Raw genomic sequence first — 108,878 nt, 5'->3', positions numbered from 1 at the left:
CTCATCCCAATATAAAAACCTGTTTTTATATAAATTATAAACATCTTTATCAAAAATTATTTCAGCAATATTTTCTCCAAATTCATTCAAAGATTTATAAATATCACCCTTATTATTTTTCAAAGTTGCCATAAAAAGCAAATGTATATCTCGAGTATTTTTATCTAGTATATAAAAATAACTATCCTCAAGATCTTCAAAATATTGATAAAAACTACCACGAGCTATGCCAATTTTCTCAACTATTGATTTTACATTTACTTCAGAAAATGGTTTATGAGAAAACTCCTCAAGTAATACTTTAGTAACTTTTTGCTTTTTTTCCTGGTCTAGATTATAAAAAGTATCTTTAGGCAAATTATCCTCCAATCATGACACTGTGTCACTTTTTTATTATAGATGACACGGTGTCATTTGTCAAATTAAAAAAAGGCCTATGCCTTTTTATTTTTATCTTCTTGTTTGGAACTCACTAGACCTCCAACCACTCCTAAGATAAGTCCAACTCCAATACCTACTGGCACATTTCCTCTAGCTGAACCAATTGCTGCACCAAGTGCTAGGCCCAAGCCTACCCAAGTCCCCATTTTGCTATCCATAAAATCCTCCTTGATTTATATATTTTTTTTAAAACAAATTATTCTATTGGCTTCACTAAATCCAATAGCCAGATGAAAGGCTAGGCTATCTAAATTTGTCAATTCACAATCACTTGCAAATTCTTTGCAACCCATATCTTTTGCCCAACTTTCACAAGTTTTTACTAGTTCTCTAGCAATATTTTGTTTACGATATCCTTTTTCTACAAATATGCCCTCTAAATATCCCACTGGGGTGGATTCTGTACCTTCTACGTAATCATATCTCAAACTAGCATTTGCAAAAGCTACTGGTAGATTATCGCTATACTTTATAAAACAAATACTATTAGGGTCATCTGTCATTTCACAAAATTCTCTGACTAAATCGTCAGCTGAATTATTATCCCAAATTTTTACAGCCATTTTAGCTAATATTCCTGCATCTTCTTTGCTAGCTTGTCTTATCATTTGATAGCCTGTCTATATAATTCTTTAGATTTATAACCTTCTTTCATAATTTCTACCATTTCATTTAGTCGTTTATCTATAGTTTTTTGAGTTTTGGCTGAATAAACATATCTTGCCCAACCTTTTTTATAGCCTGGAGTTAGACACTGGTAAAAATCATATTGTTTAGGATAATTCTTTAAAAATTCTTCTATATCTCTTATATTTTCAATATAGTCATCCACCCTAGCAGATGGTTTTTGAGATTTTTAAAAATCTTTTTTGGGTAGATGTTTTAAACCTATCAAGGTGTAGTTTTCATCTAAGGCTAACATTTTATTAAATTTAAACTGAGTGCCTTTTACATATCCGTCATCTTCATTTACATCTAAAAAGGGGAAAATATCATCTCGGTGAATGGAATCATGTCCTAACTTATTTTTATTTTTTGGATATACCAGGTAAATCAATCCATTTTCTTTTACATTTTTATTTTTCCATAAAGATTCTAAAATTTCCTTCATTTCTTCTAATGAATAGACATAGGCTATAGCCAAATCCAATAATCCGTCATTTTTATTTTTAAAATCAAATCCTTCAAAAGCTGTTTGTTTTTCTTTTGAATTTTTTACTAAAGCGATGTTCTCAAATTTATCCAACTTTAATTTCTTTTTTAAAGTCTCATCCATTGTTTTCTCTCTTTTCAATCTTTCTCATTGATTTTATTAAAATTTCTTCTAATACTTCTAAATTTATATCTTGAAGCCTATTTACATAAACGCAGCTTGCGCCTTGTGTATGTTTGCCTAGTTTTTTAAGCAAGTTCTCCCTATCTTGTAAATTCCTATCAATATATAAAGAAATTTTATTTTTCCTAGGGGCAAAGGCAATAATTGGAGACTGACCCTTTATTCCCGACTCAGTTTCATAGGTATATTCTCCAAATCCAATGATGCCCGGATACCAAACAACTGGCTTATATCCACTAAGTCTTTTATATAAATCAACTAGTATATTAGCATCCTCAATTTTACGATTTGAAGCTAAGTTATTTATAATATCTTCGACTTTCTGGCCTTTTGGTTCAAATTTTCCCATTTCTACCTAGCCAATCTATAGGTTTCATAATCATCAAGACTTTCACCATTTATCCATTTACTAATCATAGTAGATGCAATTTTAGAATAAACTGTACCATTTCCTCCAACTCCACAAACTACAAATATGTCCTTATTATCAGGATCTACTCCCATGTATGGCAAATTGTCTTTGCTAATGCCAAAAAGAGCAGCGTAGTTATATTCGGAAGTCATATCTTTTTTATCTACAAACATCAAGTTTGCACCCTTTATCAAATCTTTTTCATATTTTATTGCATCTTTTTCTTTTAATTTATCGCCCTTTTCATCAAAACCACCTATCATAAGTCTGCTATCAAAAGTTTTCTTAAAATAAGTATAGGCATCTTTAACTTCCCAAGTTAGATAATCTTCTCGATCAGATATGTCAATAACTTGGCTTACAGCTACATAGGTTTTATAAATTTCTACATTCTTTAAGCTTTTTTTTAATTGAACTGGTGGGTTGTATCCAGTTGCTATTACAATTTTTTTGTAAGATTTTTCTAATTTCTCACCTGCTATCTCTAAGCTTACAATATTTTCACAATTTTCTTTTATGGCTTCTATAAATCTTACACCTTCTACTATATCAAGATTATATTTTTCTGATGCAGTTTTTAACAATCTAAGCACAAAGGCGTAAGGATTTAAATTTATATCCGGACCACATTTAAGAGCGCCGTATGCATTTATATTAAGCTCTTCTAACTCTTTTTCATTTAAGTACTCTACATCATAACCTATTTCTTTTTGCATAGTGCTTTCATCTTTTACATCTTTGATTTTTTTCTTATCGGTAGCAAGTATTAGACTATCACTTTTCTTAAAAGTTTCTTGGTCAAGATCAACTAATTGTTTTTCAATTTTTATTAGATCAGCAACCGCTTCCTTAGACTGGTTATAAAACTTAACTGCTTTTTTAGTTCCTATTTGCTTAGCAAATGACTTTACTCCTTGGTCTGACATGTATTGGATAAGACCAGTATTTGCGGATGTTGAACCCGATGCAATCCTATTTTGTTCTATAAGTGTGACCTTGTGACCATTTTTAGATAGTTCATAGGCTGCCAAGGCTCCTGACATCCCTGATCCCACGACAAGTACATCGGAATTATCAGTGATGTTGTTATTTATGTTTAAACAAACAGCCTCAGTGTTAGCTGGCCAATATAATTTTCCTGTATGTAATTTCATATTTCCTCTTTTAATTTTATAATATTATTATTTTTACCCACAAGATATTGTAATTTTATATATCTTTGTATAATTTTTTGATGTCTAATAAATTCTTAATATCTGTTTCATTGATTTGATTAAAGTTTTGTACTGGCCAATTTGGATGATTATCCTTATCAATTATTTTCGATCTTATGCCTTCATTAATAGATTTTGTTGTTATGGCATATTGGACAATTTTTAAATCTAAATCGATAGTTTGCTCATAAGTTAATTTTTTGCACACAAAATACTTTTCAAACTGAAGAGTTAATATAAAAGGATCTTTATAAGATAGATTTTCATAAGTTTTTCTAGCAAATTCATCATTCAAATTAGAGTTTAATTTATTAAAGATTTCTTCCATGCTAGATAAGGAAAAATATTTTTCTATTTTTTCCATGTTATTTTGTATATAACTATCTTTCAAAATATTATTTGTTTTCTCTAATTGATTTTTAAGTTGATTTATTAAATCTTCACCTGCATATGTATTTGAAAGTTTATATAGAGTCTTTAAAAATTTTTCATAAGCTATTTGGCTAAGTTCTATATCTGCTAAATCATATTTTATTAGGTCATATGAATTTAGGCTTACACCACATAACCCAATATACTGACCTAAAGCTTGGGGCAAGTTTGAAATATATTTTTGAACTCCTACATCAGGCACAAAACCAAGACTTGTCTCAGGCATGGCCCAGTTTGTAGTTTTTTCGCATACTATCAAATCAGAATTTATACTAAGGCCTACACCTCCACCCATAACTATTCCATGCCAATGACTGATGATGGGTTTGCTGTAAGATTTAATATACTTATCCAAATCGTATTCTTTTTTAAATAATAAGTCCTTATCTTTGCAATTATCATTTATAAGATAATCATAATATATTTCTTTTAAATCTCCTCCAGCAGAAAATCCTTTACTAGATAAACTATCAAACAAAACAACATTTATATTTTTATCTGATTCCCAACTTTTTAAGATATAGTATATTTGATCGACCATAGATAGATTTAATGCATTAATCTTATCTGGCCTATTTAAATATATAATCCCAACTTTTTCTATTACTTTATTTTCTATCATAATAACTCCACTAAAAAACTTCACTTGTAAGTATAAAGTAAGTGAAGTTTTTAAACATTTATTTTGTAGTTTCTACTATTATATTTATAGCTTTTTCTATATCTGTATTTGGATTTAAAAATGCAAGTCTTAGTATAGTTTCCCCGTCAATGCTAGATGGTAAACAAAGAAGTTTTCCTCTTAGTGCCAAATCTCTTGACCATGCTTCATAATCTTCTTTTTGCCAGCCTTTTCTTTTAAAGACCACTATTGATAATGTTGGTTCCATAACTAATTCTAAGTGGGCAGTATTTTTTATGGCTTCGGCACATTTTTTTGCATTGGTTATACAAAGTTCAACTGCTTCACTATATTTTTTGCTACCATAAGTAACTAGTGAATACCATAATGGCAGTCCTCTTGTCCTTCTAGATAAGTGAATTGCCATATCTGTTGGATTTGATTGACTGTGGTCAACTCCTTCCAAATATTCTGCACGTTGAGAAAATGTCTGATATACATTTTTGGGATTCCTATACACTAAGCAACAGCAATCATACGGAGCAAATAGCCATTTGTGAGGGTCAACTATAAATGAATCTGCATTTTCTATTCCCTTATATAATTCTCTTACACTTGGAGCTAAAATTCCAGCCCCACCATAAGCACCGTCTATATGAAGCCATATATCATATTTTTTGCAAACTTCAGAGATAGATTCTATATGGTCGATAGAGCCAGTATTTGTTGTACCGGTAGTCGCAACAACTGCAAAAACACCTTCATTTTCTTTTATAAGTTTTTCTACACTTTGCCCTGTCATCCTGCCATTTTCATCAGTCTCAGCAGTAATAACATCTACGTCCAAAACTTTTGCTATTGTTTTTACTGATGAATGTGTATCTTTTGAAATAATTAACTTATAACCATCACTTGGTCTGCCATTTACATATTTTCCTTTTTCTTTCCAAAGATTTTTAGCATGGTCTCTAGCGCATGCTAGGGCAGAAAGATTTCCATGTGTTCCACCAGATACAAAAGTACCAACAGCTTCTTTAGGCCAAGATAGATTTTCTTTTAGCCAATCTACTACTTGATTTTCTGCAAAAATTGCACCAGCACCGCATTCCCAGATACCTCCGAATACATTTGCAGCTGATACCACTTCATCAAAGGCAACTGCCGCTTTTGTAGGTGCAGATGGTATATATGCAAAATTCATAGGATCATCGGCTGAACGAGTCGCCCTATTTAATATTTCAAAAATTTCTAAGGCTTGTTTTGGTCCAATACCATCTTCGGTAATAGTTTGGCCAACTTTTTCTCTTAATTCATTTGCAGTAAGGGCAGTTGTTTTTGGATCGGAACCAGATACAGTTCTCTCTTTTGCCCATTCTAAGCTAAGTTCAACTGCTTCATTTTCATGTGTCCAAAATTTATTATCCATAATTCACCTCAACAAAATAAATTTTCTACTTATTCTCCCTCTATAAAATAAGATACAAGAAATTTAAAATCCTCGCAAGTACACGCTTTGCAACGTTAAAGTGATTATTTTAGTTATTATTTTTTTCTATTAACTTTTCTTTTATCAAAAATTCTCTAGCAACTTCACTAGCTGCCTTGCCTTCCACATCTACCATATAATTCATTTCAGTCATCTGATCATTTGTTATTTTTCCAGCTAGTTTTGCCAGTATTTCTTCAAGCTCTGGATATTTTTTTAAAGTTTCACTTCTTAATAAAGGTGCAGCTTGGTAAGGTGGAAATAGTTTTTTATCATCTTCTAAAACTCTTAGTTTGTTTGTAATAATTTGACTATCTGTAGAATAAACATCAGTTATATCTATAGAGCCATTTGAAATTGCCGTATATCTTAGAGCAGGTTCCATAGTTTTTACATCCAAGTCTAAATTATATAAGTATTTTAATCCACGATTACCATCTTCTCTATCATTAAATTCTAAAGTAAAGCCAGCGATAGCATTATTCTCTACATTTTTTAAATCGGAAACTTTTTTAATATCATTTTCATTTGCAAAATCTTCCCTTACTGCTAGTGCATAAGTGTTTTGAAATTTACTTGGCGATAGTAAAGCTAAATTATCTTGCTCATAAATTTTATCCCTAGCTATCTTATAGACCTCGTTAGGGTCATTAGAAATTTTACCAATATCATTTTTTAAAAGTGAACTTGTAATCGTACCTGTAAATTCTGGGTAAATGTCTATACTTCCAGATTTTAAAGCTTCATATAAGAAGCTAGTTTTCCCAAAATTCGGCTTTAATTCCACTTTTATGTCAGAATTTTCTTCGATTAATTCCTTATACATATTTATAAGTATTTCTGGTTCAGCTCCAAGCTTTCCGGCTGCAACTAATTTTTTAGAACTTTTTCCTCCAAAAGGAGTTAAGCTTAAAAGTGTGACAAGACTTGCTATTATAAGAGTTATAAGTATCGTTTTTGGTTTTTTATTTTGTAATAATTTAATCAAAACTCCAAATAATATTGCCAAAATCGCTGAAGAAATCGCTCCAATTAGGATCAATGAAGAATTATTTCTATCAATTCCTAGCAAAATAAATGTTCCAAGTCCTCCAGCGCCTACCAAAGCCGCCAAAGTTGCAGTTCCTATAATCATTATGGCAGATGTTCTTACACCGGACATAATGATTGGCATTGCCAAACTTAGTTTAAATTTCTTTAATTTTTCCCACTTTGTCATACCAAAAGCAGTTGCAGCTTCTTCTAAAGATGGGTCTATTTCGGATAAACCTGTTACAGTAGCTTGATAGATTGGAAATAATGCATAAATTACAAGGGCTGTAATGGCAGGAATTTTTCCTATACCCATTAATGGAATAAATAATCCAAGTAAGGCAAGTGATGGTATAGTTTGAAAAATACCCGTTACTTGTAGTATTGCTTCATTTGCTCTTTTTTTATTTGATAAAGCTATAGCAAGAGGAATTGCTATTAAAATAGCTATAATTAAAGAAATTAAAGATATTTCTATATGTTCAAACAAGGCTCCTATCCAGTCAGATTTTCTTTCGATAAAAGTTGTTATTAAATTATTCATGGATGAGCTCACTTTCATTTTCAAAAAACTGGCTAACAAAATTATTAGCTGGGTTATTTATAATTTGCTCTGGCGAACCAATTTGTACAATTTTCCCATATTTCATAATACAAATCCTATCTGCTAATTTGATAGCTTCATTCATATCGTGAGTTACAAAAACCGTGGTGATTTTATAAGCCTTGTGGATTTTTGTGATTAAATCTTGCAGTTGGGACTTACTAATTGGATCTAAGGCAGAGAATGGTTCATCCATTAAAAGAACATCTGGATTTGCTGCAATAGCTCTTAAAATACCTATTCTTTGTTTTTCACCACCTGATAAATCTTTTGGCAATCTATTTCGATAAATTTTTGGATCCATGCCAACTTCATTTAAAAGTTTATCTGTAGTTTCAGTAATAGTTTTCTTATCCATTTTCTTCATTTCAGGAATAAGGGCGATATTTTCTGCTACTGTCATATTTGGAAATAGTGCAATTTGTTGCAAAACATAACCCATACTCAACCTTAAGTCTCTTAAGGGATAATCTTTTATTTTTTTATTATTAAAGAAAATATCTCCCTTACTTTGCTCTATTAATCTATTTATAAGTTTTAGTGTAGTAGTCTTCCCACTTCCACTGGGACCAACTATTACAAAAAATTCTCCCTTTTTTATCTCAAAATTTAAATCATCTAAGACCTTACCACTATCCGGATAAGACATAGATACGTTTTGATATTTAATCATTATTTATCCTTTCACACTTTCTTAAAATAACTAATCAAAAAAGACTTTTAAGATTTATACCTTAAAAGTCCTTTAACTAAACTAATTATCTTTTAGTATTTTATATTGTGTTTATCCATTCTTTCGCGAAATAAATCTGTAATAATCTTTTTAAGCTCTTCGCGTTCTTTTTCTGGCAATTCTCCAGGTTCTTTTGCAACAGCATATAAATCTGGATATTCGTTAGCAATTTTTTCTACGCTCTTAGTTGTAGCATGACCTCTTACAAAAAATGGAATTTTTTTAATCCATTCTTCAGGTACTAGGGTTAGAATTTTTTTAGTAGCTTCTTTATCAGTAAGCTTGGCTGTTAACAATCCTTTTTCAATTTCATCTTGGTCAGTTTTTGTAAAGTCTGTTAATTTCATATTTTATTTCCTTTCAATTATTAATTGTATGTTCTAATCTTAGGTTTCCTATAATTTATTATGAATTCTTCTATTTCATTGATATTCTCAGAAAACAAAGTATTCTTATTATCATCAGGGCTTAAGAATCCTTCATTAACCATTTTATTGAAAAAATCTTCTATATAATTGTAATAGCCATTGACATTCATCATTATACAAGGGCAGTCATTTTCTCCAACTCTAGCCCAAGATATGACTTGAGTAATTTCTTCTAGTGTACCAGGCCCCCCAGGCAAAGCAAGAAATGCATCTCCCATATCAACCATGTAATTTTTTCTATCAGACATATTATCAACTGTTATAAGTTCGTTAATATCTGGGTGACTAATTTCTCTTTCGACTAAGAAAGTAGGTATAATTCCTGTAACCTTACCGCCATTTTCTAAAACAGTATCGGCAAGTAAGCCCATTAATCCTACTTTTCCGCCACCATATATAAGTCTGTGGTTATTACTAGCTATCCATTTACCTAATTCAATAGTCTTTTCCCTATATATACAATTAGCTCCCAAACTGGCACCACAGAATACAGTTATATTCATTATTCAAATCTACTTTCTATTTTTTTTATATGATTTTCTAATATTTCTTCTAGTGATAGGTCATATTTATTTATCAATACTGTTATATTATCAATAACATCTCCTATTTCTTCTTTTATCCCTTGCATATTTTCAGACCTAGACTTTTCTTCTTCATCTGGTCTATCTCTTCCTATTTCATACTTTCTAATTGCTTGAGACAGTTCTCCGACTTCTTCACATAAAAAATTCATTCTAATAAAAGAGTTATATTTATCCCAGGATCTTTTATTATAAAATTCTTTATTCCAATTTTGAAATTCTTCAATATTCATATTATCCTCCTAATAGTCAATTATAAAATAAGTTTTATAGCTAAAATTAAATTATAAAATTATAAGTTTTCTACATCTATAACTTTAATATTGTTTTCCTCTAAAATTTTTGCAAAGACTCCCTTACCCTTTATAAGATTTCCAGTAAATGAGCCATCATATATATTATTTACCCCACAGGATGGGCTTCTTGATTGTAAGATTACTAAATCAACTTTATTTTTATTTATTATATCTAAAGCTATTTTGGCACCTTTTTTAAATTCATCATCAACAGATATTCCATCCTTTTGTTTAACAAGACCGTTTACAATCTCAGCTGGCAGCCTCGGTGTAGCTAGGCCTCCTAGAACTTCTGGACACAAAGATATAACTTCATGGTCTTTTACAAAATCAACTAATTTTTTATTATAATTATTGCCACCATTGTATTTACAATTTTCACCTAATAAACAAGCACTTACTGCAATTTTCATCTCTAGATCTACCTCATCCATTAAATTTTTACTATTAATACTATAACTCTTATTTATTATATTTAAATAAGTAACAACACTTGAAAAGTTCTTATAATTCTCTAAATTTCTTTATAGATAGATTTAAAACTAATTGCTAGTATGATATATCTTTTAAAATTTAACATTATACTTACCTTGACACCATAAAATTAAAAGATATATTTTTAGAACATTTGCAATTAGGAGCTCACTATGACTAAAAATAAAAAGAAGATAATTATAACTTTATTAGCAATATTGCTAGCTATATTTATAGGATTTACTCTATTTATAGGCTCGCAGGTATTTAACGGATTTACAAATATGGTTTCCAGAGAGGAAACTTTAATAGGTGAACAATCTTATGAACAAGAATTTGAAGATTTTGTTAAGGGAAAAGAAGTCCATTACATAAATTTTCCATCTAGCAAATACAAACACAATATCCCAGCTCTTTTAGTAAAACAAGATGGAAATAAAAATATGGCTGTCCTAGTCCATGGCATGGGCGGTACAGGTAAATCTTTAAGCCATATTATGGATATCTTTTTAAATCTTGGATATGATGTCCTAGCTATTGATCAAAGAAATTCTGGAAATAATCAAGCTCCTTACAATACTTTTGGGGTACTTGAGTCATATGATATTTTGGATGCTATCGATATTGCCAAAAAAGAAATCGGAGAAAATGGAAAAATAGTTTTATGGGGCGAATCCTACGGTGCAGCAAGTTCTGCAATTGCGGCCGGTCGAGATGATCAAAATATAGATTATCTTATCCTAGAATCCCCTCTAGCTAATTCTAACGAATTTTTGGATGAGAAATTAAGAGAAATCGAACAAAAACAAGGTGTCCCAGCTTCTTATATGAAATTTGCTGGAAATATTTATACCATGCTAAAACTTCATTTTTCATTTGATGACATAGATGCTAGTAAATTTATAGAAAAGGTAAGCAAACCAGTTCTAATTACAAATGCTGATAAAGATACTCTAACTCCCCCTCATATGGGCGAAAGTCTTTATAAATGTATAAATCACAATAACAAAGAAATATTTACCGCCAAAGGATACAAGCATGCAGAATTTCCTAGAAAAGAAAGTGAAGAATACAAGAATATAGTTGCTAATTTTCTTAAAAAATACAAATGATAAAAATATAAGGCCACAAAGTCTAATTTGATACTGAGACTTAGTGGCCTTTTAAAATTAATATATTTATTCTTAACCGAGCATAATTTTTTCTAATTCAAGAGGCTCAATATATTTATCTCCTTGGTAAGCTCTCATGTTTCCACCAGAGATTTCATCTATGAGGGCAACTTTGCCATCTTCTATTCTACCAAATTCAAATTTGATATCGTATAAGTCAAGTCCTTTTTTCGCTAATTCTTCTCTAACAATTTCCCCGATATTTAAAGCTAAGTCTTTTAGCTCTTCATATTCTTCTTCTGTCATGATGTTTAAAAGAACTAGGGCATCTTTTGTAATTAGTGGGTCATCTCTGTCATCATCTTTTAAAGTTATTTCTACATATGGATCGATTTTTGTTCCGCTTTCAATATATTTTCCATATCTTCTAATAAATGAACCTACTGCATAGTATCTAACTATTACTTCAACTCCCTCACCAAAAACATCTGCTTTTTTAACTACTGCTTCGTTTTTATCTAAGTCAGCTGATACAAAGTGGGTTGTAAGTCCTTTATCATTTAATATTTCATAAAAGTATTTGGTCATAGCAACAGCTTGGTGACCTGCACCTTCCATTGTAAGTCCTACGGAATTAGCACCTGGGTCAAATACTCCATCATTTCCTGTTACATCGTCTTTGAATTTTAATAAATATTCTTCATCGTTTAATTTATAAACGTCTTTAGTTTTTCCTGTGTATACTTTTTCCATAACTTATCCCCTTATAGATTAATTTTTATATCTTTATTACCGTTTATTACTTTTCCAATAGTTTTAGCATTTTCACCTAAGATTTCTAAGACCTTCTCTTCATTAGACGAATCTACAAAAACTACCATACCAATACCCATATTAAAAGTATGATACATTTCATCTGTATCGATATTTCCCCATTCTTGGATTTTTTTAAATATAGGATCTATTTCTAAATTGCTAAGATCAAAATCTACTGACAGATCATCAGCTAATACCCTAGGAACATTTTCGTATAAGCCCCCACCAGTGATATGAGAAATTGCTTTTATTTCTACTTTTTCTTTTAACTTTTCAATATCTTTTACATAAATTTTTGTAGGTGTGAGAAGTTTTTCACCGATAGTTTGTTCTTCATCAAATTTATCATCTAACGAAACCCCTGCTTGATCCATAGCAGCTCTTACTAGAGAAAATCCATTACTATGAACCCCTGAAGAAGCTAAACCTATAGCAATATCTCCCTCTTTTAGATTTTCTCCAGTTATTATTTTTTCTTTATCAGCTATGCCTACTGCAAAGCCTGCTAGGTCATAATCTTCTTCTGTGTAGATACCTGGCATTTCTGCAGTTTCTCCACCTATAAGTGCAGCTTCTGACTCTAAGCATCCTTGAGCTACACCACTTACAAGGTCAGACATTTTTTTTGGATCTAGTTTTCCTGTTGCTATATAATCTAGGAAAAATAATGGTTTTGCTCCTTGGCAAACAATATCATTGACGCACATAGCTACACAATCTATACCTACTGTGTCATGCTTATCCATATCCATAGCAAGTTTTATTTTTGTGCCAACTCCATCTGTACCACTAATAAGTACAGGATTATTTATTCCTTCTAGATTTGGTGCAAAGGCTCCAGCAAATCCACCTATATCAGCTAAAACTTCACTACCATGAGTCTTTTTTACAATTTTTTTGATAAGTTCTACTTCTTCGTAGCCTTTTTCCTTATCTACACCAGCATCTTTATATGTTAGTTTTGCCATTATATTTCCTCAAGATTCTTATCATCTTCTATAACTTTATCTAGCATTTCTTTTTTGTAATCTTTTAGCTTTTGCGCTAAGTTTTCATCTGCTAGGGCTAGGATTTGAATTGCTAAAAGGGCTGCATTATCTCCCCCATTTATTGCAACTGTTGCAACTGGTACTCCTTTTGGCATTTGTACCATTGATAAAAGTGCATCAAGTCCAGCAGTGTTTGTTCCACCAACTGGAAGACCTATGACAGGTTTTATTGTCATCCCTGCCATAACTCCTGCAAGATGGGCTGCCATTCCAGCAATGCCTATATAAACTTTTGCATCATCTTTTGCCATAGTATCTTCTAAAACATTTAGGGCACGGTGGGCAGAAATTACTGAAACTTCATAGTCTATATCAAATTTTTTTAAGATTTTAGTAACTTTTTTAGCTATCTCTACATCTGATGCAGAGCCCATGATAACTCTAATATCTGTCATACTTTCTCCTATCTTTTTGTGTAGTTTGGTGATTCTCTTGTAATTGTAATATCGTGTGGGTGGTTTTCTATAAGTGATGCTGGAGAGATTTTAACAAATTTAGCTTTTTCATAAAGTTCGTTTAAATCTTTGCTACCTACATAACCCATACCTGATTTTAGTCCACCTAGTAATTGATAAACTACTTCTCCAACTGGTCCCTTGTAGTCTACTCTACCTTCTACACCTTCTGGAACATATTTTTTAGTATTTGTTTGGAAATATCTATCTCCTGAGCCATCTTTCATAGCTGCAAGTGATCCCATGCCACGATATTCTTTGAATTGTCTACCTTCAAATAGGATTGTTTCTCCAGGAGACTCTTCAGTACCTGCAAAGAGGGAACCTGCCATTATTACAGATGCCCCACATGCTAAAGCCTTTGTAATATCTCCTGAGTATTTGATACCGCCATCTGCTATAACTGGAATATTGTGTTTTTTCGCTTCTTCTACACAATTAATAATTGCAGTAATTTGTGGAACACCAATACCTGTTACAACACGTGTAGTACAAATTGATCCTGGTCCTATACCTACTTTTATAGCATCTGCTCCAGCTTCTATTAAATCGTGCGCTGCATCAGCGGTGGCAATATTACCAGCTATGATTTGTAAGTCAGGGTATTTTTCTTTGATATCTTTTATAGCGGAAACTACATTTTTAGAATGGCCGTGGGCAGTATCTACTGTAATTACGTCTACATTTGCTTTTACTAGAGCATCTACTCTATCAAACATATCATTTGTAATCCCAACTGCAGCTCCTACCAAAAGTCTGTTATTTTCATCTCTTGCAGAATTTGGATATTGTCTTGCTTTTTCAATATCTTTTATAGTTATAAGTCCTTTTAACTTGTTATCATCATCTACTATTGGAAGTTTTTCTACCTTTGCAGACTCCATAAGCTTGATAGCATCTTTCATCTTGATACCTTCATGGCCCAAAGTAAGATTTTCCTTAGTCATTATCTCATCAATTACTACACTTGGATCATCTTGGAATCTTACGTCCCTATTTGTAAGGATACCTTTTAAATACATATCCTTATCTACTATTGGCACTCCAGATATTTTATAATTATTCATAATATCTAGGGCATCTTGTAAGATGTTTTCTGGATGTAGGTAGAACGGATCAGTTATAACTCCATGTTCTGATCTTTTTACAACATCTACTTGTCTAGCTTGCTCCTCTATGGACATATTTTTGTGGATTATCCCTATACCACCTTGTCTTGCCATAGCTATAGCCATTTGTGATTCAGTAACAGTATCCATTCCAGCTGACATCATTGGTATATTTAATTTTATTTTATTTGTTAGATATGTTGATGTATCAACTTCATTCGGTAAAACTTCTGAAGGTCCTGGTATTAATAGTACATCATCAAAAGTTAGTGCATCTCCTAAAAATTGCATTATTTATCCTTTCTAAAATATTCAACTGCATTTTCAAAAATATTTTCTCTATTTACATCGTATACGTTTTTAAATAGATTTTCATCTATTCTTTCAGCATGCCCCATTCTTCCTAAAATCTTACCATCTTTAGAGATTATTCCTTCGATATTATAGTTTGAGCCATTTGGTGATATTTCATATACTGAAAATACTTGGTCATTTTCTAAAAGTTCATTAAGTTTTTCTTCATTTACTATAAATCTTCCCTCACCGTGAGATATTGGGATTCTGTAAGTCTTATCTAAGTCTACTCCCCTTGTCCATGGACTGTTGTTAGTAAGGATTTTTGTATTTACAAATGTTGCTATATGTCGAGAACTTGTATTATTTGTAAGAGTTGGGTCATTATCTTCTGGTACAAGGACTTCTCCATATGGAAGTAATCCTGTTTTTACCAAGGCTTGGAATCCATTACAAATTCCTAAAATCAAACCATCATTTTCATTTAATAGATAATCAATAGCTTTTGCAATCTTTTCATTTCTTAGAATATTTGCCAAAAACTTAGCTGATCCATCTGGCTCATCTCCTAGGGAGAATCCACCTGGAATTACAAAGATTTGAGATTTTCTGATTTCTTCATCAAGTCTTTTTATAGATTCTTCAATATCTTTTTCATTTTGATTTCTAAATACCAAAATTTCAGTATCAGCACCGGCTTTTCTAAAGGCATCTTGGGTATCCCATTCGCAGTTTGTTCCTGGGGCAGCAAGTATTATCGCCCTTGGTTTTTCTACTGCTTTGTTAGATTTTAATTTTCTCTCTACTTTTTTGGTTTTTAATTCTTGATATTTAACTTCTTCATAGCCTGGGAATACTTCATCTAGACTGTGAATAAATGAATCAGATAATCTGTCTTTATCTAATTTCTCCCCATTTACAACAATATCATCAGAAAAACTTCCAATATTTTCGATGAAGTCTCGGTCATCCTTGTATTCTACAACAAATGATCCATACATAGGATTATAAAAATTATCATAATCTAAAGTAAAACCAGTATTGCCAATTGCTTGCTCATAGACATTTGCTAAAAGTCCTTTTCTATCTAGGGCTATAGCTGAGATGATATTTCCATTTCTTATATCTTTTATTAGATTTTGATAATTATTTTCTAATTCATCTAAATCAAGAGTTCCATCATCTTTGTAAGAAGTTTTTATTAAACCAAGTTTGCCATCACCTTTTAAATCATTTGAAATAATATTTTCTACATCTTCAGTAGTAACTGCAAATGAAATAAGTGTTGGTGGTACTTTTATATCTTCAAAAGTTCCACTCATACTATCCTTACCCCCTATTGGTGGCATTGTGAAGTGATTGCTTACTTCAAAGGCACCTAATAGAGATTTTAATGGCTTAGACCAAGCTTTTTTGCTATCCATTTTTTCATAAAATTCTTGGAATGTTAGTCTAATTTGATTTAAATCTGATCCTATGGCTACTAGTTTTGAAATAGATTCAACTACTGCATAGTAACCACCTAAATATTGACTTTCACTTGATAGGTATGGATCAAATCCATAGGTCATAATTGACGCAGTTTTTGAAACTCCTTCATCAACTGGAAGTCGTGCTGCCATTACTTGAGATGGATTTAATAATTTTTTCCCACCTAATGGATTAAGAACTGTATTTTTCCCTACTGATGAGTCAAACATTTCTATTAGGTTTTTCTTAGATGCTACATCTAGTGATTCTACTTTCTCATAGAATTTGTTTGGATCATTATCTTTTTCTGTTAAGAGAGCTGGAATATCTTCGCTTACTACTTCAACTTCTGCATATCTTTCAGCACCGTCTGTATTTATAAAGTCATAAGAAATATTTGCTATAACTTGGTCTTCATAATACATAGTCATAGTATTGTCATCAGTTATAGTAGCAACTTCTGTAGCTTCCAAGTTTTCTTCGGCTGCTAAGTTCATAAAGATTTCTTTATCATCTTTTGAAATTACAACTGCCATTCTTTCTTGAGATTCTGATAAGGCTATTTCAAATGGTTTTAGCCCCTTATATTTTAGTGGAACTCTATCTAAATATATATCTATTCCATCAGCAAGTTCACCAATAGCAACTGCTACCCCACCTGCACCAAAGTCATTACATTTTTTTATAAGCTTGGCAGCTTTTGGATTTCTAAATAATCTTTGGATTTTACGTTCTTCAGGAGCATTTCCTTTTTGAACTTGGGCTGATTCTGTTTCTATAGAGCTTATATTATGGGATTTGGATGAACCTGTTGCTCCACCTACTCCATCACGACCAGTTTTTCCTCCAAGAAGTATTACAATATCTCCTGGTGTAGGGTCAATTCTTTTTACATTTTCTGCTGGAGCCGCCGCCATAACTGCTCCACACTCCATGCGTTTTGCTTTGTATCCTTCGTGGTAAAATTCATCCACAAGGCCAGTAGCAAGTCCTATTTGGTTACCATAAGAAGAATAACCTTGAGCTGCCTCGTAAGTTATTTTTGCCTGTGGAAGTTTACCTGCTAAAGTTTCACCATAATCTTCTTTTATATTTGCAGCACCAGATAATCTCATAGCTTGGTAAACATAAGCCCTACCAGAAAGTGGGTCACGGATGGCTCCACCTAGACAAGTTGATGCGCCACCAAAAGGTTCGATTTCTGTTGGATGGTTGTGAGTTTCGTTTTTAAACATTAAAAGATAATCTTCTAGACTTTCTTTACCATCCTTTAAAACTCTAACTTTTGTATAAATAGAGCAAGCATTTATTTCGCTGGATACTTCTAGGTCATCAAAATTATCATTTGCTCGCATATATTTAGCAAGAATTGTACCAAAACTCATTAAATTAATAGGTTTTTTGATATCTAGTACTTTTCTCATTTGTAAATATTTTTCAAATGAATCTCTAATAGCCTCATCTAAAAGAGTAGCTGTATCAAATTTTATATCCAAATAAGTATTAAAGGTTGTATGCCTACAGTGGTCTGACCAGTAAGTATCTAAGATTTTTATTTCAGTTTCGTTTGGATCACGATTTTCTTCCTTAAAATAATCCCTTACCATTTTGATATCATCTAGACTCATTGCCATAGAATTTTCTTCTAAGAACCAGCTTAGATCTTTTTCATCAAAGTCTCTAAAGCCCTCATAAATTTTATTTTCTAGATTTTTATTATGGTCAGTTTTAAGAGTTGTAGGAATTCCAATGAGACTTACTTGTTGAGAATCTACTGGATTTATTAAAAATTCTTCGATTTTTGCAAGATCCGTCTCGCTTACCTCTGACAGTTCATAAACGGTAGATGCTTTTACTTCTAAGTTATCATCATTAATTATAAGAGATGCAGTATCTATAACTCCTTTTTCCCTAGGATTAAATTGGCCTGCTAAATATTGGCTGGCTACTGCATTTTTAAAGGATGCTTGTAGGTTGATTGCATCTTTGAAAGCGTATACCTCATCTATTGGAGCTTCCGCTAAAACTTGATATAATATTTTTTCTAAATTTTCATCGCTTGTTTCAATATCATATCTTTTATAGATTTTAAGCTCTGCTAAGTCTATATCTAAAGTACTGTTTATTTTGGTTTTTAGATTTTGGGATTCAAAGTCAAAGGAATCTTTTCTTCTGACATAAACTCTTTTTACAGTTGGTCCTATATCTTTTCTATAATATTTGCCGTCAAAGTTTATTTTTTTTGCATCTTCATAAACTTCTTTGATAGCATCATCAAAATTATCAGCTGTTGCAACGATATTTAAAACTCTGCCGCCAGTAGTTAAAATTTTTCCATTTTCTTCTTTAGTACCTGCGTGGTAAATAGTTGATTTTAAATCATCATCAAAATTTATTTCTTTACCAGTTTCATAAGAGTTTGGATATCCATCAGATGCTAGGACTAAGCATGCTGCTTTTTTATTATTTATATCTAAATTTACTTGATCTAATTTTGCTTCAGATGTCGCCATTAATAAGTCTAGGATATCATTATCTATTAATTCTAGGACTACTTGAGTTTCTGGATCACCAAATCTTACGTTAAATTCTAAAACATAGATTCCAGATTCATTTATCATAAATCCTATGAATAAAACTCCTCGGTAATCTATATTTTCCTTATTAAATCCTTCTAAGACTTTTGGTAAAATATCTTTTGCAATTTGTTCTTTATAGGCTTCTGCTTCTAGATTTGGAGCATATGTTCCCATGCCTCCAGTATTTGGCCCTAGGTCTTTATCAAATATTCTTTTATGGTCCTTGCTCGTTGGCAGTGGAATAATGTTTTTTGAGTCAGTTAAGCAAAGCAGGCTCATTTCAAAACCATTGATATATTCTTCTATCACAATTTCCTTATCTTTTGAAAAAATTTCTGCTATTGTTTTTTCTAACTCTTCTGTATTATCAATGATGTAGACACCTTTACCTGCAGCAAGTCCATCTCTTTTTAAAACTACTATGCCTTTTTCATCTAATAATTTATTAGCATATTTTCTTGCCTCTTCCTTATTTTCAGTTCTAAGGTAAGCAGCTGTTTTTATGTCATATTTATTTAAAAATTCTTTGGTAAAGGTCTTACTTGATTCAAATTTGGAAGCAGCTTTATTTACACCAAATATTTTTAAATTATTTTTTTCAAACTCATCTACAATACCTTGGCATAAAGGTAATTCTGGTCCTACTACTGTGTAGTCGATATTATTTTCTTTTGCAAATTCTACTAATTTATCAATCTCATCTACTTTTATATCTAGATTTTGTCCTAGCTGAGATGTGCCCCCATTACCTGGTGCAAAAAATAGTTTTCTACCCTCTTTTACTATTTTTTTGCCCAGAGCGTGCTCTCTACCACCTGAACCAATAATTAATATATTCACTAAATTTTCTCCTTAATGTTTAAAATGACGTGACTTGCTAAATACCATTGACATATCGTATTCGTTGCATTTATCAATAGAATCTTGGTCTTTTATGGATCCACCTGGTTGGATAATTGAGCTAATGCCCATTTCGTGCGCTAGTTCTACAGTATCTGGGAATGGGAAAAATGCATCTGATCCCATAACAGCTCCAGTGAAGTCTCTATCCTTAAAATGATCTTTTATAGATTCTAATGCCCAAATTCTAGATTGTTGACCTGCTCCACATCCTAGAGTTTGCATATCTTTTGCAACTACAATTGCATTTGATTTTACATATTTAACAACTTTTTGGGCAAATAATAGATCTTTGATTTCAGCTTCTGTTGGTTTTTTATCTGTTACTATTTCTACCTCATCTTCACCAAAGTCTTTGCCTTGAATAAGGACCTTGCCGTTTAGATATCTGATTTCTTCTTTTACAGTTTGATTATCAAAGTTTATTTTTACTAGTCTCACATTTTTCTTTTGAGTTAATACTTCTAAGGCTTCATCTGTAAAGTCTCTTGCTGCAATGATTTCAAGGAAGATTTTATTCATTTCTTCTGCAGTTTTTTCATCAACTATTCCATTTACTGAAACAATTCCCCCAAAGATTGATTGACTATCACATTCGTAGGCTTTGATGTATGATTCATAAACTGATTGTCTTTGAGCAACTCCACATGGAGATTGGTGTTTTAGGGCAACTACTGCGTTTTCTCCAAGTTCTTGAGCTAGTTCTAAAGCTGGGTTTAGGTCGTTGTAGTTATTGTAGCTCATTGCTTTACCATGGATTACTTCCATATTTTCCATTAGACCTTTTACAAATGGGTCATTGTAAAGTGCTGCTTCTTGTCCAGGATTTTCACCGTATCTTAATTCACTTTCTTTTTCAAAACCGTAAGTTTTGTATTTACCTTCTTCCCCAATTAATTCTGAGAAATATCTTGCTATTACTGAGTCATAAAAAGCAGTTAGGTTGTAAGCTTTCATAGCAAGATTTTGTCTATATGATAAATCTAAATCATCATTTTTGATTCTTTCTAAAAGTTCATCATAATCATCTGGATCTGTTACTATTAAAACATCTTTGTGGTTTTTTGCAGCTGATCTCACCATTGATGGACCACCAATGTCGATGTTTTCTATAATATCTTCTGGATTACCTTTTTCTAAGGCTTTTTGGAATTCATAAAGATTTACTACAACTATATCTATTGGCTTGATATTATGCTCTTTTACTGTTTCTACATGGCTATCTTCATCTCTTTTATAAAGAATCCCACCATGCACGTATGGAGATAGTGTTTTTACTCTGCCTTCTAAGATTTCTGGAAAATTTGTAATCTCATCTATTTCAATAGCTTCTACTCCACTTTCTTTTATTTTTTTGTATGTACCACCTGTAGATACAATTTCTACTCCTAAATCACTTAAGCCCTTTGCTAAATCTTCAATACCTGTCTTATCTGTTACTGAAATTAACGCGCGCACTTATCTTCCTCCAATTTTTTTATAACTTCTTTTAGTGTTTGATGTTCAACTTTTAAAACTTCTTTGCTGATTTCTTCTGCATCTTTGCATTTACTTATGTCTAATTCTTTTTGCAAGATGATGTCTCCCTCATCTAGGTTTTCATTTACAAAATGGACTGTAACTCCACTTACTTTTTCTTTGTTTTCAAAGACTGCATTGTGGACATTCATTCCATAAAACCCCTTGCCACCATATTTGGGTAATAAGGATGGATGAATATTAATTACTGTAAATTCATCTAAGATTTTTTTACTAATTTTAACTAGATAACCTGCTAGCACTATCAAGTCAATATTATGTTCTTTTAGATTTTTAATTATTTCATCATCATCTTTACTGATTAGATAATCAATATTATTTTCTCTAGCATATCTTAGTCCAGCCGCATCTTTATTAGAAACCACATATTTTATTTGGCTTTTGAAATATCCAGCATCCTGAGCATCTAATAATGCTTTAAAATTGCTTCCGCCCCCTGATATAAATACTGCTAAGTTCATATTTCATCCTTTTTTACTGGATAATTACCTGTAAAACAAGCCTTACAATAATCATCTGGATTTTCAACAAGCTTTAGCATACTATCAAGGTCTATAAATTCTAAACTGTCTGCACCAATTTGTTTTCTTATCTCTTCAATACTTAATCTTGCTGCTATAAGATTGGATCTATCTGGAGTATCCACCCCATAATAGCATGGATACATAAAAGGTGGAGATGTTACTCTAAAATGAACTTCCTTGGCCCCAGCTTTTCTCATTCTTTTTATAAGTTTTGCACTGGTAGTACCACGGACTATAGAATCATCTACCAAAACTATTCTCTTGCCATTGACTACTGACTTTTGTGGATTGAGTTTTAATCTTACTGCTAAATCTCTTTCTTTTTGACTAGGTTTAATAAAAGACCTACCCATATACCTATTTTTTACAAGTCCTTCTGCAAAAGGGATACCAGATTCTTGTGCAAAACCAATTGCAGATGGTGTTCCCGAATCAGGAACTGGGCAAACTAAGTCAGCTTCAATTGGAGCTTGTCTATATAGAATCTCACCACATCTTCTCCTAAACATATATGAATTTACATTTTCAATATTTGCATCAGGTCTTGCTATGTACACATCTTCAAAAATACAATGATTTTTATTTATCCTATCTTTATCAGGGTAGGATTTTAGGCCATCATCATCAATTACTATTATCTCACCTGGGTTTACATTTCTGTAATTTTCAATATCTAATATTTCTATAGCTGCATTTTCACTTGCTATAATTAAATTTTCCTCATCTTCACCTAGCATCAAGGGTCTAAATCCTTGATAATCTCTAAAAGCAATTATTTTATTAGGCATGGTTACCACACATGAATAGGCACCCTTTATAATATTCATAGTTTTTCTAATAGCCTTTATGATATCCCCATCATAATATCTTGATATAAGAAGTAATATCAGCTCGCTATCAGTGTGAGTATGAAAAGATGTGCCTTCATTTTCTAAAGTTTCTTTAATCAAATCATAATTAGATAAATTACCATCATGGGCTAAGGCAAATTCATTATTTTTTGTAAAACTAACTAATGGCTCAATATTATAATCTTGTTGGCTTCCTTCCCTAGAGCTTCTTACATGGCCAATACCAATTTTATAATCTTTATCGTATATATTAGCTTCTTTAAACACTTCGTTGACTAAACCAGATCCTTTTATCCTGTTTAGACTAGATCCATCAGAAAGAACTAGACCTGCAGAGTCTTGACCCCTATGTTGGATAGAACTTAGTGAATATAAAAGTTTTTCTAATATTAAATCATCTGTTTTTATTGCTACAACACCGCTCATAACTTACTCTTATCTACCTCCTTAATATATCAAAAATCATAAAGAAAAAGAGAACCCTTTTCTGGGTCCTCTTTTAAGCATGGCAAATTAATCCTATTGGAAATCTTAATTTTTTGATGTAAGCAAAGATAGAGTATGAAATGCAAGAAAATACACTTATTTTGTTAAATGTAAAATTGTTCTTACACATTTTTTTCATAATACCCCTCCATCTTTCCCTAAAATTTTGATATATTTATATTATAAATATTTTTAAATTTTTTGCAAGTTTTATGTTAAGAAAATTTTACAATTTTTAAAATAATCCTACTATTTCTCCATTTGAATCCAGGTCGATTTGATAAGCATTTGGTACTTTTGGTAGACCTGGCATAGTTAAAACATTATCTGTATACACTACTAAAAATCCTGCTCCAGCATTTACTCTTACATCTCTTACAGTTATTTCATAATCATCGACAGTTATATTTTTATTTGGATCATCTGATAGTGAGTATGGGGTTTTTGCTACACAAATTGGCAGATCACCATAACCTAGACTTTCAATTCTAATTATTTCTTTTTCAGCCTTTTGTGTATACACTACATCTCTTGCCCTATAAATTTCTTTGGCAATTATTTCAATTTTTTCTTTTATAGGTAATTTTTCATCATAAAGGTATTTAAATTCATTATCATTTTCACAAATTTCTACTAGATTTTGGGCAAGCTCTACTCCACCATCAGAACCATCGGTAAATACTGTGGATTCAATTGCTTTTACATCTAATTTTTCTGTAAGTTCTTTTACTAATGCTATTTCTTGGTCTGTATCAGTTGCAAATTTATTTATTGCTACAAGTATATTATTTCCAAATTTTTTCATATTTTCTATATGAATTTGAAGATTTTTGAAGCCCTTTTCTAGATATTCTAGATTTTCAGCTGCTAGTTCATCTAGTGGCATACCAGCATGGTATTTTAATGACCTAATTGATGTTACAATTACTGTCGCATCTGGTTTAAGGTCACCTAATCTGCATTTTATATCATTAAATTTCTCAGCACCTAGGTCTGCACCAAAGCCAGCTTCTGTTACTACGTAATCAGCTATACCAAGAGCAGTTTTTGTAGCGATTAATGAGTTACATCCGTGGGCAATATTTGCAAAAGGTCCGCCGTGAATGATTGCGGGAGTGTTTTCTGTAGTTTGGACAAGATTTGCTCTTAAAGCATCTTTCATAATAACTGCAACAGATCCAGTAGCTTTTATATCATCAACAGTGACAGGATTATTTGCATAATCATAAGCTACAATCATTTTGCTAACTTTCTCTTTAAAGTCTTTCATGCTTGTTGCAAGGCAAAGCACCGCCATCATTTCTGTAGCAACGGTAATGTCAAATTTATCTTCACGAGTAACACCATCAGTTCTATTTCCAAGACCAATTACTATATTTCTAAGAGCTCTGTCATTTAAGTCTACACATCTTCTCCAAACAATTTGATTTGGATCTATACTTTTTTCATTGCCTTGATATATGTGATTATCTAATATTGCGGCAACAAGATTTACCGCAGATGTTATAGCGTGAAAATCTCCTGTAAAATGTAGATTTATCTCATCCATTGGTAGAACTTGGCTGTATCCACCACCTGCTGCTCCACCTTTTCTACCAAAAGATGGTCCTAGTGATGGCTCTCTTAAAACTGAGATTGCACTTTTGCCAATCTTATTTAAGGCCATTGATAAACCTATATTCATGGTGGTTTTTCCTTCGCCACTTGGGGTCGGATTTGTTGCTGTTACTAAAATTAATTTTGAACCTTCTTTTTTCTTATCAGCATAATCTAAGTCTAGTTTTGCCTTATATTTTCCATATTTATCGTATTTATCAACATTTAAATTTTTACAAATCTCATCAATTTCTTTTAACTCTATCTCTCTTGCAATTTCTATATCTGTTTTCATAACTCTCCCTTTCACCCTCTTAAATATTTTTATGTATATAAATTATCATTAAAAAACAAGTGACTACAAGTATATTATCTAATTATAATTTTATAAATCAATGATTTGAGTAAATAAAAACTCAAGCCTGCTTATAATAGCAAACTTGAGTAACTTTTAAAAATTAAATTGTTATATCTTTTCCTTCTAGGATTAAGTTCATATTTCTCATAGAACACATTGCCCCACACATTGTGCAAGTATCTTCCTCTTCAGGTGATGATTCTGCTCTGTAGGCTTTACATTTTTCAGGATCGATTGCTAATTCAAACATACCTTCCCAATCAATTTTTTGTCTTCTTTTACTCATTTCAAGATCCCAATCAGCTGCATCTTTTAATTTTGCTATATCTCCTGCATGAGCTGCAATTTTTGCTGCAACTATTCCCTCTTTTACATCATCAACATCTGGTAATCTTAAGTGTTCTGCAGGTGTTACATAGCATAAGAAATCTGCCCCATGGCTTGCTGCAATAGCTCCACCGATGGCACTGGTAATATGGTCATATCCTGGTGCAATATCTGTCACCAAAGGTCCTAAAACATAAAATGGTGCATTGTGGCATAATTTTTTTTGTAATTTTATATTTGTTTCAATATCATTGATTGGAACATGTCCTGGTCCTTCGATTATAACTTGAACATCTTTCTCCCATGCTCTTTTTGTAAGCTCACCTAATGTAATAAGTTCAGCAATTTGTGATGGATCAGTTGCGTCGTGAATACCACCTGGCCTTAATGAATCTCCAAGGGATAAAGTAACATCATATTCTCTTAAAATATCTAATAATTCATCATAGTATTCGTAGAATGGGTTTTCCCTATCATTCATCATCATCCATCCAAATAATAAAGATCCACCACGAGATACGATTTCATTTATTCTTCTGTTTCTTAAAAAGATTTCAGCATTTGCTCTGTTGATACCACAGTGAATGGTTACAAAGTCTACACCATTTTCAGCATGGTTTCTTACAACATCTAAAAATTCTTCTGCCTTGATGTGGCTAAGACCCTTATCTAAAAATCCGATTGCATCGTACATAGGAACAGTTCCTATCATGGCTGTAGATTTTTCGATTAGTCTTTCTCTAAATTCTTGAGTTTTACCATAGTTTGAAAGGTCCATTATTGATTCTGCACCCATTTTAAGGGCCATATCAACTTTTTCCATCTCAAGATCAAGGTCGTTAATATCTTTTGAAATACCAAGGTTAACATTTATCTTGGTTTTAAGACCTGTGCCAATTCCTTCTGGAGAAATTGAATTGTGATTTTTATTTCTTGGAATGACAATCTCACCTTTGGCAATTTTTTCAACTAAGTACTCTTCACTAACGTTTTCCTTTTTTGCAACTATCTTCATTTCTTCAGTTACAAAACCATGTTTAGCAGCTTCCATCTGTGTTTTATATTTCATAAATTAAAAAAACCTCCTAAAAATTACTTATAGGAGTATAAATATGCTCCATTCCCGTGCAGGCATTATCCTGATTGGTTTAATGGTCGAAGTCAAAACTTCCTCTCAGCACAAAGCTCCCATAGGTTGATAATTTACAATTACTATTATAAGGGAGTTTTTATATTTTGTAAAATATCTGAAAAATGATACCTATAAAAAGCTCTTATCATTTAGATTAACGGGTTAGCAAAGTTTCATTTTATATTAGGTTAGGGTATTAACCATTTCTAATAGCTTTTTTTATCTCTTTTCTATGCCTTCTTTTTTTGTAAAATCGTACCCGTCCTTAAAAAAGCAGCTGAAAGTAACCTAGCTGCAACTATAAATACATCCGTACTCTTCCTCCTCGCCTCTTAATAAATATAGTATAAGTTTAATTAATTTATGTTAATATTATAATTATATAATATACAAATTTGGTTTTAAATATTAAAGATTTAATAAGATAAAATAAAACTTGATTAAAGATAATAAAACTATAATTATTTCATAAGTTGTTTATAGTACTTGCTATCTCCAATAGAATAAAAATCATAGAAAGCCTTAACTTTGCTGCTTGGATATACTTTAAGGCTATTTAGAATATCTGCTGCCCATTCTAATGATCCTGCAGTACTTGCTGTTATTAGATTTCTATCTACTACAGATTTAGAGTTAATGTAATATTTTTGACCTTTATATTCTTTTGAAAAGTTAGTTAAATATTCTAAAGAATTACTTGTATGTTTGAATTTATTCAAGACTCCACAATCAGCAATAGCCAGAGTTGCTCCACAAATAGCACCCACTAAAATATTTTCATCTAGAAATTTCTGCGCTTTTTTTAGTATTTGTTTATTTTTTTCATCTTCCCAATTAGAAGAACCTGGTAAAAGCAAAGCTACAGCATCATCAAAATCTACTTCTGATAAGGAATAATCCGGAGTTACTTTTAGACCTCCTAAAGTCAAAATAGTTTTTTTCTCAAATGCAACTGTCTTTACTTCAAAATCATTTCTACCGTTTTTTAATAGTTTTTCCATGCTGAATGCTTGTAGGATGTATCCTATCTCAAATTCTGCCATCCCATCTAATAAATATATATAAACTGTTTTCATATTTAAATCTCCTTTTTATTTATAGTTTAGATTATACAATAATAAGAGTGACATATGTGTGTCAGTATTAGATGAAATTTTGTTTTATTTTCTCAATATGAGATAAAACTTTATCTCTATACCGTCCAGGAGATGATATTTTTATCTTATCGCCAAATCCTAAAAGGATTGAAAAGGATATAAAGTCGCTTTCTTTTATTTGAATTTCTCTTATGATTTTTCCACTGATATTACAAATAGCTCTTCCTTTAAAGTATTCATTTACTAGAACATCCATTTCCTGCTTATAATGAATAATAATTTTTGTATTTTCTTGATTGTATTTTTCCTCAATATTTCTTAAAATATCTGGTACATATACCCTACTTTGAAAAGACTGATCTGTTAGAGAAATATTCTTAATTCTTGCCACTTTGTAAACCTTATATTCATTCTTAAATTTATCATATGCTAAAAAATACCAAGCATACCATCTGTAGTATATATGGATAGGATTTAATAAAATACTTTTAGTTTCAGCCAATGAGTTAGTATATTCTAATTTTATAGTAAGTTGCTGTTTTATTGCATTTTTTATTATATTTACTCTATCCATTACTTTTGGAGACTCGCTTGCAACTGAAAAATCAATTTCCAGATTTGACTCTAAATTTTTATCATCATAAACTCCTTTAATCTTTTCAAGAGTTTCAATTATCTTTTTATCTCCATATACAGTCGCTAGGCTATTTAAAGCAGTCAAAATAATTTCTTTATCATTATTATCCATAATTTTTTCATTAACTTTGAAATTCTTATTTAGTATATATCCACCGTTAACACCTAACTCAGAATAAATTGGTATACCAGAAAGTGTTAGTGTGTCTATATCTCTTAATATAGTTCTGCTAGATACTTCAAACTTTTCTGATAGCTCCTTAGTTGTCACACGATCTCTATTCATCAAATAAAAAATAATATTTATCAATCTTTCCACCTTCATCATGTCATATATCCTTTCAGTCCTTAGCAATATCTTTATCTTTTATTTTTATAATCTATGTTAATATCTTATACTCCTTTTAAGACTAAAAAAGCATCTATCCATTTGATAGATGCTTTAATTTATACTTAAAGATTTATTTTACATTTAATATTATTTTTTCTTTTTTAACTTTAAATATATTAATCTTATTATTGGTATAGCTATTAAGAGATAAACTAATTCTGTTGGTATTTTGTTCATATCTGATATCCTCCATTATACTAAATCAAATTTACCGATAATAAACAACACTATAGAAGCTATGCATAGTACAAGCGCTCTTTTTATAGAAAAATCATATATCTTTTCTGGATTCTCTTTGCTATATTTAATTTTTCTTTTATCTCCTATTTTTGTACTTAGAGGTACTTGTATCATATTGCTTGATTTATAAATTTTGCCACTTATTGTGTATTTAAAATGCGCCCATTTTGAGTTTCCTTTCTTTACCGCTTCAGGATTAGGTTGCCAAAAAGATACTACTTCGCCTGTAGTATAATCAGTTTTATCTTTAAATATATAACTTCGACCTAAATCCAATAATCCTAAAATCAGTAGCAATGTAGCAGCCATATAGATAAATTGTTTTTCCATAATGTAGTTCCTTAGTAAGTTTAATCTTTATATGCTTACTAATACTCTTTTTTCTGCATAATATTAACCGATATTTTTACTGCAATGCCAAATATTATAAGAAGAACAAGAATTATAAGCAAAGATATGCCTGTAAAAGAATACTTACTAAAAATATTAGCTAATTTTTCTAAAAAACCTAATTCTTCTTTCAATAAATTAGATAGGGCAAATATTATAAAAAATGTTACAGCAGATATAAGTCTTCCTTTTTCCGATCCAAACTTTAAGACAAATATTAACTGAATAGCAGGTAATGTATTAACCAATACAAATGTAATAATTGATAGCAAAATTATTTTATCAAGCCCTAGATTATTTTCAATCATCAAAAATACAAATACTACAATTGATGCTAACAAAGCAAAAACAAAGGGAAAAAATAATTTACTAAATACATAGCTTCTTTTTTCAATTGGCAATGAAAATGCAAATTGGTCAAAACCAGACTGAAATTCGGATCCAAAAGCAATAGCATTTAAAGTTAGAGGCATAAATGCACATAAAAGTGGAATCATAATTAAAGTCTCGCTATATATCGCATAAACGCTTAGTCCCAAGCATAGTAAAAGTGATAACATTAGAGTTTTTCTTAAGCTAGCTATATCCTTCATAATTAGAGCAATCATTTCTTATCTTCTCCTTTTGCAAAATATATCATAATTTTTTCAATTGATGGTTTTTCTAATGCAATTCCTTTTGGAATAAGATTTCTTTTAACGAGAAGTTCTTGGCCAAAAGAGTGAGTTCTTTTTCCTATAATAGCTTTTTGATCAATATTTTCTACTTCCTTATCAGATAAACTGCAAATTGCATACTTTTCTTCTAATTGATCCTTTCTTTCAAAAAATAAAACTTTACCGTTATGTATAAAGGCTATATAGTCAGCTATCTTCTCTAAGTCTGATAAAATATGTGATGAAATTAATATTGTATGATTTTCATCTTGCATAAAATCTAAGAGTAAATCTAGTATCTCTTCCCTAACAATAGGATCTAATCCACTTGTTGGCTCATCTAATATAAGAATTTCAGCATCATGGGACAATGCTACAGCTAGAGAAAGCTTCATTCTCATACCCCTGGAGTAATTTTTTATATATTTTTTTGTATCTAAGGAAAAATCATTTATTAACTGGTCAAATTTAATTTTATTCCATTTTGAATAAACTTTAGAACAAAATCTTTCAACATCTACTGCTGTCATCTCTCCAGGAAATAATAAATCATCAAATACGACACCAAGCTTATCCTTTATTTGAGTAGTATTATAATCTGAGCTATCAAGTATCTTTATACTGCCAGCATCTTTATTTAATAGGCCCAATAATAGCTTTATAGTTGTACTTTTTCCAGATCCATTTTGACCGATATATCCAACTATTGTTCCTTTAGGAATGGAAATATCTATCGGTCCTAATTTAAATCCGTCAAATTCTTTTACTAGGTCATCAGTTTCAATAGCATAGTTAGTCATATTCTCCCTCCACATAGCTTTTTAACATAGTTATCAATTCATCAACCGATATATCTGCAATTTCTGCAAGCTCAATTATATTTTGTAGATTTGCTTCAATTTTCTTTAAGTATTCCTCACGTATAAGCTCCTTATTCTGACTTGCTACAAAATTCCCTTTACCTTGAACAGAATTAATAAATCCATCAGCTTCCAATTCATCATAGGCCCTTTTGGCTGTTAGCATACTTATTCTTAACTCTTTAGCTAAAAACCTTATTGAAGGTAGCTGCTCATCAACATCAAGGTGTCCAGAAATAATTTGTGCTTTGATTTGATTTTTAATTTGCAAATATATTGGATCATCACTAGAATTGTTAATTTGTATATCCATATTTCACTTCCTGCTGTTATTTATGTTTTAACTGTTATAAGTATATAATAACAGCATTGATTTTGTCAATACTCGTTAAAATATTTTTTATTAGACAGCTAAAAAAGCACCTACATTTTTAGCTGACCCCTGAGGAGTCTGCTCATATATAGGTGCTAAAGGCAATCTTTTATTAACTATAATTTTATAACAAAAAGAATTTTATTATCTAATAATTTGATTTATTAAAATAATTATCATAATTATCAATTAAAAATCTTAATCTTTCAACTTCTGAAGATAACAACTCTTTTCCTTCATCAGTAAGAATATAATACTTACCTTTCTTATCAGTTTGAATCCTAATTATCAAATCATTTTCTAAAAATTGGGCTAATAAAGCATACAAGGTGCCAGGTGCTAACTTTATTCTGCCCTCTGTAATTTCATTAACCCAGGAAGTTATTTCAGCTCCATTTCTAACTTCTCCTAGGGCCAAGAGAGTAAAATACATCGGCTCAGTTAGTGTTTGAAATTGATCTCTAGCCATTTCTAATCTCCTAAGAGTTTTTCTAAAGCTACTTGTATTTTTTTATTATTAATATCACCCATCACTTTTAAAACTGTTTGATTATCTAATACTATATAGGCATTTTCATATGCTAGGGTGTAAGTCTTTTTGTAAGGAAAATCACCACTTATATTTTTAACTAAATCTGAATCATATGGATGATTTTTAGCATTTTTTACTTCTCTATCAAATAAAGTACTAGCTAAATCATTATTTTGAGCCACAATTTTCTCCACCTGTAAATCTAAATCTTTATTATTATAAATTGTGTGACTTTTTGTCAGCAAACTTTTATTAAGTGGAACTTCTTCAGATGTATCAATACTTTCATAGCTTTCCGGTATAAAAGATAGACTATAGCTAGTAATGAAAGCTGAGATTATAGTTATAAAAGCTACTGATAGAATCATTATTATCTTTTTACTTTTTGTCTTAAAGTTTGTTTGCTTTATCTTTTTTATTGAAATAAAAATAATTATAGCAAGTAAAATTGGTATTAAACTTATTAGGAAAAATTTATTATTATCTAATGAACTAGATATTAAATTACTAACAATTCCAATAATTAGTAAAGTAAATCCTAAGATTAATATTGCAAGATAAGTTTTTGAATAAGAAATTTTTGAAAATTTAATATCTTGCATATGTTTCACATTTTTATTCTTATTTCTAAAAGAAATATTATCTATTATTGATAACCCAGCAAAAATTAAAAATAATATACTCGCAGGATACAAAAATAGTATCAAGTTAGAATAAAATATCTCAGGAGAATGAAAACTTGCACTCATAAAAAAGAAATTGAGTAATAAAACAAGTCCTGTTAAAATAAGCGTAATTAGCTCACCCTTTATTCCCTTATTTAGAATTTTTAATTCTTCCACATCATCATTATAAAGAGATTCAGCTGCACCTTTTTCTAATTTATATAGGTTCATATTAAAAGATCTATCTACTAACTTCCAACCAAGCCCTTCAGACATCTTGTCAAAGTCATAAAGCTCGTTTTTAGTAAATGATGAAAAGTAGCTTTCATTTTGTGCCAAAGATATCCTATAGTCTATATCCTCTGCTTTAGATTTTTTAAACTTATGAATAAAAGGAAGAGGTATTTTCTCTATTTTCCAACCCTTTTTTGCCATATCTTCATACCATTTCTCTATTAAGCCAAAGTTTGAGTAAGTTAAATATCTTAATTTAAACATCTATAAACCTCCTTTAAATATCGAGTATCGATACTTATATTATATATCGATACTCGATATATATCAAATTATTTAAAAATAAAAAATACCCGACTATTTTACATAGATATAAAGTCGGATATTGTTTATATTTTTAATTGATAAATCTTTAAATTTTAAATAGCATCAAAGGCTTGTTCTATATCCCCTATAATATCATCAATATGCTCAGTCCCAATCGATAAACGTACTGTTGCCTTTCCTATACCTTGGCTTTCTAATTCTTCATCATTTAATTGGGAGTGAGTTGTAGTCGCTGGGTGAATTACTAAGCTTTTTACGTCGGCTACGTTGGCTAGGTTTGAAAATATTTTTAGATTATCTATAAATGCACGGGCATCTTCTTCGCCACCTTTTACATCAAAAGTAAAGATACTTCCTGCCCCATTTGGAAAATATTCTTTGTATAGCTCATGGTCAGGATGGTCTTTTAATGATGGGTGGTTTATCTTTGTAACTTTTTCGTGATTATCTAAGTATTCCACCACTTTTAGCGCATTTTCTACATGGCGTTCTACTCTTAATGAAAGAGTTTCTACTCCTTGCAGTAATAAAAACGCATTAAATGGTGATATAGATGCTCCTGTATCTCTAAGTAGGATTGCTCGTATATATGTTGTTAGTGGTCCTTGAGCTGCTGCTTCTGTAAAGGATACTCCGTGGTAGGAATCGTTAGGCTCAGATAGGTTTTTAAATTTTCCACTTGATGCATAATCAAAAGTTCCATTTTCTACAATGATGCCACCTAGGGTTGTTCCGTGTCCTCCAATAAATTTTGTAGCTGAGTGGATTACTACATCAGCTCCATGATCTATAGGACGAATCAAATAAGGTGTAGCAAAAGTACTATCAATAACTAGAGGAATATTATGCTTATGAGCAATTTCAGCAACCTTATCAATATCTATTATATTAGAATTTGGATTACCTAAAGTTTCTATAAATATTAGTTTTGTATTTTCTTTTATAGCTGCCTCAAAGTTTTCTACTTTAGATGGGTCTACAAAAGTAGTATCTACCCCGTAGTTAGGAAATGTATGGCGTAAATAGTTATAGGTTCCTCCATAAATAGTTTCTGCTGATACAATATGGTCCCCTTTTTGAGCGAGGGCTTGAAAAACATAAGCTGTAGCAGCTGCACCACTTGCAACAGCTAAAGCAGAACTCCCACCTTCTAATACTGCAAGTCGTTTTTCTAAAACATCTTCAGTTGGGTTTGTTAATCTACCATATATGTTTCCTGCATCTGTTAGAGCAAAGCGTCCTTGGGCTTGATTAGTATCTTTAAAAACATATGAAGTTGTTTGATATATAGGAACTGCACGAGCTCCTGTAGTTGGATCTGCTTCTTCTTGTCCAATGTGTAATGCTAGAGTTTCAAATTTTGCTTGGTTAATTTCTTTGGTCATGATAATTTTCTCCTTAAATTTAAAATTTACCTTTTAATATTTATAATAAATGTGCATTTCTTCTGATTTTTTAAATAATAAGGAGATACATTCGTTCATCCCAAAGGGTGGATCTGAAGCTCCTTAGAATTTTTTTATATTTCATAACAAACTCCAATCCATAAAAAAAAGAGGAGCCGCAAGGCTCCTCGTAGTCTAATCCCAAAACTAACGATTTTTGGGTACAAGAAAGCCTGCCCATGAATCCATCATGTGCATCATACCCATCATCATTTTGTTATTTGAATTAATGCAGTACATAATAGCCTCCTTGTTTTTATATTTGTAAGTATCTTATACCAATTTTTTGTCAGTGTCAAATATTTATATAAATAAATTTAGGGTATACTTAGCCTATTTCGAAGCTGCAATTAGGCTTATTGGAAACTAATTAATCTTGGTCTTATAAAGATAAATTAGTACATACTAAAATTGTTCAAATAGTATTCTTCTCAATGCTTTTGTTGATTTTTCATACCAAATATAAATATTGCAAAGATTTCGAAACCTTTTTTATTTTTATGATTCTAAAAAATAATTATATGGTTCTAATTAAATCAATTGTCGGTCTATCTAAGATTCTCTTTAAAGAGAAGTGGTAAATTAATAAGTTTATACAATACACTACTATCGAAAATCCTAGGAAAATTTTGTAATCATAATAATTAAGTAAACTTAAAAAAGTTAATCTCGATGAGAATATAGAAATTATAAACATTATACCTATACTGGTCAATACAACTATAAGTAATGATTTTATCTGTTCATTTATATATTCCTTTTCATAAACCTTTTTAAGTTCATCCAAATCCATTCCACAAGAATAAAGGCTTCCTATTTCTTTTTTTCTACTCATCAAGCTTAGATTTATAGATGAATATCCATTTGTAATATTTAAAACCAATATTATTAATCCTATACCTAACACAATTTTCATTAGGTCTTGTAGACTTTCAAATTCTTTCTTTTCTAGCTCTTCCCATACAGTAATATTAAATCTATCTTCAGGTAAAATTTGTCCCCTAATTAATGTTTCCGCATAATCTTGTGTATCTTTTGCTTCAGAGTCATTTATTTTCATATTCAATGTATAAGGATAATTTCTATATTTTTCATCGCCTGCATCCTCCATTAGATTGAAAAATGTATCAAAATCGGTATAGATTTTCACATCGAAAGGCATGGTTTTGGAATTAAATTTTCCCAAGTCTTTTATTGATTTTGAAATCTTAATATTTTTTTGATAATCATCTCCAATACTTATATCAAGACTTGTTGGATTTTCAAAATACGGAATTTTCTTTGCCTTAGATATAGGTATGGAAGAATCTTCTTGGATCATATTATAAATTAGAAATTCTCCCTTTTTTCCTCCAAGCTCTTTTAAATCATCTTCTTCTAAGGCTATTAAAAAACCATCCATTCCTTCCGCATTATATTTTTCAATATTTTTTTCAGCCTCTTTATCTAATCCTGCATTCCTAGCTTCTTTTGAAAATTCTTTATTATTTTCAACTATTACATATTTCTTTTTAGAAATATAGGATTTTTCATTAGAAATTTTTTCATCAATCTCTTTTAGTACTGATGGCACTTCATACTTATCACTATTATAATATACAGAAAAGTTATATCCATTATCATAATACGAATAGTCTCTAAGATAATTTGAAATTCCTATTACAATTACAAATACTGAAATGATAAGAATTCCAATAGCTGAAATATATCTTTGTGATTTTATTGAAGCCAAATTGTTAATTCTTAGTTCTTGCCATAAGTTCTGTTTCTTCTTTTTCTTATACTTGGAAAAATCTATATTTCCTCTAATACCATCTATAATGTTGATTTTAGAAATCTTTTTTGCAGGAGATTTTATAGCCAAGGCAACAATTATAAAAGAAACAAATAGTATAGCTAAACTTAATAACGGATTAAATTTTACTACTTCAAAGGCACTTACTCCCTCACCTTTTTGTATATTACTATACAAATAATATATAAAGGAAAAACCAGCTATGTGACCTAAAAGTATTGGAATGGCTGATATAATTAAACCTTCCTTTAAAAGCATCAAATAAATTTGACCATTAGTTGACCCTATAGATTTATATATAGATAGCTCTCTAATTTTTCGAAGACCCCAAACCCAAAAGATGTTTTTTATAAAAAAAACAAAGACGACTATACATCCGAGTATAGATAATACGATAACCGCTTTACTCATAATATTTTGTAAAGGATCCCTTTCTATACCGTAATAATTTATTAAGCCATCAGAAAATTCTAGTTCTACATACTTACCTAATTTATTATTTATATCTGACTGAATATTTTCTTTATTTTTATAAGCTTCCTCAAATGAATCAAACTTCACATATGTTTTAAAGGATGACATCTTTTCTTGTAATCCTAAAGCAAAATTTAATTTACTATATTTGTTATAAACGTCCCCATAAACTCCTACTACAGTAAAAGATTTAGCAGAATCTTTTTTAAATTTCTCCTTATCAGTATTTGCACTAGTAGGACCTATTTCTTCACCATCTATAAATCTCTTGCCTATTTCAAATTTTATTTCATCACCTAAATTAATACCATTTTTCTTTACAAAACTCTCTGATAATAAAATTTCATCTTCTTTTTCAGCAAATCTTCCTTTTTGAAGTCTTGAATACTCTCTCATTTCATTTATTGCTTCATCCTGATAATTAATGACAAGTAAATCATTATTATATTTAGCATTATCTGGATTAAGTGACATTTTTCCAATTAATTTGATATCTTCAATAGACCTTAGTTTTTCTACTTCTTCATTTGATAACTCATCCTTAATCTCAGCATGATAAAAATTGTTTGACATGGCATATCCATAGTTGGCTTGTTTATTTATATAACCATAATAAAAAACCACAGTAAAAAATAAACTGACAATCAAAAGTGAGATGAAAATCGGAAAATTTTTCTTATTCATTTATTTCATCTCCTACAATTTTACCATCAACTATAGTTATGATACGACTAGCTTCTAGAGCAACTTCTTCATCATGAGTTATGATTATAATAGTTTGTTTTAAAGTCTTATTAAAATATTTAAAAGTTTCTATTATTTCTTTCGAATTTTTCCTATCCAAATTTCCCGTAGGTTCATCTGCTAGGATTATCGAAGGACTATATACCATGCTTCTTGCTATAGCAACTCTTTGTTGCTGACCTCCTGATAATTCACTCGGGAAAGAATCTAGTTTATTTTCAATACCTAACTTTTTAACGATATTTAACAATTCTTCTTCATTTATTTCTCTCTTATCAAGTTTTAGTGGAAGTTCTATATTATGTCTAACTGTTAAATTTGGTATTAAGTTATAGAATTGATATATAAGACCTACTTTTCTTCTTCGAAAATAAGCAAGTTCTTTTGAAGAATACTGAGAGATGTCGTTACCATCGATATAGACTTTGCCATCATTCGGACTGTCAACTCCTCCTATGATATGTAGAAGTGTTGATTTACCAGACCCACTTGGTCCGACTATAGCTACAAATTCTCCTCTTTCTATTTCAAGATCCACTCCATCTAAGGCAATGACCTTATTATTTCCGTCTCCATACTCTTTTCTTAAATTTTCTACTTTTAATATTTCCATACTTCCTCCTTATTTTAAGGTAAGTATATAAAAGTAAAGTGATTTTTAGGTGACATTGTAGAATTTAATTTCAAAACTTGCTCCTTGACTTGTATTTGTCACAGAGACTTCTCCATTATTTTTCTCTACTATTGTTTTTGCCATGGCAAGGCCTATGCCAAATCCATTAGAATCGGGGGTTTTATAAAAACGTTTAAAAATCTTTTTGATATTTTCTTTAGCTATTCCTCCGCCATTGTCTTCAATGACAAGAGTTGTGTATAAAGGATTTTTGTGAGATTGAATTGAAATTTTGTCGCAAAGAGGTCTATTATTTGCATTTTTAAAAATATTTATAATAGCCTCTGCAATCCAATAAAAGTCTCCACAAATAATATTTTCTTTTAAGCTTTCCGCTATTTCTACATTAGTAGATCTTTTTAAGTCCAAACTGTCTAAAGCATAAGTCACCAATTCATATAGTGACACTTCTTCTTTTTTCATAAGACCTTTATTTGCATCAAGGCTTGATAGTTTGAGCAAAATATCTGATAGGGAGTTTAATCTGATAGTTTGCCTTTTTAAAATCTCTATATCTCCATTATCTGGAAAGTCCATCTCCAAATTTTCTATGGAAAAAATCATAGATGTGATGGGAGTTTTGATTTGATGAGCTATATCTTCTAGGTATTTGATTTGCCTTTCGCTATTTTTAATGGTCGTCTCATTGGCTTCTACTATTTCTATAAATAATTTGTAAATCTTATCTTCCAAAATTGAAAAATCATCTTGCTTCATTGGGATTTTGTAATTTTGATTTTTCATATTGTTCATTAAATCTATAAGCTCATTAATTCTATTTTTCTTTCTATTTTCTAAAAAATAATAAAGAAGTCCCAAACTTATTATCCAAAATACATATAGCATCTCAATCCATCCTATATCCAATTCCTCTAACAGTAGAAATTACTTCTTTATCAAGTTTTTCTCTGATTCTCTTAATAGTTGATGTGAGAGTATTGTCATTTACAAACTTATCCCTATCTTCCCAAAACATTTCCAACAGTTGACCTCTGGTATAAACTCTGTGAGGATTTTTAATAAATAAGACTAGGATTTCATATTCTAGCGAAGTTAAATCCACTAGATTTCCCTTAAAATAAACTTTTGAATCATTTAAATCTATTTTAATATCCTTGTATGTAATAATTTTATCTTGACTTAGTGGTATAGTTCTTAAAACCGCATCAATTCTCGCCCTAAGAATAGCAAGGGAAAATGGTTTGGTTAGATAATCATCTGCGCCTTGATCAAGAGATGCTATTATAAAATCTTCATCGTTTTTTACAGTAGTAACTATCACTCTGATATCTTTATCTTTTAACTTTCCAATCAAATACTGACCATCTTTGTCTGGTAAATTTATATCTAGAAGTGCACAATCGAAATTTATATCCATCTTATATAAGGCTTCATAATATGAAGACGCAAGATCTACTTCATAGCCATTTTTTGATAAGTACTTTTTTATTTGTAGGGCAATTTCTTCATTGTCTTCTATGATTAATATTTTTTTCATTACAGTTCCTCATGCTGATAATTTATCTTGTTTTCATCTCTTAATTATTATTAATCAAAATATAAAAATAATAAAAAATGATAAAAAATTCGTAGTCAATACGCTGTAAATTTCTTAAAAAAATTTGTTCTAACTTTTTTATTATTTACATTTATAATTATTGATTTGTATTAACGTACTCTAAGATATCTCCAGGTTGACAATCAAGTTCTTTACAAATGGCAGCTAAAGTATTAAATCTAATACCTTTGGCTTTTCCTGTTTTTAGTATTGATAAGTTTGCTTCAGTTATTCCTATCCTGCCTGCGAGCTCTTTTGATATCATATTTTTCTTTTTTAATACTTGATCCAGATTTATAATTATTTGATCCTTCATTTTCAAATTATACTTTCCGAATCTTCTTTTAAGGATTTTCCTGAATTAAATATCATCATTGATGAAAATGCTATAACCATCAAAATTATATTCGTTAAATAATCCTTAATAGTTAAATTAAAAACACTGCTAATATTGTCCACTTTAAGATAATTGAAAACTAGCATAGAAATAATTTGACAAATCGTCAGAACTATAAGTGCTATTAATATATCTCTAGAATATTTTGAGTTTAAGTCTGAAAAATAATCTTTTTTTTCTAAATCAACTAAAATCTTCTCGAATTTATCCAATGAAAAACCAGCAACAATGAATATCATAACGGCACTCAAACATGAATAAATAATAAATGGAAGTGAAACTTCTTTTAGATTAAATTGTTGAGATTCTACTACTTGTATTACATCATCTTTAAAAATCAGAGTTAATACACTTCCAAGTAAGGTAAAAGCTGCTCCCAAATATGAAATATATCTTAAAACCTTAGATAATATAATCGCTATTTTAAAAATAAAATTTTTCATAACTCTTCCTCAACACTTTCGCTTTATCTCTTATCATCTACATCTTTCCTTTCTTGTACTCTATCTTTCAGATCATTTAAATCTTCTTTAGAAAGTTCCCAGGTTAATGAAGATGACATCAAGGGCATTCCATCCATTGTAATATATGGATAATTTTCATAAATATAAAAATCTATCTTTGTAGCTTTTTTATCCTTTCTCTTGCTGGTTAATAAGAAGTGGTAGGACACTATTGCATCATCTGGTATTTCTTTAAAATAATCGTCGACGTTTTTATCATTAATATTTTCTACACTCATTCCTGTCAAATTACTAAAACAGTCTAGAACTTCTTGTTCTTCTGTTTCTACAATTTTTTTACTGTTAGAATCAAATATTTCAATCTTTTCTTCTTTTTTACTACTCGTTTGTTCTGTTGTAGTATTTGGACTACAAGAAGTTAAAACTATAGAAAAAACAAGAAAAATAGCCATTATTAAAAATCTTTTTCTCATGATAATCCTCCCTATCGAATTATTGTAAAACGATAATTATCTTTGATTATTGTAAAACAATAATTATAATTTGTCAATATCATTCGTAATGACTTAAAATTTATCAAAGTCTTCTTGCGTAGCTACTTCTTTTATTGTCATTTATCCTAAAAGTAGACATGAAAAAGGCACCTAGATTTTTTCTAGATGCCTTCATTTGTTGGTTACTAACTTCACTACTAATTCCACAAAACATGGCTTCTGTGTTCACGCTATTCTATATAAACAATCTTGATTTTTTAATTTTTATTAGGTATCAAATTTTAAAATTTTGTTGTTTGTAGTCCCATAGAAAAAAGTTATTTTCCTTCAACACATAGGCTGACTCCACTATTGGTCTCAACAATAATACTAGTTTTATCATAAAGATAAAGTTTCGACCCTGTAGGAAATACATTACTTGAGTAATTTTCACTTCCTTCATCTATTGACTTGGATCCAGAATTATATGATTTTTTTACTTCTCCTATCAAGGTAAAATCTTTTAGACTAATATCCTCTAGATCTTTGGACCAATAATAAATTTTGTCTTCTACTTTTACCATAGGTTTATAATTAGCATCAATATCATCTTTACTTGTATTCTTTGCTATATATATTCCTCCTATTACAGTAATTAGTAATAATATAGAAGCAAAGATTTTTTTATATCTACCATCCATAAATTGTCGAACTCCATACAAACTTGCCACCATTTACAGATATACTCTTACTTGATATGGACATACTGACATAACTAGCATTCCAAGGATTCCATATAGAATACGTGTTGCTTCTTGTGTTGTAACCTCTTAAGACAAGGGCATGATTTGCTTTTTTGTATGTCCCTGTCCCATAACAATTGAGATATATTGATTTGTTAGAATTAATTTGCTTCTTTACTGAATCTAGACTTAAAGTTCCTGTACTTTCTGATGGATATGACTTTTTGTTATTAGCATATTTAATTAGTTGCTTATGTGAAATAGATTTTTTCTTTAAATCGGCATAACTAACATTTGGATAGAAATATCTCATTATATTGATTGCATAAATCTTTCCTTTTCCTCTTTGTCTTAAAATTTGAGCACCAGCAAAAGCCGAACACCAAGACTGATCCCCTTGAGTTTCTGCTAGATCTAAATCAATATATTTACTACTCGAAGACCTTGGTTCATAAACCATATTATCTAGTCTATAGCTATCCTCTAAGTTTTCGATTTCCATTATATTTACTGCATTTTTTGAAGGAATTTCAGTCTCATTATATAATTTTGAATCACTAGATACTTCCAGTTCAGGATAAAAAGTCAACTGTATTTCTTTACCCGAAATAGTTGCAAAGACATTTCCCTTCACTGTATATAAAAAAGCAGGTGATTCGAGACTTGTAAGTTCAGAAATTTGATTTAAGCCATCAGAAAAATCCTTTGACAGAGTCCATCATAATTCTCCTTCGAAATCCGATACAGCCATCAATGCTACTATTTTATTATCTATTATGATTGGTATATATGTTGATTCGTTTAAATTAAATGGTTTCCCAAATGAAATCATGTCTTCCAAAACAAATCCATCTAGAGATATTACATCTTTTAAAGCCATTAGCACGTTCTCTTTTTCGCTATTAGCATATGTAATATGATTCTCATTAACCTTATCGGAAACTAAATATAATTCTTTTACATCCGGTTGCTCACCTTCATTAGCTGCAATAGACCTCGACGATAAAACTGGTAGCATCATTACTAATGCTATCACTAATGTTAACAACCTCTTCATCCTTCTTTTTCTAGTCTCCTAGATTACGCTATTTAGTACTATTTCTACCTTATAGAATTTAGATACTTCATGTTTTAACTACCAATCTTAATCTAAAACCAAAATATCATCTTCTCAATCACCATTCTTATACCTTTGTGGATTTAAATATACCATTTAATTTCCTCCTGCACCTTCATGACACTGCTCACACTCAAACTTATCAAAACCAAATAATGTATAAACACATGTGTCTAGTTTGTTTGCAATTTCTATTCCTACTGAAATTGTGGCTTGAGCCTCTCCACGTTCCAAAAGACTAATAAATTGTCTTGTTACACTAAGCCCATCAGCTAATTGTTCTTGGGTTAATTCTTTTTCTTTCCTAATTTGTCTTATACTATTTTCCAAAGTATTTTGAACCTACCTATCTAACATTCTTAATTTAACTCTATTATAATATATTTCTTTTTATATTGCAAATATATTTGCATTGTTATTAAAACTTATCAAAGTCTTCTTGTGTAGCCACTTCCTTATATTTATAATCATCGTTATTCTTTTCTGTAAACATATCATTTATAAGTCCAATTGTTAGTAGAGATAAATCAGAAACAGAAAGACCAAGTTCCACTGCCCTTAGTAAAAACAAGGGTGTAGTCATTGGTCTTTCTGTTGGTCTTACTTTTTTTTAGGAACTTCTTCCGATTTTATATTAAGTCCCCATAACTCAATTAGCTGAGGTAGAATTTGATAAATTGAAAAAGTTGAGAAATTATCCAACCTTTCTTCTGGACTATCTGGCACAGATTTATCTCCATGTTTTGCCGTTACATAGACTATGTTTTCCAAAAATCTAATATCATATGTCAAGATTACTCCTTAATTTTAGGCATCAAAAAAGCACCTATCATTTTGATAGATGCTTTCAAATCTGTTAATGCTATCTTATTCTTTTACTATTGGAACCCATAATTCCATTTGATAATCTTTTGAATTAGGGTCTCCATCTCCATATACTTCAAAATCGGGACTTTCATCATGTCTATATCCTTCTTTTGGGAAGAAATATGAAATAATATACTTCCATCCTTCGTGAATGCATTTTGGTATAGGACCTTCTAAGCTTACAATAGCATACTCTTTTTCAGGAATACTGAGTGTATCTAATCCTAATTCCTTAGCTTTTACCTCATCCGTCAAATCAAAACCAGCTAAATATGTAAATGAATCTTCTTCATCCATTAGATAGTCATATCCTACGCCAAAGATTTGACCACTACCAAACTCTTCAAATTTTTCTCTTGGTACTTTTTCAACCAGTCTATCCCAAACTTTTGGAAAATTTGAGCTTTTAGTTACATCCGATTTAATACCAGCTACTTTAAATGCTTTCTTTTTCTCAATCTTAATATCCATTTGATTTCCTCCTTGAACTGAAATTGAAAAGTAGATCCTTGGGAAATATTGATATTTTTCTCCTCTTTTTACTTGTCCTGGAGTTAACTCATGAAAACTTTTAAAAGCTAAGGCAAAAGAATCTTGAGAATTATAGCCATATTTTATTGCTATATCTATAATCCTTTTATCTGAATTTTTTAATTCAATTGCTGCATTTGTCATCTTTCTTAACCTTATATATTCAGATAATGAACATCCTGATATGATTGAAAATATTCTTGAAAACATTGGAAATGAATATCCTGTTATCCGTGTTATCTCTTTCTCATCAAGTTCTTCAGTTAAGTTATCTTCAATATAGTCTATTGCTGAGTTAAAAGATTTCATTATATCCATATTTCCACCACCTTTCATTTAAATTGTACAAGGATTTGTTAATTTATACTCAATAATATTAATACAAATATTATAGCATTTATAACTTATCAATATTATATTTGCAATTCTTATAACTCTTAAAACTTCACTCTAATTAAAATCATCCACTATTATTTTTATCACCTTTATTTTATTATAAGATATAATAGTCAAGTTTCAGTCAGTAACTTTATGAATTGCTAGTAAATAAAGAATAATATAAAATAAAAACTACTTATAACTTAACCATATTCATGAAATTATCGTCAGCTCATATCCTAAATTTAAACAATAAAATAGCACCTGTTGTTATAGGTGCTAGAAAATCTTTATAAAGGATAATTTTCTCATTTGTAGAAAATTCAATTGAAAAATAAAAAGTTACATACTTTTTTCACTTAAGATAATAAATTATACATCCTATTATAGTAATTGCAATTCCTATTATTTTATAGATTTTTCTTGTATTTTTGTTCAATTCATCTTTAGCAACTAATGAATAGGAAAAGAGTATCAACCCAATAAATATTAATATAAAATGAAAATTTTGTTTTAATAACTCAAAAATTTTCACTATAAATAACTCCAATCTATGTATAATTTCATATCTACTATCTAATAATTATAGTATAGAATTCTTTGATAAAATCTTAATCAATTTATATACATACTAATTTCTCGGCCATCTTTAATGCGTAAAATAAACAAATAATGGATTCAAATAATATTTTATTTAAAAACAGTGGATTATTTATGTTGATCTTTCAAAAAGTTTTCAATAGCTTCTTCTGACTCTACTTGAGCCTTTTGATTTGCTTTTAAATTTCCACCTGTTTTTATTCTCATATTCTCCAAGTTTAATATACCGTTAGCTCCAAAAATATGTCCAGCACCTTCATAGGAAAGTAGCTTTGCATGAGGTGATTGATTCTTAATGATATTTGCCATATTTAAGCTGTCCCACATAGCGTCCTCAACTCCCGCAATCATCAAAATATTTGCCTTTACATCCTTTATCGGTATCATTTTTTCTTCTCTATTTGAGTCAGATTCTACTGCGCTTGTATATGTATCTTTGTAAGAAATTGGTGCGTTTACAATTGAAGATAAAACAATATTTTTAAAGAAAGAGCCAAAAGATCCTTTTTTTATATCTATATAGGGAAGTTCTTCTCCCTTATATGTCCAAGAAGAGCCATAATCATTAAAGTCTAGCCCTGCAAAATTATAACTTGATGGAGCAATCAAAACTAAATTTGAAATTTCTGGATATTTACTTGCTAGATTAAGGACATATTCAGCTCCTTTTGATGCTGCTATAATACTTATCGGAACTTGATCATCCATAGTCTTGTGTAGATAAGCTAGTATATCTTCAAATTGTTCTAATGGTATTCTTACCAATGTATCTTGCTGATTCTTCATACCGAACATAAATATTGCAAATGTTTCAAAACCTTTTTGAGATAACTTTTGTGCAGTTTCAAAATTTGGGCTGCCCTCAGATCCTCCAAAACAAAGTACTACACCATTATACAGTTTCTTTTTAGGAGTAAATTGAAATCCCTGCAAGCTTCTCTCATCAACATATCTAACATCTACACCTTCAATGTCTGTTGGGTAAAGACTAATATTTCTTACATCCTTGTAGTATTCAGGAGTTTCCACATTATTAGAATCTTTGTACTTGTAGTCATTATAGACTCTAACTACAAAAATTATAGCAAATAAGCCCAATGCTATGAAAAAAGTTCTTTTTAAAATCTTTTTCATTTATTAAATCCTCCTAATCTTAACAAAATTATACCCAATTTTAGAATGAAATTTATTTTTCAAACTACATTAATGAAACCTTTTTTTATATTTATATGCTTATTTTATATAAATAAATACATTTATTTCAATCTGATATGTCATGGACATATCAATAAGATCAATTTTTAATATTACTCTATTTTTTTATTTATTGTATTCATTCGTATGAAATGATGTTTTTGAGTAATTTTTTTATTCTTAATGATAGAAACAAAAAATAAAAGCTTATAGTTTATGAAAATTATAAGCTTTTATTTTTACAATAGACTTTTAATTAGAATGAATAGATTTCTTTAACCTTATCAACTAATAGCTTTATTTTTTCCTGAATAATAATATCTTTAAAACTCTCATTATTAGTTAATAATCCTATATAAGAACGAGCAATCATATCGTCACTTCTATTTGGCTTAGTAGATAATAATAAATTTTCATCAATCCATTTATCTATTTGATCAAAATACTCATCTCCTCTTATATTAAAAGATTTTTCCTTGCTTTTTATTAGCAGGTTGAGTAATTTTTCTACATATTGAATAGAGAGTTTTGGGTTATTATATTCAATATAATGAGTTGCCAAGGATAAATAGAAATTTAAAACAATAGAAACATTTATTTCAATGAGATTAAAAGTTTCTATTAAATCTTCCACTCTTTCCAATGTTTCGACCCGATCGTCATCATGCAAACTACTCTTCATCATAAGAAGGGTGATTAAATCAATTATGTTCTTATAAATCATTACTTGAAGTTTTTGATCTACTTTATTTTCTTCCTTCGTTTTTAAATAAGCTGAAGCCACCAAGCAATCTTTTGATATAGATAGCATGTCAGAAGAAGGCAAAATATTTAATGCTTCTTCCGGTTTTCCTAAACTAATTAAACAGGCTGCCCTTAAGCTCAATGATTGATCTTTAAGTATAGGATCTTTCGAATCTTCACACACTCTTTTTAATATATTATTTGCGTATTCGAGATATTCTTCTTTTTTCACATCATCAGTTGCTAAATCACAATGGTTCAAAATAAACAAAGCCATGTAATAAAGAAGTTCAAAACAAGAATAATATTGTTTTATTTTAATTTCTATATCTTCTACGATACTATCCATACCTGCATCTAAGACACGGTTCTCTAAGTCTATATAAATTTTTTTTATTTGAGCTGAAGATAAATCTGGGTCATATCCTATTAAATCATCCACACTTATATTGAAAAAAGTGGCAAGTTTTGGTAGAAGTAAAATATCTGGATGGCTTTGACCTGTCTCCCATTTTGATACGGACGCTTTTGTCACCATCATGAATTCTGCTAATTCCTCCTGAGTTATACCTCTTTCTTTTCGTTTCTGAAGAATATTTCCTCCAATTTTTATCATTATATTTTACCTCCTAGCTGATTTGTTTTTTGTTTATTACAGCAATCGAAATTACGATACAGATTATAACCAAAATGCTGCCTGTAATAATCGGTACATAGTAGTCATCATATCCAATTCCTTTTATAAGATTCACAGGCTTTCCTATTAATGCAATAGGCATGTATTTAACAATTTCATCTCGAATGGATAATATAAGTTGAATCACAATCCCAGCGGTCGTTAATATTAATGTACCTATAACATTTCCTGAAATCACTCCAGACAATATCTCTAACGCTATTAAAAATAAACCAAATATAAAAGGAAGCAAGGCTGCCATAAGTATATTTATTATAGGAAATGAAATCCCGAAAAAGTACTTTGTATAGAAATAAGTAAGTATAAAAGAACCAAAGTAAGCAATAAACCACAAAATGAAATTATAAAAAATCTTCGATAGCACTACTTGATACCTTGGCAGTCCCTTAGATAACAAATTAATTAAGGTTCCCTTTTGGAATTCATTTGCCATTTGTGTACTTAGTATAATGGCTAAGCCAAGCATACCTATTTGACTAATGTTTTTAAAGAATTGTGTCCAAGAGTCAATTTCTGATGGTGGTACTGCGTTAATATCTATATTGCCTGTAGCTATGGATTGAAGTATCATGGGAGTTAATTTCGCTGTCAAAGGACTTATTAACCCTATAAACAAGAACAGGATAAAGGTAGAAATCATTTTTTTAGTCCTTGAACCTTCAATAGCTTCTTTCTTCAATAGAGATAAAAATATCCTCATGCTTTCGTCACCTCCATAAAAATATTTTCTAATGTAGGTTCTTCTATTTTTATTTCTAGAGGAAATATGTTTAGCTTATATAGCTCATATAAAATATCAATATCTTTTATTTTATTGTCTTCGTCTGTAAGGTATAAAATATCTCCTTTTTCATTCGTTACAAGATTTGAAAATTTATCTAGTGACTTAAATACCTTTAGCTCTTTGTTCGACTTAAACCTGATTTTAATTGTATTTTTTCTCTTTATATTTTTTAGCTCATCTATCGAACCTTCTAGTACATTTTTTCCTTTATCAAGCACCACAACATGATCGCAGATCGCTTCAACATCCGATAAAATATGTGTGGAAAAAATAACAGTTGTAGAGTCTTTTATCTTTAATATGATGTCTAATATCTCTTTTCTTCCAAGTGGATCAAGGGCGGAAGTTGGTTCATCACATATTAATAATTTGGGACTATTTAACAAGGCTTGGGCTATACCCAAGCGCTGTTTCATGCCTCTAGAATAGCCACTAATTCTTTTATTGACATCCCTTAATCCCACCAATTCTAAAAGTTCCTCGCTCTTGTTTTTAATTTCATCTTTGCTAAGACCAGTTATAGATCCACATAAATTGAGATATTCTTTTGCAGTCATATAGCCATAAAATTCAGGTACATCTGGAAGATATCCGATAAATCGATTGGTTTTTGACTGACCAAAGCTAACTTTTTCTCCAAATACTTCAATTGAGCCTTCATCAATTTTCAAAAATCCTAAAATCATTTTCATTGTCGTAGTTTTTCCAGCACCATTTTTACCTAAAAACCCAAAGATTGTATTTTCAGGAATCGACATGGATAAGCCATTAATAATCGTGTTTTTTCCGAAAGATTTATGAAGATTTTCAATTTTAAGTGCTTCCATCATTCTTCCTCCCTACCTATTGTTAAGTATAAAATAGGTCCAATAATTTGAATAAAAATCACAATTAAAATCCACATGGTTCTACTGCCAAATTTGTATCTATCGTGTTTTAAAACATGACTTAAAGCATAAATCATAAGTATAATCTCCAAGATAACAATAGGTAAAAGAACAGGAAAAAATTCTCTAATAAAGTCCATATTATCTCCTCCTTTATTTGTATCCTATCATTTTATTTAATAAACCATCAAGAAACTATTAGTATACTTATTTTATTTTTATTAACTATAAGGAAAGTCTACATTAATTAAGACCAATAAAATGGCCTGCACCAAAATTGGTACAGGCCTACTTACTTTTAAAATATATACCTTGAATTACTTTTTATTCAACTACATAAATATCTAATTTAGATTTTACCATAAGATGTTTTTAGTTTAATTATGTAGATTTAAGATTTATTCAAGTATTTAATTTATTGACGTCAATATTACAGACTTGAGTGATAATTATGGAAAACATTTGATTTTTTAAACCATCATATATGGAATATATCTAATATAATTTAAGGATCAAATCTGAATTTGATAGTTACCGAAATTGAATATCCCTTTTCCCTGTTTCAAATCTCCTCTTGATTCTAATAATCTAAAGCCATCCTCTATCTCATTAATTAATGAGCTTGTAATATTTAAATCATGATGACCAGGCAAAACTCTTTTAATATCATATTTTTGTATCTTTTTTATTGATTTATAAAATAATTTAGGATCAGTTGTAGGATAAAAAGCGTATAGACATCCTTTATAAATTAAATCTCCAGAATATAAATATTTCCTTTCATGTTCATAAAAACAACAATGACCAGGAGAATGTCCCGGTGTATGTATAACCTCAATAGTTCTCCCGCCTAAATCAAATGTATAGCTATCTTGAAAAACTATTTGTGGCTTTACTTGGAAAATCTTATAGTCATCAATATTAAAATCACAAGGAAAATTGTGTGCTTTCTCTGTTAATTGCTTTTTTACAACTTCTAATGGAAGAGGAAATTTTTTTGAAAGCCATTCTTTTTCTTCTTTGTGAACACCAATACAATCAAAATATCTATGGCCACCAATGTGATCCCAATGAACATGTGTAGTAAAAACTGTAACTGGTAAATCTGTTAATTCTTCTACAACTTCTTTAATATTTGATACACCGAGTCCTGTGTCTATTAAGAGTGCCTTATTCTCTCCACATAATAAGTAGCAATGAGTCTCTTCCCAGTGTTTGTATTCACCTAATGCAAATGTTTGAGAATCTATCTTTTCTATTGTAAACCAAGTATCCATAATTAATAACCTAATTGAGCGTTCTCTTTCTCATTCTTTTTACATTCTGCTTTCATAAAAGTTTTACTCGCTAGTATAGTAAAAATATGAAAATTATCAATGTACCAATAACATTCATAATATGACCTATATAACTTAGATTCTCGTAAACTACATATCTAATCTCTATTAGTGGAAGAAAGTTTAGTATACTTACTTTATCAAATAAGCTTTTTGGCTTTCCATAAACCATTAATAAGGAAAATGATAGAATATATATTGCTGATAATCTTAAAGTCTTTCCTATATCTAGACATAAATACAATAAAAACACATACAGAAAACATAGCACTATTTAACAGTATAGAGTAAAGAGTAATCTTTATTATATGAACCAATTCATCTGCTGCACTCATAGCAAAGCCAAATTTTGAAATCGTTCATATACATCCTGCTATAGGAAAAACTATAATGATTAAATTATAAATGATTAAGTAAACTATAATTTTAGAAAAAAATATATTCTTTCTTGAATTGCCAGAATAAATATCATTATTTATAGTGCTATTTTAAAATTCTATTCCCTATAATGATGAAGTTATAAGCACTGCTAGTATCACTTTACTGTAGAATCAAAAACCATAGCGTCAAATATATCAATGGCATATTTACTACTTCTTAAATCTAAAATATAACTTTCTGCGCCAGAAATCCCCATTAGTATAATGGCTAACAAGGAGAATAATACAATTTTATTGTGTTTTATTTGATATAAGTCTTTATTTATTAGTTTTTTTATTTTGCCCTCCTATTTCAAATCACATTTTCTAAAGTATACTACTGCCAAGGCATTAAAGAACACTAAATAGGCTAGAGAAACAAACAGCGCTTCAATATTTCCTGTTGTATTCTCTATCAGCAGCCTTGCTTGTCCTAATGGGAGTATATGAGCAAAGCTTAAAGCATTTTGTGAATTTAATAAAAAATCATCAAAAAGTATAGACCAGTGGATGTCACTAATATCATACCTGGTTTTTTTAACAAAATTGCTAAATATATAATTACACTTATGAAAGCACTATTTAATAAAATATTTATTAATATAATAGTTATCCCTTATGATAATAAATACATTTCGCCCCAGACCTTTATTGATGCAAAAATAATAGTTACATCAAGTGGTTGTAATATTAAAATCATATTAGAGTACAATATTTTGTGCAAATACTACATCTTTTCTCTTATGGCCTGACGCAATATGTCTATTAATTTGTATTTCAGAAAAATTATCACCAATATATAAAGAGATAAACACATTCACAACTATAAAAATAAGAGACATATTGTAAAGAGTTTGATATAAAACTTCTATCGCTATCTAGTAGTAAAACAGAACTTATGATTAAAGATGCAATCAAAATAAATAGGTTCTTTTTATCTCTTGTTATTTGATAAAATTCTAATTTTAGTATATCCTTCATAACTATGACCTTATCTTTGCAAATACATAGTTTTCTAGTGATTCTTTTTCGTTACGCATTTCTCTTATATTGATTTGATTTTTAGAAAGCAAGATAGATAAATCCTCAACATTCTCACTAAAGTTTTCTATTAATAGATGTTCTCCTTCTATATTTGTGCCTACATCAGGAATCTTGTCTTTTGATATACTGATTATACTACTGTTATCGCTGGTAACTAGATAGACATAGTCTCTTCTTTTATTTAAAAATTCATCTTTAGAAATTTCATTTCTTCTATGATATTTCCCTTATCTATTATAATGAAATCTATCGCAGTATTCTCAAGCTCTCCTAAAATATGACTTGAAATTAAAAATGTTTTATCTTTTTTTATTTAAGTCATCTACGAGAATTCTAATTTCTTTTATTCCTTCTAGATCTAAACCGTTTATTGGTTCATCCCAAATAAGAAAATCCGGATCTCCTACAAGTGACATGGCTATTCCAAGTCTTTGCTTCATGCCCAAAGAAAAATTACGTACTTTTTTATTTCCTACACTACTAAGTCCAACAAGTTCTAAAAATTCATCTATCTCACGCTCATCTTCTTTTCCTAATTAAATCTGTTGAGCCTTTAAATTCTCTTTAGCACTCATAAAAGGATATAAGAAGGATCTTCAACTAAGGCTCCTATCTTTATCCTGACCTTTTGTAGCTCTTTTTCATTTGAGTTTCCAAAAAGTAATAATTCACCACTAGTTGGAAAAGCTAGACCTGTAATCATTCTTATAAATGTGGTCTTACCTGCACCATTTTCCCCAACAAATCCATAAACTTTACCTTTTTCTAACTTTAAATTAATATTGTTAAGAGTTGTGTTATGTTTATAATTTTTTGTTTCAATAGTTGCTTGTTCAATTATACTAATTCATTACTCTCCAGCGCTAAAATATAGTTTTTATACACTCATAATCTAATTATGTTGCAATAATATGTCCAGCAAACATTGCTATAGGCAGTAATAAGATTAAAAGTACATTCAATACTATAAATAACTTGTTACTTTCTTTAATTCCAAATATTGATCCTACTAGTCCAATAATCGGACAAACAAACATAGATGTAAGTCCTGTTGGCTTTAAATTTGTAAAGGTATTAAATAAATCTAAAGGTATAAAATATGATATTACAAATATAATCGCACCAAGTGCAAATAAATTTCTACTAGTTTTTTCACAAATATTCACTCCACTTAATTTTAAATATTAAATATTTTTATCTCAAATTATTTCATCAAAATTCTTGTTTTTTCAATACTTTAATCGAAACTATAAATGATAATAATGATAGAATCAATATAGAGGCGACTTCCCAATAAACATAAGGATTGTTACTATTAAATATTAATATGAAGGCGGAACTCCATGGTAAAACATAAGGTAATATATTACTTGACTGTAATATTCCTACTGAAAGTATAATAGAAAGAGTGCCTGATATTAACGATAATACAAATGAGTTTCTCTGTAAAATACAAATTATTAAGTTTGGAAGTAATATAGCAAAACCTAGTATACAAGTCTTAGAATATAATGGTATCAATGAAATAATATAATCAGATATATTTAGTTCTTTAAAAATTATTATTCCACCAATCATGGTAAATAAAAAGCTAATAAGTGTCATTATTAAATGCAATCTAAACCATGTAATTATTTTTTCAATAATAAAACTACTTTTTCTTTCAATATAAGGTAAAATATTTTGTACTATATTATTTGCGTATTCCCTTTGAAATATTAACGTAATAAAAGTAATACTTATTGCATGTATAAATATAAAATTTCCAATCATTATATTAGATTTTATCCACTCATTTAGTCCTACCCTACTTACTGATTCACACATAAAAATATCCTTAATAACTAACATACCTATTAATAGTAATGAAAAATATATTGAGTAAGTATAAATTTTTGTGTTCTTAAGTTTTAATAATTCTCTATTTAATTTCTTCATATATATCACCCGCTATTTCCTCAAAATAATCTTCCAACGTAGTTTTCTCATAATATATTTCTGAAATTCTACCTCCATTAGAATATATTAATTGGATAATCATTTCAGAATTTATATCATTACCATCTATTTTTATAGCATTTTCATCTACTAGATAGTTTTGATTTAACTTATGTGTTTTAAGAATTCCCATAATTTTTTCGGAATCTTTCGATTTAATTACCAATCTCTTTTCTTTATGAATTTCGTTTATATTCACACTCTTAACTATTTTTGTGTTATGAAGTAGATTGATTTGATTCACAATTCTTTCGATTTCTGGTAAATTATGACTTGATATTAAGATAGATTTTCCTGATTTTGCTAATTCTTTTAATAATTCTCTAATTTCTATTATTCCTGAAGGATCTAATCCATTAAAAGGTTCATCTAATATCAACAAATCCGGATCAGTTAACAAAACTCGCCCTAAGCCAAGCCTTTGTTTCATTCCTAAAGAATAATTTGCGAATATTTTATCTCCATGCTTTGTAAGACCCACTATATCTATGATATCTTTAATTCTTTTATCACTTACATTTAATATTGACGCAAAAATTTTCAAATTATCATATGCGGATAAGTTTGGATAAAAAGCTGGATATTCAATCAAATATCCGAATTTATTAGAAACTACACCATTAAATTTTATCGTTCCAGAATCTTTCCTTACTAATCCAACTATACATTTCATTAAAGTAGATTTACCTGCTCCATTTCTACCAAGTAACCCAACTATTTCTCCTCTATCTATTGACAAATTTACATTATCTAAAATTATAGTTTTCCCATATGATTTTGTTAAATGTGTTATTTGTAGGTAATTCATTTACATTCTTCTCCTTTTTGTATATGAATCTTAGAATAATAAGTTAGTCAAAATAATCTTTATCTAATTCTTCATCTAAATATTCTTTTAAATTATTTTCTAACTCATTATATCTTTCTAAAGATATTACATTTTTAGGACGCCCATTATCTACCATGATGATATAAGGTATTTTATTATTATCAATATCTATATTACTTTTTTCTTCATTAGTCTTATCAATATTAAGTATCCTCAAATACATTTTTTCATTTAAAGCTAGAGATTTAAACTGTTTATTAATATCTTCATTTTTATTATTAGTTATCAATAGACTATATGTTTTAATGTTCTCATTCTCCGAATAATCTGCAACCCAATTTTTATCTTTTCTAGCATTAAATAATAATACAACAAATGCTAAGATAAGTATTATTATAGCAATTTTAAATTTTGATTTTTTCACTTCTATCTCTCCTTTTTATTAATTTCTAATACTAAAAATAAGTTACTTCTATACTCATGAACATAAAATATATATTACATGACTCATTCTTTTAACATTCTAATATAAATAAAATTTCACTTCAGCTAACTTTTGTGAATAAAAAAAGCATTAGAATTATAAAATTCTAATGCTTGTCTTTAAAATGAATCTACGTACCCTAATTCACGTACTTTATCTATCAATTCTTGATAATTTCTAACACCTAACTTTTGATAAATTCTTGATAATGATACTGCTAGGCTTCTTACATTTGTATTTAGTTCTTTAGCTAACTCTTTCCTTGATAGTCCGTTTGAATAAAGTTTAACTATATGGATTTCACTTTTTGTTAATGGCTCTACCATATAATTTTCTTCTGAAAATATAGCTTTATCTTCCAGAACTATAGATTTTATATCCTCTATTAGTTTAGTTGTCTCTTCTTCTTTGGAAATAAATCCTTTACAACCAATTCTTTTTGCTCTTTTAATGTAGAAGTCTAATTTATACGCAGTTAAAATTACAATTTTTAAGTCTTCATATATATTAATCAGTTCTTCTGTCAGATCTAAACCATTTATTGTTCCATCTATTCCTGTCAAATTAATATCTACTAGTAACAAATCATAGTTAAGGATGGATTCATTTATGCTAAGGTCTGTAACATTATTTACTATATCTACAGAAATAGATTCGTCCGTCTCTAAGCTCATTTTTAAAGAAGTTGCGACCATTTTATGATCTTCTATTAATAAGATTTTCATTTACTACACTCCTATCTACTGGAACTTCTATTTTAAATTCTACAAATGATTCATCCAATTCATTTTGATTTTTAGAAAAATAAAAATGAAATTTTCCACCATATTCGCTTAAGTTAAACCTTAATATATTTAATCCTATATTTCCCTCTACTATTTTTTCTTCATCTTCTAAATAATCCCCATAATTTGTTATTTTAAGATTGATTTTATCGTTTACCGTTTTGAGAATAATGTCAGTACTATAACCTTTTGAATGTTTTAATGCATTTATTAATAATTCATTAATACATTTATAAATTAACTCGGCGTACGGACTGGGCAAATCTATATTTCTATCACACTCAAATTCTATAAGCATATTATTGTTTAAATACATGTTTTCTAAATCTACTATAAGTCTGTTATATGCGTCATATAGAGAATTATAATCATTTAACATTGGATTAAATGAATTTATTTCATGGCGAATCAGATCATTTAACTTATCCAGGTTTTCTATAATGTATTTTTTGCCAGATCCTGAAAGATTATCTTCTATCCACCTTCGTATTGCTATTATAATCTGTAGAATGTCATCATGTAAAAATGTCTGTATCCTTAAAGTATTTAATTTTTCAATTTCTAAATTTCTATGTTTTTCAACATAATAGTTATCCAACATTTCCTCAAAAGTTATCAAGTTAGATTTTTTATATTTTTCGTACAATCTAAATTCTACTAAAAACATAAAAAAGCTTAAAGAAAATAATGTAACTCCTGGAAAAGATATTGATGTTAAATACAACATTATAAATAAAATGATAAATTCAGGAAATATTTTTCTCAAAGAACGGGAAAAAAATACTAAACCGCTTTTAATTTTTGTCTTACTAATCCTATATAACAATACAAATTCAATGAAGATACATGTAAATAATTGATACTCACTTATAGAAACAAGCCCCTCGCCTTCATACTTCTTGTATATGAAAAAAGTTATTGTAAACAGAGTTTGCAATATTATAATTGTTTTACTTTCATATTTTCGAATGTTTTTATCCTTTGAATATAATATTATTGGAGTCAATAATAAAATAATCACAACATAATTAAATATTGAATATGCTAGAGAAGTATTAAATTCCATCATTATTATCGATATAATAATTCCTATTGTTGTAATTAATGGCATGAACTTATTTTTATTCGATGGATTTATAAGATTAAAACTTGCAAATAATATCAAGCTATAGATTAATAGTTCAATATGTTTTCCTATTAATAAGTCTCTTAATATTAAATCTTCTAAAAAATTGAAAATAATAAATAATTCAACTACTAGGCTATGAATCAGTATATAATTTTTTTCAGAATTTAACACACATACGATATAGGCTATAAAATTAATAATGCTTAGTAAAAATACTATAAAAATTCCCACATCTAATGTTTGCTGATATTTTATAAATGGTGCTATAGGCATAAATAAAATAACTTGCAGTAATAAATGCATAATTAAAATTACATTTTGTTTTTTCAACCTACACTCCTTTTCTAATGCTATTTATGTCTTCAATCCCAATATTAAAATTAAGTTTAATTCAATTCCACTATCTATATTATTGTTATTTCTATATTAAACTTTTTGATTTATCTATATTTAATCCTATATTTAATTATAAGCTCAAGTAAAACAAATTACTGCTAACTTATGTGTATAAATTTTGTAAAACTAAATTTTTTCTATGTTAATCTTATTCTCAAATGTAAAATCGTCATAAGTTCCTCTTCATAAATAACTATCTTTTGTAATGATAATTCCAATATTTTTATTATTACAATAAATCAAATTCTTTTTTAAGAAAAGCAAGGATACTAAAAAAGACTTCTAGAACATATTCTTTATCCTAAAAGTCATATGAAGTATTTATTTTTTCTCAAGTAAGACTACCGTCTCCACATGTACCAAGACCACCCTGACGATAACGATACATTTGGAAGAGAGCCTCCACGCTCGTTGCACGATAGAAGTTGGCAAAAAAAATGATGTTTCCGGGTAAATGTCAATGCCCGTTCAATGGGCATATCCGCTACTTCTGCTGCTTCATCTCCATCATTGCATCAACGAACTGTTCCGGTAAGTCAGCATGAATATCGTGACTTGATTCATAACCAGATTTAAGCGTACTGTTTTTGATTAAAGTATGAACTTCTTCTGCATCTTTTTCGTCCATGGCAGATAGTAATATTCCTTTTTCATCATAATAGCTCGGCGCAGTTTCCTTTGAAGGCGCAACATGAAGAATGATCGTCGGGCATTCTATTTCGCTCAACATCTTTTTCTGGTCAACTCCATCAAACCAGGAAAAATCGTAAAAAGTCTCCCCAAATCTTAAATCATAGTTTCCTGTTCCGTCCTGCATATTACGCGTTAAGAATATAATTCCATTCAGACCGATTTCAGGAGGATAATACCAAACAATTGGCATTTTCCCACTATTTTCCCTAATTCTCTCGGAAAAAGGATTTTTGACTATAAAGTCCCAATTATTTTTTCCATCTTTATTGAAAAGTGATTTCATATAAGTATTATCAAGATAATATCTCGTATAATTCTTCTCCACTTTTTGCGAAAGAAAATCATGGATCGTCTTAAACTCAAGATAAGAAAAAGTATGTTCGGCTCTACCTGGCTCAGTAGAGAAGAAAGGTCCATCTTCAAGGAGAAGTCCCTTCACCTGTTCTTTGTCTTTTGATGCTATGGCCGCAGATATTAAAGCTCCGGAAGAATGCCCCGAAAGAAATGTTTTATCACGGATTACATCTCTCATAAAATCAATCAAATCATCACGAATGGAAATAAGCTGATACTTGTCTGGATTTTTAGATGATTTTCCATGTCCGTAACAGTCTACTGCAAAGATGTGAAAATGATTTGAGAGTTCCGGTAAAACTTTTGTATAATCTTCTTTTGATACCATCTGACCGTGAATTAGTAAAAGCGGCTCCCCATTATCAGGTCCTTCTAAGTATGCTATTTCACTACCATCAGCTGTCTTGTACACTTTTTCTGTAAATCCTAATTGCTTCCCCTTTTTCTTCATAAACCGATCGTTTCCATAATCAAAGTAAAGCGTTCGATATGCAAAGCCTACTAAAATCACAACTATCACTATCAAAACAACTATAATGATTTTTAATCGTTTCATACGTTTCATAGTATTTCCCCCTTAATTGCCTGTAGCATCTCAGTCATTTTATCACCGCTTATCAATGCTATTCCCTGATTTTGATCACCCAGCAGGAGGATTGTGTCACCACTTTCGATATGGAACAATTTCCTTGCCTCTTTTGGAATTACAATCTGCCCTTTAGTGCCAACTTTTGCAGTCCATGCATAAAACCCTTGTTCGTTTTTCTCAGTTTTATTCTCATATTCCAAGTTTGTTTGACTCTGCTTGCTTTTTTTCATATCTTTATCTCCTTAACAATCAGTATTCTTTGTTATACATTTCATACTAATTATATCATGTGTTATTGTCTTTTCAAGTAAAAATTATGTAAATATCAACTCGACAATGTTGTAGCAGTTTCATATGCTTTCTATTTTTAAAGCATTTTTACAAAAAAATCACCCCGTCATTGCCTGACGAGGTGACCTATCCTGATATATTATTTTTATCCACCGCTTTCTATCTCAAGACTTGATTTGAATTCCACAGCCTGTTTCTCATCATAAACTGTAATGTTTTCACTAAGCCTTCTAACCAGAGATTCAGTGTATTCGGTAATCTTCCTGACCTGTTTGTTGAGAAATACACCATTGACAACAGTTTTGTTGTCTCAAAATGTCAAAAAAACAATTCCGTAGTTACTTGCCTTGCCTTGGATTTCCAGTAGTCAGGGCTGTTTTAAACGATCTGAAAATGGGATTACGATGATGCATCTTTTCTTGGCAACACCATCAAAACCCCTTTATTTCAAGGCTTTTCTATGCCGTTTAGTCCTTCAATCTTGACATCAATACTACACTCTCTACATGTAATACATATGCTTTTTTCTGAAACTTGTTTACTTCATATTTTGTTGATATTTCATTATTTTGCTGTCAATTCTATCTACTTCACCATTGATTTTGATTAGGCTATTTTGAAGACCCCAAATCAATATTTCTTATTATTCATTCAAATGAAGCTCTCCCCAACACAAATAAAATAAATCATCTTCTTGAAGCGATAAATAAACCTTAAAAATTGTATTTACCATTTTTTTATTTTCGATAACTTCAAATTTATAACTACCATCTTTTAAATCAGAGTCTTCTCTTATTTTATCCATAACATAGTATAAAGCTAGATTAACATCACAGGAATTATTGTTCTTTTTTAAATATTCCATAGTCAATTCTTTTACTTTATCAGAATAATTTTCAATAAAAAATTTTTCAAAATCCTTATAAGATTTTTGAAATCTCCAAGATATAATCTCATTCATACCTATTGAAAAACTAGATAAGTTAAGACGAGTAGTGAGAATATCATAGTCTGTATTCCAATCAGTAAGAATTTTTCTTCTATATTTAATCACCTCTAAAAGTTCTTCTTTATCGTTTTTTTTAATACAGTAATTTATTTTATCTATAATTTCAAATTCTCTGAAAAGATATTCCATGTAATCATATTCTAAATAAAATGAACAGTTTCCATAATAATCAAGCCAATTTTTCGGATAAATAACAGGATAAAGCATACCATTTTCTATTCTTGATATTTGGTTATCTACTGATTCTAAAATTTTAGACAATACTGCTGCAGATTTTTTTGCTAATATATAACTATCCCTACCTTCTTTATTTATTGTGTAAAAAACCGCAAAGAAAGATATAAACGTCGCGCCCATAATTCCCAAAAAATTTATTTGCTTATTCGTAAAATTTTCAGCAAAAATAATCAGCATAACTAGTCCTACTACAATTAATGCAAATATACTCATTACACCTCGAAATGGAAATGGTTTATTATTTCTTATAATATTAAAATTGTGACTTGACATGACTGATTCTAAATTTTCAACATCATCGATTTTTAATTTGTTTTTTTTATTCAACATATAACTCCTATCTTTTATTTAAAATAAGAAAAAACTTTTTTCTTTAAATAGCAATTTTTATTATTATAATTTTTTTGTAGATCAATCAATTTTTCGAACTATATTTTCTACTCTTTCTATTATTTTCCTCATCAAGATTACTCCTACTTGATTTTTCTTCTTGAACTTTATTAAATACTTCCTCGGTAATAATTGCTTCGTGATTATCTTTTAGAAGATAATAATTTTCTTTATTTACTGAATCTAATAGTTTTACAGAACCTGTATACTTTTCATTTTCTAACATAGTTTCAATACTTCTTTTTGGCCATTTGTTTTTCCCTGTTGCAGATTTAATCTTTTCTTTTTCAAATTCTTTGACAATGCCTATGACACTTTTCCCATCTAAGTACCAATTAAATATTTTCTTGACTATTTTTGCTTGTTGAAAATTTATAATCAGCTCTCCATTTTCATCATGATCATAGCCATAGCACTTTCGATTATAAAGTTTTGATGTGCCTTGTGCAGCTCTTTGTTTTAGACCCCATTTTATATTTCACTTCGCTGTTCATTTTCTGATTGTGCTAATGATTCCATAATGGATATGATCATATCTGTATCATCTTCTTGGCTATCTAGGTTTTCTTGTTCAAAGATAATTCTTGCACTGGCTTGCTTTATTACTTTTAACGCTTCTAAAGCATCTACTGTATCTCTACCAAATCTACTGACGCTCTTTGTAACGATTATATTAATATCTTATTTCTTTATGTCTTCAACCATTCTTGAGAATCCTTTCCTACTTGATTTAGTTTTTTCTGATGCAATATCAATATAAATATCTACAAGTTTCCAATTGTAATAATGATATACAAGCCTAGTTAAAGCAGATATTTGGGCAACTAAACTATTTAACTGTTCTTTATCTGTCGTGCTGACTCGTGCATAGATTCCTACTCGTTGAATTTGGAATTGTTTTTTAGATAATATCAGATTTGTTTTTTTATTCATATTGAACTCCTTAATTCAACCTAATTACTATTATATAATTTTTATTACATGATAAGTAGTCTGATATTATTTATCCTGTTCACTCTCCCTATAAATATCTATCCTGTCTACATACCTTTTCGATTTTTTCTATTGATGTGTTCCCACAAGGTGTTTTCCAAATAGAAAAATGACTTTTAGGATTTCTTTAGAAATCTTAAAAGCCATTGATTTAAACAGTCTTATAGCCTATTATCTTATTTTCTTGACATCAATACCACAGTCTCCACATGCATGGTCTGAGGGAACATGTCTACTGCTTTTATTTTTTCTAATTTATATCCCCTGTCTATAAATCTTTTTATATCACGGGCTAAGGTCTGAGGATTACAGGATATATAAACTATTTTTTCTATATCTGCATTTGCTATTGTCTTTACTACTTCTTTATCTAGGCCGGCTCTTGGTGGGTCTACTGTTATTGCGTCTATTTTTTCTTTGTTTATGAAATTATTATCTATAAATTTTGCATTTTTTGCTATAAATTTATAGTCACGAAGTCCATTTCTTTTTGCATTTTCTTTGGCATCTTCTATTGCATTTTTATTTATTTCTACACCTACTATGTTATCGTCATTTATTGACATGGAGCTTGTTGCTGATCCGCAATAGAGGTCTAGGAGTTTTTGATTTTCTCCTAAAAATTCTCTGGCCACACCATATAACTTTTCTATCTGGTAGTCATTTACCTGGTAAAAATCATTGGCACTTATTTTAAATTCTTTTTGACCAATTTTATAATCTAGGTATCCTTCTCCACTGATAATAATTAAATCTCTAGCTACTAATAAGTTGATATTATAAATGCTATTTGAATATCTTTCTTTTATGTATGCAATAGCTTTATTATTAAAGTTTCCTTGCAGGTTTAATAAAATATTTTTTTCGCTTGCTCTAATGGAAATTTCTTCTATAATACCTGTAAATTTTTGATTGATCTCTCTGGTTATTTTTGCAATATCAACTAAATTTTCAGCTATTTTTTCATTTGCAATTAGACAATCATCTATTTTTACCATTTTTTTAGAATAAGTCTCTAGATAATTTAATCCACCATCTTTATCTACTTGCAATCTAATTTTATTTCTATAGCTAAATTCTGGGCTTTCAATTACTTCAATGTCTTCTAAATTAATGCCAGTGGATTTTTTTATTGCATTTTTTATAAGATTCTGTTTTAAGTCTATTTGTGTTTTATAATTAATATCCATTATAGAACAACCTCCACATTCATAAAAATATGGACATGGAGGTTTTCTTTGATAATCACTTTTTAATTTTGTTTGTGATTTTCTTGCTTCTAAGAAATTTTTCTTTTCTGCAAGGATTTCGGCATCTAGAGTTTCGCCATAAACAGCATTTTCTACAAATACTGTTTTGCCTTCTGTGCGGGCTACACCTCTGCCATCTTGTAGGATATCAATTATCTTAATATTTTTTATAATCATTAGATAACTTTTGCTTCCCCTTTATAAATTACACCACCGATTGGATCTACTGTTATTGTATCGCCATCTTTTACTAGATTTCTAATATTAAATGCTCCAACTACTGCTGGAAGTCCAAAGTGAACTGCTGCTATTGCTGTATGACTTGTTAGTCCACCTTCTTCTGTGACAATAGCTTTTGATTTTTGAATGTATTCTGTAATATCAGCATCTGTAAATTTGGCTACAATAATGTCGCCTTCTTCAAATTTTTCTTCGAGTTCTTTTTTTGTTGAAGCAAGACATACTTTACCTGAAACAGATTTTGTTCCTATGCCTGTACCACTTGTAATGATATCACCTATGATATGAACTTTGATTAAATTTGAGTTTCCAGAAATACCTAGTGGTATACCTGCTGTTACTACTGTAAGGTCTCCTTCTGATACAAATCCATTATCAATTGCTCCAAATATTGCGCGATCGATAAGTTCATCTGTTTCTCCTGCTTCTTGGATTACTATTGGATATACTCCCCAAACTACTGATAATTGACGAGCTACTCTTTCTGTGGTAGTCGCTGCTATAGAATTTGTTTGTGGTTTGAATTTTGAAATTATTCTTGAAGTATTACCACTTGATGTACAAGAAATGATAGCTTTTGCATCTAGTTGTTTTGCTAATTGACAAGTATTTTTCGCAATAGCATTTGTTGTTGTATTAGATGAAGTAATATCTGTTTCGTAAATATTTTCTCTAAAGTCATCAGATAATTCTGTTGTAATACAAATATCTCTCATAGTACGAACTGCTTCAACTGGATATTTACCACCGGCAGTTTCTCCTGAAAGCATTACACAGTCGGTTCCATCAATAATGGCATTAGCAACGTCTGTAGTTTCTGCTCTGGTTGGTCTTGGATTTCTGATCATAGAATCTAGCATTTGGGTTGCTGTTATAACTGGTTTTGCAGCTAGATTTGTTTTTCTAATCATTTCTTTTTGAACAATTGGGATTAGCTCTGTTCTGATTTCTATACCTAAGTCACCACGAGCAATCATGATACCATCACTTGCATCTATGATTTCATCAAGGTTATCTACACCTTCTTGGCTTTCGATTTTAGAGAAGATTTTGATATGTTCTCCACCGTGGTCTTCTAGCACACGTCTAATATCATATACGTCTTCTTTTTTACGAACGAATGATGCTGCTATAAAGTCTATATCATTTTCAATACCAAATTTGATATCATCAATATCTTTTGGTGTTAATGACGGTAGATTTGTTTGACGACCTGGCAAGTTTACACCCTTATGGTCAGAAAGCACACCATTATTGATTGCCCTACATATTACATCTGTACCATCTTTTATTTCTATAACTTCAAGTTGTACTAAACCATCATCGATATAAATATATGATCCCCTTTCAACATCATTTGGAAGGCCTTCGTATGATACTGAAACTATATCTTGTGTTCCCTCTACATCACGAGTTGTAAGTGTAAATATATCATCTGGTTTTAGGAATATTTCATCTACAGTAAAGTTACCAGTTCTAATTTCTGGTCCCTTTGTATCAAGCATAATTGCAATTGGTTCATTTAATTTTCTTCTAATTTTTTTGATTGTTTTTATTTTTTCAAGGTGTTCTTCATGAGTTCCGTGTGAGAAGTTTAATCTAGCAACGTTCATTCCATTTTTGATTAGTTCTTCTAATATTTCTGGAGATTCAGATGCTGGTCCAATTGTACAAACTATTTTGGTCTTTTTAAGTATATCAGGTACTTGATTCATTTATAACTTCCTTTCTACTTTGATAAGTTATTTGCTAATTCGTATAAATGTTCATCAAATTGGGATTTTGTGTTTACAGCTTCATCAATGCTAACTTCAATAAGTTTTCCATTTACATATCCAATCGCAAGATTAGTTTTTTCTTCTGAAAGCAGTTCTACAGCGTGTGCCCCCATAGTAGATCCTAAAAGTCTATCTACAACTGATGGAGAACCACCCCTTTGAACATGGCCCAGAATTGTTACTTTTGTCTCAATTCCTGTTTTTTCTTCTAACTCTTTTGCAATAGAGTATGGATCGCCGACACCTTCTGCAAGGGTAATAAGATGGTGAAGTTTTCCTCTTTTTCTACCATGCTCCATTTTTTCTACTATATCTTCAATAGAAAACTCATGTTCTGGCACAATTATTGACTCTGCACCACCAGCAAGACCTGAGTAAAGACCTAAGTCTCCACAGTGTCTACCCATAACTTCAATAACAACAGCGCGTCCGTGTGAGCTAGATGTATCTCTTAGTTTACCGATAGCATCACTTACTGTCTCCATTGCTGTAAAAAATCCAATTGTAAAATCAGTATAACCCATATCATTATCGATAGTTCCAGGTATACCAATTGTTTTTATACCTAAATCTGAAAGAGCCTTTGCCCCCTTAAATGATCCATCTCCACCAATAACGATTAGCCCTTCAATACCATAATCAGATAAAATTTGAGCTCCTCTTTTTTTGCCTTCTTCGTTTGTAAATTCTGTGGACCTTGCAGTACCAAGGATGGTACCACCCTTGTGGATAATATCAGCAACTGATGATACATTCATTTCATAAATGTCACCTTTCATCAAGCCATCATATCCATTTCTGATACCCTTTATTCTCATCCCATTATTTAAAGCTGTTCTCACTGCCGCTCTTATGGTTGAGTTCATACCAGGTGCATCGCCACCGCTTGTTAAAATACCTATAGTATTCATATAAACTCCTTAATTTAACTTAACATTTTCTTTTCCTAAAAATTGTTCTAATCTACTAATATTTTGGTCATTGGCATCAACCCACAACCTTTGATCAAGCTTAAAAGACTTGTTGCGATCTTCAAAATATACTACAACAGGTGTTTTACCACTGTACTCCTTTAATACTTCTCGTAGATTATTATACTCATTATACCTTGTTTTTAAGTATAATGTTCTAAAATCTAAACTTTCTATGTCAATAAATTCTTGACTTAGAAGTTTTATATCTTCATCATCCACTTGTAATTTACCCTTAACAAGCACAACATTATCATCTTCTATTAAATTTCTATATTTTTTGTAAGTTTCTGGAAATATTACCATTTCTATCGAACCATGCAAGTCTTCAATATTTGCAAAGGCCATTAGACTTCTTTTCTTTGTCATTATTTCTGACTTGCCAGTAATTATACCAGCCATAGTTACAAATTGATTATCAAGTCTTGCTATTTCAGGATCAGTCATCTGATCTTTATAGTTTGTCCTAAATGTAATGGTATTTTTTAGTTTATCATTGGCTTCGCTGAGGGGGTGATCAGAAATATAAAATCCTAGTACATCCTTTTCTAAGGATAGTTTTACTTTTTTGGGATATTCGCTTACATCAGGAAATGTCATATCTTCTGTTGAATTTTTATTTGTTTCCCCAGTCATGTCTAGCAAATTCATTTGACCTTTTACATTTACTTTTTGACCCTCGTGGACGTTTGTCATGGCTTTTTCATAAACAGCCATTAGTTTTGACCTAGCATATCCCAAAGAATCAAAAACACCAGCCTTTATTAGCGATTCTAATCCCTTTTTGTTTAAGGCTCTACTATCAACAGCTTCAACTCTTTCTAAGAAGTCTTTAAAATTTAAAAACTTTCCATCTTTTTGCCTAGCATCTATGATGGCATTTATAAAGTTAATTCCTAAATTTTTAATTCCTGAAAGACCAAAAATAATCTTGCCATCTTTAGCAAAAAATTTCTGGTATGACAAATTAACATCTGGAGCGATTACATCTATTCCCATAGATTTTGCTTCACTAACATATAAGTAAAGTTTTGATGCACTGTCCATAACTGATGAAATAAGATTGGCCATGTATTCTTCAGGGAAATAGTGTTTTAAATATGCAGTTTGTACTGCCACCAAGGAATAAGCGGCAGAGTGAGATTTATTAAAGGCATATTTTGCAAAGGAAATCATCTCATCATAGATTTTATTTGCCGCCTTTTCACTTACTCCATTACGGATACAACCTGGTATTATAACTTCTCCGTTTTCATCCACTTTCCCATTTACAAAAATATCCCTGTTCGCCTCCATAACATCCATTTTTTTCTTACTCATGGCACGTCTTAAATTGTCAGCTTCTCCAAGAGAAAAACCTCCTAGCTTTTGAACAATTTGCATTACCTGCTCTTGGTAAACTATAATTCCATAAGTAACTCCCAAAATAGGCTTTAGTTTTTCATCTAAAAATGATACATCCTCTGGATTATTTTTGTTGTGGATGTAGGTTGGGATCTCATCCATTGGCCCTGGTCTAAATAATGAGTTTGCTGCAACCAAGTCATCAAATACGGTTGGCTTTAAATTTTTTAGGAAATTTCTCATCCCTGGAGATTCAAATTGGAAAAGACCTATTGTTTTTGCCTTGTTAAATTGGTCAATAATATTGGGGTCATTTTCATCAATATTTTCAATATCAACATCTATGCCGTGATTTTCTTTGACATCTTTTATGGTATCTTTTATGACAGTAAGATTTCGAAGGCCCAAAAAATCCATTTTTAAAAGGCCCAGTTCTTCAATTTCTGTCATATTAAACTGAGTAACAACTTGGTCATTGGATAAGGCAAGTGGAACAATATCTGTCAAAATTTCCTTACTCATCACCACACCTGCAGCATGAATTGAAGTGTGTCTAGGTAAGGCTTCTACTTTTCTTGCTGTATCTATTAATCTTTTATTCTCCGCATCACTTTCATAAGCCTCTTTAAATTTATCCGATTCTTTCAAGGCACGGTCCAGTGTCATATTTATAACTGCAGGTACTAATTTTGCAATTTTATCAACTTTTCCATAGGAAATATCTAAAACACGTCCAACATCACGTATGGCATTTCTAGCTTGCATCCTACCAAAGGTCACAATTTGCGATACATGATCTCGACCATATAGTTCGTTTACATATTCTACAACTTCATCACGCCTTACATAATCAAAATCAATATCGATATCAGGCATAGATACCCTTTCAGGATTTAAAAATCTTTCGAAAATCAAATCGTATTTTAAGGGATCAATTTGTGTAATATCTAGGGCATAAGAAACCAAAGATCCAGCAGCGGAACCACGGCCTGGGCCAACTGCTATATCATTTTCTTTTGCAAAACGCACAAAATCCCAAACAATAAGGAAATAATCAATGTAGCCCATATTATTGATTACATTTATTTCCTTAAGGGCACGAGCTCTTATCTCCTCATCCACATTTTCATATTTTCTGTCCAGTCCCTCATCAACTAATTGAGTTAGATAGTCTAAGTTTGTCATATTATCCGGTAATTTTGAAAAATACGGCAAGTGTGGATGATGAAACTCTATTTCAACATTGCACATTTCTGCAATTTTATTTGTATTTTCTAAGGCACGCTCATAATCTTTAAAGATAGCATACATTTCATCAGGAGATTTTAAATAAAACTCATCACATGGCATCTTCATCCTGTCTTCATCTTTTAATAGCGCCCCTGTTTGTATACATAAAAGAACATCTTGATAAAAACTATCTTCCCTGTTTATGTAGTGAACATCATTTGTGGCAATAAGTTCTATATCCAAATCATTATGCATTTTTACCAAAATTTCATTGACTCTTCTTTGCTCAGGAAGTCCATGGTTTTGTAACTCTAAGTAATAATTTTCCCTACCAAAAACTTCTGCATATTTTTTTGCTGTTTCATATGCAGCATCTATATCATTTTCTAAAATTCTTTGATTTACTTCTCCACTTAGGCAAGCACTTAAGGCTATGATATCTTCTGAATATTTTTCAATAAAATCTAGGTCAACTCTAGGTTTGTAATAATATCCATTTACATATCCTTCAGAAACTATTTTTAAAAGATTTTGGTAGCCATTATTATTTTTTGCAAGCAAAATAAGATGGTAATAGCGCTTATTTGTAGGATCTTTTATTAAATGGTCTTTTTCAGTTACATAGACCTCGCAACCTATAATTGGTTTTATCCCAGCTGCTGTAGCTTTTTTGTAAAATTCAATTACTCCATACATTTGTCCATGATCAGTAATAGCTAGAGAATCCATGCCAAAGGACTTGGCTTTTTCAATTAATTCATCGATTCTAGAAAAGCCATCCAGCAAAGAATATTCAGTATGCAAGTGTAAGTGAGTAAATTTATTTTCCATTATATGTCTCCAAATAAAAAGATTTGCTTATCACAAATCTTCAGCCAATTTTATAAATTTTTGTAACCTATAGTTTACTTTTGATTTGCTCATAGGTGGATTAACCATAGACCCTAGTTCCTCTATGGATGCATAGGGATTTTCGAGTCTTAAGTTACCAATTTCAATCATATCATTAGATAGTTTTTGAAATTCATTTTGTTTTATCAAATAATTTATTGCATCAACCTGTTTTAACGATGCATTTACAGTCCTATCAATATTGGCCTTGTCAAAATTTGTTTGTCTATTGATATCATTTCGAATAGATCTCATGGCTCTGACATTTTCTAGTTCAAACAATGACTTGTTGGCTTCAATAATTGCCAAAAAATCAGAAATTTTATCGCTATCTTTTAGATATACTACAAAACTATCTTTTTTTACATTTACTTTTGGATTTAGTGAAAATATTTCCATTGATTTTTTTATTAAATCAGCCCCAGATTCTTCATTTGAGCCTATTTCAAGATTATATCCCCTTTGTGGGTCATTTACTGATCCTTTAAAAACAAAAGCTGTTTTTAAAAAAGCTTTTATTTCGTCAAAGGACACATCTTCTAAATCTATCGAATTGTTTATAAAAAACTTGCTACTTTTATCAATTATATCTTCAGATATTTCACTTTCTTCAATAATAACTGTAAATAATCTCTCATCATTGGCCAAATCTTTTATCTCAAATGTTGAAGAATAGTTGTAAGCAGCCTTTATTATATTGTAAATGTATCTAGCTTCAGTGTTTGAATAAGTTTTAAAAACTATCTTGTAGCCGCCATTAGAAATCCTTATCGACCCAATAAAATCTACAACACACATTAGTTCTGCCAATGGATTAATTGGGTCCTTTTTTAAGACTTCTTTTTTACATCTTTTTGAAAAAGACATAGTATCACCTAGTTAATTAATTTATTTTTTACCTTATCAATTGTATCTTGGTCAACTTTTGCATAGAGCAAATATTCTTCAAAGCTTTTATATTTGCGTTCTATATACTCATAAGCTTCTTTCATTGCATATGGGTTGGTAATTCTAAATACAGAATATGGTTCTTCTTCGTCATATCTTTCAATATATCCAAGATATGCTGAAGAGATTTCATAATCTGCTATTATATCAGCACGCCCCACATTCGCAAGACCCATCAGTATCATAGATACGATTCCTGTGCGGTCCTTGCCTTCTTGACAATGAAAAAGTGTTGCTCCCTTAGTATTTGCAAAAACTTCCATTATTTCTTTAATTTTTGTAAAATTATCTATTAAATTTCTATAAGTCGATCCAATAGACACTTCTCTATTTATTATCTGTTCTATTTCTTCTTTTCGAAACTCATCATTTGGTGCAAGGGAAATATTATAGAAATTAAAATTATTAGCAATTTTTTTGTGACTTTCGCTTTCAAATGGGATTTCTCTTTCACGCCTTAGATCAATAATTGATTCAACCCCATATTCTTTTAATATATTTATTTCTTCAATGCTAATGTCATCTAGATTTGCAGTTCTTAAAAAGTTTTTCCATTGAGTTACCTTACCATCTACGGTTGGCACCCCTCCTATTTCTCTTGCATTTTTTATATTTTCAAAAGGTAATCTTTTATAATACTGCATTTCACCACTTTTCCTTATCTCTATGTTTTTTTACAACTATGTAATCTTCGTTTTTAAGTCTTTTATACATTCTTTCTGCCATATAAACTGAACGATGTTTGCCACCTGTACAACCAAAGGCTATCGTAACTGTATTTTTGCCTTGATTTTTAAATTCTGGGATTAGATAATTAATCATTTTATAAACATCATCGGCAAAATCATCTATAATTTCAAACTCATCTAAGTATTTTTTAAGCTTTTTATCTGTCCCATTTAATGGTTTTAATTCTTGTATGTAGAATGGATTTGGGAGAAATCTCATATCAAATACATAATCAAAATCCTCGCTAATCCCATTTTTGTAACCAAATGATAGGACATTTACTATCATGGAATCTTTTTTTTCCAAAGAATCTTCTATAACTTTTTTTAGTTCCTTGGCTGTATAATTACTGGTATCTATAAATCTATCAGATATTTTTCTTATATCTTCTAGAAATATTTTTTCTTTTTCTATTCCATCAGAAACATTCCCAAATTCTCCCAATGGATGTGGGCGACGTAGTTCATTGTACCTTTTTAAAATTATGCTATCATTGCAATATACATATATTATTTCAGTGTCAGCATTTTTCTCTTTTAAAGATTTAAAGGACTCATACATATTACTATCAAGATTGTGGGACCTAAAATCAATTACAACAGCCATTTTATCAATTGGTTTTTCTTGGGTTTCGTTAAGTTCTATAAACTTCTCTATTAAATATGCTGGAGAGTTGTCCATAGCATAGTAACCCATATCTTCATACGCCCTCAAAGTTGTAGTCTTTCCAGAACCACTTAAACCAGTAATTATTTTAAGTTTCATTTATAATTCTCCGATTAATTTAACCTCGCGTTCTAAAGTAAATCCTGTTTTGTCATAGACAATTTTTGCAACTTCATCGATAAATTCTAACATTTCGGCACAAGTTGCATTACCCGCATTAATTATAAATCCACAGTGTTTTTCACTTACCTGGCAATTACCAATTCTATATCCTCTTAGACCGCATTCATCAATTAATTTTGATGCATAAGAGCCTTCAGGTCTTTTGAATGTGGATCCAGCGGATTTTTTATCAAGAGGCTGTTTGGTTTCACGTCGATTTGTATAATCTTCATATTTGTTGAGTGCTTCATTTAAGGTATCTGGCATAAGTTCAAATACTGCTGATGATACTATTAAGTCTTGTTCAAAAATTTTTGAATGTCTATATGAAAAATTCATTTCTTCATTTGTAAAGTTGTACTCATTACCAGCAAAATCAAAGGCTTTTACACTAATACAAACATCTTTTATTTCTCTCCCATAGGCACCAGCATTCATAGCTACTGCACCACCAACTGTTCCTGGTATGCCAGAAATTTCTTCCATGCCTGTAAGATGATTTGCAATAGAAGTTGTAGCAGCTTTGTTTAATGATGTACCAGCTAGAACTGTAATTCTAGTTCCATCTATTGTTATGTCATCATAATTATCTGATAAAACTAAAACGCATCCTCGGATACCCTTATCTGTAATAAGTAGGTTTGATCCTAGTCCTATAACTGTGGTTGGAATTTTGTTTTCATTGTTAAATTTTAATAAATTTTTTAATTCTTCTTCATTACTTGGTTTGATAAGCACATCTGACGGTCCGCCTATACCCCAAGTTGTGTAATCTTTTAAGGGTTCGTCAAAAAGTATTTCTCCAAATCTCTTTCCCTCATAAATAGATTTGTAATCCATATATCCTCCTAGATTTAATAAATTAAATCAAAGTTTTCTATTATTTTATTATACTCTAATTTGTTTTCTTTGTTTATGATAAAAAAATTTGTAATTTGGCCGAAGGTTTGGTAAAATAATAAAGATTAATTGTAAAAAGCTAGGAGGTGTTTATATGGCAAAAACATGCGAAGTTTGTGGTAAAGGTACAAAAGCAGGTAAAACTGTTACTTTCTCACACAAAATCAACAACAGAACTTTTAAACCAAATGTGCATAGAGTAAGAGCTATAGTAGATGGATCTCCAAAATCAATCAACGTATGTACTAAATGTTTAAAATCTGGAAGAGTACAAAAAGCATAATCGAGTGCTTTTTTTATTTTGAATTCAAAATAAAACCACTAGGAAATTTCCTAGTGGTCTTTTTTTGCCTAGTTTGAGCCATCTCTGTTCCAGAATCTTTGTTTTGCTAAATTTTCAATAAATTTATCAATATCTTTGCTATCTTCTGTAACCATTACCCCGTCTGCTTTTTCTTGCTCGCTAGTTAGGATATCGCTAGCATCACCAATTACCCAAATTGGTTTGTAGTGTTTAAATGTTTCATCAACAAATTCACCAACATTTTTGCTAAATTCATGGCTTGGTTTTTCTGGTACAACTACGATTAGCGCATCTTCTAGAACTGGGTGAATTGTTTCGTATCTATGTTTTACCATAGAGCCATCTTTTGTATCTTGAAGGTCGCCTTGTATGATTTCTGCTTTTGCTTTATTTTCTTTAATCGCATTTACAAGAGCTTTGAAATCAAAGTCATCGTCGTTGTCAGAGTAGATGCCTACTTTTAGAGTATCTGCTTTAAAGGTTGTATTTTCTTGTGAAAATTCTGTCATTTTTACTTCTTGGGCTTCTTTGCTTGCTTTTATTCCTGCTGGATCAAATCCTCTTTCCGCATTTGGTTTATCTGCTCCAACATTATTTGCAATTTCTTCTGTTAATTTTTCATCTACATTTGCAAACATGTCTACAACATTTTGTCTAATCTCTGGTCTTCTTACCTTAGAAAGTTCGAATGAAAAAGCATCTTTTATGTGTTTTTGTTCTACCTCACTAAGTGATTTATAAAATGCAGTAGCTTGGCTGAAGTGATCTCTAAAGCTATCATCACGATCTTTTATAACTACACCATCAATTTTTTCTTGATAATGTTCGTATCCACCATTTTCTGCTGATTCATAATAAGGTGATTGGTCATCAATAGCTGATTTATGGTAGGAAACAGGTCCTTTGTTAATCATATGTTGGTGCCAACCGTCTCTTTGGTTGTTGTGAACTTCAGAAATCGGTCTATTGATAGGAATTTGTGCAAAGTTTGGTCCACCAAGTCTTAGTAATTGTGTATCTGTGTATGAGAAAAGTCTTCCTTGTAATAGTGGGTCATTGGTAAAATCAATTCCTGGTATTACATTTCCTGGGTTAAAGGCAACTTGTTCTGTTTCTGCAAAGAAGTTGTCTACATTTCTATTTAATGTAATTTCACCAATTTTAATTTTTTCGATTTGGTCTTCTGGCCAAACTTTTGTTGGATCAAGAATATCAAATGGGAAGTCGAATTCTTTTTCTTCTGGCAATAATTGTACGCAGAAGTCCCAAACAGGATAGTTTCCTTCATCGATTGCATCGTATAAATCTTTTCTTTGACTATCTGGATCGTTACCAGAAACTTTTAAGGTTTCATCCCATACTCTTGAATGTACACCTAGTTGTGGGTTCCATTGGAATCTTACAAATGTTCCTTTTCCCTCTTCATTTACAAATCTAAATGTATGAACAGCAAATCCATCCATCATTCTAAGGCTTAAAGGAATTGCTCTGTCACTCATTGCCCACATTGTCATGTGTGCTGATTCTTGGTTGCGGCTTACAAAATCCCAGAAAGTATCGTGAGCTGATTGTGCTTGTGGTACTTCTGTATCTGGTTCTGGTTTTACTGCGTGTACGAAATCAGGGAATTTGATTGCATCTTGGATAAAGAATACTGGGATATTATTACCTACTATATCGTAGTTTCCTTCTTCAGTGTAGAATTTTAGAGCAAATCCACGCACATCACGAGGTGTATCTGTTGATCCTCTAAAACCTGCTACTGTAGAAATTCTAGTAAATAATGGAGTTTCTTTTCCCTCCTCTGTAAAAATAGATGCTTTTGTATATTCACTCATATCTTTTGTACATTTAAATACACCGTGAGCACCTACACCACGAGCGTGAACGATTCTTTCAGGAATTCTTTCATGGTCAAAGTGCATTATCTTTTCTCTTAAATGGAAGTCTTCAATAAGAGTTGGGCCACGTCTGTCAGCTTTTAATGAAAATTCATCTTCAGCCATTTTAAGGCCTTTGTTTGTAGTAAATGCTTGATTTTTATTATCAATTTTATTTTTTTCTAAGTCTTTTTGCTTAGCATTATCTGCAACTTGCTCTACTTTATCTATATCTGGAGGAGTTAGGGGAGCTTTTTTAAAATCATGCTCGTTTTTATTGTCTTGTTTTTTTGCCATTGTTATCTCCTTTAAATTATTTTAACATTACGTCTGTATATACATACCCTCAAATAAAAAAAAGCCACTTTTAAAGTGACTTTTCTTTAAATATTTCATAGTATTTATTTATTTGTTCTTTTATATCTTTGCCAAATACATCAGATCCTGATACAATCTCATCTGCACCCGCATCAATAACTTTTTCTACATTTGTTGTTTTTATTCCACCATCTACTTGAATTTTAACATCCAGATTATTTTCATCAATATAAGCTCTTAGAATTTTGATTTTTTCAACAGAATCTTCCATAAATTTTTGTCCGCCAAAACCAGGCTCAACACTCATTACTAAAACTAAATCAATTTTATCAAGATATGGGATTATTAAATTAATGTCAGTTGCTGGCTTAAATGTAAGTCCTACTTCCATTCCGCTTTCTTTAATTTCTTTTATTGTTTGATCAAGATTTTCGCAAGCTTCGTAATGAATTGTAAGTCTATCTACTCCTGAGTTTTTAAATTCTTCAATGTACTTTATTGGTTCAACAATCATAGCATGAGTATCAAAAAAATAATCATTTTTATCTCTAATATCTTTTATAACCTTAAAACCAAAAGATATATTTGGTACAAAAATCCCATCCATTACGTCGATGTGGATCATTTTTAAATCTGTACCCTTTGTTTGGTCCAAATCTCTTTGTAAATTTGAAAAGTCACAAGATAAAATTGATGGGGCTAGTTCTACCATTTGTTTTCTCTCCTATCTTTTAATTCATTAAATATCATTAGATAATTTTCATATCTTGATTTTGCTATTTCTCCATTGGCTAGTTTTTCCTTTACTTCACAATCTGGCTCATTTATGTGGTTGCAGTTTTTAAATCTACAATTCGTATCAGCCATTTCTCTAAAAGTATATTTTAAATTATTTTCATCTTCTAGAAAATCAAAGTCAAAGCTATCAAAACCCGGAGTATCAAAAATGTAAGTATTATTTTCTATAGTAAATATTTCTGTATGGCGGGTAGTATTTTTTCCTCTTTTTAATTTTTCTGAAATCTCACCAATTTCTAAATTATTTTCAACAAGATTATTTAAGAAAGTTGATTTTCCAACTCCTGATGCTCCTGAGACTGCAGAAGTTTTTTCCTTTAAGATTTCTTTTATTTCTTCTTCTGGGAAATCATTGTAATTATCCAAAGTAAGGATAGTATAACTAATTTTTTGATAAATATCGGTTAAATTATTAATTTTTTCACTAGTTGCCAAGTCTTTTTTCGATAATACTATAACCACATTGATATTTTCGTATTCACACATGGATAAGTATTTATCTAGATTATATAAATTAAGTGGTGGGTCAGTAATAGTAATAAATACCAGCATTTGATCTACATTTGCAATATTTGGTCTTTTTATGGTGTTTCTTCTTTCCAAAATTTCTGTAATGTAGGCATTATTTTCATCTTGGATATCAATAACTACATTATCTCCCACTAAGGGCTTGATACCTTTTTTGCGGAAATTGCCACGTGCCTTTGCCATGTATATATTATCACCGGTTTCTACATAATATAATTCTTTTTGAGCTTTGATTATCTTGCCATTCATTACTCTACTTTATACACTCCTAAGGTTTCATCATCTACTATTACTTCAAGACTTGCTCCATACCTTGCTTTTACATTTAATATTAATCTACCATCACTATTTAAATCTGCACTTGTCATAGTTTGATTTATGATAGCTTGATTTCTTTGTCCATCTACTATATCAAACACCATTACCTTGAATTGATCTTTTTGTTCTGGTAGGTTTACTCTTAGAACAACATTTCTAAGACCATTTGTATCAGTGTTTTGATCTTGATTTTGATCAGGAGTTTCTTCTTCTGTATCTTCTTCAGCTCCTAGGCTAACCACTAAATCTATATTTGAATTATTTGCAACTTGAGTACCATTTGCAATAGACTGACTAATTACAAAACCTTTTTCTACACTTGAGCTATTTTGATATTTTACATCACGTAAGTTTAAACCGTATTGATTTATAACAGCTTTTGCATCTTGCTCACTTTTACCAATAAGATTAGGTACTTCTACTGTATTTACTCTCTGATCTGGACCGGTACTTACTACAACATCTACTTCGCTACCTGCTTGTAGTTTTGAATATGATCTTGGTGTTTGACTTAAGATTAAGTCTTTTTCTACATTGTCACTAGATTGTGGATTTGTTCTACCTAGCCTTAGTCCAACCTCTTTTAATGTTTCATCTGCTTGAGATAATGTCATATTTCTTAAATCTGGTACCTCTACCTCACGGCCACCACTTATAACAAGATTTACAGTTGTACCTCGATCTACCTTTGTATTTTGCTCTGGGTCTTGACTCATGACTTTACCAATCTCATACTCATCACTTTCTTCAGTTCTAGATATATTTGCTTTAAGACCTCTTCTTTCAAGCTCATTTACTGCTTGCTCTTGATCAAGATTTAATAGCATAGGGACTTCAATAGTTTCCTTACTATTTGCCCTACCACTTAGAAAATAAACTGCAGACACTAAAACTAAAGCAAGTAATAACAATGGCCAAATTTTTTTGTCAGGCTTTTTGTGTTTGCTTTTTACTTTTTTATCAGAGTTTGAAACATAGACTGCTTCTTCTTTTTCTTCTTCCTCTTTACGTTCCATCTGAGCTTGATCGTTATAAACTTTTTGATATGAACGTTCTTGAGGAACTACGATTGGTATTCTTGCAGTATCTGTTAAATCCTCTTCCTCCTGTATAAAATTTTGATCTTCTAAGGCATCTATTAACTCTTTTGCATTTAAGAATCTATTAGCAGGATCTTTATCCAAAAGTTTCATGATAATGTAATTTAAATGATCAGAAAGATCTGGATTTAGATTTTTAGCGGGTTCTGGTTCATCTTGAATATGCATAACAGCAATTCCTACTGAATTATCAGCATCAAAAGGAACTTTTCCTGTAGCCATTTCATACATTACAGCACCTAAGGAGTATAAATCAGATTTTTCATCCACAATTTTTCCCTTTGCTTGTTCTGGCGAAATATAATGAACTGTTCCTAATATGGAACTTGTATATGTGATAGTTGCATTTGATGAAACCCTTGCAATCCCAAAATCAGTTACTTTTAACAATCCATAATTATCTATCAAAATATTTTGTGGTTTGATATCTCTATGGATAATCCCTGCCTGGTGAGCTGTTTTTAAAGCTTGAGCAATTTGTACTGAATAATCTATTATATCAGGATTTGAAAGTCTTCCTTCTTTTACAATCAAGTCTTTTAAGGTCTGCCCATTTACATATTCCATTACTATATAATAGATGCGCTCTCCCTTATAAAGGTCTTCACCTATATCAAATACATTTACAATATTTATATGAGAAAGTTTGGCAGCTGATTGTGCCTCATTATTAAATTTTTTAAGAAATTCGATATCTTCAGCGTATTGGTCTTTGAGTATTTTGATAGCTACAAATCTATCTAGGAGTTTATCTTTGGCCTTATAAACCTTTGCCATACCTCCTACGCCGATCTGTTCGATAATCTCGTACCTATCGTCCAAAATTATTTTTTCCATAATACCCTCTTAAATCTTAACGGTTGTTACTGTTATATTGTCTCTACCACCTGATTGATTGGCAGCTTCAACAAGCTTATTTGAAATGTCGTAAACATCTGAATTTTCACTAATAATTTTTTTTATATCATCAGTACTTACTTCATTTGTTAAGCCATCTGTTACTATTAAAATCACATCACTATCTTCCATATCGATAGTTTTGCTATCAATATTTACATCAGCAGCTATACCCACAGCTCTGGTTATTGCACTTTTATTGATAAAGTTTTCAGCTTCATCTTCTTTTAAAGCTCCACTTTCAATAAGTTCATTTACTAATGAATGATCCCTTGTAAGCTGGGTAATCTCACCTTTGCGATATAAATATAATCTAGAATCCCCGATATGACTTATGTGATATAGGTTTTCATTATAATCTAAGCACAGACAAACTACAGTAGTTCCTATTTTCTCTTGTTTTTCGCATGCAATGTCAAATACTTTTTCATTTGCATATCTTATTGCACTTTCTTGAAAATCTGTGATTGAATCAAAGTTCTTTAGGTTTTTACTTTCTATAAATTCTGTAAAGCTTTTGCTAGCCATAGAACTAGCCAACTCTCCATCACTGTGGCCACCCATGCCATCTGCTACTATAAAAAAATCATAATTATCAATTGAAACATTGCTATAAAAATCTTCATTGGTTTCTCTAAGTTTACCAATGTTAGATATAGAAGAAAATTTCATTACTACCTCGCATAATTATTTCTTAGCTGACCACAGCTAGCATCTATGTCTTGACCCATGGAATATCTGATTGTAGCATTTAATCCTTTGCTTATAAGTTTATCCTTAAAATCATGTATAACTTTTTTGCTAGTTTTTCCATGCTTAAATTCTTCAATTGGATTTAATGGTATTAAATTGATGTGTATGTTTTTTCCACGCATAAGTTTTGTTAGATTCTCAATATCAGTGTCCCTATTATTTACACCATCTATTACAACATATTCAAATGACACACGTCTTTTAGTTTTATCAAGATAATAATCAGTTGCCTTTAAAAGTCCATTTATATTGTATTTTCTTGCAACAGGCATATATTCTTTTCTTTGTTCATCTGTAGCATAATGTAAGCTTACGGCAAGATTTACATCAAGACCTGTATCAGCGAGCTCATAGATCTTAGGTGTTAGTCCAGATGTTGAAAGTGTGATTGATCTATGGGAAAGATTTCTACCCTTCTCGTCTGTGATAATTTCTATGAATTTTGTTATATTTTTAAAATTATCTAAGGGCTCACCTATTCCCATGATTACAATATTATTTATATCGCCATTTAGCCTTTCAAGTTCATAAACTTCATCAATTATTTCTGATGAGCTAAGATGTCTTACAAGACCATTTTTAGTTGACGCACAAAAAGTACAGCCCATTCTGCATCCTACTTGAGATGATATGCAAATAGTCTTGCGATCATCATATTCCATAAAAACTGCTTCTATAATATTGCCATCATTTAGTTCAAAAAGATATTTTTTTGTAGAATCTATTTTTGATTCGTAAGTTTCTAATAATTTTACCTTTTGAATCTCAAAATCATTAGATAGTTTCTCTCTCATATCTAAAGGCAAGTCTGTCATTTGGTCAAAATCATTAATTTTATTAACATGTATTTGACGATAGACTTGCTTTGCCCTAAATTTTTGAAAACCAAGCTTTGTAAAAATATCTTCTATTTCTTTAATTGTCTTATCATTTATAGTTTGTTTCATATTAAATCTTCTTAAATTTACTTATAAAAAATCCATCAGTTTTGTCGATGTAATTTACATATTCTATGTAATCTTTGCCATCAATTGACATGATTTCCAAATTATCGTCAGATGATAAATATAAAAAATTTTCCTTATTTTCAATATCACCTATGGTACAAGTTGAGTAAACCAGAACTCCGTCTTTTTTCAAATATTTTATAGCATTTTTTAAAATTTCTTTTTGTAATTCTGCCAATATTTTTATATCATCCCTGCTTCTATTATAGCGTATTTCTGGCTTTCTTCCCATAACACCCAGTCCTGAGCAAGGTGCATCAATAAGGACATAATCAAATTGATCCTCATATTCTTTTTTTAAAATACTAGCATCAAAGCTAGTTAATTTTATATTTTCTAGGCCCAATCTATCAATATTTTCTTTTATCAAAGGTAATTTATCTTCTGATATATCATTTGCAATTATTTCTCCATTATTTTTAACATACTCTCCTATATAGGAAGTTTTTGTGCCTGGAGCAGCACACAAATCTAAGATTTTAGAATTTTCTTTAGGATCTAGGATTTCTATAGTTTTCATAGATCCTTCTTGTTGGATGGTAAAAAATCCATTTTTAAACTCATCAGTATTTACTAGTCCAGATGGATTTAAAATTTTAAGAGCATTTACTGATAGATTTCCATTTTCTACCTTATAACCTTTATCTTCTAGAGATTTTTTTAGGGTATCCTTATCAGTTTTTAAATTATTTACCCTGATAGATATTGTTTGCTCGCTATTAATATACCTTAAGAAATTTTTGGTATATTCCATACCATAATTATTAAATATATAGCGGGTTAATTCCTCCGGTAGTGAATACCTAATGGAAAGGGATTTTATATCATCGCTTTCTTTAATCTTTGCAATTTTTTCTTCATCTCTTATAAAATTTCTTAAAATTGCATTTACAAAACCAGCTGATCTTTTGTTTTTTTGCTTTGTTAAGTCTACTAGCTGATTTACAATTGCATAATCTTTTGTATTTAAAAAATGGATATTGTATATACCAATTTCTAAAATAATTAACACTGAAGGGTGGATTTTTTTAAGTCTTATTGTAGAAAGTTTTCTGATCATGTAGTCAAGATAAATTTTATTTTCTAAGACTCCATAGACATTTTTGGTCACAAATCCTAAATTATTTGCAGTATCTGCAATCTTATTTATTTCATCATTTGATTTTGCTTCTTTATTTATAACCCTATCAAGAATTTCAAAGCTTAATTCTAAATCAGTCATCAAGGATAATTCCTTTTTTAAATTCATTCCCCATCAGAAAAGCCTTTGTTTCCATAGCTTTTTTACCAGGAAATTGCAATTTATTTATTTTTATTGCCCCATCTCCAGTACCTATGATGATATTATTTTTGCTATCAGCCTTATAAATATATCCTGGTTTAGAATCATAATTTTCTAAAATCTCAGCTTCTAGTACTTTTACATTTTCTCCCTCATAAACAAAATAAGCTTTTGGAAAATCAATTAGAGCCCTAATTTGATTATAAATCTCAAAACTAGATTTCTCCCAATCTATTTTTCCCATTTCTTTGCTAATTTTAGAGGTAAATGTTGCTTTATCATCGTCTTGCTTTGTACGATTTTGGTAAACTATATCAAAGTTTAAAAGTGTATCACATATAGCTTGTGAACCTAAGTCGGACATTTTTTCTTCTAGACTGTAGTAATCATCTTTTAAATCAACATCAACAATATTTTGCATTAAAATATCACCACTATCCATACCTTTTTCTATAAGCATGGTAGTAGGTGCGGTTTTTGTATCCCCATTCAATAATGTAAATTGCATTGGGGCTGCTCCCCTATATTTTGGAAGTATGGATGGATGTAGATTTATAATTCGGTCTTTAAATTCTTTTAATAGTAAATCACCGATTAGCTGACCAAAGGCAACAACAACTATGAAATCAATTCCAAGATCTTTTAGTTGATTTACAAATTCTTCTGTATTTACAGAATCTGGAGTATCTACTGGTATATCATTATCCAAAGCATATTGCTTTATAGGTGTTGGTGTTACTTTATTTCTAGATCTTTTCTTATCTTTTGATGAAACAACTAATTTTACATCAATATTTTCTTCCTTATAAAGAACATCCAAAGTCTGCACCGCAAACTTTGGATTGCCCATAAAACATATATTAAGCATTTTCGACATCATAATTTATCTCATCTATATATTTATCTCTGAAAAGTACTCCGTTTAGGTGGTCGATTTCGTGAGATAAAATTACTGCTGGGAAACCATGAGCATCCCAGATTTGTTCTTTACCATTTTCATCTAAATATTTAACTTTAACGTGCTCTGGTCTTTTTACAGTTGCGTTAAAATTTGGTATAGAAAGACAACCTTCTACACCTACTTGTTCTCCATCAGCTTCGATAATTTCTGGATTGATTAGTTTTACAAGTCCAGTTTCTTCATCGCGTGGATCTACTACTATAATACGTTTTAAAATACCAACTTGAGGGGCTGCAAGACCAACTCCATCAGCATGGTACATTGTTTGGCCCATATCTTCTAATAAAATTTTAATTCTGTCTGTTATCTCTGGGACTTCCCTACATACCTTTCTAAGTATAGGATCGCCTTCAATTCTTATATTTCTAATAGCCATAAGTCCTCCTATTTACTCATATTTTACTTTTTGCCAAGTATTTAATCAATTTTCATCAAAGTCTATTGAGTATACCTTACTTATACCATCATCACCAATAGTAACTCCATGGATTTTTTCTGCAAGCTGCATGGTTGTTTGCCTATGAGTTATCATTATAAATTGAGAATTTTTTGATAGTGATGTTAGGTATTCGATATATCTTTTTATATTTGTCTCATCAAGTGCTGCATCGATTTCATCAAGTATTGCAAATGGTGCTGGATTTGTTTCAAAAATTGCAAATAAAAGTGCAACTGCCGTTAGGGCTTTCTCCCCACCTGATAATAATGATATGGATTTTAAAGATTTCGATGGTGGACGAGCTTCGATTTCTACACCTGCTAATAACTCATCATCGCTGTCGAGTTTTAGCCTAGCATTTCCACCCATAAATAAGACTTTAAATATTTCAGTAAATCTGTTATTGATTATGTCAAAGTTTTTCTTAAACTCATCTTTCATTTCATCTTCTAGACTTTTAATTAGCTTTTCAATATTTATTTTTGATTGCTTTAAGTCTTTTACTTGGCTATCAATAAAGTCAAACTCTTTTTTTGTATCATTGTAGTTATTTAATGAATCAGCTGTAAAATATCCAATATTATTTATACTTTTTTGTAGATTTATCAAATCAGTTTTATTTATCTTTTCAAATTTTGTGTCTTTGTAATCCTTATCAAGTTCATCAATTTCTTTTGATAAAAACGGTTTTATTTCGTCTATAAGATTATCGTAATCTTTTATAACTGACTCGTATTTATATGATAACTCTACTTTTTTAATATTTAATTTATTTAAGTCTTCTTCAAGTTTTTTTGCAATTGTTATTAATTTTTCATTTTCTGACTTACTTTCACTTAGGATTTGCTTTTTATTAGTTAATTCTTTTTCTAAGTCAGTTATTTCAGCAGATAATTTTTCTATTTGACTATTTAATTTTTCATTCTCAGCTTCTTTACTTGTAATTAGATTTTCAGTTTCTATTTTTAATTTACTTTCAATCTTTTTACTCTCAAATATATTTGATAATTCCGCTTTAAATCCAGAAATAGCATTTTCTATCATATTGATATCTCGACTTAAAATCTCAACTCTGTTTTGATTTTTAATTAAATTAGCTTGCAATTCTTTTATTTGTTCTTCGTTCTGGCTTACTTTTTTCTGATTTTCAGCCAATAAATTTTCATATTTAATTTTTTTAGTTTTTAAGTCATCTAAATTTAAATCAAAATTTTCATTTTCTACTATGTTTAAATTTTTGTTTAAGTCCTCTTTTTGTAAATTAAGGTTTTGCAGTTTATAAGATATATTTGAAATTTCATTATTTATATCATTTATTATTATTTTTGTTTGTTCAAATTTTTCTTGAACATTTTTATTTTCTGTAGATAAATTATTTCTAGTATTTAAAAGTTCATTTAATTTATTTCTTATTTCTGCATTTACCTTTTTTAAATCAGTTATTTTTTCTTTATTTTGCTCTAACTTTTTATTGCGATTAAGGATACCTGTATTTGTTTTTTTATTTTTATTGGAACCTGCAACCATGGATCCCCAACTATTTATAACATCTAGATTTAAAGTTATAATTCTGTATCCCTTAATTTTTTTGGATAAATTTATTGCATCATCAATGTTTTTTACAACGACAGTTGACCCTAAAAAATGATTTATGATTGACTTATATTTTGAATCAAAGTCTAGCAATTCATTAGCCATTGCAATTACTTCTGGCTCATTTGGCTTTGCTTTTTCAAAAGAATTTATAGAATCAATCGGTAAAAATGTGATGCGGCCAATATTATTTTTGTTTACAAAATTTATCAAAGTCTTACTATCATCTTTTGTTCTAGTTACTATGTTTTGCACAGCTTGACCCATTAGGTTATCGATTATTTCTTCATAGCCAGCTTTAACGCTGATAAGATTTGCTAGGGTATCTTCATATAAATGGTCTAAATTATTTGCCTTAGTTTTATTTAAAAAGTTCTGAACAGAATAAAAGTAGCCCTCATTAGAATCTATAAGATTTTTGTTAAACTTATATTCATTTATCGATGTTTTTAGCTCAATATTGTTATTATTTAATCTTTTTTGTGAGTTATTTATATCATTTTCTATATTTACTAAATGACTTTCTATCTTTTCTTTTTTCTCACTTAAATTTTTGCTAACTTCTAGATTTTCTATTTTTTTCGCAGAAAGTCGATCGATTTTTTCATTGATAGCTTTTATTTCAAGATCCAAAGACTTAATTTTTTCTTGCTTTTCACTGATTTCTGCTGCATGCTTTTCTTTAAGTAGTTCATTTGTCTTTGTATTTATTTCTAAATCATAAATTTGCTCAGAGAGATTTTTATCTTCTGATTTTATAATTTTTATATCAGTATTTAATTTTTTATTAGTATCAACTAAGTCATTAATCTTATCATTTAAACTACTTATTTCATCTTTAGATTTATTTATTTCATCAGACTTTGCTTTTAGATTTTTCTCATCATAAGCTAATTTTTCATTTAAACTTTTTGACTTTTCATCATTTGTAAAAATGTTTTGGCTGATTCTATCTAAATCTTTTTTATTGTAGGTCAATTCTTTATCATTTAATTCGATTTTATTTTTATTATTCTCAATAACTTTTTTTGATTTAGATAAATTTTTCTCTAAATCTTCGATAGAGCGGGATAACTCTTCGAAGTGTTTGTTAAATGGGTTTAGGTCTTTGCCAAGCTTTTCTAGTTTATTATTTTTATCATCTAAATCTTTTGAAATTTCCTTAATTTCACCAGCTAGTTTGTCTTTAGTTTGTATTAGACTAGCAGATTTTCCTTTTAAATACCCATAGGCTTTTTTATCCAAATCAGCACTTAACTCTTGCCATTTTTCATAATTTTTTGCTTCATTAGATAATTTTTCTAGGTCTTTAAATTTATATTCCCACTCTCTCTCGATAATTTCTAAGTCATTGCTTACTTTTGTAAGCTTTTTACCTGCCTCATCTCGTCTATATTTGTGTTTTGATATACCACTTGCTTCTTCAAAAAGGGCTCTTCTCTCAAAGTTTGATGAGCTAATTATCTCATCTATTCTTCCTTGTCCGATTAGTGAATATCCTTCTTTACCAATGCCGGTATCCAAAAATAATTCTCGAACATCCTTTAGCCTTACTTTTTTGCCATTAATTTTGTATTCATTTTCTCCATCACGGTAGATTCGTCTGGAAATTACAACTTTCTCGTATTCTGTAGGCAAAGATTTATCTTGGTTGTCAAATATTAAATTAACTTCAGCAAGATTTAATGAATTTTTTCCCTCTGCTCCTTGGAAAATGACATCATTCATTTTTGCACCACGGAGGGATTTTACAGATTGCTCTCCCAAAACCCATCTAATAGCATCGGAAATATTTGATTTTCCAGAACCATTTGGGCCCACTATGGCTGTGATTTGTTTTTCAAATGGTATTATTGTTTTATTTGCAAAGGATTTAAATCCTTTAAGTTCTATGCTTTCGAGTCTAATAGTAAATCACCGCCGTAGTTTTTTCTTACATAATTTTCTATAAATTTGTCGATATTGAATTCTAGTTTCTTATCATTATATAAAATAAAATCTTCATAACTATTTTGGAATTTTAGATTTATTTTGTATCTATCATAAAAATACTTCTTGTTGGCCTTATTATTTCCAGCTATCAAAGAAATATTGCGATTGTTAGTATAAATTGTAAATTCATTTTCAATATGATTTTTATTTATAATTTCTTCAAGATATTTTTTATAAATTTCAGCTTCTACCAATTGTCTAAAGGCTGGGTGAAATGGTCCCGCCACTACATCTGCACCTTCATTTATATTTTCTGTTGGCTGAAGGCCTATCCTTATAATATTTATATCAGCGAATTTATAAAGCATAGCAGCTTCAGCAGAAACTTTTACTGCTTCATTAATAGTAAGTGGTTTATAAATTCCTGCATTATAAAGCATTTCAAGCTTTGTATCTTTAATTACAAGTGTAGGATAAATCCTTACAATATCTGGCCCAAATTTTATGGATTTTATAACAGTTTCTATAGTTTTATCAAAAGTATCGTTAAAAAGTCCAGGCATTATTTGATGGCCTAGGGTAAAACCATATTTTTTTATCATTTTTGATGCTTCATAACTTGCCTCTACACTGTGCCCTCTCTCATTGGCATCCAAAACTTTCTGGGTCAAGGATTGAATTCCAAGCTCTATGATATCAACTTTGTAATCTTTTAGTATATCAAGAATAGAATTATTTATATAATCAGGTCTAGTAGAAAGTCTGATTCTATCAATAATTCCCTTCTCTTTGTATTCTTTTGCAATTTCTAAATATCCAATCATTATATCTGGGTCAAGTCCAGTAAAAGATCCACCAAAAAATGCAATTTCCTTTATATTATCATTGTCCGGAAAATATTCTAAATTTTTCTCGATCTCGCCAATTACTTTGCTAGGATCCATTTTGTCTTTATAATTGGTAATTTTTATTTGATTGCAAAAGGCACAATCATGTGGGCAGCCTAAAAATGGTATAAAAATTGGGATAATATATTCTTTTTTAGTCATTTTTTATTCTTTCGTAGGCATTTTTAGCTGCATCTTGCTCAGCTTTTTTCTTATTTTTACCAACACCAGTTGCCAAAATTTTATCTCCAGCCTTAACTTGCATAGTAAAAATTTTATCATGCTCCGGGCCTTCTTGATTAATCAATGTGTATTTTAGGATTTTTTTATCATGTGCATTGTGATATTCTTGAAGCCTTGTTTTGTAATCATTAAACATGGAGTCGTCTTCAATAATTTTCTTAGCAGCATCAGTATAATTTTTGACTAAAAATTCATACAAATAACCAAAACCTGCGTCAAGATAAATTGCCGCACAAACTGCTTCAAAAGTATCTGCTTTTACGTGTTTTTTTAGTCCCCCACCGTGTTGCTTTTCACCTTTTCCAAAATTTAAATAACTTGTTAAGTCATATTTTTCACTGGCTTTTGCAAAAGAATCTGTGCATACTAATCTAGATCTTGTTTTTGTAAGCCATCCTTCTGGTTTGTTATTGAAATTTTTAAATAAAACTTCACTTACAACCAAATCCAAAACGCTATCTCCCAAAAATTCCAAGCGTTCGTTGCTTTTTACATTTGTCTTTGCTTCATTTGTATAGGAAGAATGAGTAAAGGCTACATCTATCAACGATTTGTCATTGAATGTGTAGCCAATCTTATCTTCAAATTCTTTTATTTGTTCGAGTCTTAATTGTGTTATCATCAAATTTTACTTTCTATAAGACTTGCTATATCATCTAAACTTTCGATTTCATCTAGCTCATCTTCTTCAAATTCTATGTCGTATTTTTCTTCTATAAGCATTATAAAATCAAGCATATCAATAGAATCAATATCAAGATCTGATAATTTTGTATTCATGTCTAAATCATTAAAATCTATGTCAAGATTATCATTTGCTAGTTTGATTAATTCATCAATTACCATTTAATTCTCCTTCGATTTTTTCTATAACATTCATTTCTATATATTCTATTAGGCCTAGGATTGCATTTGAAAATGCTATGTCATTTGTGCTGCCATGGGCCTTGTATACATAAGATTTTACCCCAAGAAGTGGCGCTCCTCCAACTTCATCTGGACTAAATTTGTTTGCCAGAGATTTTATATCATTTTTAAGTATTGCACCTGCAATTTTATTTTTAGGAGATGAATATATTAATTTTTTAAGTTCAGATCCAAAACTTTTTAAAACGCCTTCTGTTGTTTTTATTGCAATATTTCCATCAAATCCATCTGCCACAATTACATTTACTTTTCCAGTTAATAAATCACGGGCTTCAATATTTCCTGTGAAATTCATATTAGATTCTTTAAGAAGTTTGTAAGCCTCTTTTGTAAGAGCATTTCCCTTATGTTCTTCAACGCCAACATTTAAAAGCCCTATTTTAGGATTAGTTATGTGCATTACATTTTCAAGATATACCCTCCCCATTAGGGCAAACTCATATAAAAATTCTGGCTTGCAATCCATATTTGCACCAGTATCCATCAATAGAGTTATTTCTTCATTTAAAGATGGGATGTTTGCAGCAAGACAAGCTCTTTTTATGCCCGGGATTCTTCCTGCAATAAACAATCCGCCAGCAAGCAAGGCTCCAGTAGACCCTGCAGAAATTACTCCATCATATCCTTCTTCTTTACTCTTTTCATAAGCTAAAACTATGGAAGCATCTTTTTTCTTCCTAATGGCTCTTACTGGGTCTTCATCATTTGAAATAAATTCATTTGTAGGAATTATTTCGTAATTTTTTATTCTATCGTGAACTAAAAGTTTTATTTCCCTATCATTTCCTACAAAAACAGGTATAAAATCACGTTTTTCAAGTGCTTTTACTGTACCATCGATAATTGGCTTTGCACCAGCATCTGCTCCATAAGTATCTATTAATATTCTCATAATTTTCCTCATTTTTTGTATAAAAAAAGATAGTGCTTAAACACTATCTTATTCTACATCAATTATTGCTTCGCCTTTATATTCTCCACAGTTTGGGCAAACTCTGTGTTGAAGTTTTGGCTCGTGGCAATTTGGACACTCAACATAGTTTGATCTGTTCAAAGTATAAGCTGAGGCTCTTCTTTTATTTTTTCTAGTTTTAGATGTTCTTCTTTTTGGTACTGCCATCGTTACACCTCCTCTTATCAGTTTTAGCAATCTTTTATATTATATATTGAGATATCCCATATGTCAAGGTTTTTATTTTACTAAATCTTGTGTATCCCTTGCAATCATTAGCTCTTCGTTTGTAGCAATTACCATAACTTTTACTTTAGAATCTTCTGTAGAAATTACGTGTTCGCCGCCACGGATATTGTTTGCTTCTGGATCGATTTTGATACCAAATTGTTCAAATCCTTTTAGGATTTCTTCTCTCATTTCGATTGAGTTTTCACCGATACCACCTGTAAATACAATAGCATCTACTTTTTCAATTTCTGCCATATATCCTGCGATATATCTTTTTGTTCTTGTAGTAAACATATCAAGGGCATATTGAGCTCTTTCGTTTCCATTCTTAGCTGCATCTTCAAGATCTCTAAAGTCTGAGCTTACACCTGATACTCCAAGTACACCTGATTCTTTGTTTAAGATGTTACTCATATCTTCAGCAGAAACTCCATCTTTTTGTTCAATGTATGTTACTACTGCTGGATCTAAATCTCCTGATCTTGTTCCCATTACTAGTCCTTCAAGTGGAGTAAGACCCATTGATGTATCAAATGATTTACCTTCTTTAACGGCTGTAATTGATGATCCGTTTCCTAAGTGAGCTGAAATGATGTTTGTTTCTTCAACTGATTTTCCTAGAAGATCAGCTGCTCTATTTGTAATATAATTGTGGCTTGTTCCGTGGAAACCATATTTTCTAATAGCATCTTCTTCATAGTATTTATAGTCAATACCGTAAAGATAAGTTTTTGCAGGCATTGTTTGATGGAAAGCTGTATCAAATACTGCTACATTAGGTACATTTGGTAGTAATTCTTCACAAGCTTTAAGTCCCATTAAGTTTGCAGGATTGTGAAGTGGAGCAAATTTAGCTGCTTCGTTAATAGCATCTTTAACCTCATCTGTGATAAGGGCAGATTTTGTCATTTTCTCTCCACCGTGAACAAATCTATGTCCTACAGCATCAATTTCATCAAGGCTATTAATTACACCATTTTCGCTATCAACAAGTGCATCAAATACATGTGATACTGCTTGTGTGTGATTTTCCATAGCTTCTTCGATTACAAATTCATCTCCGTTGTTTTTTTGAACTAAACGGCTTCCTTCAATTCCAATTCTCTCTACAAGTCCTTTTACCATTACTTCTTCATTGTCCATGTTGAAAAGTTGGTATTTAAGTGATGAACTTCCGCAATTTATTACTAATATTTTCATTTTATCTCCTTATATTTTTATACATACATTATACCTGTACCCTCTAAAATTTAAAATCAATAGGTACGTCTAATAATCATTTTAATACTTTTGCTATCTTTTTCCAAATCATCATTATTTTCTACTAGCTTAAACCAAGCTTCAGAATTAGCTTTACTACTTCCTACTCTTACATTATCTACTGTTACTTTATATACATTTTGTAACTTCGATTCATCATTATTATTGTAGTGCCAAATTCTAATATAGTATCTTTGATTTTCATAATATACATTTCTTGACTTATCTAACTCATAATTATCTGTATTTTTCTTATCAAGCTTAGAATTATCATCTAAGATTATATCCTTTAATTCATCATAATTTTCAACTAAAAATCTATTCATCACAGACTCAGCTAAATAAATAGATTGTTTTTTACTATACAAATCTCTTATGTACTCATTTGTATTTTCATTTTGCCTATAAACAAATGTAATTGTAAGGGATAAAACTAAAAGTACAAATAGAGTCAATATTGATACAAATCCCTTTTTCATAATCTTTTACCAACATTTATTAAAGTTTCATATCTAAGCCTAGGATTGTCCTTATTTATGATAACTTTTACCCTTTCATTTTCTACGTCGAAATATAAGTAAAGGTCATCGCATTTTGATATTGGCACTTTTGTATTTCGTAAGCCTTGATTTGAGATATTTGTTATTTCAGCAAATAAAGTTTTTTCATTAGATGATTTGCTAATATCTGTCAAAAATCTGTATGTAGAAATTTCTTGATCACTATTTTGCTGTGCTTTATTAATTATGTAAAATTTGCAATTACTCTCTCCATTATCCTCTGTAATTTCTATTTTATAAGAGTTTCTAATTATATTTTCTATATATGTAAATCCAACCGATGTTGATTTGAATTCGAGCTCGTTAGTGAAAGTTTTTTTTGAAGCATTAATGCTCGTTCCAAAAATCATGTATGAAGTTAAGATTAAGATAGATGCAATAGCTAGTGATGTTAGTAATTCAATTAGAGTAAAGCCTTTTTTTCTCATAATTTTCCTCTAAAAGTTCAAGCTCATATTTATCTCGTTTTACTATTATTCTATCTAAATCTTTATTATAAATAGACCTTGTAATTGTTATTTCATATCCATTTACATATATTGCTTTTGAATTATAGCTTGGATTTGTATTTGATTTCTCAGCTTCTAGGGCCTCTTCAAGAGCAAATATTATTTGTGGATCTTCTTTTAATTCATTAGAAGAATTAATTAGAGTTTGTAAGGATGGTAATAGAAAAGTAGCGATTAAAGCAAGTATCCCTAATGCTAGTATGGTTTCAATCAAAGTGAAACCCCCTTTATATTTTTTCAATTCTAGTTCGTCCCCCTACCGGCGCAATAATTAGCTTATATCTGTTTTTGTCTAATGGATCAAACTTATATTTTAAATAAATAGTGTCCGAGCCACCAACACTCCCTGTTGAGTAAAAACTTACTTGCTGATTGTTATAAGTTTGCATCTCAATATACTCTAATTTGCGACTTTTCTTGTAATTAATTCCCGAATCAATTCTGTAATTAGTCCTATTAAAAGATATGTAGGATGTATCACCCGTTGTTTGTGATTTAGTTTTTGCATATTGGATATCGTTAATCAAAGTTTGAACTTCAATTTCAGATTTTATTTTATGTAAGCTTGAAAATCGAAAAAAACCGATGGCTAGTATAGCAGACATTATAGCTAAAACTACTATTAATTCGATTAAAGTAAACCCACGCTTTTTCATTTACTTAAACTCCAGGCAAATTTAAAATTAAAAATGACATAAATATATAAATACAAAATGGTATTTGTGATTTTAGCGTTCTATTTTTGTAAGCGATAGCTAATCCTGAAATAGCACCAAGCCAGATTGATATTAGTATAAAATAAATAATTTTTTGATTAGGCAATATTAAAAATAGCGTTAGATAATAATAAATATCACCATCTCCCAATCCCTTGTTTGATGCCAAATATATTATTACATATGCAATTATAAATAAAAATGTGATTTTAAAAAACTCTAAATCAAATGTTAAGAAATTATACCTGTATATTATGACTAATAATGCTAAAATCTCAATTTGATTCATATAGATATCAAAAGTTTTTAAATCTATAACTGCTATTATAAGTGAAAGTAATATTACCAAAAAAATCAAGCCCGATTTAATTATTTCAAATGGATTGAAGAATATAATAGCAAACAATCCTGATATGAATTCTAATATTAAGTTATCACTTGAAATTTTACTCTTGCAATATCTACATCTACCTTTTAAAAATATAAAACTTAATATAGGAACTAAATCCCAGGCTTGTAATCTGTGGCCACAATTGTCACAATGGCTGGGAGGGCTTATTATGCTTTCACCTTTGATTGTGTGATTTATAACTAGATTTGCAAATGATCCAAAGATTGCTCCTAGGAAAAATAACAATAGTCTACACATTATTACTTTGAATAATCATTTTCTCCAGGATAAATTTCAATCTTGTTATTATTTATAATAACTGTGTATCCCTGAGGATTTTCAGGTCTTAAGTTTTTATAATTAAGACCATTTGGTAATTTTGGCCATTTTTCAACATAATTTTTTGGGTCTTCATTATTTGGCCAATTAACGTCTTCATCTCCAGCTTTCATCTCATTTTGTCTTACAAGCGCAGCAGACTTTAACATTTGCACATTACTTTTATGAGCAGCCTCAGCAGCAGCAAGTCTTGAATTATTATATTTTGGAAGGGCTACTGCAGCCAAAATTCCTATAATTGCTATTACAATTACTAATTCAATTAAAGTAAATCCTTTTTTCTTTTTATTTTTCATTTTCACTCCTAAAATCCAACCCCATTTACCGATTCAAATATTGGCAATGCTATGGCAAAAACTACAAAAGCAACTACTATACTCATCACAATTATCATCACAGGTTCTGCAAGAGATGAAATATGACGAAGCTTATAAATATAATCTGTGGCAAAATATTCACTTGATTTCTCTAAGGCTGATCTCATCTCTCCACTATCTTCACCAATCTTTATCATTGATATCAATAGAGGTGAAAATATTTTTTTACTAGATAAACTAGAACTAAGACTAAATCCTTTTTTTAGATCAATTATTATTTCATTGAAGATTTGTTTAACAAATTGATTTTTAAATGATTCTTTTATAATATCTAAACTAGTTACTATATCGACATCTCCAGCTTTTAGAATATAAAGTAAGGATGTAAGTTGATATTCCAAGCTTAATCTTCTGTACTTAAAAAATGGTAATTTTAAGAAACCAAATTTATCTATCTTAAGCTGAGTTTCATTATCTTTTCTTAAAATTAAAATACTAAATACAATTGCAAGAAGAAATATTATTATATAAAATCCATAATTAGAAATAAATCTCGAAATTTCCAACAAAATTTTTGTAGATGTTGGTAAATCTTTGCCGAAAGATTCGAATATCCCTTCAAAAGTTGGCAAAACAAAATTCATTATGATTACAATTATGATAATCATAACAAATAAAAGCATAATGGGATATGTAAGTGCTTGTTTGATTATGTTTTTATTTTTGCTTTCTTCGTTTATGTAGGTAGATAGTTCATCAAGAACTTCTGCCATTCGCCCACTCTGATCTCCACTTTTTATAAAAGCTACTAACATGGGATTAAAAAATTTCTTGTTGTGAGTAAAGGCATCGTTTATTGATAGTCCCTTTGATAAGTCTAAATTTATTTGGTGGAGAGCTTTGCTGAGTTTTTTATCTAGCTTTTGTTGTTCAATTATCTTTAAACTCCTATCAAGTGGAACACCTGCCCCAATTAGTAAAGATAATTGTTTTAAAAATAAGGACATAATCCTGCTATCAATCTTGCTAGAGGATATATCCTTATTTAAAAATTCTTTTATTTTATTTAAATTTAAATTAGCCACATTAAACTGTTAATAATTCATTATTTTTCTTATCAGCTAATTGTTCTACTTCTTCGATACGTTTGTCTGTCAGATTTTGAAGTTCTTCTTCAAGTGAGAATCTATCATCTTCTGTGATATCCCCAGATTTTTCACTTTTTTTCACTTCATCCATTGCATCACGTCTTTTATTTCTGATAGAAATTTTTGCATCTTCTGCGTATTTTCCTACTTCTTTTGTGTATTCTTTACGTCTTTCTTCAGTAAGAGCTGGGAATGGTAGTCTGATAACTTCTCCATCGTTTTGTGGGTTGATACCAATATCTGCTTTAATAATAGCTTTTTCGATTGGTCCAACATTTGTTTTATCCCAAGGTTTGATAACTAAAAGTCTAGCCTCTGGAATAGTTATTGTCGCAGCTTGATTAATTGGAGTTTCGTTTCCAAAATATGAAAAAGTAATACCATCTAAAACCGCTTCTGAAGCACGACCAGCTTTAATATTTGCTATTCTACTTTCGAATGACTCAACAGCCTGTTTCATATCCTTATCAGCTGATGATTTAATTTCTTCATAATTCATTTAAAATTTCTCCTTTACAATTGTACCGATAGCTTGTTCATCTGTGAAAATTTTTACCATATTGCTAGGGTCATCTATTCCAAACGCAATAAGTGGCATAGTATTATCCATAGCAAGACTAGTTGCTGTGGTATCCATGATTTTGATTTCTTGTTGCAATATTTCTTTATATGTTAATTTGTCATATTTTACTGCATCATCAAAAAGATTTGGATCTTTATCATATATTCCATCAGTACCTGTTTTTCCTAGAAGGATTACATCTGCATCAATTTCTAGAGCACGTAGGCTAGCTGTAGTATCTGTTGAAAAATATGGTAAACCAGTTCCTGCAGAAAAAATAACAATACGATTTTTTTCTAAATGTCTTATCGCTCTGCGTCTAATATAAGGTTCAGCTACTTCTTTCATATCAATAGCAGTCATTAGTCTAGTATCCATGCCCATTTCTTCTAGGCTGCCTTGGATTCTAAGACCATTCATAACTGTTCCTAGCATACCAATAGTATCTGAGCTAGCTCTTTCTATCTGAGCCCCTGAACGGCCTCTCCAAAAATTACCTCCCCCAACAACTATTGCTATCTCTACATCAAGCATATGAAGTTTTTTGATTGATGAACAAATATTTTCTATAACATCATCATCAAATCCAAAACCCTTATCACCCGCAAGGGCCTCACCACTTAATTTTAATACAACTCTTTTAAATTTTTGCAAAACTGCCTCCTATTAATATAAATTATAACCTATTTTAGAAAATTTTAACATAGGGGCTTTAAAATTTATATAAATATTAAGAAATATATTTTTAGACAAAAAAATAAACCGTTGAACTAACAACGGTTTAAAATATTCATTGGTGCGGGATAAAGGAGTTGAACCTTCACGAGAAATTCTCACTAGATCCTAAGTCTAGCGCGTCTGCCAATTCCGCCAATCCCGCATGGGGTGAGTAGTGAGATTCGAACTCACGGCCTCCTGGGCCACAACCAGGTGTCTTAACCAACTGGACCATACCCACCAGGTCATTACTCTTACTATTATACACTATATGAAATCTATGTCAAGTTTTTTTAATATAATTTTTACATTTACTTTACATAAGATTTATCTGCATAATTAAAGGCCATCCATGCATTCTTAACTGCAAAAATAATTATAATACTTTTTACCATAGCTTGTCAAGCTTTTTTAAAAAAAATTTTTAAAACTTTCTGAAAGTGTATTTTACAAGATAAATAGTAGAATATATGAGAGGTGAATTAGATGAAAAATAATAAAACAATACTAAAAATATTTGCAGTAATTATTGCCATTGCCATGGTTGCCCCTATTTTGTATAGTGCTTATGCTTCATTTGCTGGTCTATGATTATAGAGGCTATAGATTATTCTGATAAATATAACTTAGTAATCCTAACCATATCTGGTGAGAATTTTAATATATCATATGATTTATACAATGACTTACAATTAAATATAGATGATGAGCTTGATTTTGATATATATAAAGAAATTTTAAATGACGATGAGTTTAATAGAGCAAAAAACTTTGCACTTGGAAAAATATCCTACGCTCAAAAAACTAGTTTTGAAATAGAAAAATTATTAAAAGATAATGACTTTTCTAATGAAGCAATTCAAAAAACAATAGATTTTCTAAATGAATATGGAATCTTAAATGATGATCTTTTCGTAAAATCCTATGTAGCTGATAAACACAATATTGCTAGATGGGCTAAAAATAAAATACGTTATTCTCTAAAATCTAAAAGAATTAGTGATGAATTGATAGATACTTATATAGAAAAAATAAATTATGACGAAGAATACGAAAACGCCTACAATTTTGCTTTTAAAAAAGCTAGAGATGATTTTTCAATTGAAAATAAACAAAAAGTATATAGATATTTAGCGGGCAAGGGTTTTGAATTTGATATCATTAATAAAGTAGTTGGTGAACTTTTTAAATGACTTATGGTTATGTATATATTTTAAGATGCAAGGATGACTCATTGTATACTGGATGGTGTGTTGATGTAAAAAAGAGATTAGCCTTACATAATTCTGGAAAGGGCGCAAAATATACCAGATCAAAAAGACCCTGCAAATTAGTTTATTATGAAGAAATATCTAATAAATCTGAGGCTTTAAAGAGAGAAATTGCAATAAAAAAATTATCAAAGGCAAAAAAAGAGGACTTAGTTAGAAATTTTAATCTAACTTAGTCCTTATTTTTATCTTCTAAAACTAGCCTTCAATTTTTCAAAAAATCCTAGTTTTGGAATTTCTACTTCTCTTTCAGAAATTAGATTATCAATAACATTTTTAAAATATTCTCCTGTTTTTACAGATCCAAGATATCTTGATGATTTGCCATCGATAGTATCTTTATGCTTTCTGATATCAAAATTATCTGATGTTTTATTTATAAAAAATGTATCGCTATCATTTACTAATCCCAAATCATTTTCTCCAATAATGTCTACTGAAGTCTTATTTGAAATTAAGTTTTTATCTACTCCATCGATGACAACATAATCATATGAAATATCATTTAAGAGATTATTAATATCTTCCCCTTTGATTTCATATTTATCTTCTAAAAGAGGGCTTATCATAAAGTCTAGATTATCATTTTCATGAACTAGCACTGTTTCAAGTGGTGCTAGCCCTGTGAAATAATCTGCCAAATCATAAGTAATCATCCCATCTTTTTGAAAATAATCTTCAATGTTTGAGCTTGTGGCGCGCTTTCCTTGGAGTAATAAAACTTTATTATTTTCTTGTAAGTATTCAGCTAAATTTACTGAAAAATCAGTTTTTCCAATAGCTTTTGGCCCATTTATAACATAAACTTTCATTTTTCTTCCTTTAGTTTGGAGTACCATCGGCACTATCATTATCTTCTTTTATATCTTTATCTTCTTTATTTTGATTATCTTCAGGCAATCCTTGCTGATCATCTGCTACAGAATCACCAAGTTCTGCAATATCTGCATCATTTGGAGTATCTCCGGAATTTGTAAGATAAACGTCTAGGTCAAAATATTTGGAAATTACATCTCTCATAATTGGAGTTGCATTGTATGATGTATCACCTTGAGTGAGGACTATACTTATTGAAATTTCTGGGTCATCATATGGTGCAAAACCTACCATCCATGCATAAGAATCATAGTCTGTTCCATCTAGGTTTTTACCTTCTACTTCTGCTGTACCTGTTTTGATACCTATATCTACCGGCATTTGATTTAATATTTTGTTATTTTGAGATACTAAAAGTGTACCGTATTTAATATCTTCAAGATATTTTTTATCCTTTATATCTATCCTTGATCTTTCAGGTACATTGTTAAACAATATATCCCCAGAATCATGATTTGTAACCTTATCTACTAGGGTAAATTTATTTAAATAACCGCCATTTGTAAGAGTAGCAATAGCCCTGTTCATCTGAATCGGGGTGTAAGAATTTTGCCCTTGGCCGATTACAATGTTTAGCATATCTGTAATATCCCATTCAGCTTGGTTTAAATATGTGTATTTAATAGTATCAGTAAGACCTGCTCTGTCTTCACCTTTTGCTATCTCTGCATCATAACCTTTTTCATCTAAAAACTCAATTATATTTTTACGAGTCCATTGGCTTGGATTTGCAGTCATTTTTACAATTTCTAGGACATCACTTTCAAATTCGCTTCTAGATTTTTTTACTCCATCCTTTAGATATACTGGCAATTTTTCTTCTAGATAGCTTTGTAGCATCATCTTAGTAATTTCAACTTTTTTACCAACTGATGGTATATTTCCAGTTGTTTCTTTTGGTATATTCACCTCAATACCTGTCGGTTGATCGAGTCCTAGTTTTTCTGCTGCAATCCTAATATCATTTAAGTCTAGTTTTGTACCTATGGACTTACCATCATGCGGATTTTCCCCAAGAGCTAAAACATAGAAATAATAGTTATTAGAATCTCTAATTGCCCCATATAAATTTTCTTCACCTTGAGTTATACCATATTCTGTCCAAGCTAAGTTATTAAATCTCTGGTTACCTACTTCTACATAACCATAGTCTGTAATTACTGCTTGTGGATCTAATCCACTTTCTAATGCTGCTAGTGCTGTTACTAATTTAAATGTTGATCCAGGCATAACGGCAGTTTGTGTTGCAATATTTAGCATTGGACGAGGTACGAGTGGCCCACTATCTTCTTCTACCTGTAAACTTTCCCAGTCTGATTGAGAAATACCAGTAGAAAATAAATTTGGATCATAATCTGGGAAAGACGCCATAGCTAAGACTTCCCCAGTTTTTACATTTGACACTACAACTGCACCACTTGATGCGTGAGGAGCCTGTCTAAGTGGCATAAAGCTTCCATAATCTGATTCATATTGGTAGCCTTTACTTATTGCTTCCAAAACACCTTCTAATGATTTCTCAGCTTGTTCTTGAAGATCAGCATCAATTGATAAATATAAATCATCACCCGGTTCTGAAGGCGTTTGAGATATAGTTTGTTTTCTATTTCCTGCTGAATCTACAGTTACTAATGATTTACCGTTTTTACCCTTTAAGTTATCTTGATATGATTCTTCAATACCTGTCTTACCAATGATTTCATCACGTAAATAATCACGTTCATTTACATACTTATCTACTTCTTCAGCTGTCGCAATTGGTCCCATATATCCTAGGATATGACTTGCTAAATATCTATTTGGATAAGATCTAATTGGTATGGTATCTACTTGGATGCCCGCAGTCGAATCAATATTCTCTTCTATTTTTAAAACTGTGGATTCGTCAATATTATAAACTAAGTTGATTGGTCGATATCCAAAGTTTCCTTGACGATTAATTTTATTATCGATAGTTAGGATACCTAGGGCTTCAAGATCAGAATAATTTTCTAGACCATTGATTTTCTTTAGATAATTTAAGATTTCCTTAGCGTCTTGTTCATTTTCAAGTATTGAAACAACTTTATCAAGGTCATTTATCTTATCTTTTCCTGCATAATAAGTATAAAAATTATTTTTTTCGATATTAAATGTATAGTCCCAATCATCTGGGTCATCTTCAGAAATATCTATGGATGGATAAATATTGTTTTGTGTGTTTGCATTTTGCGCCATATATTTTATATCTTCAGATAAAATAAGTGGTTTTAGCAAATTATTTTCATCTGCAATTCTTGCTAGTTCGTCTACTGGTGATCCCGCTTGTGGATTTTTAAAATTAATATTTACCTTATAGGTATTTTTTTCATCTTTTGTTTCCGTAATAACTTCAGTCTCAAAGTTTGCATAAATCCCTAGATTTTCTAGCTGTTGAATAAGCATATCAGCTGGAATTACATAAGATCCATCATCTTTTACACTAGCTTGGCTAAGAACATCATTTATCGTTGAAGTTTTTACTATCTCGTAAAAATCGTTACTTGGTTCACTTTTTAGTGTAACTTCTGGATATACTTTTGATAATTTAGCCTTTTTTTCAATCATATCTTCATTTGCTTTTACAACATATGGTTCCATTTCAATGCTTCCTAGTAAATTAGCATTTTTGAGAAGATCATATGCCAATCTTCTAGCATTTGAATTTTGTAAAATTGAAAGCAAGACTGATCTATCGTTTCCTACAGCATCAACTACAACATCTATAGGAGCTTGGTCTTCGCTATATCCGACTGCTTTAAGCTTGTTTTTTGAATTTTCCCTATAAGCCATTTTTAGTTGACCATCTTCTTGACTAACATTTGCTGGAATATCAATTCCACGTTTTTTTAGTGCAAGCAAGGCTGTGCTCATAGTTTCATATTCGATATTTTCATCTTTGTATACAGTAGTTAAAAAGTCTCTTACAAGATCATTGTCTATTATTGTTGATACTGCTACTTCTGTAGGCATTTGGCCTAAGATAAAATAATCTTCTTTTCTTTTATATACAAATGAATTTAATTTTAAAGCAAAATCATCTGTATAATTTACTCCATCAGCCTCTAGGATATTAACAAGTTTTCCTAAATTTTTTATTCTGTCTTTTTCTTCTACTTCTTGAAGTTGGTCCTTATAAATTTGAACAGCAAAAGATGGGATACTTGTTGCAAGTATTTTCCCATTTCTATCATAAATATTACCACGGCTTGCAATTTCATCTACCTCTTTTACTTTTCTATTATCTGATAAGTCTCTATAATAATCTCCCTGGCCAATCATAACTGTAAATAGCCTACCGATTATAACGGCCATTAGGAGAATTACAAGAACTTGAATAAATACTAATCGTCTTTCCTTTATCTTCCTCACTTTAAAAACTCCTAAATCCTATATGTTGGTATATACATTATTTTCTTAACTATATAATAGTAAATAAAGTAAATAAGTGTATTTAATATAGATTCAACTAGTAAAGGTGTTGGCAAGTAATTCATCAAATTATTTTGTCCAGTAAATATAAAATAAATTAATGTTAAAAGCAAGAAGTTAAAAATACTTGCAAAAAATGTCATGACAAGACCTGTTGGTTTATCTTTTGCTAAATTAAGTCTATCACTTGAAACAAATGATCCTACCAAAAAATATGATAAGGCTCTAGGACCTACTAGGTTAGTAAAAAGAAAATCCTCAATTAATCCTGTAATCATCGCCCCATATGGTCCAATTTTATTGCCCAATATTTGTGAAAGAGCAACTATTGCTGGAATCATAATGTTAATATTAGCTCCAAAAATATCAATTTTAGAAAAAATTGTTGTTTGGAGAATAAAAGATATTAAAAATACTAAAAAAGTTTTAAATTTATTCACTTATATTCTCCTCCTCTACTCCATTAGCTTTTTCATCTATTTCATAAGAATTATTGCCTTTAAGTACTAAAACTCTATAAACATGTGAAAAATCTACTGGTGAATCTACTGTAATATTTTTTCTAAGTGAATCTTGACTCATTGAAACATTACTGATTGTCCCAATGTATATACCATATGGATATACTCCACCTAGACCACTTGTCATTACTACATCAGAATTTTTTGCTTCACTTTCTACATCTAGCATATATCCTTGAATAGTTCTTGATGTAAATTTATCAATAACCCCATAGTCACCACTTCTGGTGTTTATAAAGGATACGTCATTTGCTTGATTATTAATTGTTTCAACACGAGCTGTACTTTCAAATACTTCAGTAACTTTACCTACTAATCCTGTGTAATATTTACTATCTCCAATAGCTTGTAAGATAATATCATTTTGTTTAATACCATCTTTTTTCCCCTTATCTATTGTAAAATTGCTGGTTAGAGAACTTACATCAGAGTTTACAACATTTGCCTTAATGTATTCATTTTTTGAACTATCTACAGCCTCTGCCTCATTTTTCAAAAAGTCCTCTTTATTTATTACAGATGTAAGTCTAGCATTTTCCATTACTAGCGATCTATTCTCCGCTTCAAGTCTCATTACTTCTGCTCTGGTTTCTTTAGAACCAACTGTTCTTTCAATTTGATTCATTATTTCTGATGATACCGAGTATGTAACACCCTCTATTGGTTTAAATATTGTATTTGCAATATTTGATCCAGCACCTGAAAGAGCATCAGTTTGTGAAGAAACTCCCATTACTATTAAGAGCGCTAGGACTGTAATTATAAAAGATTTGTTGGATTTTTTAATTCTTCTATATGACATTTTTACCTACTTACGATATTTAAAAAATCTATCTGGATCTTCCAAGATTTTACCAGCACCAAGGATAGCATCTGTCTCTGGATTATCAGATATATAGGAAGATAGATTTAGTTTATGTTCGATATACTCTCGAAGTCCACGTATTTGACTTAGTCCACCAGTTAGACCAAATCCATCTTTTTTGATGTCAGCTGTAAGTTCTGGTGGTACTTTTTCTAAAACTTCATATATCATATTTACAATTTCATCAGCATAAGGCATTATGCATTCTACTAGGTCTTTGCTTTTGATATCTACAGTCTTTGGTGCAGCGGATAATAAATCTCTACCATCAACAGTTATTGATGTTTCCCCATCTTTTATCCTTAGGCTTAAAAGATTTATTTTTATATCTTCAGCTGTTTGCCTGCCTATGTCTAGGCGTTTTTTATCTCTAAATAGATCAATTATGGCATCATCTATGTAATCCCCACCTTTATTAATGGTTTTACTTGTAACTACACCATTTAGAGAAATTACGCTTACTTCGCTAGTTCCTGCTCCTAAATTTAAAAGCATAATCCCTTTAGGATCTTCTGGAGTAAGTCCCATACCGAATGCTGCTGCTAATGATTCGTCCACTAAAATAATATCACGGCTGCCAGCATGAAGAGCTGCATCTTCTATAGCGCGTGATTCAATGTCTGTAATTCCACTTGGTACGCAAATTACAACTTTTGGCTGAAAAATAGATGTACCTGGATTTACTTGATTAAAAAAATGTTTTAGCATTGCTTCAGTGAGGTTAAAGTCAGTAATCACTCCATTTTCTATTGGTTTTACAACATGAATACTTGATGGGGTTTTACCAATCATATCTTTAGCTTCTTGTCCAATGGCCAAAACCTTAGTATTATGTTGATCTAAAACTATCATCGAAGGTTCATTTATAATTACACCCTCATTTTTTTTATAAACTAAAATATTGCTAGTGCCCAGATCTATAGCAAAATCTGTGGCAACCATTCTTAAATTCATCTACATTTGCTCCTATATAAAATTTTCTTTTTTAAAACTATAGTATCCGTCCTTACCAATAATTATATGGTCTAAGACTTCTATATCTAATATCTCGCCTGCTTCAAATAGTCTTTGGGTTGTTTTAAAATCATCTTTTGATGGTGTAAAATCTCCACTTGGATGATTATGGGCAAAAATAATTGATTTTGCTGATTTTTTGATAGCAGTTTTAAAGGCTTCCCTAGGATGAACAATTGATGCATCTAGTATGCCTATACTAATTACTTCTTTAGATATTATAACATTTTTAGTATCTAAAAGGATAGCGTAAAAGTATTCATTTTTCTTTTCTTGAAGCTCATTTTTTAAATATTGATAGATATCATCACTATTTTTTATTTTTGTAATCTTTTTTTCAATAGTTTTTTGGGCAACCCTCTGCCCAAAACGAAGGGATGCTACAATTGAGCTTGCTTTTGCTGACTTTATCCCTTTAATTTTTGTAAGTTCACTGACTTCAATATCGGCTAAATTTTCATAAGAAAAAGTTTCTAAAATTTCTCTAGAAAGTTCGATTACATTTTTTTCCTTAGTACCAGTAGAAATAATGATAGCAAGAAGCTCCTCATCTGTTAAGCTATTTGCACCCTTGCTGATTAATTTCTCCCTTGGTCTATCGTCTACATCAAAGTCCTTAATTGCCTTTTTCATTTTTAATATCTCCGATATTTAATTTATCCATATGACTTGCAACATAATTTACGCTAAGACCTACAAAAAAACTTGTGAAAACACCCATCATTACTAAAGCTGGAAAATATATTAGCATCTTTATATTGCCCATAAAAACTGCGGCAACTAGTATTTGACCAAGATTATGAAAAAATGCTCCAATTTCAGAAATACCGATAAATGATGAAAATTTATTTAAAAGTTTTAAAGAAAGTCCCATAGAAATGGATGCTAAGACCGCTCCAGCAAATGAATAGAAAAATGCAGTCACAGATCCAGTAATAAGCATTAGTAAAAAAGATTTTAGTACCCCTACTAAAAGTGCTGATTTTAAACCGTAAAAATATAGGGTTAGCAAAATAATCATATTTGAAAAACCAAGTTTTGCTCCAGGTATTGGAACTGGAATTGGAATCATATGTTCAATTAATGAAATGGCAAGGGCCATAGCAGTAAGTAGTCCTATATTTGTAATTTTTTTTATATCTCGCATAGCTTACCTATTCACCTTATCTATCCCATCGTCTTGATTTGAAGTGTCTATTACTTCTAGAAAAACTCTATTTGGAAGACATATTATTGTTTCTCCATTGATGCTAATTTCTTGCATATGTGTACAAATTTGGTCTCTACAATTTGCCTCTTGCATATAAGCTTTTCCATCTTTAATAATTACTTTATTATAGTGAGCATCATCATCTATAACTATTTCTCTATCCACGTTTAGAGGAAATTCTCCATATAATTTAGAATCCTTTTCAATTCTTAAAATCTGCCCTCCAGATTTTGTATTCATATTTGATATTCCAAAGGCCATTAGCATGCTTAATACTAAAAGTCCCAGTGAAATTATAATGTCACCTTTTTTAATTTTCATAAAAATACCTCATTATATGAGTTTACATTTTATAGTTTTTATTGTCAATTTAGGGCAAATTGTGGATGGCAAAAAAATAAACCGGCTCTACCGGTTTATCATTTATCAATTAAAAATTTCTTTAATTAAAAACTTCTATACATTTATTTGGACATTTATCAGCTGCTTGTTGTAATAATTCAACATCAAGATCAGGATTAATATTTTCAACTGATAAGTTTTTCTTCATTTCAAATCCTTCTGGATAAGTTTTTGCACAAAGTGTACATGCTATACATGCTTTATCACATTTTTTACGTGCATCTTTACCTTTTTCTTGATTTGAACATAAAACAACTGCCTTTTGTGCATATGGTACTAGTGTGATGATGTCTTTTGGACAAGCCTCAACACATTTACCACAAGCTACACATTTATCACGATCAACTTTTGCTACACCATTATGTACGTGAATTGCATCAAAAGGACAAGTTTTTTCACAAGTACCACAGCCTATACATCCGTAGTTACATTCTTTCTTACCACCAAAAAGTGCTATTTGAGATCTACAATCATCAAGACCAGAGTATTCAAATAAATCTTTTGCACTTTCGCAATCTCCATTACATTTTACAACTGCTACTTGTCTATCATCATTTGCAACTGCTTCAACTCCCATAGCTTTTGCAACTGCTTCTGTTGTAGTTGGTCCACCAATTACACAAGCACTTACAGGTGCTTCTCCTTTTGCAATTGCTGCTGCACAACCATCACATCCTGGATAACCACAAGCACCACAGTTTGCACCTGGAAGTGCATTTCTAACTGCTTCTTCAGTAACTGATGTTTCAACTTTAAATTTTGAACTAATAACTCCAAGAGCAACAGCAAATAAAAATCCTAATGCTCCTAGAACTAAAATTGGAATTATAATATCATTCATAAATTACTCCTATAAACCTTGAAAGCCCATAAATGCAATTGACATAAGTCCAAGAGTAATTAGACTCATTGGCGCACCCTTAAAGGCTTCTGGAGTATCATTTTCTGCAATTCTTTCTCTTATGTATGATAGGATCATCATAGCTAGCATAAATCCTAATGATGCTGCTAGGGCATAAACTATTGTTTGAAGCAAATCATATTGGTTTGTAATTGTTTTTATAGCTACACCTAGTACTACACAGTTAGTTGTAATAAGCGGTAAGAATACCCCCAAAGCTCCGTATAAGCTAGGCATATTTTTTTTCATTACAGTTTCAACTGATTGTACTAAAGATGCTATAACCAAGATAAATACTACAGTTTGTAGGTACTCAATATTTAGTGGTTCTAATAAGTAGTATTGGATAAACCAAGTTACTATAGAAGCTAAAGTAATTACAAATATTACGGCAAAACTCATTCCCCTTGCTGTTTCTACCTTGCTAGTTACACCTAAAGTAGGGCAGATACCCAAGAATTGTCCTAATACATAGTTTGATACAAATATTGCACCAATAATTATTGAAATTAAATCTGTCATATGCCCCTCCCTACTTAGCTAAAGCAGCTTTTCTTTCTTTTTTGTTAGTAAATGCTGCATATGCTGCAAATAATAAGCCTAGTACTATGAAAGATGATGCTGGTTGTTGTAAAAATCCAATTGTATATTCTGCTGGTATTATTGTTTTTCCAAAAACAGTTCCTGCTCCAAGTAATTCTCTTACGAAAGCTAACACTGAAATAGCCAGAGCATAACCAAGTCCTTGGCCAAGTC

At 30.3% G+C, this 108,878-nt stretch carries 114 protein-coding genes, 2 tRNA genes and 2 pseudogenes (1 of these 118 only partly in view); 4 read left to right on the top strand and 114 right to left on the bottom strand.

The window, feature by feature from the left end:
• The 15 genes from JNO63_RS02915 to JNO63_RS02845 all read right to left on the bottom strand — a co-directional run.
• Positions 1-357: TetR/AcrR family transcriptional regulator (locus tag JNO63_RS02915; RefSeq protein WP_203126987.1), on the bottom strand; the 357-nt coding region annotated here is incomplete at its 3' end.
• Positions 358-434: 77 nt separating this feature from the next.
• Positions 435-599 carry a hypothetical protein gene (locus tag JNO63_RS02910; protein ID WP_203126986.1) on the bottom strand — a complete coding sequence of 55 codons (165 nt, stop codon included), beginning with the start codon at positions 597-599 and terminating at the stop codon, positions 435-437.
• Between the two features lie 15 nt (positions 600-614).
• Entirely contained in the window at positions 615-1,049 is a 435-nt protein-coding gene (aac(6'), locus tag JNO63_RS02905) for an aminoglycoside 6'-N-acetyltransferase (protein ID WP_203126985.1), read from the bottom strand.
• Entirely contained in the window at positions 1,046-1,273 is a 228-nt protein-coding gene (locus JNO63_RS08635) for a YdeI/OmpD-associated family protein (RefSeq protein WP_203126984.1), read from the bottom strand. The genes aac(6') and JNO63_RS08635 overlap by 4 nt, the downstream gene beginning before the upstream one ends.
• A 24-nt stretch (positions 1,274-1,297) precedes the next feature.
• On the bottom strand, positions 1,298-1,717 hold the full coding sequence (locus JNO63_RS02895) for a hypothetical protein (RefSeq protein ID WP_203126983.1): 420 nt from the start codon (positions 1,715-1,717) through the stop codon (positions 1,298-1,300).
• Positions 1,710-2,126, bottom strand: a complete 417-nt coding sequence (locus tag JNO63_RS02890; protein ID WP_203126982.1) for a DUF1801 domain-containing protein — start codon at positions 2,124-2,126, stop codon at positions 1,710-1,712. Before JNO63_RS02890 ends, JNO63_RS02895 begins: the two co-directional genes overlap by 8 nt.
• Positions 2,127-2,128: 2 nt before the next feature.
• Positions 2,129-3,343 (bottom strand): NAD(P)/FAD-dependent oxidoreductase, encoded by a 1,215-nt coding sequence (locus JNO63_RS02885; RefSeq protein WP_203126981.1) that lies wholly within the window; start codon positions 3,341-3,343, stop codon positions 2,129-2,131.
• A 55-nt stretch (positions 3,344-3,398) separates the two neighbouring features.
• Positions 3,399-4,457 carry an enoyl-CoA hydratase/isomerase family protein gene (locus tag JNO63_RS02880; RefSeq protein ID WP_203126980.1) on the bottom strand — a complete coding sequence of 353 codons (1,059 nt, stop codon included), beginning with the start codon at positions 4,455-4,457 and terminating at the stop codon, positions 3,399-3,401.
• A gap of 58 nt (positions 4,458-4,515) precedes the next feature.
• Complete coding sequence (locus JNO63_RS02875) at positions 4,516-5,883, bottom strand: pyridoxal phosphate-dependent decarboxylase family protein (protein WP_203126979.1); 1,368 nt, start codon at positions 5,881-5,883, stop codon at positions 4,516-4,518.
• A gap of 109 nt (positions 5,884-5,992) precedes the next feature.
• Positions 5,993-7,519 carry an ABC transporter permease/substrate-binding protein gene (locus tag JNO63_RS02870; RefSeq protein WP_203126978.1) on the bottom strand — a complete coding sequence of 509 codons (1,527 nt, stop codon included), beginning with the start codon at positions 7,517-7,519 and terminating at the stop codon, positions 5,993-5,995.
• Positions 7,512-8,252, bottom strand: a complete 741-nt coding sequence (locus tag JNO63_RS02865) for an ABC transporter ATP-binding protein (protein WP_203126977.1) — start codon at positions 8,250-8,252, stop codon at positions 7,512-7,514. Before JNO63_RS02865 ends, JNO63_RS02870 begins: the two co-directional genes overlap by 8 nt.
• 92 nt (positions 8,253-8,344) lie before the next feature.
• On the bottom strand, positions 8,345-8,659 hold the full coding sequence (locus JNO63_RS02860) for a hypothetical protein (protein ID WP_203126976.1): 315 nt from the start codon (positions 8,657-8,659) through the stop codon (positions 8,345-8,347).
• 20 nt (positions 8,660-8,679) lie between these two features.
• On the bottom strand, positions 8,680-9,243 hold the full coding sequence (locus JNO63_RS02855; protein ID WP_203126975.1) for a TIGR00730 family Rossman fold protein: 564 nt from the start codon (positions 9,241-9,243) through the stop codon (positions 8,680-8,682).
• Positions 9,243-9,557: a MazG nucleotide pyrophosphohydrolase domain-containing protein gene (locus JNO63_RS02850; protein WP_203126974.1), complete on the bottom strand. Its 315-nt coding sequence runs from the start codon at positions 9,555-9,557 to the stop codon at positions 9,243-9,245. Before JNO63_RS02850 ends, JNO63_RS02855 begins: the two co-directional genes overlap by 1 nt.
• A gap of 59 nt (positions 9,558-9,616) precedes the next feature.
• Positions 9,617-10,054: a DUF523 domain-containing protein gene (locus JNO63_RS02845; RefSeq protein ID WP_238390459.1), complete on the bottom strand. Its 438-nt coding sequence runs from the start codon at positions 10,052-10,054 to the stop codon at positions 9,617-9,619.
• Positions 10,055-10,267: 213 nt separating this feature from the next.
• On the opposite strand from JNO63_RS02845, the gene JNO63_RS02840 reads away from it, so the two are divergent.
• Positions 10,268-11,206, top strand: coding sequence for an alpha/beta hydrolase (locus JNO63_RS02840; protein WP_203126973.1), 939 nt, complete (start codon positions 10,268-10,270; stop codon positions 11,204-11,206).
• Between the two features lie 72 nt (positions 11,207-11,278).
• On the opposite strand, the gene JNO63_RS02835 is transcribed toward JNO63_RS02840, so the two are convergent.
• The 61 genes and pseudogenes from JNO63_RS02835 to murB all read right to left on the bottom strand — a co-directional run bounded on the left by JNO63_RS02835 (position 11,279) and on the right by murB (position 73,683).
• The gene (locus JNO63_RS02835) at positions 11,279-11,959 is read right to left on the bottom strand and encodes a phosphoribosylaminoimidazolesuccinocarboxamide synthase (protein WP_203126972.1); all 681 of its coding nucleotides are present in this window, start codon (positions 11,957-11,959) and stop codon (positions 11,279-11,281) included.
• Positions 11,960-11,970: 11 nt separating this feature from the next.
• The gene (gene purM, locus JNO63_RS02830; RefSeq protein WP_203126971.1) at positions 11,971-12,990 is read right to left on the bottom strand and encodes a phosphoribosylformylglycinamidine cyclo-ligase; all 1,020 of its coding nucleotides are present in this window, start codon (positions 12,988-12,990) and stop codon (positions 11,971-11,973) included.
• A complete protein-coding gene (purE, locus tag JNO63_RS02825; RefSeq protein WP_203126970.1) occupies positions 12,990-13,466 on the bottom strand; it encodes a 5-(carboxyamino)imidazole ribonucleotide mutase in 477 nt (158 codons plus the stop codon). Before purE ends, purM begins: the two co-directional genes overlap by 1 nt.
• An 8-nt stretch (positions 13,467-13,474) precedes the next feature.
• Positions 13,475-14,926: an IMP dehydrogenase gene (gene guaB, locus JNO63_RS02820; protein WP_203126969.1), complete on the bottom strand. Its 1,452-nt coding sequence runs from the start codon at positions 14,924-14,926 to the stop codon at positions 13,475-13,477.
• A complete protein-coding gene (locus JNO63_RS02815; RefSeq protein ID WP_203126968.1) occupies positions 14,926-19,818 on the bottom strand; it encodes a phosphoribosylformylglycinamidine synthase in 4,893 nt (1,630 codons plus the stop codon). Before JNO63_RS02815 ends, guaB begins: the two co-directional genes overlap by 1 nt.
• A gap of 12 nt (positions 19,819-19,830) precedes the next feature.
• Positions 19,831-21,336, bottom strand: coding sequence for a bifunctional phosphoribosylaminoimidazolecarboxamide formyltransferase/IMP cyclohydrolase (gene purH / locus JNO63_RS02810; protein ID WP_203126967.1), 1,506 nt, complete (start codon positions 21,334-21,336; stop codon positions 19,831-19,833).
• The gene (gene purN, locus JNO63_RS02805) at positions 21,324-21,878 is read right to left on the bottom strand and encodes a phosphoribosylglycinamide formyltransferase (protein ID WP_203126966.1); all 555 of its coding nucleotides are present in this window, start codon (positions 21,876-21,878) and stop codon (positions 21,324-21,326) included. The genes purH and purN overlap by 13 nt, the downstream gene beginning before the upstream one ends.
• Positions 21,875-23,218, bottom strand: a complete 1,344-nt coding sequence (purF, locus tag JNO63_RS02800) for an amidophosphoribosyltransferase (protein ID WP_203126965.1) — start codon at positions 23,216-23,218, stop codon at positions 21,875-21,877. The genes purN and purF overlap by 4 nt, the downstream gene beginning before the upstream one ends.
• A 73-nt stretch (positions 23,219-23,291) precedes the next feature.
• Complete coding sequence (locus JNO63_RS08685; protein WP_274379859.1) at positions 23,292-23,417, bottom strand: hypothetical protein; 126 nt, start codon at positions 23,415-23,417, stop codon at positions 23,292-23,294.
• A gap of 96 nt (positions 23,418-23,513) precedes the next feature.
• Positions 23,514-25,169: a formate--tetrahydrofolate ligase gene (locus JNO63_RS02795; RefSeq protein WP_203126964.1), complete on the bottom strand. Its 1,656-nt coding sequence runs from the start codon at positions 25,167-25,169 to the stop codon at positions 23,514-23,516.
• Positions 25,170-25,332: 163 nt separating this feature from the next.
• Positions 25,333-26,628, bottom strand: coding sequence for a phosphomethylpyrimidine synthase ThiC (gene thiC / locus JNO63_RS02790; RefSeq protein ID WP_203126963.1), 1,296 nt, complete (start codon positions 26,626-26,628; stop codon positions 25,333-25,335).
• A gap of 524 nt (positions 26,629-27,152) precedes the next feature.
• The gene (locus JNO63_RS02785; protein WP_203126962.1) at positions 27,153-27,767 is read right to left on the bottom strand and encodes a DJ-1/PfpI family protein; all 615 of its coding nucleotides are present in this window, start codon (positions 27,765-27,767) and stop codon (positions 27,153-27,155) included.
• A gap of 67 nt (positions 27,768-27,834) precedes the next feature.
• Positions 27,835-28,734, bottom strand: coding sequence for a helix-turn-helix transcriptional regulator (locus JNO63_RS02780; RefSeq protein ID WP_203126961.1), 900 nt, complete (start codon positions 28,732-28,734; stop codon positions 27,835-27,837).
• A 273-nt stretch (positions 28,735-29,007) separates the two neighbouring features.
• Positions 29,008-29,385 carry a hypothetical protein gene (locus JNO63_RS02775; protein ID WP_203126960.1) on the bottom strand — a complete coding sequence of 126 codons (378 nt, stop codon included), beginning with the start codon at positions 29,383-29,385 and terminating at the stop codon, positions 29,008-29,010.
• A 38-nt stretch (positions 29,386-29,423) separates the two neighbouring features.
• Positions 29,424-30,053 carry an ABC-2 transporter permease gene (locus JNO63_RS02770; protein ID WP_203126959.1) on the bottom strand — a complete coding sequence of 210 codons (630 nt, stop codon included), beginning with the start codon at positions 30,051-30,053 and terminating at the stop codon, positions 29,424-29,426.
• Positions 30,050-30,901, bottom strand: coding sequence for an ABC transporter ATP-binding protein (locus JNO63_RS02765; protein WP_203126958.1), 852 nt, complete (start codon positions 30,899-30,901; stop codon positions 30,050-30,052). The genes JNO63_RS02770 and JNO63_RS02765 overlap by 4 nt, the downstream gene beginning before the upstream one ends.
• Positions 30,894-31,274, bottom strand: a complete 381-nt coding sequence (locus JNO63_RS02760) for a GntR family transcriptional regulator (protein WP_203126957.1) — start codon at positions 31,272-31,274, stop codon at positions 30,894-30,896. The genes JNO63_RS02765 and JNO63_RS02760 overlap by 8 nt, the downstream gene beginning before the upstream one ends.
• Before the next feature lie 208 nt (positions 31,275-31,482).
• Positions 31,483-31,803, bottom strand: a complete 321-nt coding sequence (locus JNO63_RS02755) for a PadR family transcriptional regulator (protein WP_203126956.1) — start codon at positions 31,801-31,803, stop codon at positions 31,483-31,485.
• Positions 31,804-31,805: 2 nt separating this feature from the next.
• Positions 31,806-33,029, bottom strand: a complete 1,224-nt coding sequence (locus JNO63_RS02750; protein ID WP_203126955.1) for a DUF2812 domain-containing protein — start codon at positions 33,027-33,029, stop codon at positions 31,806-31,808.
• A gap of 155 nt (positions 33,030-33,184) precedes the next feature.
• Positions 33,185-34,477 carry an O-acetylhomoserine aminocarboxypropyltransferase/cysteine synthase family protein gene (locus tag JNO63_RS02745; protein ID WP_203126954.1) on the bottom strand — a complete coding sequence of 431 codons (1,293 nt, stop codon included), beginning with the start codon at positions 34,475-34,477 and terminating at the stop codon, positions 33,185-33,187.
• Between the two features lie 577 nt (positions 34,478-35,054).
• Positions 35,055-37,490 (bottom strand): ABC transporter permease, encoded by a 2,436-nt coding sequence (locus tag JNO63_RS02740; protein ID WP_203126953.1) that lies wholly within the window; start codon positions 37,488-37,490, stop codon positions 35,055-35,057.
• Positions 37,483-38,163: an ABC transporter ATP-binding protein gene (locus tag JNO63_RS02735; RefSeq protein ID WP_203126952.1), complete on the bottom strand. Its 681-nt coding sequence runs from the start codon at positions 38,161-38,163 to the stop codon at positions 37,483-37,485. Before JNO63_RS02735 ends, JNO63_RS02740 begins: the two co-directional genes overlap by 8 nt.
• A gap of 45 nt (positions 38,164-38,208) precedes the next feature.
• Positions 38,209-39,069, bottom strand: a complete 861-nt coding sequence (locus JNO63_RS02730; protein ID WP_203126951.1) for a sensor histidine kinase — start codon at positions 39,067-39,069, stop codon at positions 38,209-38,211.
• A 1-nt stretch (position 39,070) separates the two neighbouring features.
• Positions 39,071-39,721 (bottom strand): response regulator transcription factor, encoded by a 651-nt coding sequence (locus JNO63_RS02725; protein WP_203126950.1) that lies wholly within the window; start codon positions 39,719-39,721, stop codon positions 39,071-39,073.
• A gap of 157 nt (positions 39,722-39,878) precedes the next feature.
• Positions 39,879-40,097, bottom strand: coding sequence for a helix-turn-helix domain-containing protein (locus tag JNO63_RS02720; RefSeq protein WP_203126949.1), 219 nt, complete (start codon positions 40,095-40,097; stop codon positions 39,879-39,881).
• Positions 40,098-40,099: 2 nt separating this feature from the next.
• Entirely contained in the window at positions 40,100-40,621 is a 522-nt protein-coding gene (locus JNO63_RS02715) for a DUF2975 domain-containing protein (RefSeq protein ID WP_203126948.1), read from the bottom strand.
• Positions 40,622-40,644: 23 nt separating this feature from the next.
• Positions 40,645-41,115, bottom strand: a complete 471-nt coding sequence (locus JNO63_RS02710; RefSeq protein ID WP_203126947.1) for a hypothetical protein — start codon at positions 41,113-41,115, stop codon at positions 40,645-40,647.
• 338 nt (positions 41,116-41,453) lie between these two features.
• Positions 41,454-41,816 carry a hypothetical protein gene (locus JNO63_RS02705; RefSeq protein ID WP_203126946.1) on the bottom strand — a complete coding sequence of 121 codons (363 nt, stop codon included), beginning with the start codon at positions 41,814-41,816 and terminating at the stop codon, positions 41,454-41,456.
• A complete protein-coding gene (locus JNO63_RS02700; RefSeq protein ID WP_203126945.1) occupies positions 41,806-42,447 on the bottom strand; it encodes a C47 family peptidase in 642 nt (213 codons plus the stop codon). Before JNO63_RS02700 ends, JNO63_RS02705 begins: the two co-directional genes overlap by 11 nt.
• A 129-nt stretch (positions 42,448-42,576) precedes the next feature.
• The gene (locus JNO63_RS02695; protein WP_203126944.1) at positions 42,577-42,915 is read right to left on the bottom strand and encodes a hypothetical protein; all 339 of its coding nucleotides are present in this window, start codon (positions 42,913-42,915) and stop codon (positions 42,577-42,579) included.
• 156 nt (positions 42,916-43,071) lie between these two features.
• On the bottom strand, positions 43,072-43,305 hold the full coding sequence (locus JNO63_RS02690; RefSeq protein ID WP_203126943.1) for a helix-turn-helix transcriptional regulator: 234 nt from the start codon (positions 43,303-43,305) through the stop codon (positions 43,072-43,074).
• An 88-nt stretch (positions 43,306-43,393) separates the two neighbouring features.
• Positions 43,394-43,558, bottom strand: coding sequence for a hypothetical protein (locus tag JNO63_RS02685; protein ID WP_203126942.1), 165 nt, complete (start codon positions 43,556-43,558; stop codon positions 43,394-43,396).
• 17 nt (positions 43,559-43,575) lie between these two features.
• A complete protein-coding gene (locus JNO63_RS02680; protein ID WP_203126994.1) occupies positions 43,576-43,767 on the bottom strand; it encodes a hypothetical protein in 192 nt (63 codons plus the stop codon).
• Between the two features lie 75 nt (positions 43,768-43,842).
• Positions 43,843-44,691 (bottom strand): AraC family transcriptional regulator, encoded by an 849-nt coding sequence (locus tag JNO63_RS02675; protein WP_203126941.1) that lies wholly within the window; start codon positions 44,689-44,691, stop codon positions 43,843-43,845.
• A gap of 768 nt (positions 44,692-45,459) precedes the next feature.
• Complete coding sequence (locus JNO63_RS02670; protein ID WP_203126940.1) at positions 45,460-46,485, bottom strand: acyl-CoA thioester hydrolase/BAAT C-terminal domain-containing protein; 1,026 nt, start codon at positions 46,483-46,485, stop codon at positions 45,460-45,462.
• A 316-nt stretch (positions 46,486-46,801) separates the two neighbouring features.
• Positions 46,802-47,905, bottom strand: a complete 1,104-nt coding sequence (locus tag JNO63_RS02665; RefSeq protein WP_203126939.1) for a helix-turn-helix domain-containing protein — start codon at positions 47,903-47,905, stop codon at positions 46,802-46,804.
• A gap of 13 nt (positions 47,906-47,918) precedes the next feature.
• Entirely contained in the window at positions 47,919-48,686 is a 768-nt protein-coding gene (locus JNO63_RS02660; RefSeq protein ID WP_203126938.1) for an ABC transporter permease, read from the bottom strand.
• Complete coding sequence (locus JNO63_RS02655; RefSeq protein ID WP_203126992.1) at positions 48,683-49,597, bottom strand: ABC transporter ATP-binding protein; 915 nt, start codon at positions 49,595-49,597, stop codon at positions 48,683-48,685. Before JNO63_RS02655 ends, JNO63_RS02660 begins: the two co-directional genes overlap by 4 nt.
• Positions 49,597-49,797, bottom strand: coding sequence for a PLDc N-terminal domain-containing protein (locus JNO63_RS02650; RefSeq protein ID WP_203126937.1), 201 nt, complete (start codon positions 49,795-49,797; stop codon positions 49,597-49,599). The genes JNO63_RS02655 and JNO63_RS02650 overlap by 1 nt, the downstream gene beginning before the upstream one ends.
• Positions 49,798-50,169: 372 nt before the next feature.
• Entirely contained in the window at positions 50,170-50,934 is a 765-nt protein-coding gene (locus JNO63_RS02645) for an MBL fold metallo-hydrolase (protein ID WP_203126936.1), read from the bottom strand.
• 1,948 nt (positions 50,935-52,882) lie between these two features.
• A pseudogene (locus JNO63_RS08735) lies at positions 52,883-52,969 on the bottom strand (lantibiotic ABC transporter ATP-binding protein); the annotation flags it as partial.
• Between the two features lie 59 nt (positions 52,970-53,028).
• Positions 53,029-53,238, bottom strand: a complete 210-nt coding sequence (locus JNO63_RS08680) for an ATP-binding cassette domain-containing protein (RefSeq protein WP_295884758.1) — start codon at positions 53,236-53,238, stop codon at positions 53,029-53,031.
• A 115-nt stretch (positions 53,239-53,353) separates the two neighbouring features.
• A complete protein-coding gene (locus JNO63_RS02635; protein WP_203126991.1) occupies positions 53,354-53,617 on the bottom strand; it encodes a hypothetical protein in 264 nt (87 codons plus the stop codon).
• Positions 53,618-53,669: 52 nt separating this feature from the next.
• A complete protein-coding gene (locus tag JNO63_RS02630; protein ID WP_203126935.1) occupies positions 53,670-54,395 on the bottom strand; it encodes an ABC transporter permease in 726 nt (241 codons plus the stop codon).
• Complete coding sequence (locus JNO63_RS02625; protein WP_203126934.1) at positions 54,379-55,263, bottom strand: ABC transporter ATP-binding protein; 885 nt, start codon at positions 55,261-55,263, stop codon at positions 54,379-54,381. Before JNO63_RS02625 ends, JNO63_RS02630 begins: the two co-directional genes overlap by 17 nt.
• A gap of 43 nt (positions 55,264-55,306) precedes the next feature.
• Positions 55,307-55,708, bottom strand: a complete 402-nt coding sequence (locus tag JNO63_RS02620; protein ID WP_203126933.1) for a hypothetical protein — start codon at positions 55,706-55,708, stop codon at positions 55,307-55,309.
• 179 nt (positions 55,709-55,887) lie between these two features.
• On the bottom strand, positions 55,888-56,493 hold the full coding sequence (locus tag JNO63_RS02615; RefSeq protein ID WP_203126932.1) for a response regulator transcription factor: 606 nt from the start codon (positions 56,491-56,493) through the stop codon (positions 55,888-55,890).
• Positions 56,465-58,012: a hypothetical protein gene (locus JNO63_RS02610; protein WP_203126931.1), complete on the bottom strand. Its 1,548-nt coding sequence runs from the start codon at positions 58,010-58,012 to the stop codon at positions 56,465-56,467. The genes JNO63_RS02615 and JNO63_RS02610 overlap by 29 nt, the downstream gene beginning before the upstream one ends.
• A 550-nt stretch (positions 58,013-58,562) precedes the next feature.
• A complete protein-coding gene (locus tag JNO63_RS02605) occupies positions 58,563-59,690 on the bottom strand; it encodes an alpha/beta fold hydrolase (RefSeq protein WP_203126930.1) in 1,128 nt (375 codons plus the stop codon).
• Positions 59,687-59,944 (bottom strand): AbrB/MazE/SpoVT family DNA-binding domain-containing protein, encoded by a 258-nt coding sequence (locus JNO63_RS02600; RefSeq protein ID WP_203126929.1) that lies wholly within the window; start codon positions 59,942-59,944, stop codon positions 59,687-59,689. Before JNO63_RS02600 ends, JNO63_RS02605 begins: the two co-directional genes overlap by 4 nt.
• Before the next feature lie 704 nt (positions 59,945-60,648).
• Complete coding sequence (locus JNO63_RS02595; protein ID WP_203126928.1) at positions 60,649-61,581, bottom strand: hypothetical protein; 933 nt, start codon at positions 61,579-61,581, stop codon at positions 60,649-60,651.
• 85 nt (positions 61,582-61,666) lie between these two features.
• Complete coding sequence (locus JNO63_RS08630) at positions 61,667-61,945, bottom strand: recombinase family protein (protein WP_295884762.1); 279 nt, start codon at positions 61,943-61,945, stop codon at positions 61,667-61,669.
• A 167-nt stretch (positions 61,946-62,112) separates the two neighbouring features.
• A pseudogene (locus tag JNO63_RS08625) lies at positions 62,113-62,574 on the bottom strand (recombinase family protein).
• A gap of 236 nt (positions 62,575-62,810) precedes the next feature.
• A complete protein-coding gene (rlmD, locus tag JNO63_RS02585; protein WP_203126927.1) occupies positions 62,811-64,061 on the bottom strand; it encodes a 23S rRNA (uracil(1939)-C(5))-methyltransferase RlmD in 1,251 nt (416 codons plus the stop codon).
• Positions 64,061-65,839 carry a pyruvate kinase gene (pyk, locus tag JNO63_RS02580; RefSeq protein ID WP_203126926.1) on the bottom strand — a complete coding sequence of 593 codons (1,779 nt, stop codon included), beginning with the start codon at positions 65,837-65,839 and terminating at the stop codon, positions 64,061-64,063. The genes rlmD and pyk overlap by 1 nt, the downstream gene beginning before the upstream one ends.
• Before the next feature lie 14 nt (positions 65,840-65,853).
• Positions 65,854-66,813 (bottom strand): 6-phosphofructokinase, encoded by a 960-nt coding sequence (gene pfkA, locus JNO63_RS02575; protein WP_203126925.1) that lies wholly within the window; start codon positions 66,811-66,813, stop codon positions 65,854-65,856.
• Positions 66,814-66,822: 9 nt separating this feature from the next.
• Positions 66,823-70,278: a DNA polymerase III subunit alpha gene (locus JNO63_RS02570; protein WP_203126924.1), complete on the bottom strand. Its 3,456-nt coding sequence runs from the start codon at positions 70,276-70,278 to the stop codon at positions 66,823-66,825.
• A 30-nt stretch (positions 70,279-70,308) separates the two neighbouring features.
• Positions 70,309-71,205 carry a DNA-binding protein WhiA gene (whiA, locus tag JNO63_RS02565; RefSeq protein ID WP_203126923.1) on the bottom strand — a complete coding sequence of 299 codons (897 nt, stop codon included), beginning with the start codon at positions 71,203-71,205 and terminating at the stop codon, positions 70,309-70,311.
• An 8-nt stretch (positions 71,206-71,213) separates the two neighbouring features.
• A complete protein-coding gene (locus tag JNO63_RS02560; RefSeq protein ID WP_203126922.1) occupies positions 71,214-71,930 on the bottom strand; it encodes a tyrosine-protein phosphatase in 717 nt (238 codons plus the stop codon).
• Between the two features lies 1 nt (position 71,931).
• A complete protein-coding gene (gene rapZ / locus JNO63_RS02555) occupies positions 71,932-72,780 on the bottom strand; it encodes an RNase adapter RapZ (RefSeq protein ID WP_203126921.1) in 849 nt (282 codons plus the stop codon).
• On the bottom strand, positions 72,781-73,683 hold the full coding sequence (gene murB, locus JNO63_RS02550) for a UDP-N-acetylmuramate dehydrogenase (RefSeq protein WP_203126920.1): 903 nt from the start codon (positions 73,681-73,683) through the stop codon (positions 72,781-72,783).
• Positions 73,684-73,837: 154 nt separating this feature from the next.
• Here murB and rpmB point away from each other — a divergent pair, with 154 nt between their 5' ends.
• Entirely contained in the window at positions 73,838-74,026 is a 189-nt protein-coding gene (gene rpmB / locus JNO63_RS02545) for a 50S ribosomal protein L28 (protein ID WP_203126919.1), read from the top strand.
• A 68-nt stretch (positions 74,027-74,094) separates the two neighbouring features.
• Here the strand turns inward: rpmB and JNO63_RS02540 are convergent, their stop codons facing one another.
• From JNO63_RS02540 to JNO63_RS02410, 27 genes are all read right to left on the bottom strand, one after another.
• Positions 74,095-76,224, bottom strand: coding sequence for a catalase (locus JNO63_RS02540; RefSeq protein ID WP_203126918.1), 2,130 nt, complete (start codon positions 76,222-76,224; stop codon positions 74,095-74,097).
• A gap of 70 nt (positions 76,225-76,294) precedes the next feature.
• Entirely contained in the window at positions 76,295-76,957 is a 663-nt protein-coding gene (gene rpe / locus JNO63_RS02535; protein WP_203126917.1) for a ribulose-phosphate 3-epimerase, read from the bottom strand.
• On the bottom strand, positions 76,951-77,820 hold the full coding sequence (rsgA, locus tag JNO63_RS02530) for a ribosome small subunit-dependent GTPase A (RefSeq protein WP_203126916.1): 870 nt from the start codon (positions 77,818-77,820) through the stop codon (positions 76,951-76,953). The genes rpe and rsgA overlap by 7 nt, the downstream gene beginning before the upstream one ends.
• Positions 77,820-79,826, bottom strand: a complete 2,007-nt coding sequence (gene pknB / locus JNO63_RS02525; protein WP_203126915.1) for a Stk1 family PASTA domain-containing Ser/Thr kinase — start codon at positions 79,824-79,826, stop codon at positions 77,820-77,822. Before pknB ends, rsgA begins: the two co-directional genes overlap by 1 nt.
• Positions 79,827-79,835: 9 nt before the next feature.
• Positions 79,836-80,558, bottom strand: coding sequence for a Stp1/IreP family PP2C-type Ser/Thr phosphatase (locus JNO63_RS02520; RefSeq protein ID WP_203126914.1), 723 nt, complete (start codon positions 80,556-80,558; stop codon positions 79,836-79,838).
• Between the two features lie 2 nt (positions 80,559-80,560).
• A complete protein-coding gene (gene rlmN, locus JNO63_RS02515; protein ID WP_203126913.1) occupies positions 80,561-81,586 on the bottom strand; it encodes a 23S rRNA (adenine(2503)-C(2))-methyltransferase RlmN in 1,026 nt (341 codons plus the stop codon).
• Position 81,587: 1 nt separating this feature from the next.
• A complete protein-coding gene (gene rsmB / locus JNO63_RS02510) occupies positions 81,588-82,868 on the bottom strand; it encodes a 16S rRNA (cytosine(967)-C(5))-methyltransferase RsmB (RefSeq protein ID WP_203126912.1) in 1,281 nt (426 codons plus the stop codon).
• Positions 82,861-83,805: a methionyl-tRNA formyltransferase gene (fmt, locus tag JNO63_RS02505; protein WP_238390462.1), complete on the bottom strand. Its 945-nt coding sequence runs from the start codon at positions 83,803-83,805 to the stop codon at positions 82,861-82,863. Before fmt ends, rsmB begins: the two co-directional genes overlap by 8 nt.
• Positions 83,789-84,265 carry a peptide deformylase gene (def, locus tag JNO63_RS02500; RefSeq protein WP_203126911.1) on the bottom strand — a complete coding sequence of 159 codons (477 nt, stop codon included), beginning with the start codon at positions 84,263-84,265 and terminating at the stop codon, positions 83,789-83,791. Before def ends, fmt begins: the two co-directional genes overlap by 17 nt.
• A gap of 45 nt (positions 84,266-84,310) precedes the next feature.
• Positions 84,311-87,772 carry a chromosome segregation protein SMC gene (smc, locus tag JNO63_RS02495; protein ID WP_338014977.1) on the bottom strand — a complete coding sequence of 1,154 codons (3,462 nt, stop codon included), beginning with the start codon at positions 87,770-87,772 and terminating at the stop codon, positions 84,311-84,313.
• A 38-nt stretch (positions 87,773-87,810) separates the two neighbouring features.
• Complete coding sequence (locus tag JNO63_RS02490) at positions 87,811-88,902, bottom strand: elongator complex protein 3 (protein WP_203126910.1); 1,092 nt, start codon at positions 88,900-88,902, stop codon at positions 87,811-87,813.
• Positions 88,895-89,605, bottom strand: a complete 711-nt coding sequence (rnc, locus tag JNO63_RS02485; RefSeq protein WP_374047853.1) for a ribonuclease III — start codon at positions 89,603-89,605, stop codon at positions 88,895-88,897. Before rnc ends, JNO63_RS02490 begins: the two co-directional genes overlap by 8 nt.
• Positions 89,605-89,829 carry an acyl carrier protein gene (locus JNO63_RS02480; protein ID WP_203126908.1) on the bottom strand — a complete coding sequence of 75 codons (225 nt, stop codon included), beginning with the start codon at positions 89,827-89,829 and terminating at the stop codon, positions 89,605-89,607. Before JNO63_RS02480 ends, rnc begins: the two co-directional genes overlap by 1 nt.
• Positions 89,819-90,802 carry a phosphate acyltransferase PlsX gene (plsX, locus tag JNO63_RS02475; RefSeq protein WP_203126907.1) on the bottom strand — a complete coding sequence of 328 codons (984 nt, stop codon included), beginning with the start codon at positions 90,800-90,802 and terminating at the stop codon, positions 89,819-89,821. Before plsX ends, JNO63_RS02480 begins: the two co-directional genes overlap by 11 nt.
• Positions 90,803-90,850: 48 nt before the next feature.
• On the bottom strand, positions 90,851-91,030 hold the full coding sequence (gene rpmF, locus JNO63_RS02470) for a 50S ribosomal protein L32 (RefSeq protein WP_203126906.1): 180 nt from the start codon (positions 91,028-91,030) through the stop codon (positions 90,851-90,853).
• Between the two features lie 72 nt (positions 91,031-91,102).
• The gene (locus JNO63_RS02465) at positions 91,103-92,293 is read right to left on the bottom strand and encodes an acetate/propionate family kinase (protein ID WP_203126905.1); all 1,191 of its coding nucleotides are present in this window, start codon (positions 92,291-92,293) and stop codon (positions 91,103-91,105) included.
• A gap of 56 nt (positions 92,294-92,349) precedes the next feature.
• Positions 92,350-92,832 (bottom strand): hypothetical protein, encoded by a 483-nt coding sequence (locus tag JNO63_RS02460; protein ID WP_203126904.1) that lies wholly within the window; start codon positions 92,830-92,832, stop codon positions 92,350-92,352.
• Positions 92,829-93,341 (bottom strand): type II secretion system protein, encoded by a 513-nt coding sequence (locus JNO63_RS02455; RefSeq protein ID WP_203126903.1) that lies wholly within the window; start codon positions 93,339-93,341, stop codon positions 92,829-92,831. The genes JNO63_RS02460 and JNO63_RS02455 overlap by 4 nt, the downstream gene beginning before the upstream one ends.
• Positions 93,313-93,663, bottom strand: a complete 351-nt coding sequence (gene comGE / locus JNO63_RS02450; RefSeq protein ID WP_203126902.1) for a competence type IV pilus minor pilin ComGE — start codon at positions 93,661-93,663, stop codon at positions 93,313-93,315. Before comGE ends, JNO63_RS02455 begins: the two co-directional genes overlap by 29 nt.
• Positions 93,650-94,078, bottom strand: coding sequence for a pilus assembly FimT family protein (locus JNO63_RS02445; RefSeq protein ID WP_203126901.1), 429 nt, complete (start codon positions 94,076-94,078; stop codon positions 93,650-93,652). The genes comGE and JNO63_RS02445 overlap by 14 nt, the downstream gene beginning before the upstream one ends.
• Positions 94,079-94,082: 4 nt before the next feature.
• Positions 94,083-94,787: a prepilin peptidase gene (locus JNO63_RS02440; protein ID WP_203126900.1), complete on the bottom strand. Its 705-nt coding sequence runs from the start codon at positions 94,785-94,787 to the stop codon at positions 94,083-94,085.
• Positions 94,788-94,789: 2 nt separating this feature from the next.
• Positions 94,790-95,164 carry a type II secretion system protein gene (locus JNO63_RS08675; RefSeq protein ID WP_203126899.1) on the bottom strand — a complete coding sequence of 125 codons (375 nt, stop codon included), beginning with the start codon at positions 95,162-95,164 and terminating at the stop codon, positions 94,790-94,792.
• A gap of 8 nt (positions 95,165-95,172) precedes the next feature.
• The gene (locus tag JNO63_RS02430; protein ID WP_295883661.1) at positions 95,173-96,270 is read right to left on the bottom strand and encodes a type II secretion system F family protein; all 1,098 of its coding nucleotides are present in this window, start codon (positions 96,268-96,270) and stop codon (positions 95,173-95,175) included.
• Between the two features lies 1 nt (position 96,271).
• Complete coding sequence (gene frr / locus JNO63_RS02425) at positions 96,272-96,832, bottom strand: ribosome recycling factor (protein WP_203126897.1); 561 nt, start codon at positions 96,830-96,832, stop codon at positions 96,272-96,274.
• Positions 96,833-97,549, bottom strand: coding sequence for a UMP kinase (gene pyrH / locus JNO63_RS02420; protein ID WP_203126895.1), 717 nt, complete (start codon positions 97,547-97,549; stop codon positions 96,833-96,835).
• Between the two features lie 140 nt (positions 97,550-97,689).
• Positions 97,690-97,775, bottom strand: a tRNA-Leu gene (locus tag JNO63_RS02415).
• A gap of 1 nt (position 97,776) precedes the next feature.
• A tRNA-His gene (locus tag JNO63_RS02410) sits at positions 97,777-97,853 on the bottom strand.
• 346 nt (positions 97,854-98,199) lie between these two features.
• On the opposite strand from JNO63_RS02410, the gene JNO63_RS02405 reads away from it, so the two are divergent.
• Together JNO63_RS02405 and JNO63_RS02400 are read left to right on the top strand one after the other, a co-directional pair.
• On the top strand, positions 98,200-98,805 hold the full coding sequence (locus tag JNO63_RS02405) for a regulatory protein RecX (protein WP_203126893.1): 606 nt from the start codon (positions 98,200-98,202) through the stop codon (positions 98,803-98,805).
• Positions 98,802-99,059 (top strand): GIY-YIG nuclease family protein, encoded by a 258-nt coding sequence (locus JNO63_RS02400; protein ID WP_203126890.1) that lies wholly within the window; start codon positions 98,802-98,804, stop codon positions 99,057-99,059. The genes JNO63_RS02405 and JNO63_RS02400 overlap by 4 nt, the downstream gene beginning before the upstream one ends.
• 9 nt (positions 99,060-99,068) lie before the next feature.
• On the opposite strand, the gene JNO63_RS02395 is transcribed toward JNO63_RS02400, so the two are convergent.
• From JNO63_RS02395 to rsxE, 11 genes are all read right to left on the bottom strand, one after another.
• Complete coding sequence (locus JNO63_RS02395; RefSeq protein WP_203126888.1) at positions 99,069-99,695, bottom strand: hypothetical protein; 627 nt, start codon at positions 99,693-99,695, stop codon at positions 99,069-99,071.
• A gap of 10 nt (positions 99,696-99,705) precedes the next feature.
• Positions 99,706-103,149, bottom strand: a complete 3,444-nt coding sequence (locus JNO63_RS02390) for a penicillin-binding transpeptidase domain-containing protein (protein WP_203126886.1) — start codon at positions 103,147-103,149, stop codon at positions 99,706-99,708.
• Between the two features lie 11 nt (positions 103,150-103,160).
• A complete protein-coding gene (mreD, locus tag JNO63_RS02385; RefSeq protein ID WP_203126884.1) occupies positions 103,161-103,649 on the bottom strand; it encodes a rod shape-determining protein MreD in 489 nt (162 codons plus the stop codon).
• A complete protein-coding gene (gene mreC, locus JNO63_RS02380; protein WP_203126882.1) occupies positions 103,642-104,532 on the bottom strand; it encodes a rod shape-determining protein MreC in 891 nt (296 codons plus the stop codon). Before mreC ends, mreD begins: the two co-directional genes overlap by 8 nt.
• A gap of 6 nt (positions 104,533-104,538) precedes the next feature.
• Positions 104,539-105,549 carry a rod shape-determining protein gene (locus JNO63_RS02375; RefSeq protein ID WP_203126881.1) on the bottom strand — a complete coding sequence of 337 codons (1,011 nt, stop codon included), beginning with the start codon at positions 105,547-105,549 and terminating at the stop codon, positions 104,539-104,541.
• A 12-nt stretch (positions 105,550-105,561) separates the two neighbouring features.
• Entirely contained in the window at positions 105,562-106,242 is a 681-nt protein-coding gene (gene radC / locus JNO63_RS02370) for a RadC family protein (protein ID WP_203126879.1), read from the bottom strand.
• A complete protein-coding gene (locus tag JNO63_RS02365; protein WP_203126877.1) occupies positions 106,226-106,756 on the bottom strand; it encodes a Gx transporter family protein in 531 nt (176 codons plus the stop codon). Before JNO63_RS02365 ends, radC begins: the two co-directional genes overlap by 17 nt.
• 3 nt (positions 106,757-106,759) lie before the next feature.
• Positions 106,760-107,140 (bottom strand): NusG domain II-containing protein, encoded by a 381-nt coding sequence (locus tag JNO63_RS02360; protein WP_203126875.1) that lies wholly within the window; start codon positions 107,138-107,140, stop codon positions 106,760-106,762.
• A 121-nt stretch (positions 107,141-107,261) separates the two neighbouring features.
• Positions 107,262-108,062, bottom strand: coding sequence for an RnfABCDGE type electron transport complex subunit B (locus tag JNO63_RS02355; protein ID WP_203126873.1), 801 nt, complete (start codon positions 108,060-108,062; stop codon positions 107,262-107,264).
• A 9-nt stretch (positions 108,063-108,071) separates the two neighbouring features.
• Positions 108,072-108,644 (bottom strand): electron transport complex protein RnfA, encoded by a 573-nt coding sequence (locus tag JNO63_RS02350; protein ID WP_203126871.1) that lies wholly within the window; start codon positions 108,642-108,644, stop codon positions 108,072-108,074.
• Positions 108,645-108,654: 10 nt separating this feature from the next.
• Positions 108,655-108,878 carry the 3' end of an electron transport complex subunit RsxE gene (gene rsxE / locus JNO63_RS02345; RefSeq protein ID WP_203126869.1) on the bottom strand. It continues 457 nt past the right edge of the window, so only the last 224 of its 681 coding nucleotides appear in the window; the start codon falls outside the window, past its right edge — the gene reads right to left on this strand; it ends in the stop codon at positions 108,655-108,657.

The sequence above is a fragment of the Anaerococcus sp. mt242 genome (assembly GCF_016798225.1).
Lineage (GTDB): Bacteria > Bacillota > Clostridia > Tissierellales > Peptoniphilaceae > Anaerococcus.
The sequence above is the reverse complement of the archived record's forward strand: the minus strand, read 5'-3'. Positions and strand labels throughout refer to the sequence as shown.

What these genes read in the sequence shown, in the direction of transcription:
- JNO63_RS02770 (WP_203126959.1), bottom strand. Translation starts at nt 30,053, where the DNA reads ATGATTGCTCTAATTATGAAGGATATAGCTAGCTTAAGAAAAACTCTA.
- JNO63_RS02665 (WP_203126939.1), bottom strand. Translation starts at nt 47,905, where the DNA reads ATGATAAAAATTGGAGGAAATATTCTTCAGAAACGAAAAGAAAGAGGT.
- frr (WP_203126897.1), bottom strand. Translation starts at nt 96,832, where the DNA reads ATGAATTATGAAGAAATTAAATCATCAGCTGATAAGGATATGAAACAG.
- JNO63_RS02400 (WP_203126890.1), top strand. Translation starts at nt 98,802, where the DNA reads ATGACTTATGGTTATGTATATATTTTAAGATGCAAGGATGACTCATTG.
- JNO63_RS02630 (WP_203126935.1), bottom strand. Translation starts at nt 54,395, where the DNA reads ATGAAGAAATTAAATAGAGAATTATTAAAACTTAAGAACACAAAAATT.
- JNO63_RS02880 (WP_203126980.1), bottom strand. Translation starts at nt 4,457, where the DNA reads ATGATAGAAAATAAAGTAATAGAAAAAGTTGGGATTATATATTTAAAT.
- JNO63_RS02360 (WP_203126875.1), bottom strand. Translation starts at nt 107,140, where the DNA reads ATGAAAATTAAAAAAGGTGACATTATAATTTCACTGGGACTTTTAGTA.
- JNO63_RS02740 (WP_203126953.1), bottom strand. Translation starts at nt 37,490, where the DNA reads ATGAATAAGAAAAATTTTCCGATTTTCATCTCACTTTTGATTGTCAGT.
- rsgA (WP_203126916.1), bottom strand. Translation starts at nt 77,820, where the DNA reads ATGAATGGCAAGATAATCAAAGCTCAAAAAGAATTATATTATGTAGAA.
- rnc (WP_374047853.1), bottom strand. Translation starts at nt 89,605, where the DNA reads ATGATAACACAATTAAGACTCGAACAAATAAAAGAATTTGAAGATAAG.
- JNO63_RS02910 (WP_203126986.1), bottom strand. Translation starts at nt 599, where the DNA reads ATGGATAGCAAAATGGGGACTTGGGTAGGCTTGGGCCTAGCACTTGGT.
- JNO63_RS02560 (WP_203126922.1), bottom strand. Translation starts at nt 71,930, where the DNA reads ATGCAGTATTATAAAAGATTACCTTTTGAAAATATAAAAAATGCAAGA.
- JNO63_RS02745 (WP_203126954.1), bottom strand. Translation starts at nt 34,477, where the DNA reads ATGACCAAAGAAATTAACCAAGCAAAATTTGAAACTCTAGCATTACAC.
- JNO63_RS02615 (WP_203126932.1), bottom strand. Translation starts at nt 56,493, where the DNA reads ATGAAAATCTTATTAATAGAAGATCATAAAATGGTCGCAACTTCTTTA.
- JNO63_RS02655 (WP_203126992.1), bottom strand. Translation starts at nt 49,597, where the DNA reads ATGGAAGCACTTAAAATTGAAAATCTTCATAAATCTTTCGGAAAAAAC.
- JNO63_RS02465 (WP_203126905.1), bottom strand. Translation starts at nt 92,293, where the DNA reads ATGAAAATATTAGTAATAAATTGCGGAAGTTCATCACTTAAATACCAA.
- rsmB (WP_203126912.1), bottom strand. Translation starts at nt 82,868, where the DNA reads ATGACTGATTTAGAATTAAGCTTTGAAATTCTTGATAGGGTTATAAAT.
- purM (WP_203126971.1), bottom strand. Translation starts at nt 12,990, where the DNA reads ATGGCAAAACTAACATATAAAGATGCTGGTGTAGATAAGGAAAAAGGC.
- JNO63_RS02705 (WP_203126946.1), bottom strand. Translation starts at nt 41,816, where the DNA reads ATGGATGGTAGATATAAAAAAATCTTTGCTTCTATATTATTACTAATT.
- JNO63_RS02865 (WP_203126977.1), bottom strand. Translation starts at nt 8,252, where the DNA reads ATGATTAAATATCAAAACGTATCTATGTCTTATCCGGATAGTGGTAAG.
- JNO63_RS02735 (WP_203126952.1), bottom strand. Translation starts at nt 38,163, where the DNA reads ATGGAAATATTAAAAGTAGAAAATTTAAGAAAAGAGTATGGAGACGGA.
- guaB (WP_203126969.1), bottom strand. Translation starts at nt 14,926, where the DNA reads ATGCAATTTTTAGGAGATGCACTAACTTTTGATGATGTACTATTAATA.
- pyk (WP_203126926.1), bottom strand. Translation starts at nt 65,839, where the DNA reads ATGAATCAAGTACCTGATATACTTAAAAAGACCAAAATAGTTTGTACA.
- def (WP_203126911.1), bottom strand. Translation starts at nt 84,265, where the DNA reads ATGGCTATTAGAAATATAAGAATTGAAGGCGATCCTATACTTAGAAAG.
- JNO63_RS02375 (WP_203126881.1), bottom strand. Translation starts at nt 105,549, where the DNA reads ATGAATTTAAGAATGGTTGCCACAGATTTTGCTATAGATCTGGGCACT.
- JNO63_RS02355 (WP_203126873.1), bottom strand. Translation starts at nt 108,062, where the DNA reads ATGAATGATATTATAATTCCAATTTTAGTTCTAGGAGCATTAGGATTT.
- JNO63_RS02650 (WP_203126937.1), bottom strand. Translation starts at nt 49,797, where the DNA reads ATGGACTTTATTAGAGAATTTTTTCCTGTTCTTTTACCTATTGTTATC.
- purE (WP_203126970.1), bottom strand. Translation starts at nt 13,466, where the DNA reads ATGACAGATATTAGAGTTATCATGGGCTCTGCATCAGATGTAGAGATA.
- JNO63_RS02670 (WP_203126940.1), bottom strand. Translation starts at nt 46,485, where the DNA reads ATGAAAAAGATTTTAAAAAGAACTTTTTTCATAGCATTGGGCTTATTT.
- thiC (WP_203126963.1), bottom strand. Translation starts at nt 26,628, where the DNA reads ATGAAATATAAAACACAGATGGAAGCTGCTAAACATGGTTTTGTAACT.
- JNO63_RS02445 (WP_203126901.1), bottom strand. Translation starts at nt 94,078, where the DNA reads ATGAAAAAGCGTGGGTTTACTTTAATCGAATTAATAGTAGTTTTAGCT.
- JNO63_RS02455 (WP_203126903.1), bottom strand. Translation starts at nt 93,341, where the DNA reads ATGAGAAAAAAAGGCTTTACTCTAATTGAATTACTAACATCACTAGCT.
- JNO63_RS02840 (WP_203126973.1), top strand. Translation starts at nt 10,268, where the DNA reads ATGACTAAAAATAAAAAGAAGATAATTATAACTTTATTAGCAATATTG.
- plsX (WP_203126907.1), bottom strand. Translation starts at nt 90,802, where the DNA reads ATGAGAATATTAATAGATACTTATGGAGCAGATGCTGGTGCAAAGCCA.
- JNO63_RS02890 (WP_203126982.1), bottom strand. Translation starts at nt 2,126, where the DNA reads ATGGGAAAATTTGAACCAAAAGGCCAGAAAGTCGAAGATATTATAAAT.
- JNO63_RS02760 (WP_203126957.1), bottom strand. Translation starts at nt 31,274, where the DNA reads ATGGATATACAAATTAACAATTCTAGTGATGATCCAATATATTTGCAA.
- JNO63_RS02540 (WP_203126918.1), bottom strand. Translation starts at nt 76,224, where the DNA reads ATGGCAAAAAAACAAGACAATAAAAACGAGCATGATTTTAAAAAAGCT.
- JNO63_RS02520 (WP_203126914.1), bottom strand. Translation starts at nt 80,558, where the DNA reads ATGAAATTTTCTTCTATATCTAACATTGGTAAACTTAGAGAAACCAAT.
- JNO63_RS02885 (WP_203126981.1), bottom strand. Translation starts at nt 3,343, where the DNA reads ATGAAATTACATACAGGAAAATTATATTGGCCAGCTAACACTGAGGCT.
- JNO63_RS02750 (WP_203126955.1), bottom strand. Translation starts at nt 33,029, where the DNA reads ATGTTTAAATTAAGATATTTAACTTACTCAAACTTTGGCTTAATAGAG.
- JNO63_RS02440 (WP_203126900.1), bottom strand. Translation starts at nt 94,787, where the DNA reads ATGTGTAGACTATTGTTATTTTTCCTAGGAGCAATCTTTGGATCATTT.
- pfkA (WP_203126925.1), bottom strand. Translation starts at nt 66,813, where the DNA reads ATGAATACTATAGGTATTTTAACAAGCGGTGGCGATGCACCTGGTATG.
- JNO63_RS02645 (WP_203126936.1), bottom strand. Translation starts at nt 50,934, where the DNA reads ATGGATACTTGGTTTACAATAGAAAAGATAGATTCTCAAACATTTGCA.
- rpe (WP_203126917.1), bottom strand. Translation starts at nt 76,957, where the DNA reads ATGGTAGAACTAGCCCCATCAATTTTATCTTGTGACTTTTCAAATTTA.
- fmt (WP_238390462.1), bottom strand. Translation starts at nt 83,805, where the DNA reads ATGTCGAAAATGCTTAATATATGTTTTATGGGCAATCCAAAGTTTGCG.
- JNO63_RS02895 (WP_203126983.1), bottom strand. Translation starts at nt 1,717, where the DNA reads ATGGATGAGACTTTAAAAAAGAAATTAAAGTTGGATAAATTTGAGAAC.
- JNO63_RS02785 (WP_203126962.1), bottom strand. Translation starts at nt 27,767, where the DNA reads ATGAAAACAGTTTATATATATTTATTAGATGGGATGGCAGAATTTGAG.
- whiA (WP_203126923.1), bottom strand. Translation starts at nt 71,205, where the DNA reads ATGTCTTTTTCAAAAAGATGTAAAAAAGAAGTCTTAAAAAAGGACCCA.
- JNO63_RS02600 (WP_203126929.1), bottom strand. Translation starts at nt 59,944, where the DNA reads ATGAAAAAAAGCAAGCAGAGTCAAACAAACTTGGAATATGAGAATAAA.
- rpmF (WP_203126906.1), bottom strand. Translation starts at nt 91,030, where the DNA reads ATGGCAGTACCAAAAAGAAGAACATCTAAAACTAGAAAAAATAAAAGA.
- JNO63_RS02850 (WP_203126974.1), bottom strand. Translation starts at nt 9,557, where the DNA reads ATGAATATTGAAGAATTTCAAAATTGGAATAAAGAATTTTATAATAAA.
- JNO63_RS02695 (WP_203126944.1), bottom strand. Translation starts at nt 42,915, where the DNA reads ATGAAGAGGTTGTTAACATTAGTGATAGCATTAGTAATGATGCTACCA.
- JNO63_RS02570 (WP_203126924.1), bottom strand. Translation starts at nt 70,278, where the DNA reads ATGGAAAATAAATTTACTCACTTACACTTGCATACTGAATATTCTTTG.
- JNO63_RS02460 (WP_203126904.1), bottom strand. Translation starts at nt 92,832, where the DNA reads ATGAAAAAGGGATTTGTATCAATATTGACTCTATTTGTACTTTTAGTT.
- rapZ (WP_203126921.1), bottom strand. Translation starts at nt 72,780, where the DNA reads ATGAAACTTAAAATAATTACTGGTTTAAGTGGTTCTGGAAAGACTACA.
- JNO63_RS02875 (WP_203126979.1), bottom strand. Translation starts at nt 5,883, where the DNA reads ATGGATAATAAATTTTGGACACATGAAAATGAAGCAGTTGAACTTAGC.
- JNO63_RS02775 (WP_203126960.1), bottom strand. Translation starts at nt 29,385, where the DNA reads ATGGAAAAACAATTTATCTATATGGCTGCTACATTGCTACTGATTTTA.
- rlmN (WP_203126913.1), bottom strand. Translation starts at nt 81,586, where the DNA reads ATGAAACAAACTATAAATGATAAGACAATTAAAGAAATAGAAGATATT.
- murB (WP_203126920.1), bottom strand. Translation starts at nt 73,683, where the DNA reads ATGGATTACAAATCTATTTATGAGGGAAAGAGATTTGGAGAAATACTT.
- pknB (WP_203126915.1), bottom strand. Translation starts at nt 79,826, where the DNA reads ATGGAAAAAATAATTTTGGACGATAGGTACGAGATTATCGAACAGATC.
- rpmB (WP_203126919.1), top strand. Translation starts at nt 73,838, where the DNA reads ATGGCAAAAACATGCGAAGTTTGTGGTAAAGGTACAAAAGCAGGTAAA.
- JNO63_RS02660 (WP_203126938.1), bottom strand. Translation starts at nt 48,686, where the DNA reads ATGAGGATATTTTTATCTCTATTGAAGAAAGAAGCTATTGAAGGTTCA.
- JNO63_RS02870 (WP_203126978.1), bottom strand. Translation starts at nt 7,519, where the DNA reads ATGAATAATTTAATAACAACTTTTATCGAAAGAAAATCTGACTGGATA.
- JNO63_RS02765 (WP_203126958.1), bottom strand. Translation starts at nt 30,901, where the DNA reads ATGACTAACTATGCTATTGAAACTGATGACCTAGTAAAAGAATTTGAC.
- radC (WP_203126879.1), bottom strand. Translation starts at nt 106,242, where the DNA reads ATGAAAAAGGCAATTAAGGACTTTGATGTAGACGATAGACCAAGGGAG.
- JNO63_RS02350 (WP_203126871.1), bottom strand. Translation starts at nt 108,644, where the DNA reads ATGACAGATTTAATTTCAATAATTATTGGTGCAATATTTGTATCAAAC.
- JNO63_RS02480 (WP_203126908.1), bottom strand. Translation starts at nt 89,829, where the DNA reads ATGGTAATTGATGAATTAATCAAACTAGCAAATGATAATCTTGACATA.
- JNO63_RS02720 (WP_203126949.1), bottom strand. Translation starts at nt 40,097, where the DNA reads ATGAAGGATCAAATAATTATAAATCTGGATCAAGTATTAAAAAAGAAA.
- purN (WP_203126966.1), bottom strand. Translation starts at nt 21,878, where the DNA reads ATGAACTTAGCAGTATTTATATCAGGGGGCGGAAGCAATTTTAAAGCA.
- JNO63_RS02625 (WP_203126934.1), bottom strand. Translation starts at nt 55,263, where the DNA reads ATGAATTACCTACAAATAACACATTTAACAAAATCATATGGGAAAACT.
- JNO63_RS02795 (WP_203126964.1), bottom strand. Translation starts at nt 25,169, where the DNA reads ATGAAAACAGATATAGAAATTGCAAGAGAGATAGAGTTAAAAGAAATT.
- JNO63_RS02595 (WP_203126928.1), bottom strand. Translation starts at nt 61,581, where the DNA reads ATGTTGAATAAAAAAAACAAATTAAAAATCGATGATGTTGAAAATTTA.
- JNO63_RS02715 (WP_203126948.1), bottom strand. Translation starts at nt 40,621, where the DNA reads ATGAAAAATTTTATTTTTAAAATAGCGATTATATTATCTAAGGTTTTA.
- JNO63_RS02835 (WP_203126972.1), bottom strand. Translation starts at nt 11,959, where the DNA reads ATGGAAAAAGTATACACAGGAAAAACTAAAGACGTTTATAAATTAAAC.
- JNO63_RS02710 (WP_203126947.1), bottom strand. Translation starts at nt 41,115, where the DNA reads ATGAGAAAAAGATTTTTAATAATGGCTATTTTTCTTGTTTTTTCTATA.
- purF (WP_203126965.1), bottom strand. Translation starts at nt 23,218, where the DNA reads ATGAGCGGTGTTGTAGCAATAAAAACAGATGATTTAATATTAGAAAAA.
- JNO63_RS02755 (WP_203126956.1), bottom strand. Translation starts at nt 31,803, where the DNA reads ATGGCTAGAGATCAATTTCAAACACTAACTGAGCCGATGTATTTTACT.
- JNO63_RS02365 (WP_203126877.1), bottom strand. Translation starts at nt 106,756, where the DNA reads ATGCGAGATATAAAAAAAATTACAAATATAGGACTACTTACTGCTATG.
- JNO63_RS02675 (WP_203126941.1), bottom strand. Translation starts at nt 44,691, where the DNA reads ATGGATATAATGAAATCTTTTAACTCAGCAATAGACTATATTGAAGAT.
- JNO63_RS02855 (WP_203126975.1), bottom strand. Translation starts at nt 9,243, where the DNA reads ATGAATATAACTGTATTCTGTGGTGCCAGTTTGGGAGCTAATTGTATA.
- mreC (WP_203126882.1), bottom strand. Translation starts at nt 104,532, where the DNA reads ATGTCATATAGAAGAATTAAAAAATCCAACAAATCTTTTATAATTACA.
- JNO63_RS02395 (WP_203126888.1), bottom strand. Translation starts at nt 99,695, where the DNA reads ATGAAAGTTTATGTTATAAATGGGCCAAAAGCTATTGGAAAAACTGAT.
- JNO63_RS08675 (WP_203126899.1), bottom strand. Translation starts at nt 95,164, where the DNA reads ATGAAAAATAAAAAGAAAAAAGGATTTACTTTAATTGAATTAGTAATT.
- JNO63_RS02845 (WP_238390459.1), bottom strand. Translation starts at nt 10,054, where the DNA reads ATGGATGAGGTAGATCTAGAGATGAAAATTGCAGTAAGTGCTTGTTTA.
- JNO63_RS02685 (WP_203126942.1), bottom strand. Translation starts at nt 43,558, where the DNA reads ATGACTACACCCTTGTTTTTACTAAGGGCAGTGGAACTTGGTCTTTCT.
- JNO63_RS02490 (WP_203126910.1), bottom strand. Translation starts at nt 88,902, where the DNA reads ATGACTAAAAAAGAATATATTATCCCAATTTTTATACCATTTTTAGGC.
- JNO63_RS02730 (WP_203126951.1), bottom strand. Translation starts at nt 39,069, where the DNA reads ATGCTATATGTATTTTGGATAATAAGTTTGGGACTTCTTTATTATTTT.
- rlmD (WP_203126927.1), bottom strand. Translation starts at nt 64,061, where the DNA reads ATGATTATAAAAAATATTAAGATAATTGATATCCTACAAGATGGCAGA.
- JNO63_RS02725 (WP_203126950.1), bottom strand. Translation starts at nt 39,721, where the DNA reads ATGAAAAAAATATTAATCATAGAAGACAATGAAGAAATTGCCCTACAA.
- JNO63_RS02605 (WP_203126930.1), bottom strand. Translation starts at nt 59,690, where the DNA reads ATGAAACGTATGAAACGATTAAAAATCATTATAGTTGTTTTGATAGTG.
- JNO63_RS08685 (WP_274379859.1), bottom strand. Translation starts at nt 23,417, where the DNA reads ATGAAAAAAATGTGTAAGAACAATTTTACATTTAACAAAATAAGTGTA.
- JNO63_RS02860 (WP_203126976.1), bottom strand. Translation starts at nt 8,659, where the DNA reads ATGAAATTAACAGACTTTACAAAAACTGACCAAGATGAAATTGAAAAA.
- JNO63_RS02405 (WP_203126893.1), top strand. Translation starts at nt 98,200, where the DNA reads ATGATTATAGAGGCTATAGATTATTCTGATAAATATAACTTAGTAATC.